We start from the raw sequence: 115343 nt of genomic DNA, 5'->3' as shown, positions 1-115343 counted from the left end.
TGAGCTTCGTGCTCGGCTTCATCCTGCTGTCCGGTTTCTCCGTCAGCGTCGTATACGCACAGGAGCTTATTCCGAACAACGTCGGCATGGCGTCAGGTCTCATTACGGGACTCGCCTTCGGCATGGGAGCGCTCGGCGCCATCATCTTGGGACATGCCGCAGAAGCTTGGGGGCTGACTAAGGTGATGAACTACTCCAGCGTTCTCCCGATGATCGGGTTATTAGCGATCTTGCTGCCGCCTGATCGGCGAGAGACAGCATAGTAACTTGTGGCTGTCCCTAAAGTACGCATTGTGTACTTTCGGGACAGCTTTTTATTTTGCTCGAGGGAAAGGTGGAGGGCGGCGGTCGGTTGGGTGGAGGCGCGAAATGCTGCTGGAATTGCAACATTTTAGCCGTCTGATGGACTGTAAGAGCCTATTGTTGCCCACTCTGCAACATTCCCGGTCGTACGAGCGGATGAAAGGGGGGTTGGCGCGAGAATGTTGCTTTTGGCACAACATTTCCAGCAAAAACCCTTATTTTCGCCTGAAAATGCTGCCTATTTGTCAACATTTAATCCGGGGGAGCCGTCCAAATGTCAGCATTTCAGCCAGGTGGCTGCCAGATGTAAGAGAGGAGCAGGTTACATAGTAACGGAGGTTGGAGGTGTCAGAGTGACTGCGACAGTGGCTACAGCGAGGAAGAGGAGTTCATCGTAATAGCAGAAATAGCGGAAGTGGGGATGACAGTTGCAGCAGGTGGTAACACTGCTAATGTGGAGGTGCAACGCGTCAGTGACAACGGCTTGCAGAGTTGATAGCCGAAACAGCAACTTCTCGAGGTAACTTATAGGAAGGGAGCGACAGCCCCGCATCAGCCCCTTGAAACGAAGCACATCAATCGTATAAGCTAGAGGTGAGGCACTGATCTTGCATTTGATAGCTACAGCAATAGGCGGTCTCAACTTAATAGGAGGAGCGTGCATTAAGCATGGCGAAGAGTACGGCGCGTAAGCAGCGCGATAAGAAGCTGCAGCAAGGCGGGATGGATCCAACTATGCAACGAGGGAATTGGAACGGTGTGAAACCTGTGACGAGGGTGAAGCCGGATAAACGGAAATATGCGTATCCGAAGAATGACGATGATCGAGGCTTTAAGCGTGCCAGAGCAGCTTAAAGATTGGATCATCGTCATTCTTTTTTATATATCTATACTACTTCCAGCTTCTTACTATACAATCGTTTATTGAATAAAACTAAACAAAGTGATATATTATCTAGGTAATTATCAAACGAATGATGGAGTTGTTTGTTATGGACATTTCAGAATCCTTCTATACCGCATCGCTCTCAGAGCTGAAGCAAGGTTATGTATATCACGGGGAATCCGATAGCTATTACTGCTTAGTTTGCGGGGAACAATTTGAAGAGGGCATCATCTATTCGATTGATACTCGCCTCATGGAAGCTCACAAAGCGGTTGCCAAGCATATCGGCAGCGTGCATGGATCCATGCTTCAATATCTGCTTGAACTAGATAAGAAAGCAACGGGTCTAACTGATTTGCAGAAGCAGCTCATCAGTGCATTTGCCTCAGGCTCTTCCGATGCAGACATCGTGAAGCAAACCGGCAGCGGCAGTGCGTCAACCATTCGCAATCACCGTTTCGCGCTGAAAGAGAAAGCGAAGCAGGCAAAGCTGTTTCTTGCCATCATGGAGCTGATGGACGGAGGCCTTGCGCAAGGAGCGAAATTTGTGCCGGTGCACCGTACGGCTCCTCTGGTTGATGAGCGTTTTGCGATCACACACGATGAGTACAAAGCACTGCTAAACAAATATTTGCCGCAAGGATTGGCTGGGCCGCTCACAGGTCTGCCGCGTAAGGAGAAACGCAAAGCAGCACTGCTCCGCCACATTGCAACCAGCTTCAAGAAAGGCCGCAAGTACAAGGAAGCTGAGGTCAATGAGCTGCTCAAGCGGTTCATGGAAGAAGATTATGTGACGCTTCGAAGATACTTGGTCGACTATGGTTTTCTAGATCGTGAGAGCGACGGAAGCGTATATTGGCTGAGCCTGTAAGCTGACAGAAGCACCAAGCATGAATGGGAATGACTGAAGGAGGAATTTACAATGATGAACAGACGTAAGGAATTACAGAATGAATATGGCATGAAGCAGCGCGCGATGGGCGTGTTTCAAATCATCAATGATCGGAATGGCAAACGTTATATCGCCTCATCACCGACACTAGACTCGGCATGGACGCGCCAGAAGTTCTCGCTCGACATGAACGGTCATATGAATACTGCTCTACAAGAGGAGTACAGAGCACAAGCAGGCGCAGACTTCAGATATGAGGTATTGGAGCAGCTCAGTCTTGGCGAAGAGGTGCGTAATGACTACAAAGATACGCTCATTCCCGGCACGGAAATCGTCGATCGCAATGCCTTAATGAACTACCGTGATTCCCTCAAGCGGCTGGAGAAGAAGTGGCTTGATGAATTACAGCCATACGAACCGAACGGTTACAACCGTCCGCCCAAATAGAACCGAATAAGGAGTTAGGTACGAAATGAATACTAACCAAGTGGCACCCGAAGGTACAACAGCCCAAACGCCGCTGCTGCGGAACCGCTTTTTTCAAACGATCCTCATGTCGAATATTATGCTGCAAATTGGAATATGGGTGCGAAACTTTGCCATCCTACTCTATGTGACCGATCAAACGAACAACGATCCCATTGCTGTATCTCTGATCTCCGTTGCGGAGTTCTCACCGATTTTCCTATTCGCCTTTATTGGAGGCACCTTCGCGGACCGCTGGCTTCCGAAACGAACGATGATTTGGTGTGATTTCATGTCGGCCGCATCCGTCGTGCTGGTGCTGGTCGCACTTGTGTATGAATCATGGGCCGCCGTTTATTTGGCCACCTTCTTATCCGCGACGTTGTCGCAATTCTCGGCACCTTCATCGATGAAGCTGTTCAAGCAGTATGTACCACAGGAGCAACTGCAAAGCGCGATGGGAATCTTCCAAACGCTTATGGCGGTGTTCTTAATCGCCGGGCCATCCGTAGGAACAATCGTTTACCAAAACTTCGGCATTCATGTCTCCATTGGCGTTATGGGGGTAGCAAGTTTGTTATCCGCACTTATCCTGTTCCGACTCCCGCAAGATAAAGCGAGCACGCAGCGCGATCCCGGAGCGAAGCCAACCTCCGTCATGACGGAAATGAAGGAAGGACTTCGCTATGTGTGGAGCAGCCGCGTACTTCGGAAGATGTGTATCACCTTTGCACTGGCAGGCTTATCGGGCGGTATTGCGCAAACGCTGGGGCTGTTTGTCGTGACGGAACGACTCGGGCAGCCGAAGGAATTTCTGCAATATGTGCTCATGCTGAGCGGGATTGGCATGCTAATTGGCGGTGCATTTATTACGGTCATTTCGAAGAAAATGTCTCCGGTTAAGATGCTGGCGCTCGCCTTAGGCGTAAGCGCGATCGGTACTGTCTGTGTTGGTTATTCCGTGAACGTACCGTTTACGCTGAGTATGCAGTTGATTATGGGCATGATTTTCCCAATGGTCCATATCTCGATCAATACCATTATGCTTAAATGGTCAAAGCCTGAATTTATCGGACGCGTCAGCGGCACACTAGGTCCGATGTACATGGGAGCAATGGTGCTCATGATGGCATTGGCCGGACCGCTGAAGACGATCCTTCCGCTTACCACGATTTATACGTTGTCCGGCTTATTAATGCTTGCCGGAGTGCTGTCGCTGGTGCCGCTTTTCAAGCAGCAGGCTCCTGAGTCGGCAGCAACGAGCATATCGGCTTAAAGAAAAATTTACCTAATACTTGTTGACACCGAAAGGGTCAGCAGGTATTATCATGTATAAATCATAGTAAATCGATAGGAAAAGAATATTTTAATCCACCGGATTGCCGGAGAGGGACCAATCATCGAGAGATGAGTGCGTCTCTTTTTTTTATCACATTTTCCTGTGATTCTGATTAAATTCCGATGGAGGGTTGCCCATGAAACCGCATTTTGTAAGGAAATCAGCCTTAACCGCATTCACGCTGCTCATCGCTACATCCCTGGTATTGACCGGGTGTAACGAGAAGGATGCCAGTGCAACTGGCAAGAAAAGTGACGGAGAACCAGAGGTCTCGGAGCTCCGATACCAAGGGTCGGTCGGCGCTGTAACCTTCCCCGAATTAGCGGAGGATCTCGGTTATCTCGCCCCGCTGAAGCTGAACTATATCGGCAATACGATCAGCGGTCCGCAGGATATTCAGTCCGTCGTGACCGGCGATACCGACTACGGCGGCGCATTCAACGGCGCCATCGTCAAGCTGCTGGCTGCCAAAGCGCCGATTAAGTCCGTGATCTCCTACTATGGTGTGGATGATGCAACTTGGACGGGGTACTACGTCCTTGATGGCAGCCCAATTAAGACGGCAAAGGATCTGATCGGCAAGAAGATCGCGGTGAACACGCTTGGCGCACACCATGAATTTGTCATCAAGGAGTATTTGCACAGAGGCGGGCTGACTGCAGATGAGATCAAGCAAGTGACGCTCGTGGTCGTTCCGCCGGTCACAACGGAACAGACGCTTCGCGCGAATCAAATCGATGTTGCTGCTCTGGGCGGCACTTTGAGGGATAAAGCGGAAGAACGCGGAGGCATTCATCCGCTGTTCAAGGATAAGGATTTGTTCGGGACATTCAGCGCAGGCAGCTATGTAATGACGGATAAGTTCATTAAGAATAATCCGAACGCGGCCAAGAAGTTTGTGGAAGCTACTGCCAAAGCCATCGAGTGGGCACGAACAACACCGCGCGAGGAAGTCGTTGCCAAGTTCGAGGACATTATCAACAAACGCGGCCGGAAGGAAGACACAGGCGCGATCAAGTTCTGGAAGAGCACGGGGGTAGCCGGCACAGGCGGACTGATCGCCGACAAGGAGTTTGACACTTGGATTAAATGGCTAATAGCCGAAGGTAACCTGAAGGAAGGGGAGCTGACGGCAAAAGATCTCTATACGAATCAGTTCAATCCCTATCAGGGTGAAACGAAATAATCGCGAATCAGGAAAGGAGCATGAGGAGCATGGATGCCAAAATCAGCCTCCGGAACGTACACAAGTCGTTTCGGATTCAGCGTAATCTATCCCATCTGAAGGCAGATCTGCAGCCGGTATCGGCGCTGCAGAATATTAATTTGGAAGTTAAGCAAGGCGAGTTTATGGTCATTGTCGGCCCGAGCGGCTGCGGGAAATCAACGCTGCTGGATCTGCTTGCCGGACTGACGACACCGAACAGCGGGCAGATTCTAATGGACGGCAAACCGATTAAAGGGCCCAATCTGGAGCGCGGAATCGTTTTTCAACAATATGCATTATTCCCTTGGAAAACAGCACTCGCCAATGTGGAATTCGGACTGGAGACCAAAGGCGTTCCGCGTAAAGAACGCAGAGAGATCGCCCGCAAGTACATCTATCTCGTCGGCTTGGCCGGCTTCGAGAATCGGTATCCCCATGAGCTGTCCGGCGGCATGAAGCAGCGGATCGCCATTGCTCGCAGCCTCGCTTACGATCCCGAGGTGCTGCTCATGGATGAACCTTTCGCGGCGCTCGATGCGCAGACGCGTGAAACCCTCCAAACCGAGCTGCTCCGCATCTGGGAAGCGACGAAGAAGACGATTATTTTCATCACGCATGGGATTGAAGAGGCCGTTTATCTCGGGCAGCGTGTTGCGGTTATGACTTCAAGGCCGGGCAGAATCAAGCAAATCATCGACGTTCCGTTCCAGTCTCGTACAACGGAAGAGGATCTGCGATCTAATCCGGAGTTTGTGCGCATTCGGCATCAGATCTGGGATTTGCTCAAGGATGAGGTGTCTAGGGCGCAGGAGCAGGAGAAGAACAAGAGCCTCGTTGCAGGAAGCGTCAAGAAATCGATGAACAAAGGAGTGGCTGGCGATGGCTAACGTAACGACAGGAAACGGTAAAGCTCTGGCGCGCTACGAAACCGAAACGGCTCAAACTCCGGCGGAACAGCCGGGCAGCGCCGCGCTTCAAGCTGCTGGTGTTCACGCGCGGAAATGGTTTCGCAACCTTGTTGTCATCGTTGCTTTTCTCGTCCTATGGGAGCTCGCCCCCCGCAGCGGATTGGTAGACAGCACCTTCTTCCCGCCGTTGTCCGAAGTGCTTAAGGCGTGGTGGGGGCTGCTGTTATCCGGCGATTTGGCTGCCCACACCGAAGCAAGCTTGACCCGATCATTAGGCGGATTCCTGCTGGCGCTTCTCGTGAGCGTGCCGATCGGGCTTGCGATTGGCTGGTGGAAGCCGGTTGCCGCGTACCTGAATCCCCTGCTTGAGGTGATGCGCAATACGGCGCCGCTTGCGATTCTTCCGGTTTTTATCCTGCTGCTTGGACTCGGAGAAACGTCGAAAATCTCCATTGTCTTCTATGCCTGCTTCTTTCCACTGCTGCTCAATACGATCAGCGGGGTGAAGAACGTCGATCCACTCTTGATCAAATCCGCCAAATCGATGGGACTCTCCTCTGTTGCACTCTTTCGCAAAGTCATTATTCCCGCTGCTATCCCTACGATCTTTATCGGTATCCGTCAGTCTGGGGCGGCCTCCATTCTTGTGCTTGTTGCGGCTGAGATGGTGGGGGCGAAGTCGGGCCTTGGTTATCTCATTCAATATACGCAGTTTAGCTTTCAAATCCCTGAGATGTACGCCGGTATTGCGTCCATCTCCGTCATCGGCTTGATTCTCAACTATGTCATCTTGTACATCGAGCGGAAGCTAACGTCGTGGAGACAGACCTACGGCGACCAATGAGTTCTCGAATGAGGAAAGGTGCGTGGAGAAGCGATGGGCAACAAACAGAAGAAACAGATGAATTTGAATGTATTCATTATGAATGCCGGCCATCATGAGGCGGCATGGAGGCATCCCGGGACGGAGCCGCAGAACATTACGGATATTGCGTATTTTCAGCGAATAGCGCGAATCGCCGAGCAGGCTAAGTTTGATTCGCTGTTCCTGGCAGACGGTCTGGCGGTGAGCAATAACATCAAGCACGGTGCTTTTGTCGGGCTGGAGCCGTTCACGCTGTTGTCCGCGCTGGCTGCGGTCACGGAGCAGATCGGTTTGATCGGCACCGTATCGACGACCTACAACGAGCCATTCCATGTCGCTCGCAAATTCGCTTCGCTGGATCATATCAGCAAAGGCCGCGCGGGCTGGAACATTGTGACCTCCGGCAGCGAGTTTGAGGCAAGCAACTTCAGTCGCGATAAGCATCTGGAGCATCACAAGCGGTATGAGCGCGCCAAAGAATTCCTTGAGGTGACGACGAGTCTGTGGGACAGCTGGGAGGATGATGCAATCGTCATTGACCGCGAGGCCGGGGTATTCGCGCAGCCGGAGAAGGTGCGGAGCATCAACCATGCCGGCGATGCGTTCAAGGTGCGCGGACCGCTGAATATTCCGAGATCGCCGCAGGGTCATCCGGTTCTGGTGCAGGCCGGCTCCTCGGAGGACGGCAAGGAATTTGCGGCGCAATATGCGGAGGCGATCTTCACGGCGCAGCAGACTTTGGTCGAAGCGCAGCAGTTCTACAGCGATGTGAAAGCACGCGCAGCCAGGTATGGAAGAAATCCGGATGAGCTTAAGATCTTACCCGGCATCTGCGCGGTCATTGGCGCAACGGAGTCCGAAGCGAAGGAGAAGGAGCAGCAGCTTAATGAGCTGACGGTTCCCGAGTATGGACTCAATCAGCTCTCGAACTTGCTGGGCCTCGATTTGTTCACCTACCCGCTAGACGGGCCGCTGCCTGAACTGCCGAACGTCGGCGATATTAACGGGAACAAAAGCAGATTCCAGCTGGTAGCTGATCTTGCGACGCGTGAGCGGCTGACGATTCGCCAGCTGATTCACCGGCTGGCCGGAGGACGCGGACACCGCGTATTCGCAGGCACCGCGGTGCAGGTTGCGGATGAGCTGGAAGCCTGGTTCACGCAGGGCGGGAGCGACGGCTTCAATGTCATGCCGCCGTACTTGCCGGCGGGGCTGGAGGAATTTGCTTCGCAGGTCGTACCGGAGCTGCAGCGCAGGGGGCTGTTCCGGACGGCGTATCAAGGGCGGACATTGCGGGAACATTTTGGCCTCGGGCGACCGGTTAATCGGTATGGGACACAGGCTCCATCTCCATTGGCAGCAAGGAACTAACCACATAGATGAAAGAACAAATGAAGGAACAATTGAGGTAAAAACAAATCCAAGGAGGCAATACCATGAGCAAAGTAGAACAAAATGAAACGATTGGTCAAGCATTCGAGGTTCGTCCGGTAGCAGGTAGAATCGGCGCAGAGATTAGAGGGGTTAAACTCTCTTCCAGTTTAAATGAAGAAACGGTTAGCTTCATTAGAGAAGCGCTGCTGAAGCATAAGGTTGTTTTCTTCCGCGGTCAAACTCACCTTGATGATGCAGGGCAGGAAGCTTTTGCCCAATTGCTTGGCGATCCGGTATCTCATCCGACGGTGCCGAACAAGCAAGGAACCGACTATGTATTGGAGCTTAATTCCAATCACGGCGGTCGTGCCGATTCCTGGCATACGGACGTTACTTTCGTGGATGCTTATCCGCAGGCCTCCATTCTGCGGGCAGTTGTCGTGCCGGAGGCTGGTGGCGATACCGTCTGGGCGAATACCGCCGCAGCCTACGACAATTTGCCTGCCGAGCTGCAGAAGCTGGTCGACGGCTTGTGGGCGGTACACTCCAATGAATATGACTATGCTGCGTATCGGAGCAGACCTACAGATGAAGCGGCGGAGACGAGATATCGCGAAGTATTCGTATCTACTTTATACGAAACGGAGCATCCGCTCGTACGTGTGCATCCGGAGACAGGGGAGCGGACGCTGGTTTTGGGCCATTTTGTGAAGCGGATCCTCGGATTGTCTTCCACAGACTCGGCTCAACTGTTCTCGCTGCTGCAAAATCATATTACTAAACTGGAGAACACCGTTCGCTGGCGCTGGGCAGAAGGCGATGTTGTCATCTGGGATAACCGGGCGACGCAGCATTATGCAGTCAACGATTATGGCGATCAGCACCGTGTTGTTCGCCGCGTTACGGTCGATGGCGATGTACCGGTAAGCATTGACGGAAGGAAGAGTGTTACGCGCAAGAAGGTAGGGCCGGCGGGTCAAGTCGGGGAAACGGCTTAATAGCGGGTAATCATGTATAATTGCAAAAAGCCTCGAGAATGGAAGCTGGAAACAGCTCTGCCGCTCGGGGCTCTTTTTCAATTCGTAAGGCTCTGTTTTCGGCTATTGTAGCTTTCGAACAGGAAAACAAATATCTGTGATGGATTCCTCGGATTCCGGACCATGATTGCGTTCATCATAGATTTCGCTAATCCAATGAATTTCATGACGGGCTTGTCTACTAATAGAGCTTCCATATTAAACCTCCATGGAGATGGTATGTCTTGCAATTGGATTTGGATTTGGTAGTATTCTACAAGTATAGTATGAAGTATGATTCTGGGCTTGTAAATTCTTCCTTTTTACGCAAAGCAATAGAATAATTATCCATGATAGGGAACCTTTCCGGCACTCTATCGTCTACTTGATGAGGTGAACGACTTGCAGTTTGATTACTTGAAGCATGTAACAGGCGGATTAGACCGGCATGCGGTGCTGAATGAGCTTATGGCGGCGTACGGTAAAGACGTTTGGAATTTCGCTTTCTTCTACACACGTTCCAGAGAGCTGGCCGATGATATTTCCCAAGATGTATTCGTGAAGGTGTTTCAACAGCTCTACGAGTTCCGCGGGCAATCGTCGATCAAAACCTGGCTGCTGGCCATTACTCGCAACACGGCGCGCGACGTGCTGCGGTCGGCATGGATCAGACGTGTGACCTTCTTCGGAGGGATCGTCCGTCCACAAGAGCAAACTTCGCCTTCGGCGGAGCGGGAAAGCTTCGATAAACTGATGACCGAGGAGATTTGGGCGGTTGTCTTGAAGCTGCCGCAGAAGCTGAGGGAAGTGCTGCTGATGAACAGTCATTATGGACTTTCGATGCAAGAAATGGCGGACATGCTCCACGTATCGGTCGGTACGGTGAAGTCGAGACTTCATCGTGCGCGAGCTGCGGTTAATCGCAGTCTTACCCAAGAAGCGAAGTGGACTGGGGAGGAAGAATGGACATGAAAGAACCGTTAAACAGCTGGGAGCATAAGCTTGCGGGGAAACCTCCCGTGAAGAATGGGTTCACCTCAGAACTGGAGCATAAAGTGAGGGAGCGCATTCATATGCAAAATGAGAAAAGAAGGTCGCCATATCGCGCGGTTGCAGCATTCATGAGCATCGTATTGTTGCTGGGCTGTGGCTGGTGGTTCCGCGATGATGTGATGGCGATGCTGAAACCCGATACGAACGAGAGTATTCCGGCGGGGCTGCGCGGTGATCCGCTGAGAGACCGGGAATATACGCTTAAGATCCATCAGTTTGCACAGGATGGCAGCATCGAATATCAGATTAAGCGGCCGTTTATTATTCGTCACCCTTCCGTGAAGCTGAATACGGTCGATGCGCCTAGAGATTTATATAATGATCCCGAAATGTTTAAAGCTTGGATGGATAAGGAGCAGCCGGACATGCTGCAGCTTCCGTTGAAGTTGTTTAGGGAGCTGGCGGCAGACGGGAAACTTAAGTCTCTGGATACGATTGTGAAAGAACGGAAATTTGAGCTTGGTGCCCTCTATGCGCCAATTGTTGAACTGCTGCGGCAGCTGGGCGGAAGCGGCGAGTTATATGGGGTACCGTCGGATTTTAATTCTACGGCGCTGTATATTAATGAAGATGCTTTTGCGAAGCAGGGGATTCCGCTGCCTGAGGGCGAGGTTTCGCCGGAGGAGATTTTGCAGCTTGCCAAACGGTTCCAAGGTACAGGGATTAGCGGTCTCGGGTCATTCGATCGTGACAATAAATTTGCGCTGACGAAATTCTTCGGACAAGTATCCGGGCTGCAAACCTTAAGTAAGAGTAATGAGGGCAAGACGGAGGCCACTGTCAATTCCGAGGCATGGAAGCAGATTTGGCAATCGGTCGCGGCCGGATATCAGGAAGGTTGGATCATGCAGCAGAAGCCGATAGAATATGGCAAGAACGGCATTACGATGGAGGATATGGGCAAGAATGACGCGTTTGCTCAAGGCAAAATAGCCATGATGATCGCGCCGAGCTATTTCTATTCGAACTTGGAGAATTATGCGTTTGAGGGAGTCATGAAAGTGAACTGGTCGACAGTTCCGCTGCACGTGGACGCATCCGCCACAAACCAATTGTCATTCTTGGGCACAAATACCGTATATGCAATCAACGCTGCTTCAACCCAAGAGGATGCGGTCTGGGAGTTGATTTCGTTCATTATAGGCGGAACATGGCGTAGTGGGCTTGAGAATGCGCAGCTATTCAGCACTTTGTTGGCTGATCAATTGGGCATGGATGATAAGGAAAGCAAGCACTGGAAAGCATTCTATGAGAATAACGTTGATGCGGGAAAGGCAGCCGAGGAGTACAGAGTTGCTTTCGACAATCGAGCGAAGGGAGAGTTAGATGCTGCCATATACACATCTGGCGGCGAACAGATGGAAGCCGTTGTGAAAGGAACGAAGTCTGTCGATGCAGCGCTTGACGAATGGCAGAACACATTGGAAATGAGGCTAGCCGGAAAGGGTGATCAGACTCATGAGTAGTCGAGTACGTCGCCCTTCATACGTGGGTTTCATCAGCGTTCTGGTGATTAGCTTCCTACTAAGCGGCTGTATGGCGGATAAACGGGCGGCCGGCAACGAGAAAGAGGTCATTCGTATTGCGCTGTCTACCAAGAGCAGCTATAACTTTACAATTGGGGATTTTGTAACTGCTGCTTTCCCGAATTTCCAGGTTGAGCTCATCGAGATGGAGCCGAATTATAAGCCAATATCGGCTGAGCAGTACGAGAAGAAGCTGAAGCAAGAGAAGCCGGACCTTGTTCTGCTCGGCTATTCAGGCAAATATCCCGGATTGGCGGAACATGGCTTACTGGAGGATCTGTCGGTACGGCTGCAAGCAAGTGGGATGAAACCAGATGACTTCTATCCCGGGATGATCGATAAAATCAAACGCGAAGGAGGCGGAAATCTATATGCCTTAGCTGCTTCCTTCCAAGCTTCAGTTCTCTATTACAACGCGGATTTGTTTAATAAATACATGGTTGATTTGCCTCGAAACGGGATGACTATCATGGATGTGATGCAGCTGGCCAGCCAATTTGCGAAAGCAGGAAGCCGCAAGGATGGGATTGTCGGCTATCATCAGCCGTTCAGCAGTATGCCGAACAGTCTGCTTCTCAGTCTGTCTAGCTCGGAAGGGCTCCAGGCCTACAATTATCGAACCGGTAAAGTAACCGTGGACACGCCTGCTTGGCGCAATCTATTCGCGACTGTCGTAAATCTCTATAAGAATGGCACTTTCATGATGCAGGATGTCAAAGGAGACATGGTTGGCGGTACGTTGACTTTCGATGAGGAAGCCGTGAATGAAGCGGATTTGTTTAAGCAAGGCAAGTCTGCGATGACCATCGGTAGTTATAACGGCATCAAAGGGATGAAGTTTGAAACAGGCATGGTTACGCCGCCGGTTAGTTCCATTGATACGAGCAGATCTGTTCATTTAGCGGTATATGATTATATGGCGATACCGGCAGGTGCGCGAAATGCCGATGCTGCGTGGCAAATCATCGAGTTCATGCTGAGTGATTATGTGGCAAAGGCCAAATCCGGTATTCAGGACGCGTACAGTATGCCAACGCGCAGGTCCTACATGAGCTACGATCATAATCCCGTGCTGGCAGAGCTGTACGAGACGCTTCCCAGCATCGATCAGAGTTATTCGCTCGAAGGGTATGATCCTAAATTCTTAGAACTGTTTCAGCAGCTTCAAGATCGTGAAGTGAAAGCTGCCGTTAATGGCGAGAAGAGTGTAGACGCCTGTATCGCTGCTGTGCAGAAGGAAGGACAAGCATTGTTAGAAGCGGCGAAGCCGAGAAGTCAATAACGATTCAATTTGTTCAATTGACAGTCTGTTTTACGAAATGCATATGTTCAACCCCCGAGCGAATATGGTATTATATTGGCAAAGAAACATAAACAGGCAAAGAGAGTCGGCGGCAACCGACTCCCGGCGCGATTAACCGCTTTTAAGGGCGGAAGGCTGTATCAGGATATGAGATTATAGAGTAGACCGCATTCCTTCGCGAGAGGGCGGTCTATTTTTTTTTGAGGTAATTGAGCAGCGCGAGAATAAACATGCCGAACGTAAACATCAGCGTGATCGCGTCTTGAACCTCCATGGCGTCACCTCCCTTCCGGGAGACTAGCCGACCGCCCTTGCAAGCCATTCATCGCTTCTCTATTATAAGCGAACGCTTGTTCGTGTGTCTATATGTAATTTGGTACATGTTGGGAGGGGGGCTACATTAGATTAGGAGGTAGTGTTACTACTACTAGCTACCCCACCTACCACCTACCACCTACCACCTACCACCTACCACCTACCACCTACCACCACCTACCCTACTTGTCTGCAACACGCATTTTATATTGGGCCTAGTCCCAATACGATAGTTCTTGAGGCTTGAACAAACATGCATCAATCGCATCCACCACATTTTGATTGCTTCGTCTTCCGCCCGGAGACATAAATTCAAAGGAATAGGTTGGGGGAATTCGTTTGTCTTTCTAAGATAATTTGTTCGTTTTATAGGGAGTTTCACCAATGGAGCAGTTACGGTGAAGCATAATTGGGGGGAATTTTATTCGACATCACACAGCATTTTTCTACAATACGTCTACTGTATACTAACCTTGCAGTCTATTTCATATAACCAGGGGGTAAAAGAATTGCCCAAAACAGGATGGAAATTGCTATCGGGTATCTCCGCCAGTGCCATTGTGGCGAGCACTTTATTTAACGTTGGTACTCATGCGGATAAACAGGCAGCAAGTGCAGCAATTCGGGAATGGGCAACGACTGATTTAGGAGTGGCCAATGACGAAAGACTGATTGAGATGCTAAAAAAGCAAGGAAAGATCGGAAAGGATGCAAGTCCCGCGGAAGCCGAACAAGCGTTGACGGCTTTTTTGAAAGCGAAAAATCAAGCAGCAAAACCAAAAGGGTTCGACTCCGATGTTCTGGAAGTGTTGAAAGACAAATCGCATTCAAACGCTAATGGATTGGTGAATGGCAAGGGTAATAAATTAGGGCAAGCCAAAAAATCGACGATCGACTCTGTTGAAGCAGAAGCCTATAACGGCGGTGTCCGTACGGATAAAGTGCTCGTATTAGCGATCGATTTTCCGAATTACCCGAAAAGCTCCATTACCAAAGAAGAAACGGATATGTTTTATGAAGATTACACCCATGATCATTTTCAAACTATGATTTTCGGCCCGAACGGCTATATAGGGCCAAATGGTAAAAAGATGATTTCCATGAAGCAATATTATGAAGCCCAGTCGGGCGGAAGCTATACCGTTGAAGGAACGGTAGCGGGCTGGTACACAGCCAATTATCCAGCCGCGTACTACGGAGCGAACTATCCAACGCCGGATGGCGACGATATTAACGCCAGGGGCTTGGTAAAAGAAGCGCTTAAAAAAGCAGCTCAAGATCCATCCATTAACTTAGCCGACTATGATGTATGGGACCGCGACGATTACAACGGAAACGGCATTTACAATGAACCGGACGGCATCATTGACCACTTAATGGTCATTCATTCCGGGGTAGGCGAAGAAGCGGGCGGCGGAAGTTTAAGCTTGGATGCGATTTGGTCACACCGCTCGAAACTTGCTGCGGGTCCAGTTGCGGTTCCGGGCGGAAAATCCAATAGCAATCGTTTTGGTGGATTGTTAGGCGCTTGGGATTACACGATTGAACCGGAAGACGGGGCTGCTGGCGTTTTCGCTCATGAATATGGTCACGATTTGGGCCTTCCGGATGAATATGACACGCAATACACCGGTGCCGGTGAACCGGTTGCATATTGGTCCATCATGTCGGCAGGAAGCTGGGCAGGAGCCGTTCCAGGTACAGAGCCATCTGGATTCAGCCCGTATGATAAAGAAATGCTGCAGCATTTACACGGTGGAAACTGGCTTAGCGGAACCACTATCCATGCAAATGATGTAACGAGCGCGGGAACAACCGTTTTATTGGATGAAGCTTCCACTAAAGGAACCAACCATGACGCGGTACGCGTGGATTTACAGGATAAAGAAAATCACGTGAACGTTCCAACGAGCGGAACCTATGAATATTATAGTGGTTCAGGAAATGACATCGACCATTCAATGATAGCAACGGTTAACCTGACCAATGCTGCGCATCCGGCTTTAACGTTCCAAGCTTGGTACGACATTGAAGAAGATTGGGATTATGCGTCTGTTCAAGTGAAAGAAGAAGGGACTAGCGTCTGGACTTCCGTTCCGGGAAACATCACGAAGGACAGCAACCCGAACAACCAAAATCCAGGTCACGGGATTACGGGGGTATCAAACGGGTGGGTACCGGCTGCATTTGATTTAAGTGCCTATGCAGGAAAACAAGTGAGCATTAAGTTTAACTATTGGACAGATCCTTATGTCGCTCAACGCGGATTCTATGTGGACGATATTCAACTCACATCTGACGGCCAACCGATTTTATCGGATAATGCAGAAGGAAATTCAGCGTTTACGTTACAAGGATTCGCCAAAGACAAAGGAACCTACTTCTCTACAAATTACTATCTATTAGAATGGAGATCCCATAACGGGGTGGATGCGGCTTTAGGGCACATCCGTCGCGGCGCAAGCCTTATGAGTTATGACCCAGGTCTAGTGGTTTGGTATGTGGATGAAACCTTTGACAATAACTGGACAGGCGCTCACCCCGGTGACGGATTCCTGGGCGTTGTCGATGCGGATCAGCGTGCAATGAACTGGAGCGATAAAGCGGTTGCTTCTTCTCGTTACCAAGTTCATGACGCAGCATTTGGATTGAATAAAACAAATGCCATGTTCTTGGATTACAAAAACCTTTTAGGTATTACGATGAAAGATAATTATACTGCTCGCAACCCATTGTTTGATGACCATGAGAACTTCTCGAACCCTGGTCTAATCGATGCCGGACGTAACATTCCAGCTAACGGATTAAAGTTCCGTGTGGTGGGCGAAAGTGCGGATGGCACAGTCGGCAAAGTCTTGATTTTTAAATAATGTAGAAACAGCGGAAAGGGTGCCAATCCAGCTAGGATTGGCACCCTTCTTGTCATTTGAGCTCTATTTATTTCTAGTAAACGTTTGACCGGGCTTGCCGCGGCAACTGCTCCTTATTGTTTTATTCAGCTGTCATGAAGCGGTATGGCGATCCCGGTATTGGCCGGGGGTAATGCCTTCTAACTTGCGGAAGGAACGGATAAAGTTCTGCGGATTGTTGTAGCGCAGCCTGGCAGCAATGTCTTTCACGGGAATATCGCTCTCTCTTAGCCATTTTTTGGCCATGCTGAACCGGTATGTCGCCAAATATTCGCTAAAGGAGCTATTCGTTTCCTTGCGGAAAACGCTGCTTAAATAATTGGAATTGTAATTTAGCTTCGCGGCGCATTCCTCCAGCGATAGATCGGTATCGTAATGACGATGTATCAGATCAATGATCTTCTCCGAAATGTTGGAGTATTGGGCATCCTGCCGGTCTCTGAAAATACGCACCATGGGGAAGATGATGCGCGTCCAGAACCAATCCTCGATTTCCGGCACGGTATTCAATTCGAATAGCTCCTCAAATAACGAGCTCCGGCCGGAGCCAATCTGATTCATGCTTATCCCTGACTCCTGCTTAACGACCAGCAAGCTATTCAAGAGGCGCACCAAGGGGAAATGATACTCCTGCGGTGACATCTTCACGGAGAAGACGGGAGACAGGAAAGCTTGAAGGATCTCCTTCGCTTTCTCTTTCTCGGCTAATTTGATGGCATCAATGAGGTCGTTTTCCAATTGGCTCGGGTAGCTCCTGATAAAGTAATGCTTCCCTGCATTTACGTGCTCATATTGGATAACGATGCCTTCACCGAGTTTTAGCCGGTATTTCAGTGCATCCAAGCCTTCTTGATAGGCGGCAGGAAGGAGCCCGATTTCATGGAATGGAAGACTGATGCCGATGCTGACCGTCAGATGAAGGAAGCTTTGAATCTGCTGCTGCAATTGTTCAGTCAACATAAATAGGGAGGTTTTAAAGTCCTCGATTTCTGCAGCTGCGCTGCCGAACAGCGTGACGACCGTGTGATCGATCGTCAATGAAACAAGCCGATTCTCGGGCGGTATGAGCTCTTCGATCATATTCTGGACGGCAAAGAGCAGCAGCTCGATGTCTTGTTTGCCGTATCTGGTTTCGTCCAGCGAATCGATTTGAAGAGTCACGACTGCCATCGAATTCCATTTTTCAAGCTGAGCACTGAATCCGAACCGCTCCAATTGCACTACGAGATCGCTTCGCTTCACATTCCCCTGGAAAGCTTTAGCCAAGAAGAACGTGCGTACCTGCTTGAGATGCTGGTGGAGCTCGCTTTCGAGCCTTGTTTTAGATTGAGCCAATTGCCGAATTTGTTCACCGATCGCCTGGAATTCGTTCGTCCGATTCTGACGGATATCGGGCTTGCGCAGGTCTATTTGTTTCAGAAGCCTTTCGATAGGCGAGTACATGCGCCGTGATCCCAGCCATGCGAGCAGCATCGTAATGAGCAGCATAAACGCGCAAACCGCAACGGTATACATGCCGATTTTTTTAGACTCTTTCGTCAGGCTGGCTATGGAAGTGATAGACATATAGATCCAGCCGTTAGTCGGCGATTTGTAATAGGTAACGGAAAACGATTGATGATCGATATCCGACAAGAATTGACCGATTTGCTCGTTAAGCTTGCTTTCTTGATCGAATCCGATGGCCGACAAGGGCTTTCCGATGAAATCGCGGTCAGGGTGGACAATGATGCGGTGCTGATCGTCGATAATCAACGTTATGTCCGACAGATCCGGTGCATGTTGAAGAAGCGACTGCAAACTGCAGGTTGGAATGTTTGCCATGATAATCCCATAAGGATTTGGCTCGGTTACAGGCAGCTTCTTAATCAGGCTAACGCTGTACGTGCACATCGCGCTTTCGGCACTTTCCTCGCTGTAAAACAAATGGGACGGATTCATGACCCATGCCGTATCGGATCTAGCTTCAATCAGACCATCGAGCTGATCATGGAAGGCATATCGATCGAATCGATACAAGCCGGAATTTTTAATCATCCAATTATGGCGCTTGTTTATTAAGACCACATCTTCCAGTTTGGTATCAAACGACTGCATGTGCAGTAGCTCGTCTCGCAGATTGCCATAAAGATTGAAATCGCTTACAGTTAAGGAGCTGTTCATTGCGTTTTTGAGCACGGCGGAGTTAATGACTTGGTTAAGCGTATGGTTGACAGTCGTGAGAATTTGCTCTACATTGGCATTAATTTGCTCGAGAAGCTGGATTTTTCCTTTGTTTACATCTTTTTGTATTTCATTTGACGAAGTTACATACGAGAAGATACCGATGAACAAAACTGGCAATGTGCTTAGCAAAAAACAGAAAAAGGTTAATTTGGTCAGAAAACTGAATGAGCGCATCAAGAGCCATCACCTTATCAATGTTATACCACCATTGTAGGCTATCCCTAAGTACATGGACAATAATCATTAAAGCCTAGAGTAATCATTATTGCAGATTCGGGGGGAATTGATTTGTTGCGTTGTCGTTTATCCGGCCTTATGAGCAGAACCATCAAAACGGTTATTCTCCTGATTACAGCGCTTGCGCTTGCTTCATGCTCCAAATCATTTCGTTCGAATGCGATTGAAGCGGGCGATTCCAGACCTGTCATTACCATTATGGTGCCACTACATTTTCCGCAAGGACCTGAGGCCTCTCTTGTTCAGCAAATAGAAGACATGACCGGCACGAAGCTCGTTATCGATTGGGTTCGCGACGAGATTTATTCCGATAAAATGAATGCTGCCTTGACGATGAATTCCCTGAAGAAAGCGACGTTCGTCAAGTATACCGATTATTTCTTGTTAAAAAGCGCGATTCGTTCCGATATGTTTTGGGAAATCGGCCCTTATTTGGATGCGTTTCCGAACTTGAGACGGCTGAATGGCGATATTCTTGATCAGACTGCGGTTGACGGTAAAATATACGGTTTGTACACGGAACGCCCGTCCTCGCGGCAAGGTGTTATTATTCGAGAGGATTGGCTCGAGAATGTGAAGCTTGCCCCACCACGATCGCTCGATCAGCTCTATGACGTATTGAAGCAGTTTACGTATGGGGATCCCGACCGCAACGGCAAGAACGATACGATCGGATTAACCGACCGAAACGATCTCGTTTTCGGTGCATTCAAGACGCTCAGTTCTTATTTCGGCACACCAAACAATTGGGTTGCAGCCGATCACCTTATGGTGCCCGAATTCGAGACGGCGCCTTATATGGACACGATGAACTTCATGAAGAAGCTGTACGACGAGAAGCTCATGAATCAGGACTTTGCCGTTACGAGCAAAGACATTCAGCGGAATCTCCTTATACAAGGTACGGCCGGCGTCTACATCGGGAGCATGACGGATGTACAGCGGCTGTCCAATGAAGCGAAGCAGTTCAATAATGATGCGAGGTTTACGGTCGTCAACCGGATCGAAGGCCCGCAAGGGTACAAGGTGTGGTCCATCCCGAATTTCAACGGGCTGTTCCTGTTTTCGAAAAGCGCGATCAAATCGGAGGATGAGCTCAAGCAGGTGCTCACATTCTTCGACCGATCCATGGAAGCCGACGTTGCGAATTTGATGAAATTTGGCGTAGAGGGCAGGCATTACAAGCTGCAGGGCAAGCAGGTTCAGCTGCCCTCTGCGAGCGAGCAGCTTCGTATCGATGAAGTCGGGCCGATGTATGTGCTCATGACCGCCGATTTGAGCAATCCGAACCTGCTGCAAGTCGCGCAGGAAGACCCGTTGCTGGCGCTTGCCGAGAAGCTCAGCAGCGATAACGAGAAGTTTATTGTCAAGGATCCGACCGTGAATTTGGAATCCGCGACGTTCGATGAGCGGAGCGAGGAGCTGAACCGAATCATCACGGATGCGACGTATCGCTATATTTTAGGGCAAATCGATCAAGCGGGATTCGGTCAGGAAGTCGACAGATGGAAGCAAAGCGGCGGCAACGCCATGATCGAGGAGTTCACGAGATCTTATTTTGAATAGAAGCGATAGGAGTCCGCCTTGCGATTGTGAGGCGGATTTTTTGTTGTCATTGAAAGACGCGATAATCATTTCTTCAGAAGACGGCCCAAAGCATTGAAATGTGGCGACGTGATTGTATCCGTAATGAACTGACCGCATGTATGTTTGACGTGCAGCTCCTAATAACATATCGATGCGGAGGTCAAGCAAGATGAAGAGAAGGACTTTTGTTCAGATTGGCACGGTTTTGGTACTCAGCACGATGCTGTCGGCATGCGGTGGTAATAACGGCGGAAACGCCGTGAATGAAGCGAATAGCGGAACCGATACGAAAGCAAATGAAGCAGCCGTCACAAACGAACCTGCGACAAGCGAAACAACGGAGCCATCGGCGCCTGAGAGCGAGGAGCCGACGGAGATTACGATCATGCTTCCGCTAAACGTTGCGCAAACGCCGCCTGACACCATTAAGAACGAAATCGAGAAGCTAACGAACACGAAACTGACGTATCAATTTTTTCCGGCGGACACCTATGAAGATAAGTTGAACGCGACCATGGCTACCGGAGCACTTCCTCAAGTCACGTATTTGAAAAACCAAGCTACGTTTATGCAGATGAAAGGGGCGATTCGCGACGGTCAGTTTTGGGAGATCGGACCCTTGCTTAGCGAATTTCCAAATTTGAGCAAGCTAAAGCCTTTGATTCTGAACAATACGAAAGTCGACGGCAAGCTGTTCTCGCTTTATATCGGTAGACCGCTCGCCCGCCAAGGCATTATTTACCGCAAGGATTGGGCAGATAAGCTTCAATTGAAAACGCCGGAGACCGTCGACGACGTCATCGCGATGGCTAAAGCGTTCACCGAGAAAGACCCGGACGGTGACGGAAAACCGAACACGATCGGACTCGCGGATCGGAACGATCTGATCTATGGCGCTTTCAAGACGGTCGCCTCTTGGTACGCGACGCCGAATAATTGGGGCGAGCAGGACGGGAAGCTCCAGCCTGACTTCATGTTCCCGCAGTATGCGGCGGCCATGGATTTCATGAAAACCATCCGCGATGCCGGAGCCATGAACAAGGATTTCGCGGCAACCAGCAAGACGGACCAGGTCAGCCTATTCACGAGCGGCAAAGCAGGGATGTACATCGGCGCGATGTCGGACATCGACAGTCTGAACAAAGATTTAATCAAGAACGTTCCGTCGGCTGTCATCGATACGCTGGCGCTTATCAAAGGGCCGAACGGCGAGCTCGCCACTTGGGCGATTCCGGGTTACAACAACGTTGTCTTGTTCCCGAAATCCGGTATAAAGGACGAGGGAGAATTGAAGAAAGTGCTGGGTTTCTACGATAAATTGATGACGCCTGAAGTCGCCAACGTGATGTTCTGGGGAATCGAAGGTAAGCACTATACCGTCGAAGACGGCAAAGCGAAGGTAACGGAGGATTCGGATCTGATCGAGCGGGAAGTGAAGGGCTACAAGGACAGTCTCATCGGCGAGTGGGAAACAAACGGCATGTACGAGGGCTATTACGCGCTCCCGGGCAGAATCCATGCGGAACAATTCACGAAGGAAAACGAGAAAATCGCCATCTTGGATCCGGCCGCAGCGCTCGACTCCCAAACCTTTACCGAGCAAGGCGTGGAGCTCCAGACCCTGATTACGGATGCGACGTACCAGTATATATACGGAAAAATCGATAAGGCCGGCTTCGACAAAGCGATCGAGGATTGGAAGAAACGCGGCGGAGGCCAAATTATCGAGGAATATAACGCAGTCTATCAAAAATAAACAGGGATCAGCCGGAAGGGTAGTCAACTAGCTGAAGAGGCTGTCGGATCGCTAATGACAGCCTCTTCGATCCATGCAGGCAGAAGGGAGAAGCACGATGCGGGAATGGACCGTTCGTCCGGTGCCTATGCGGACGCCAAATGCCGGAAGCGAGTTCGGAAGGCGGCTTCGTCGCAATATATGGCTGTATGTCATGATAGTGCCGGGGCTGCTCTATTTCGTGATTTTCAAGTATGCGCCAATGTTCGGTCTTGTTATTGCGTTTCAGAACTTTAAACCGTTTAAAGGGATCGCGGGAAGCGAATGGGTCGGATTCGAGCATTTCAACCGTTTGTTTACCGAGCCTGATTTTCTGAACATCTTGACCAATACGCTTATTTTGTTCGGACTCAATCTCTTGTTCTACTTTCCTGTACCGATTCTGCTGGCTTTAATGCTCAATGAAGTAAGGAACAGCGGCTTTAAGAGGCTGTTTCAATCACTCATCTATTTGCCTCACTTTATGTCATGGGTCATTATTGTGTCCATCAGCTATGTCATGCTGACAATGGACGGCGGCATCGTGAATTCAGTCTTTGGAGCGCTCGGGTTAGAGAAGGTAAATTTTCTTCTGAGCTCCGAATGGTTTCGTCCGACTTACATCATCCAGGTGATCTGGCGCGAAGCGGGCTGGGGAACGATCATTTATTTGGCTGCCATAGCGGCGATCGATCCGCAGCAGTACGAAGCCGCAAGAATGGACGGTGCCGGTCGTATTCGCCAAATTTGGCATATTACGCTTCCGGCTGTCCGCAGCGTTATTATTGTCTTGTTCATCCTGAAGGTGGGGGATGTGCTGGAGCTTGGATTTGAACATGTGTATTTGCTGCTCAATTCCATGAATCGCGAAGTGGCGGAAATTATTGATACCTATGTGTATACGGCAGGATTAAAGCAAGGGAAATTCAGTTACAGCACAGCGGTCGGACTGTTTAAATCGATCGTCGGGCTGATCATGGTCATCGGCGCGAACAAGCTTTCCAAGCGCTTCGGCGAAGATGGCATCTACTAAGAACAACCGGGAGGAATCCGCATGATCCAGGATCGAACGTTCGGCAGCCGGCTGTTCGGCAGCGTCAATTTCATCCTGCTTATGATTATATCGCTCGCCACCGTTCTTCCGTTCCTCCATGTCATGGCAGGCTCGTTAACGACTAGTGCGGAGATGGCGGCCAAAAAATTCATCATTTTCCCAAGCGATATTAGCTTCGAAGCCTATCGCTTCGTCTTTTCGACGGGCACGATTTTCCGATCGATCACGGTTTCCGTGTTGGTCACGCTGTTCGGCACTGCTTTTAGCATGTTAATCACTTCCTTAATGGCGTATGGCTTGTCTCGCAAGGATTTGGACGGTCGTAGGGCGATCATGTTTCTGGTCGTCTTTACCATGCTGTTTCAAGGCGGGCTGATTCCGACATTTCTTGTTGTAAAGGAGCTGCATTTGATCGATACTTATGCCGCTCTCGTCCTACCGCTGACCGTCAGCGCGTTTAATATGATCATTCTCCGCAATTTCTTCCAGAACATCCCGGAGGGATTAGAGGAATCGGCCAAAATGGACGGCTGCAGCGATTTCGGCATTTTGTTCAGGATTGTGCTTCCGCTGTCGATGCCGGCTATCGCGACCATTTCGCTTTTTTATGCAGTGACCTACTGGAATACCTACCTCAATGCGATTCTGTACTTGAATGACAGCAGCATGTGGCCCATCCAAGTTCTGCTTCGCCAGATTGTCGTGTTGGCGAGCGGTCTGGATTACAGCTCAAGTCTTGACGGTGCCGTTCCTCCACCGGACCAGGCTGTCAAAATGGCCGTTATCGTTGTGGCTACGCTGCCGATTCTGGCCGTATATCCGTTCCTGCAGAAGCACTTCGCCAAAGGAGCACTTCTCGGTTCGATGAAAGGCTGAGTGCAGAGATGGATCACTTTACAAGCAAACGGAGGAGCTTCGATGAAAATGGAGGTAAGCTTAAGAACGCCGATCGAATGGGCTCGCTACGCCTGCGATTCGATTATGGACATCTATAGGTCAGAGGAGCTTCCACCTGCACGCCGGTGGCACTATCATCAGGGGGTATTCCTATGCGGGATGGAGATGCTCACGGAACGAGTAAACGAACGGAGATACGAGGCGTATATCCAAGGCTACGTTGACGGATTGGTAGACGAATACGGGAATTTGTACGCTGCGCGTGATGAATTGGATGCCATTCAGGCTGGCTTACTGCTGTTCCGGCTGCAGGAACGGGAAGGCAAGCCTAAGTATAGACTGGCGGCTGACCGGCTAAGAGGCTTGTTTGACACGTTCAACAAGACGAAGGAGGGCGGCTTCTGGCATAAGGATAAATATCCTTATCAGATGTGGTTAGACGGATTGTATATGGGCGGCGTATTTGCGCTCAAGTACGCCCGCGCGTACCGCGATGACAAGCTGAAAGAGATGGCGCTGCTGCAGGAGCGGCTCATGCGCAAAGCGATGAAAGACGAACGCACCGGGCTTTTCTACCATGCATGGGATGAAAGCCGCGAGATGCCGTGGGCGGATAAGCAGACTGGCTGTTCGCCTGAGTTTTGGGGTAGATCGCTCGGCTGGTATGGACTGGCTTTGGCCGAATTTATGTCCAACCTGGGGAAAGATGAGGAAGCATACACACAACTGGCGGAAGTTCAGCGGGATTTCCTACATTCACTGATCGGTTATCAGGATAAGTCGACCGGCTTGTGGCATCAGGTGGTGGATAAAGGCCATCACGATGATAATTGGCTTGAAACCTCATGCACGAGCTTATTCGTATACGCCATTGCAAAAGCCATTCAGCAAGGCGTCATAGGTAATGAATACTTGGAAGCAGCATGGAGCGGGTATCATGGGCTAATCAGCCGCATGGAGCAGGACGAACAAGGGCGGCTCGTCATGCCCGATATCTGCATCGGGACATCTGCCGGCGATTACGAGAACTATGTGACTCGCCCCACCAGCAGGAATGACCTGCACGGAGTCGGCGCTTTCGTTATGGCATGTACTGCGATGAGCGATTTATTGGACAGCAACCGATGAAGGAGCTGATGTAGATCATGTCGATCTTCGATATAACCCGGTTTGGCGCGATCGGTGACGGAATCTTTGACAATAGCGAAGCCATTGCCGCAGCGGTTGAGGCTTGCTCGGATCTAGGAGGAACGGTTTATATACCGGCGGGCCGATATTTGACTGGAAGAATCGTGCTGAAGAGCCGGATGACGTTGGAGCTCGCGGCAGGCGCTTTGCTGTTATTTCGGCCGGAGTTCGACTGCTATCCGCCTGTTCCGACGAGGTGGTCGGGTTATGAGTGCTTCGCGTTTTCGCCGTTGCTATACGGAAGAGGCTTGAAGCAGATCACGATCAAGGGACAGGGAGTCATCGACGGTCAGGGGGATTCATGGTGGCAAGCAAATCGCGTACTGCGGCAGGGCGGCCAAATCACGAGCGACGTCACGCAGAAGCTGGCGGTACTTAATGAGTCGCTGCTCCGTTCGTACACGAGTAATATCGTCGAGTGGGAGTCCCAGTTTCTCCGTCCGCCTCTGCTGCAATTCATAGATTGCGAGGATGTCCGAATTGAAGGGGTTACGCTGCAGAACTCTCCTTTTTGGAACGTACATGTGGTCTATTGCAGTAACGTATCGGTACATGGGGTTACGATCCGCAATCCGCATGACGCCCCAAACGGCGATGGCTTGGATATCGATTCCTGTTCCTATGTACGGATTTCAGATTGTCATTTCGACGTCGGGGATGACTGCCTATGCATCAAATCGGGGATTGATGAAGACGGGAGAAGAGTCGCCAGGCCATCGGAAAATATTACGGTGGCCAATTGCACGATGAAACGAGGTCATGGTGGCATAGTGATGGGGAGCGAAATGGCAGGCGGCATTCGTAACGTGGTCATAACCGGCTGTATATTTATCGGCACGGACCGCGGAATCCGAATGAAGACGAACCGCGCCAGGGGCGGATATATTAGAAACATACTGGTCAGCAACCTCTATATGGAGGATGTGCTGTGTCCGTTAACGATCAATGCCTTCTACCGCCACGGTGTCGATAAGTCCGACTTGCTGATCGGCAGTGCCGAGGCCAGGCCTGTAACGGAAGCTACGCCTGTCATCGAGCATATCCGGATAAGCGGCGTAACGGCCAAGCGCTGCCGTGCTTCGGCCGGTTTCCTGTACGGACTTCCGGAGATGCCGATCTGCGATGTGCAGCTCAATCAAGTACATATCGAAATGACTGCGGAACAAGGTGAAGTCGGGGATGAGCCTGATATGGTATTCAATTCATTCGTCGCTGCAGGCGAAGGGATGCTGTGCAAGCATGTCAGGGAGCTGGAACTGAATGGCGTGCGGATCGAAACAAGACAAGGTCCAGCACTGCGGTTAGAAGACAGCTGTGATATTGAAGTGAAGGATTTTAAGATGAAGCGGGTACATCCGGACACGCCCGATATCATGGTTGTACGTTCGGTCAATGTAACCCGAACGCCGGGAATCTGCCACTAACAGTGAATAAAGGAACTGCAAGGTCCTGAATGGATGTTACAGTTCCTTTTCTCGTTGTGATGGTTAATATTTAGAACTGATCTCTATAAGGAAGGAATGAGAATCATGTCGACGGATAAATATTCAAAGCTATTGGATTTGCCGCTGCTATCCCCTGGCGAGTTAGGGCCGGAAGAGGCTGCCCGTTGTTATCGCCACCGCAGTTTACCGATCAAGGTGCTGCAAATCGGCGAAGGCAATTTCCTGCGCGGGTTCACGGACTGGATGCTGGAGGCATGCAATCGGCAAGGCTTATGGAACGGCAGCGTCGCCTTGACTCAGCCCCGCCCTTCGGGCAAGGCTCACATGGACCAACTGAAGGCACAGCAAGGGTTGTACACGTTGCTCGTCCGGGGCTTACGGGATGGGAAGATGATCGAGGAACGGGAGACGGTGTCCGTGTTTAGCCGGATGATCGATCCGTACGAAGAATGGGGGTCGTTCCTCGCGTTGGCCGACCTGCCGGAGCTAGAGGTCGTCATCTCCAACACGACGGAAGCGGGACTATCCTATCAGAATGTCGCTTGGAATCCGAATACGCCTATCTTAACCTTCCCGGGTAAACTGACGGCTTTCTTATATCGGCGGTTCAACAGGTTCGCCGGCGATCCTGCTCGCGGATTAACTCATCTGCCTTGCGAGCTTCTCGAGCGCAACGGAGAGAAGCTGTTGGAAATCGTGCTTCTGCATGCGGACGACTGGCAGTTGCCTGAGTCGTTTAAAGCATGGGTGCGCGGTTCCAATCGGTTTCTTAATTCGCTCGTCGACCGCATCGTGACCGGTTATCCCGGAGACGATGCGGAAGGGTTGTTCCAGCAATGGGGGTACGACGATCCTATGCTGACGGTTGCCGAACCTTATTGTTTTTGGGCGATCCAGGGAGAGTGTTCTCTAGAAGACCGGCTTCCACTCATGATGGCGGGGCTGAATGTACAATGGGTACGAGATTTGAACCCCTATCAGGTTCGCAAAGTAAGGATTCTGAACGGCACTCATACGATGCTGGCCACAATCGGACTCGTTAATGGTCTTCTGGAAGTGCGAGAGATGGTAGAGCATCCCTTGTGGGAACGAACGGTTCTGCAAGGATTGTTCGAAGAAATTGTGCCCGCAGTTCCTCTTGACCACGACGCAATGAAGGTTTACGCGAGTGAAACGTTGGAAAGGTTCCGCAATCCTTACATTCGGCACCGGCTGTCGGACATCGCGATGAACAGTTTGTCGAAATGGAAAGTCCGGCTGCTCCCTTCCTTAACTGCGCATTACGCGCGCACAAGTCAGCTTCCATCGGTGTTAACGGAATCGCTGGCATCGCTGCTCCGGCTGTATCGACCGGCCGATCTGTCCGGAGAGCACCGCTCTTTGTTGCCGGATGGCTCGTCGTTTACGCTTCGCGACGATCCGAAATTGCTAGAATCGATTTGGGAAGCTTGGAAACCGGTGCTGCGAGAAGAAACAGATTCCATCGATGGCGTTATAAAACAAATACTAGGCAATTCTAGCATATGGGGAGTCGATTTGACGCGCTTGCCAGGCTTGGCGGATGCGGTCGTCAATCAGATGACGTTAGGGAGAAGAAAAACATTATTTAATAAACACTAGAAATAAATCCTGAAAATGTAGCTAAGTGTATTTTATTTGGAAAGAACAGTAGTAATTAAGCTTTCTGCTAGTACCAACATACGCGCAGTTATTAGTAGGTGGATACATGTAGGTTGCGTTATGCATCCCATAGGAGTTGACGAGATGTTAAGCGACCGCCTGCCTAGATCAACGCCGAAGGAACAAGGCGTTTCTTCTAAAGCTGCCATGAAGCTTCTGGAAGTCCAAAGGTTATTCTGGCAGGGGGGGCTCAAAATTCCCCCCATACATCAATTTTAAAAGTTGAATTATAATTCACATACGCGTCTCAACAACACTTGCAAACTTTAGTGTTATCAAGATACTCATCGGGGAGCAGAAAGTAGGAATATCCTTGAATATTATTGTTGACGGAATACAACTTCAACTTGAAATACCTCCTTTTAAGGAAGGGAGGAAAAAGTATCTTCCTCTTGATTCGGTAATTAAGGCTATGGGATGGACATACAAAATTGAAGATCGTGGGGCGATCTCACTCTCCTTTAGTTCGCCAGAACGTAAGAAAACGACATACCTGCGTGACGAATGGGAAGACGGTCTTCGCCAAATTGACGGTAATATTTATATTTCTACAAAACTGTTGGAGATTAGGACATTTGCAGAAATAGGATATAACTCAAAGACAGATACACTGGCAATTGCAACTTCTTCACCCCCGGCGTCGTCACTGATCCTGAGATTATTGCGCAGATCGAACGTAGACTGCAGCAAATACAACAGCCAGAACCAGAAGAAATCGGTATTGAGGCCACTCATTCTTGGAGTGCCGAGGAAAGCAGAATGATCAACTTTGGGAAATATTCTCCACCTCCGATCTTTGATGACCTCCTTGGATTGGGCAATCAACTCCATGAGGAGGGACTGTCCTTGTGGGATGAGCTTGGTTTTTACGGCGAATATCAACATAGTGAATATGGAAATACCCCTTGGGACGTCGTTGCATTTGGTTGGACAGGAGTTGACGGCGATCACTATGGATTTCTTACCGAGTTTGGTGCTGTGACTGATCTGAACGAAGCGCCAATCGTTATGGTTTCTCCAATGGGCGGGGATGAGGCAGGAAATGTAGTGGCCAACAATTTCAAGGAGTTCCTAGGCATCATGGCGAAAGATGTAACACTTTTATATGATTCGTTCGATAATGAGGATGACTATCTAGCCAAGCAAATGCAAGATGAGAAAAGTGAATGGGCGCCAGGCGAAGAACAGAAAGAGAACCGTCGTCAAATCATGAACAGAATGGTTGAAGCGCTGAACCTTCCGAATATTGAACAGCCGTATACATACTTAAATCGGGTGAAAGCGGAGAGGGCCAAACGGATCGTTGTTTCTACCCATGATGGATTAGGAGTTACCAACGTCCATCCGCAAGATGAGGGCAGCGAGCATCAATCTCTAATGGTAGACGACGATCTGAAAGCAGAGGAGCTGCAGGAATACTTGCAACGCGCCACCTACGCCGGCAAACTGGCATTAATCAGAGATTTTAATGGGAAAGGCTTTTATAGCAATGATCTTGAGGAGATAATAGTTAAGGAAATGACTCAAATTGGTCTCATGGATGAACTGGCCCGAAAAAACGCTTCGGCATGGTAATTCTTTCTTAGTTCATCTTCCCCATTAGAAAGCAGATGTTTCAGCGGACTCGTAACAATCAAGCACAATAATACATAATGAAAAGCCGAGAAAACAGGCTTTTCTTTTTTGTTTTTAAGTGAAAATTACGATATTCACCATCATTCCTAAGGTTTATTAGCCTGGGTCCAAGGAGATGATGGTATCAAACGAACGTAAGGATGGGTGTGATTCGACGTGGAAGTTCTGCTATATCTGGTGCTGATCATATTGTCAACGAAAGTTGCTGGCGATTTGTCGGTTCGTATTGGACAACCTGCCGTGCTTGGAAAGCTGCTAGCAGGTATTATTTTGGGACCCGCTATCCTAGGATGGATCCATCCCGATGCATTTATTTCGCATTTTTCGGAAATCGGCGTTCTGTTACTCATGTTTATCGCGGGATTAGAAACGGATTTGGACAAATTGCGGGAAAATTGGAAGGCGTCGTTCGCCGTGGCGGTTGGCGGGATCATCCTTCCTTTTATCGGTGGATATGCCTTATCTATTGCTCTCGGACTTTCGAATACGCAGTCGCTATTCATTGGATTACTGCTATGTGCGACCTCGGTTAGCATATCGGTCCAAACGTTAAAAGAGATGAATCGATTAGACTCCAGAGAGGGCACGACTATTCTGGGAGCTGCCGTTGTGGATGATGTCATTGTAGTCGTTTTGCTTGCTGTCATGATGAGTCTTCTTGGCCCGGCCGGGGATGTATCCATCACCGTTCTCATCCTTAAGAAGGTAATATTTTTAATCGCGATCATCGTTGCAGGATGGTTTCTCGTTCCCTTTGTCATGAAAATCATCGCACCTCTTCACATTAGTGAAGCTGTCATGAGCGCGGCTCTCATTATTTGCTTTGCATTTTCTTATTTTGCAGAAACGATGGGCGTTGCGGGGATTATTGGTGCATTCGCAGGTGGAATCGCCGTATCGCAAACCGCATACAAGCACGATGTCGAAACCAAAGTCGAGCCGATCGCCTATACGCTCTTTGTCCCCGTATTTTTTGTCAGCATCGGGTTAAACATTACCTTTACAGGCTTGGGTAATCACATTTGGTTTATCCTACTCATGACGGTTATTGCGGTTGCGACGAAAATGCTGGGCGGGGGGATTGGAGCGCGACTAACCGGCTTTGATAAAACGTCATCGTTAGCCATCGGTTCCGGTATGGTCTCTAGAGGTGAGGTGGCTTTAATTATAGGGGTGGCTGGTTTGGAATCAGGGCTATTGTTAGAGAAGTATTTTACTTCGATCGTTATGGTGATCATCTTGACCACGTTGATAACGCCGCCAATGTTGAAGCTGTTCTTTTCGAAAATCAACAATCGACTTACCTAACAAGTCCTGGAATATGATTAACGAAAAGGGGAGGAATTCCATGTCTTACGATTGGATTTGGAAAGCCATACTCATTATTGTCATGGGCTCGCTTCTTCTTCGATTAACAGGTCGAACCTCAATAGGGAAACTAACGATTGTAGACGTGCTGCTAATGCTGATTCTTGGTCCGTTATTTATTCGACCAGTTGAGAACGAGAATATATGGAGGACCTTGGGCACTGCGGTCATTCTCATCTTGACTGTACGAATGATTAGAGCTTTGATCACACGGTATGCTCCTTTTCGCACTATATGGATCGGCAAATCAATACCAATTATAGTAGGCGGGAAGTTGAATCAAGGTGCAATGGAATCACTGAGACTTACTAACGAAGGGCTTGATGCGCAGCTGCGTTCCTCTGGGGTCTACGATCGCGAGGATGTTGAATATGCAACGATTGAGGCCGGAGGTCAGCTGACCGTGAAGCTAAAGCCGCATAAAGCTCCAGCGACGAAGCAGGATATTGAACAGCTGAAGCAGCTCATTGAGTCCCGGCTTTAGCAATGAGACAGAAAAAGCCGAAGCCCTAAATAGGGTCTTCGGCTTTTTCTGTTTCGCGGAGAACCTTGTTCACCGATTTCTTTCAGCTCTTTTCTATCGCTTTCTTTTTAATGTATAGGAGTGTTTGCTATTGATCAGTTTCTTCAAATTAGACCGGAAAAACACATCGCGCAGTTCTTTCGGTCTCAGCGGAATTAACGGACTAAAATACGGCACGGTTATGCTCTTTAGCATCACAATATGAATGAACATAACCGTGGTAAGCACAATGACGCCCGATAACCCTATTAGATAGGCAGTAAATAAATAAATGTAATTCAAGGTGAGAATGGTTGAGGCTAACCCGCGAGATGTAAAGAAGATGATTATGACATACGAGAAAGCCAGGACACTTAAGCAAAAAGGGCTGAAAAGCTTTATTTTCAACATGTTTTCACTTATTAATACGGTAGATATGAAGGCAAAGAAAGTAATCAGATTCGTATTCACCTTAGTCATGCCGTCAACCAGAATTTTAAGAATAACTAATAGAAAGATCGCCCCAGCAAATGTCGGCATTAACATTTCACTGGGATAAAGCAGCTTGTGTACTTTTTTAGTTAGCAAGTCGCTGCGTTCTAACAATAGCATGAACGCAGTCGCATGAGTCGCTACAAAGAACGCAATAAATTTTACGATTCTGTTCAAATACCTCCCGTATTTACCGTAATACTCCTCTGGTGATTGAAAGAAACTGATAAATAATGTGGGACAAATAATCGCGTTCGGCGTGTTATCCACGAACACAACGACCTTCCCCTCTAAAATTGAGCTTGCAGCAACTTCCGGTGCTTCGGTGACCGACGTCAAAGGGAATATGGTCCAACTATTCTTCGCGAGCACTTCCTCCACAATGGCAGACTGCAAGATATACTTCACGTCTAATTCGTCCAGCCGCTTTCTTACTTCATGAAGAATACCAGGATCTACAATATTTCTCATATACACGATCGAGATCGATGTTGGCATTAATGTGCCTTTTTGCATCGTTTCAACCGTAAAATTTGGTGTCTTAATCAGGCTGCGCAGGATGCTTATATTTGAATTAGCCTTCTCTGTAAAGCCTACCATAAATCCTAAAGGATTGCGTTCCGTTAAGGATTCGCCAATGGGACGCTCTCTCCATAACGTCACATCTACACTAATCATCGTGCCTGTTTGTTGATAAAGAATAACGGCTTTGCCTTGTACGATCTCTTGTATGGCTTGTTCGGAGTTACCGAGCTCCGTTATATCAGCTGTGTTGAGTTGTGCGTCACTATGATGTACAAGCGGAGTAATAACATGTTTCTCCAGTCTGTCTGCATAAACCAGTCCATCTATATAGAAAACGGTTACCTGTACTTCACCGCTTTCTTCAATATTACGGATTCGAAAATCGGAACTATGCCCCAATGCTTTTGTGATTGCCGTCATATTGCTATGCACTAAAAAATACCCCACTTCAAACAGAATTGGTTAGATTTTCATATTTTGAGCATAGTTATCGCGTTCTATGCAAGTTTTGTTACTTCTGCACTTATCTATAAATAGAGATGTTGGCTAACATAGACACAAAGAGGACTGCCGGTATATATGATCCAGCAGCCTGTTATCACGTTATTTTTTGAATTGCTTTTTTGCTTTATTAATTTTCACAGGCTACACCATCGTCGTCACGGTCTAACTGGGTACTATAGCCGGGCTGACCTTTGTATAGCGGTGCCTTGCCCGCGGCTTTTACGGCAGCGCAATTTGCGTAATAAACCGGTTTAGGTGTCGTCGGTGTAGTTGGCGGCTTGGTGACTGTACCTGCTGACCCGTCAATGACGAACAGAACGCGCGTACCCTCCGGGTACTGCTCAAGATGATTGCCGATCCATGAGCCGGAGCCGCGATTGTCGGAGTACTGTACATAAGCGACATCTGCACCGACACCGCCTTCGGCGCACATCGCCATAGGGAATTCATCTCGATCAAAGCCCTCCTTTGTCGGGATGCCTTGAAGCGCTTCCTCGCGGTTCTCGTCTGCTCCGGCCCGATCAATCGTGCAGATTGGCGATTTTCCCTTTCCAATCGCGGCTCTCATATGGGCTGCCGTTAACGGGTAGTTAGTAGCTGGGAAGTAGAGGGCCTTTTGATGCATCTGGTTGTTGATGTAGACAGCTTTAATTATCGAATCCCATGTCACGAATTTCTTCAACAACTCGCCTGCCGCACGTACGGGTACATAAGTCACGCCGTTAATGATTTTCGGGGCGACGTTCGCCTGGTTTCCGTTTACAATCAGCTTCAATGCTTTGCTCGCGGGTGTCTGTTGCAGTTGCTGGTTCTCATCATTAATGAAGACTGTTTTCGTCGCTGCATCCCATATCACATATTTGTTCAACATTTCCCCCGCTGCACGAACGGGAACAAATGTAACGCCGGTAATGATTGTAGGTGCGACATTCGCCAGATTGCCGTTTACAAATAATCGAATGGCTGTAAGGGCCTTCAACCTTAGAGTCCTCTCTGGACCGCTTATTTCCTTGTAAGTAACGAGACGTTGTTGTTTTACAGTATTTGGTTGCTCATGAGCTTTAGTTCCGCATCCAGTTAAAGCTGCAATCAATATAGCAATGATTAGTATTTTTTTAAGCATTTGCTGAGCTGCACTCCTCCGATTGCCTCTTTCCTCATATCCTGCTCCTTCCAGATTTTATTTATTACTTACGAATTCATTAATATTTAGACTTTGCCCCGACCAGTTACGGTGGCCATTTGTGTTGGAGGCAAGAGTATTGTCAATATTGGATAATCCTCACAAAAAAAGTGTTAGTAGGCGATCAGTTTTAGCGATGGGTGACAGACTCAGGGGAACGAATGATCTTCTTCAGCTACTGATAAATATAGCACTGAAACAAAGCTGACCAGCCAGTAAAAACTGGCTGACCTCAAAATACGACGGGGAACGAGAGTTCAACGACAGTTGGCTGCGAGTTTTTATAATTAATTGATAATTTTGAAAATGAGTATATCACAGCTAAGTGAAAAGCCTGCCCAGATATATGAGCAGGCTTTTATGCATTATTGTCTGTTAAGTTTATCAATTTTGTGCTTAATTGTTCGCGTAACTATTCCGAAATGCAATTCCAGTTCTTCATGTGAAATTACATACGAACGCTTCTCGCCGAATTGGGAAAATCGATAACGTCGATCAAGAGCCGGCGTCTCATTTACCCACATTTTATTTTCTTTCATTGTATGTTTGGACTTTTCCAGTTCTTCAACGATAATGCGACCTACGTACTTAATTAGAGCCTGGGTGACACCTTTCGTTGATTCGGCATGTTCCTTCACTTTTTCTAGAGCTGTTAATAAAGCGACATGTACGTTCAGGGCGATGATAGGATCAAAACCATTCAATGAATTAATCACCTTCTTTCCATATTTATTATACGCAAACAAGTGTTCCTATACCAGCAGCGAATTAAATAAATTCTTGAAGAAACCTAACGGTAGTGAACGGAAATAAATTGATTTACCTATCTAAATTTCTTCGCGAATAAACTAAAATACATTTATTGACATTTATTTATCGAAGATTGAACGATGAACGAGGTATATTTATAACTATTTTAGACTAAAATTATTATAAAATAGTGCGAGCAGGTGTGAAATGAGTTTTTTGATATCGTTTTAATTTTAGTAGTGGGTTTCACATCTTATTATTTATATATTTATCGAAAACAACTAGCCTCTTTAAGATTGTCATTTATTAAAATGGTTAGTACTAACGATGATGTGAGAAAAACTTTACTTACTGGTCTCTACAACCGTTATAAGAAAAGTGATGAGTTGGATAAGGAAAATCCATTTGATTTTAAACAATTTGTTGCGACTGCATCAAAGTGATGCAAATGTCACTAGATCTTCGGGTGATTTTGGGGTCCATATCGAGGAAACACGTGAGAGAGGTCTATTTTTAGGACAAGTAAAGTGGTTATAACTATCCGGTTGGTTTTGAGCCGACTGCCATTATCCATTCACAGATGATCAAGCAAAATGCAGCCGGTGGATATGTTGTGACAACTAGCAATATTACTCAAAACGCAGTTGATTATGCCAAGGGTCTAAATATAGAGTTGATTGGTGGGCAAGAGCTTGTTGAGTTATGGATGGAAAGCTTAGAAAAAAAGGGAGCTTTGCATTCTAAATTCATACAACCCTCTACAACTTAAAAGAGAATTAATAAAATACAGCCTCACTCATACGTTATGTATTAGTGAGGCGTTTTTATTTGTTTGGAATCATTTAAATGACATTTCTACATACGGGGAGTCGTTCAAATGTCAATATATGATATGTATCGTACAAGTTTTAGTTTATTTACTATTAATTAATGACAAAACAAGTTACAGCGGACACGTTTTATTGATGTGATTTTTCAGCATTAGCTGGAAGTGTTTCAACATAAGCTGTAAATTTTGTTTCAAGTAAACGGTTATTCACTATGGAGCACTCCAATACGTGTTAGAAACCCGAACGGACAATCCGTTCGGGTTTTCTCTTGCCACTATTATTTGAAGTAGTTGTCGATCTGCTCTTGAGCTGCTTTCATAATCGTATCCATGCCGGCAGCTTTCAGCTCCGAAATGATCTTCGGAACTGTCTTTTCCGGGTCAGATGCGCCTGTCATCAACTCATAGCGGTATTTGTCCCATACGGCTTTCGTGTTGGCTACTTCTGTGCCTAGCTTGCTGATATCAAGCGCAAAGCCCAGGCTCGTGGAAGAAATCGCTTGGTCGTTCAGCTTGCGCACTTGTTCCCATTGATCGACAGGAGCGCCTTTGGTAACCGCCATATCGAAGAATGTACCTTGCGTATAAGCAGCGAGCGGCCATGTATCGGATATACGCTCGACTACTTTCTCGCCGTCCACATTCTTATAGTCGACGCCAAGCTCGCCGAATGCCAGCATGTTGCGCAGCTTTGGATCCGTATTCACCAATTGCAAATATTTGAGCGCTTCCTTCTTGTACTTGGAGTTCGCGGATATCGCGTTCAAAGAACCTTGAATCGTGCTTGTCGTGTAGATCGGCCCGAAGATCGGGAACATGTCGTACTTCGCTACGCCTTCATTGATCTGCCAGCTCGCTTCAGCGCCAGGGAATGCTTGTGCAGCGAAGAAAGGACGTCCTTTGTCCGCTTCTGTCTTCGTCGGTGCATCCGGATTGATAATGCCGTCTTGATACCACTTATGCAGCAGCTTCAGATCGTTCATTACCTCTTGGTCCTCGAGTACGGAGACCACTTTGCGGGAAGCATCGTCGACTTTAACGCCGATTGGCGGCAGACCGAGCGTCATATCGTCATAGCGGTTGAAGAAGCCGTTAAAGCCATCGCCTTGTGTAAGAGGCAATGGATAGAAGCTCTTGCCTTCGCCGGCTTTAATATCGTGCAATGGCTTGTCCAAGTCCTGCATCGTCTTGATGCTTGCGGTGTCGATCTTATATTTCTGTACATACTTGTCATCGAACACCCAATACTGGGTCAACGAAGAATCTTTATACGTCGGTACGGCATAGATTTTGCCGCCAACCTTCGTTCCATCCCATACCTTCTGAGGAATGAGCTTGTAGAGATCTGGCGAATCGCTCTGAACGGAATCGGTAATGTCGGCAAAAGCGCCGATGTTCACTTGCTGGTTGTACTTGCTGTTGTTCGTGAACATAATGTCGAAGGGCTCGCCGGTGTTTACGATCGTGTTGATCTTCGTGTCCCAGTCCCCCCAGCTTGCAACCTTGATGTCGACCTTCACGCCGATCTTCTCGGCCGTGTAGTCATTCATGGCTGCGATCGCCTTGTCGAAGTTCGAAGGCGTTTGACCGCCAATCGTCCACCATACCAGCGTTGGCGCTTCGCCGCCTGCTGGATTGTTGGCGTTCTGGTTGCTTGGCGCATTGTTTGAATCATTCGTACTCTTCGAACCGCAACCAGCGAGTGAAGTTGTCAGGAGAGCAGCCGTACTAAGTACAAGCAGGTGTTTCAATGTCTTTTTCATATCCATGGACCTCCCTGAATTGATTTATTTCATCTTGCATTAACCTTTCACGGCACCGACCGTTAGACCAGATATAAAATACTTCTGGAAGAACGGGTAAGCCGCGGCAACAGGCACGACAATGATAATCGCCACAGCCATGCGGGCGGATTCCTTCGGCATCGTCGCCACCAGCTCAGCGTAGCTGATGCCGAGGCTCGCAGCGTTCCTCGCCAGTGCGTCTACGTTGCTCATCAAGCTGTTCAGCAGCGCCTGCAGCGAGTACAGGTCTTGATTGTTGATGTACAGCATGGACTGGAACCAGTCGTTCCAATACGAGAAGCAGAGGAACAGGCCAATGGTCGCGATAACCGGCAGCGAAATCGGCAGAATGATGGAGAAGAAGATGCGCAGTTGGCTAGCGCCGTCCATCTCAGCAGATTCGATTAATCCATCCGGTATGGTGCTTCTGAAGAACGTTTTGCAAATAATCACGTTGAAGGAGGAGACGGCCAGCGGGAGAATGAGAGCCCAAACCGTATCTTTGAGCCCGAGCAGGGTCGAGTTGATGTAGTAGCTGGACACCAGCCCTCCGTTGAATACCATGGGAATGAACACGATCCATGTCAGCAGCCCATTCAGCTTATAGTTAGGTCTGGAAATGACATAACCCATTGAAGTGGTAAGCAGGATGCCAAGCACAGTGCCGACAACCGTAACGAGTACGGATACTCCGAGTGCACGAGAGATCAGCTTCCCTTGCTGCAAGATATAGTGGTACGCCTCTCCCGAGAGAGCCCTGGGTATAATGTGGTATCCCGTTTGCCGAATGGAATCTTCGCTGGAGATCGAGACCGACAATACCACTAGGACGGGCACCAGGCAAACCAACGCTATCAGAATAAAGATGATATGGAAAAAGACGTTCATAACACCGCTGATCCGGTTGAATTTATCGAGACCGGACTCAAAATGTGCTTTCGATGACATTGCTTTCGCTCCTCCTTACATCATGGCGCTGTCGGGATCAACACGGCGGACGATCCAGTTAGCGATTAAAATGGTCGCGCATCCGAGTACGGATTGCAAGAAAGCGGAAGCCGAGGCCATGCCTACAGTAGCTGTCTTGAGCTGCTTATAGACGAGCACGTCAACGGTTGTCGTCACGTTGAACAGCGAGTTGGAATCCCGCGGCACTTGGAAGAATAACCCAAAGTCCGTGTAGAAAATACGGCCGACCGACAGGATGAACATCATCACGATAACCAGCTTCATAAGCGGCAGCGTAATGTATTTGGTCTGCTGCCACTTCGAAGCGCCGTCAATGACAGCGGCCTCGTAGTAGGTGCTGTCGATGCCGGTAATCGTTGCCAAGTAGACGACCATGCCGTAGCCTAGACCTTTCCACATGTTCATAAACACGAGAAGGTACGGCCAGTATTTGGCCTCCATATACCAGTTGACCGGATCCTTGCCAAGGTCTGCCAGAAACTGATTGGCAATTCCTTTATCGAAGCTGAGGAACGCCCAGATCACCGCGGATACGATGACCCAGGACAAGAAGTAAGGCAGGAACATCAACGTTTGATACACTTTGCCAGCCTTGCGGCTGTGCAGCTGACCGACCATCAGCGCTAAGGTGACTGGTACTACGATACCGAGAATAATGAACACGATATTGTAGCCCAGCGTGTTGCGGATGACGATCCAGGCATCGTTTGACTTAAACAGAAACTCGAAGTTATTAAAGCCGGACCACTTGCTGTGCACGATGTTGCTTATGAAGCCCCCATGTATTTTGAAATCCTTGAAGGCTATGATGATGCCGAACATCGGCAAGAAACAGAACAGGATATACCAGACCGTTGTCGGTAAAGCCAGCAGCGTCAGCTCGGTATCCTGCGTTCGCCAGCGTGTTCGCAAATGTCTGCGCTTGCTCTTTGTCTCCATGTGAGTCACTCCCTTCAATGATCAATCTCCTTGTATTCGTAACGTGCAAGCCACAATTATTTTCAATCTATCTTAAACTGCCTTGCCTTATTTACACAGTAATAACGATCCTTTCACTTTACATAAAATTAACTTATATGTTTTTTTCTATTCATCATTCAATATCGAGTGCCAATTCAATTGCTGACGTCACTGCGCCTATCGAGCACGCCATGTATGATTTTGACTAAAAAAGAACGTTCATTTAGATACTGTTTGTGAAGCTCATCCAGGCAAAAATCAGCCGGAGCAAAGAGGCTCGCCTACCCGATTTTACGTTAAAGAGTAACGTCGTTATTGAACAGAGAGGGAGATACAACGAAACATGGAACAATTCAGATTACCTAAAATCGACATGCCGGCTCTTCAGTTGCCGCAATCCATTCAGGACGTGCTCGCGGAAGCAGAGACAAGATTAGCGCATCGGCCTAAGCTGCTGCAGCTGTTCAAGAACTGTTTTCCGAACACGCTGGAGACGACGACTAAGCTGCTTGAACACGGAACGACGTTCGTCATCACAGGGGATATTCCTGCGATGTGGCTGCGCGATTCCGTAGAGCAAGTGATGCATTACGTGCCGTTTGCCAAAGAAGATGCCGATTTGCAGCGAATCATCAAGGGGCTGATTATGCTTCATATGCGCAATATCGCCATCGATCCATATGCGAACGCGTTTAACGAAATGGCGAACGACTGGCATTGGAACACCGACGATAAGACCGATATGTCGCCATGGGTATGGGAGCGTAAATTCGAGCTTGACTCTATCTGCTTCTCGATGCGTCTTGCTTTTGCCTATTGGAAAGAAACAGGTCGTGCGGATATCTTCGACGCGAACTTCAAGATCGCGATGCGCGCGACGGTCGATCTCTGGAAACGGGAGCAGTTCCATTTCGAGCACTCCACTTACCGCTTCGAGCGTGACAATGGTATCAAACACGATACGCTTCAGAACGAAGGCCGCGGAATGCCTGTTAACTATACGGGCATGATCTGGTCAGGCTTCCGTCCGAGCGATGACGCCTGCGATTTTCATTACAACATTCCGGATAATATGTTTGCCGTCGTTACTCTAAGGCAAATGCGGGAAATCGCCGAGTTCGTCTTCCGCGACCTGTCGTTTGAAAAGGAGATGGCGAAGCTCGAGCGGGAAATCGACCACGGCATTCAGCTGTATGGCATTTACCGTCATCCTGAGTACGGACCGATCTATGCGTACGAGACCGACGGGTATGGAAATCATTGCCTGATGGACGATGCTGGAACGCCTGGCCTTATTTCGATTCCGTATCTTGGTTACGTAAACGGCGATGATCTGATTTATCAGAATACACGTAGGTTTGCCCTCAGTAAAGACAACCCGTTCTATTATGAAGGCGCGGTGGCCAGCGGCATTGGCAGCCCGCATACGCCTCCGAACTATGTCTGGCATATGGCGTTGTCCATGCAAGGGCTGACGGCTTCCTCAGACGAGGAGAAGCTTGCGATGATCGCACTGCTGGAAGCGACGGATGGAGACACCGGTTATATGCACGAGGGCTTCCATTCGGATGATCCGAGCGTATTTACGCGTAAATGGTTCGCTTGGTCCAACAGCTTGTTCTCGCAATTGGTGTACAAGGCGATGAAAGCGGGGCTGCTCGATGGCTGATTTTGCGACTCAAGCCATAAAGAACGGAACAAGGAAGGGTGACATTCATCTTGATGAACGCAAATAAAAGAAGAACGGCGCAGATTATCTCCCATACCCATTGGGACCGTGAATGGTATTTGCCTTACGAGAAGCATCATGTCCGGTTGATTACGCTCATGGATACATTGATGGACACGCTGGAGAACAATGCGGAGTATCGGAGCTTCCACCTCGACGGTCAGACGATCATCATCGAGGATTATTTGCAGGTACGTCCCGACCGGCGCGAGCGCCTGGAGAAATGGATTCGCGAAGGCCGTATCCACATCGGGCCTTGGTACGTTCTGCAAGACGCGTTCCTGACGAGCAGCGAAGCGAATGTACGTAATCTGCAGATCGGGCATCAGGATGCCTCGTATTACGGTACGATCGCCAAGATCGGGTATTTTCCCGACACGTTCGGAATTATCGGTCAAGCACCTCAGCTCATGCGGCAGGCAGACATCGACAACGCTGTGTTTGGCCGTGGCGTCAAGCCGACAGGCTTCAATAATATGGTATCGGATGCTGCGTATGAATCATCTTTCTCTGAGCTCATATGGGAAGGGCCGGACGGCTCGCGTGTGCTCGGCATTTTATTTGCCAACTGGTACAGCAACGGGAACGAAGTGCCGGTGGACGAGGCGGAAGCCAAGGAATATTGGGATCGTAAGCTGGCCGACGCCGGCAAATACGCGTCAACGAGACAGCTGCTATTCATGAACGGCTGCGACCATCAACCGATCCAGACGGACTTGCCCGAAGCGATCCACGTGGCGAGCAAGCTATATCCGGACACAGATTTCGTCCATTCGAATTTCACGGAATATCTGGCATCGCTGAAGTCGTCGTTGAACGACACGTCGCTGTCGGTCGTGCGGGGTGAACTGCGAAGCCAGCGGACGGACGGTTGGTCGACACTGGTGAACACGGCTTCGGCTAGGGTGTATTTGAAACAGATGAACCAAGTCGGTCAGACGATGCTGGAGAAAGTCGCCGAGCCTCTCGCCGCGCTCGCGCATGCGACGGGACAAGCCAAGTACCCGCATCATTTGTTGACGTATGCTTGGAAGACGCTCATGCAGAACCACCCGCATGACAGCATTTGTGGCTGCAGCGTCGACGAAGTGCACCGCGAGATGGTCACCCGGTTCGACAAGAGCCGTCATGTCGCGGAGACGATAGTGGACGACAGTGCTCTTGCGCTTGCCGGCGCCGTCGATACGAGCGTGTTCACCATGTTCGGTCAGGAAGCGCTGCCGCTAATAGTGTTCAACACGACGGGCTGGAACCGCAGCGGCGTCGTAAAAGTCGAGCTAGACGTTGCGCGCGTCTATTTCCGGGAAGGTATCAGCCCGAACGAAATGATTCGCATGATGAAGGGCATAGCAATCACAGGGCGTACGCTCGTTGATTCGGAGGGCATCGCCGTCGCCTGCACAATGGAGGATCTCGGCCTGCAATTCGGCTACGACCTGCCGGAAGACAGGTTCCGCCAGCCGTATTGGGCGCGGCGCGTGAAGCTGACATTCGAAACGGCAGAGGTGCCGGCGCTCGGGATAAAGGCCTACGCTTGGGTGATTAATTCGTCTGAAGCGCCGCAGGAGCCATCGCTTTTGACCGGATCGTGCTCAATGAGCAACGGGAATCTCGGCGTCGAAATTGCCGAGGACGGCAGCTTGACGGTGACGGATTACAGAAGCGGACGTACTTACCGCGACCTGATGATTTATGAAGATGCCGGTGACATTGGCAACGAATACATGTTCAAGCAGCCGGATGGAGAGCCAGCGCTCACGACTAAAGGGATCACGGCGGAAATTCGCGTGACCGAGGACAGCGCATACCGCGCAGCGTTCGAAATCGTACACCTTTGGTCAATTCCAGCCTCGGCCGACGAGCTGTTTGAGCAGGAGAAGCAAGAAGCCGTGTACTATCCGGAACGCAAAGCCGGACGGTCGACGGACTTCGTACCGTTCTCCATACGCACCATCGTCAGTCTGGAGCGTTCAGGCTCCGGTATAGGTATCAGCGTCACTATAGACAACCAGGCGAAGGATCACCGCGTTCGCGCACTGTTCCCGACGGACCTGATTGCCTCCGTACACCGTGCCGACACGATCTTCGAAGTGGCGATTCGAGACAACGAACCGGCGGCCGAGTGGGAAAATCCGAGCAACGCACAGCATCAGCAGGCTTTTGCCGATGTCAGCGACGGGACGCAAGGACTCACCATTGCGAACAAGGGCTTGAACGAATACGAAGTGTTGCGTGATGGCCGCAATACGATTGCCGTCACCTTGCTTCGTTCCGTCGCTGAGCTAGGCGACTGGGGAGTCTTCCCAACGCCGGAAGCGCAGTGCCTAGGCATGCAGACTGCCGAGTTACTGATCCTTCCACATCAAGGGGACGGCGCAGTATATGGCGCGTATGCTTCGGCCTATCAATTCCAGACACCTTGGACTGCTGTGCAAACCGGCATACACGATGGAGTGATCGCGCCGATTCATGCCTTCATGACTTGGAAGGGTGAAGGCATTGCCTTCTCCTCGGCGAAGATCTCAGAAGCATCCGGCGATCTGATGCTGCGCTGGTTCAATATGCGGCCGGAGGAAGCGATGTTGCAAGTTACTTCGAATGTCGGCGAGACCGTTATGGCGTACAAGAGCGACATACTTGAGCGTGCGGGTGAACGTGTGCAGCCGTTGGCGGGCCATACAGACGCTTCATTCGCGGCGGAGCTGGGACCGTGCGAGATTTATACAGCCGGCATTCCGTCGGGGCACTGAAAGGAATGGATCTGCAAGTATTGGCTGAACGTGTCGGCAGAGTAAGGAGCAAGCACTCATCTTTTTGAGGAGCTTGCTCCTTTTTTGCTTACTTTGTTTTATTTGGTTTTATCAATAAGTTTTGCATAATTATTTATTTGGTGAAAAGTTTGGTTCTTCAGAAAGCATACATGCACTATATAAGGCATTGGATGAATTGTTGAATGAACGTACAGGTAACTCTCACTTCGATATACTAGTGAACAATTAGCTTCTCCCGACAGTCGCTGGGTAACCGGGCAATTGATCGATGCCAGTGGGGGCTCTCATTTGTAAAGTCATCTGGAAATAAGATGATTTCCCGACTCGATAGCGGGCTATCAGTTTATGGTGCGCAGCTTTCCTTCGGCGATCTCGAGCACGATGTCCGCGTAGGCGGAAACGGACTTCGAGTGCGTGACGATGATGACGCATTTCCCTTCATTGTTAGCGAGGCATTTCAGAATGTCCATGATTCCGGTTTCGTTTTTCTCGTCCAGATTGCCCGTAGGTTCGTCCGCGATCAATATGCCGGGGTTATACGATAAGCTGCGAGCGATCGACACTCGCTGTTGTTGCCCTCCGGACAGCTTAAGAATTTTGCGGTCTGCCGTTTCCCTGTCGATGCCGACTTTGTTTAGCAAAGTGTAAGCGTGGCTTCTCTTGTCTTTCAAGTCGCTCCTGCCGAGATGCAGCGAGAGCATGACGTTCTCGGCCGCCGTATCGGATAATAGGAGATTGTAGCCGATTCCCAGAATGTCTGACATCAGCCCCGAAGGCATTTTGCCGTCCAAGATCACGTCTTTCATTGTCGAGACGACGGATGGATTCACGTAGATGCCCGCGATGAGTGCTACCAACGAACCCGCAAGCGCTAAGATCAGCATTTCGCTCAATAAGAGCGCCATAACTTTGAGCTTCGACATGCCGATGGCGCGCAGCACGCCGATCTCGTATTTGCGTTCCCGAAGCGCGAGAACGTTCAGTAGGAACACGATGCCGATACCGATGATCGCGACCAAAGCGAAGAATCCTTTCACGATTATCAGCATTTCGTTGACGCCCTCGACAGCTTCGTGAGGCGTTCCCTCAATTATACGTTTTTCCGGATCGCCCATAAGCTGATCGACGGTTACAGGTTCTTTTGGATATGGCGCGTCGAAAATTTGACCTGCGGCGATGATCGACGAGGCCAAGAGCAGCACGCAAGCCACGATCAGAATGAGGGCCATAAGTGAGGTGAGGCGGAGCCGAAGCGGCATTTCGTTAAACCGTTTCATGGGAGACCTCCGCGACGAAGTAGCCGATTCCCCTTGCGTTTTTGATTGTTCGCCTAGGTGAGCGGCCAGTTTCTTTTTGAGCGAATTAATGTGTACCTTGAACGAGTTGGAGAACAAATCGGCTTCGCTGTCCCACACGTGTTCGATCAATTCTTCCGCGCTGACGACCTTGTGTTTGTTGAGGATCAAGTACTCTAAGATGCCGTATTCCTTCCTTGTAAGCTCGACAGTTTGTTTATGGACGTATGCCTGCTTCAGTGACGTATCGACGGTAAGCTCGCCATGTGATAGAAGCGAGGGCTCAAGAATAAACTTGCGGCGAAGCAAGGACCGAAGCCTCGCTTCGAACTCTTTGAAGTGGAAAGGCTTGGCCATATAATCGTTCGCACCTTCGTCAAGGCCGGCTATTTTGTCCTCGACCTCGGAGCGGGCAGATAGAATCAGCAGCTTGATTTCCGAATCGTGCTCGCGAATGCGCCGAAGCACGTCCAAGCCGTCAAACTTGGGCAAATTCATGTCAAGCACGATCGCGTCATACCTGTTGACTTGGTACAGGTTAAGCGCTTCTTCCCCGTCCTCGGCGGCATCGACGGCGTAACCGAATTTGCGGAGTCCAGCGCGAATCGCCTTCCTCATCGAGACGTCGTCTTCGACTACCAATACTTTCAACGTTATCGCCTCCCGAGAGTGAATTACTCCTAGTATAACGCGATTCGGGTTAAATAATGGTTAAGTTCCAGCGGTATTGTCTACTATTCCGCGGCTTGCGGTTCCGACTGCAAGAAAGCTGTATGTAACTTACTGGCTGTCTATCTGTCTATCCAGATTACTGGATAAGATAGTTGAATATCAACAAAAAGGCCATCCCGCCAAGGATGGCCTTAAAACTTGCCGTTACTTGCCTTTCGGCAGTACTTCAACAGCGATCTCCGCCCATTTAACCGAGCCGTACGGCGATGTCATTCCCCCTACGAACACGTCCGGACTAAGGATATTAATCAAATAAGTGCCTGGCTCATTGATCTTTATTGAGTGGCTAAACTCTCTATCCTCGTTCATCGGAACGACAGTTTTTTGGCCGCTTATTTGATAGTCTCCATTCTGAAACTTCGTCACTTGAAATCCAAGAACCTCACTCTGAGTATATTCCTCCGTAATGACAGATCCGCTAATCTCTATGGCTTCTCCAGCGTGTACCCGCAGGTAGCCTTGTGTTGGCTTATTGAACACGATATTGTGGGCATCCGGATCATGGTTATATCGGACAGGAATCAAGGATGGATCCTTAACGATTCGATTGACGACGATGTCGGCAGATGGATTATCATTGGAATGAATTTGCAGTGGATTCGGTCCTGGACGGAGATCAACGGAGAACTCAACCCGGCGATATTCACGATTTCCAATTTTGATCGACTTGTCTACGGTCTTTTTTGTCCCTTTTAACGAGCTTATGCCGCCCATCTCAACGCTGGTCATTCCGCCCAGACCCATGCTTTGCATTAAATAAACGTCCCCGTACTCTTTTTGAATCAATGAACTGAAGGTGATACGGCCTGACTCTGTCGTATAGGCAGCGTGCAGAACCTTCGCTGACTTCTCGCTCCACGTCAAATTTAACGTTCCCTGGCTCCAGTTATAGTTGATCCCCATCCGCGGCAACATTGAAATGGGAACATACAGCGTATTGCTTTTCATAAACGGTGGTAGAATCTTCTGTACATCATCGAGGGCTGTAAGTTTGCCGTTCAATTCAATATAGAGCTTGGAGCTGTCTGGCTTGAAATGAAGGGTTGAAAAGGTAGTTGGATGATCCGGCTTAAACTCGACCCAATAACTATTCGTTTTGGTACTTTTCATGATCCTTCCAATTTGGGCTTGCTCCAGCCACTTGATCGGTAAGTAGAGGTTCCCATTCTTCATCAGCAGCGGGGAAGCCTTCAAGGATTTCGAATCCAACAGGATCGTTGGTTTGTTCAATTTTGCAGCTATTTTGTGCGGAATCAATTGAAACACAGCCGCGTCGTTCTCAACGATCGGCAGCTCAGATATCGACGATGCCTGAGCATAGCCAACCTGCAGCGGAAGAACAAAAGTAGCAAGCAGCCCGATGCAAATCATTAATTTCGTAATCATTCGTTGCACGACGTGAACACCACTTTCCATTTTTTTATATAGACGAGTGATGTTGGAAAATGTTGCGGTGTATATCTTAGATGAATGATCCATTTCTTTCTGCGCATATTACTCCGATATACCTAAATTTGGGAGAATGGGATTCACATGCTGAAGACAGAGCATCGCAGAAATGGGCCGGGTTCTACTTTATTTATGCGTATATTCCGTTATTATTTGGTTGTACCTGCTTCAGAAAACAGAGAAATCTCAGTGAATAGTTGCGGGCGGAGATGGCGAATGTTGTCGAAACTAAGTTTGTTGTCGATATCGCCTTGCCTCCGTTATAGGAGTCATGCAAAAAAATATAGCCGCTCAGAAGGAACCCGATAGTACATGTAGAAAATACTCATTATAGTAAGCGCTTCCATATCCTGATCGTATAAACGGAGGGTGATGTGATGCATATATACAAGGCAGTCGACTTTATACATCAAGATGAGGGAATAGCACTTTATAAAGTAGCCAATCACATACATGAGCCTGAGCACACTCACAACTTTGTCGAGCTGGTTTATATCTTGCACGGGACCGGAAATCATCAGGTGAATAATCAAAGCTATAATGTTCGAAGAGGTGATTTATTATGGATGAATGTCGGTGACAGCCATTCATTCCGTGCCGAGCAAGATATGCAGTACATGAACATATTAATTCAAGCTGATTTTTTACATGAGCAGTCGACTACATATGAGCCTGACCGGAGCTTTATCAACCATAGGCTGTTTCAGGAGTTTCAGCAGCCTCTGCAAGGATCCTTGCAGCATATTCGCTTTCAGGGCAAATCCATTCTGGAGCTGGAGGAGCTGCTCGAATCGATGTTTGGAGAGTACCTCTCGAAGAAGGATGGCTATCGTGCGATGTTGTGCGGCTATACGATGCTGCTGCTCGCATCGTCGTTTCGCAGAATGCAGGACAATCTGCAGACGCAATTGACTGTAGATATCCATGAAATTTTGCCGAAGCTGCTGTCTTATATCGAGCAACACTACGCTTCACCAATCACGCTGAGGGATTTAGCCAAAGAAAGCTATTATTCGCCGCATTACATCAGTAAGACATTTAAATTATGCTGCGGCTACACGTTTTCCGAATATTTGCAGGAAGTGCGTCTTCGGGAAGCAAAGCGAATGCTGCTAGAATCGACTGAATGCGTGGGAGCTATCGGCAGAATGGTCGGCTATCCGGATAAAGCTCAATTTTACCGGTTATTCAAACAATATTTTGGCATAACGCCTCAGCAGCTTCGAGAACAAGCGTTGAGAACTTGAATGATGACACTATGAAAAAAGTCCCGAATGGGGCTTTTTTGTCATTTATGGGGGTAAATTATCGAATGTTGTCAGGGAGTAGACAATCTTTACTTCTTTCCGAAAATTCGGAAAAAACCAAAAACATTTATTGAAATATGTGGGTTTATCACCTAATAATTGTGGTGAGTCCACAAACTCAAAAATAAACAGAAGTATCGGAGGGTTGTAAATGAAGGTAAGACTATTGGCGACTGCTCTTGTAACCGCTCTCATTTTCTCTACGGCTTTAACCGGGTGCTTCGACAATTCGAAGAACAATTCGAATTCATCGAACTCGGCGAACAAGACAAATACAGAAAGCTCGAGTAACACCGATGAGACGGTAGCGAACAACAAGTCAGACAACACATCAACCAATACGAATGCTTCATCGGAAGCAACCGGGGATGGAGCGATTACGGAGTTCCATCAATCATCGTATTTGGACGGCAAGAACCTTCCGGATGTGAAAGACCGCTTACCTGCAGATTACAAAATCACCAACGAAGTGGCAGAGGGGCAATTGAAGTATGAAATCGGATCTTTCGGTGGAACTTTGAGAACGGTTACATCGGTACCGAACTGGGATGCAGACGTTTTCGTCATGGATAATGAACCGCTGCTTAACACGCCGAGTATTCTCGGAGAAGAACTTACAGGCAATGTTCTGAAGGATTATTTGCTCAGTGATGATCAGAAATCCATCTCGTTCCAAATGCGCAGAGGCTTGAAATGGTCTGACGGCGAGCCTGTAACGACGGAGGATATCCGGTTCACAGTCGAGGATGTACTGATGAACGAGGAGCTGACCCCGATCTTCCCGCTCTATCTCCGTTCCGGCGGTGTGGCTGAAGGCGCTCCGCTTAAGTTGGAAATCATTGACGATTATAACTTTAAGCTTTCCTTCGATCGTCCATACGGCGGACTCTTGATTCGCTTAGCGATTCAAGGCTGGCGTGGATACACAGAGCTGCTCAAGCCTGCTCACTTCCTGAAGCAATTCCATACCAAATATATAAAACTCGATCAGTTGGAGTCGGCGATTAAGGAAGCCGGATTTAAACAAGGCGAGTGGGTCAACCTGTTCAACTATAAAGATATTACGAACTGGAAATTGAACCATTCCGAAGCGGTCGGTTTCCCAGTCCTTTATCCGTGGATCATTACAAAAGCAACGCAGAGTATGACGACTTACGAACGCAATCCTTATTATTTCAAAGTCGATAAGGCGGGCAATCAGTTGCCATATATCGACAAAATCGAAAGCACCCTTGTAAACGATATCGAAATGGTAAGTTTGAAGACGATTGCCGGCGAGGTTGATTTCTCACGTGAATCGGCATCGCTCGTCAAGATGCCGTTGTACAAGGAAAACGAGAAGAACGGTTATAAAGCCATGCTGAATAATATGCATGTGACTCCGACCGATATTTTCCTTAACTTGACCTATGAAAAAGATCCAAACTGGGGGAAAGTTGTCCAAGATGTCCGTTTCCGCCAAGCATTGAACATGGCCATCGACCGCCAAGAACTGATTGATACGATCTACTATGGTTTTGCCAAACCGGGCAGCATCGAAGATCCGACATTTGATTTGGATAACGCTAACAAATTGCTGGATGACATGGGCATGAAGAAAGACGCAAACGGTAAACGTTTAGGTCCGGACGGCAAAGTATTTACCATTCCAATCGAAGTTGGAGCCCAAGCACCGGACATCGTTCCTTATACGCAGCTTATCGTCGAAATGTGGAAGGCGCTTGGTCTTAACGTCACGATGAAAACGATCGATCAGACGCTTTGGTCGCAGCGTAATACTGCGAATGATCTTCAAGCGACTGTCATCTGGACGCACACACCGCTCTGGTATATGGGTGATTGGGGCCAAGGCATGTGGGCTCCGTTATGGGATCAGTGGCACTCAAGCTCAGGCAAGAACGGTAAAGAGCCGCCGGAAGATGTGAAGAAGCTGTACACGATGATTGATGAGGCACTCGCTACGGATCCGGAAAATGCCAAACGCAAGATCGAAGAAGTGAAGCAACAAATGAAAAACAATGTGTACTACTTCGTACCGCTCAGCGATGTGAAGCAGCCAATTATTGTGAATGACAAGCTGAAGAACATTCCTGGTGACAGCAGCTTTGCAATTGGAACCGACTTCTCAGGCGAGCAATTCTTCTTCGGCAAATAAGACATAGTCGTCCGAACCTAAAGGAGCCCAGACCTCATGAGAGGAGGCTGGGCTCCCGGGTTCGTGTATGGATCTGCGGCTTACATTGAATGGAGGGAACCGCATGATAAATTTTATTAGCTATCGATTATTACAGCTTATTCCGCTGTTGATCGCCATAAGTATCATCGTATTTGTCATTATCCAGCTTCCTCCCGGTGATTTCTTAACCAACTATATTCAGCAATTGAAGCTGTCGGGCAATGATGTTTCGGAGAGCGCCATCATTAATTTGAAGCAGGAATACGGACTGGATAAATCGCTCATCGTGCAGTATGTCGTCTGGATCAAAGATATCGTGCTGCATGGAAATATGGGTCGTTCCTTCCAATTCAACATGCCGGTTGCTGATGTTATCTGGCCTCGGCTCGGTTTAACGATTACCATTTCATTGATTTCGCTCGTGTTTGTTTGGCTCATTTCGATCCCGATCGGCATCTATTCGGCCACGCATCAATATTCCATTCTAGATTATGTGTTTACATTCATAGGATTTATCGGAGTCGCGGTTCCCGGCTTTCTGATTGCCCTCGTACTCGTCTATTTCATATTCATTGAAACCGGCGTATCGATAACAGGGCTGTTCTCACAGCCGTATATCGATGCGCCATGGAGCATGGCGAAGGTGCTGGATATGCTGCCGAGGATGATATTGCCTGTAATCGTAATCGGAATGGCATCTGCCGCATCGCTGATTCGAGTCACACGGGGCATGCTGCTCGATGAATTATCGAAGCAGTACGTCATTACTGCCAGAGCCAAAGGCGTATCGGAAGGTAAATTGCTCTTCAAATATCCGGTTCGTATGGCCATCAACCCGCTTATCAGTACAATCGGATGGACGCTGCCGGCGCTTATTTCCGGAGAGGTCATCGTGTCCATCGTCCTCAACCTTCAGACAACGGGGCCGATGCTGCTCAAGGCGCTCATGACGCAGGATATGTACTTGTGTGGCAGCTTTATTCTGGTAACCAGCTTCATTACGGTATTAGGAACACTGCTCTCGGATATTTTGCTTGCGGCAATTGATCCGCGTATCCGCTTTGGAGGTGTTTCGGAATGAGCGGGCTTTCGACGGTTATCAATCAACTTCGTCAACCGAGAACACGGCGGAACAAGTCGGCCGATACACCGAACGTCGAAGTTGCCTCGCAATGGCAGCTGATGTGGTGGAAGTTCAAGAAGCATAAGTTGGCGATGATTTCAGCGATTTTATTGATTCTGATGTTTTTAATCGCCATATTTTGCGAGTTTGTAGCTCCTAATCTATCCGGTACACGTTATACGGCTTATAAGAATGCCCCCCCGCAGAAGATTCATTTTGTCGATAAGGAGACGGGGTTTCAGTTACGGCCGTTTGTCTACGGTTTGAAAGAAAAAGTCGATCAGGAAACCTTCTTGCGGACCTTCAGTGAAGATACAACGAAAAAGTACCCGGTGTACTTCTTCGTCAAAGGCGAACCTTATGAAATGTGGGGATTTATCTCTTCGAGCATTCATTTGTTCGGCTTAGGTAATAAGGATGGTGCGCTCATTCTGATGGGAACGGATCAACTCGGCCATGATCTGTTTTCACGTATTATTTATGGGGCACGCATTTCCTTATCGTTTGGTCTTGTCGGTATTATCCTAACTTTGATTATCGGACTGCTGCTCGGCGGAATATCCGGCTACTTGGGCGGTGTGTCGGATACGATCATCCAGCGAATCATCGATTTTCTCATTTGTATTCCGACGATTCCACTCTGGATGGCACTTTCTGCTGCAGTGCCGCGAGACTGGTCGACTACCAAAATGTATTTCGGTCTCATCATCATCTTCTCCGTTATCGGATGGACAGGTCTCGCTCGTGTCGTGCGCGGTAAAATTCTATCGTTGCGAGAAGAGGACTTCACGATGGCGGCTCGGCTTGCAGGCGCCAGTGATTTGCGAATCATTCGGAAGCACTTGCTCCCGTCCTTTGCCAGTTACATTATCGTAAACGTCACGCTTGCGATTCCCGCCCAGATTCTAGGGGAAACCTCATTGAGCTTTCTTGGCATTGGGCTGCAAGCTCCCGCTGTATCTTGGGGCGTACTGCTGCAGGATGCTCAGAACCTGGAAACCTTGGCACATCATGCTTGGCTGCTATGGCCTGCCGCCTTCATCATGTTAACCGTGCTCATGTTTAACTTTCTCGGAGACGGGCTTCGGGATGCTGCAGATCCTTATAAATAGGGGGTGGACCTATGTCACAGCAAGAGAATGTCATATTGGAAATGAAGGACGTCAAGGTGCAGTTTCGATTGGATGAAGGACTTCTGAAAGCAGTAGACGGGGTCGATCTGCGAATTAAACGCGGGAAGACATTAGGCATTGTTGGCGAAAGCGGCTGTGGAAAAAGCGTTACCTCACAGGCGCTGCTGCGCATCGTTCCTAAGCCGGGAGAAGTGCAAGGCGAAATTCGGTTGTCACGCAAGAAGCCGGATGGCACCTACGATGTTGTCGATCTTGCCAAGCTCGATCCCCGCGGCACGGAAATCCGAAATATTCGCGGCGGTGAAATCGCCATGATCTTTCAAGAACCGATGAAGGCATTCTCGCCGATTCATACCGTAGGCAACCAAATCATGGAGGCCATACTGCTGCATGCAACTGACAATAAGGATGAAGCCTATCGGCTTGGTGTTGAGATATTGAAAAAGGTAGGCATGTCCAATCCTGAGCAGCGGATGAGCGAATATCCACACCAGTTGTCCGGCGGCATGCGCCAACGGGCTATGATTGCGATGGCCCTTTCCTGTAATCCGGCAATCCTGATTGCCGACGAGCCGACGACAGCGCTGGACGTTACGGTACAGGCGCAGGTGCTCCAATTGATTAATGACCTGAAATCAAGCCATGATACTTCCGTCATTTTTATTACCCATGATCTCGGTGTTATTGCGGAGATGTCGGACGATGTAGCGGTTATGTATCTGGGAAAGGTTGTCGAATATACCGACGTGGATACGTTGTTTCATAATCCGCAGCACCCTTATACCAAAGCGCTGCTTAATTCCATTCCTTCATTAATACGAACAAACAAACGGCTTGAGTCGATTGAAGGTACAGTGCCGTTTCCGATGAACTTACCGAAGGGCTGCGGCTTCTATACACGATGCAAGATGGCAAAGGATGGCGTGTGCAATGTGGAAGATGTGCCTCTGGTTGAAGTGGCAGAGGGACATTCGGTACGCTGCTTGCTTGTGGATGAGGTCAATAACTGAAGCGGAGGTTGAGCCATGACGCAAGAGGAGTTTGTATTAGATGTCCGTTCGATGAAGAAATATTTTCCCGTTAAAGAAGGATTCCTTAAGAAAACGGTCGGCTTCGTCAAGGCAGTCGATGATATCCATATTCAAATTCGGCCTGGTGAAACGCTTGGCCTCGTAGGGGAATCCGGCTGCGGCAAGACGACGCTCGGACGATGCGTCTTGAGGGCAATCGAGCCAACCTCGGGTTCCACGTTATTTCGTGACAGACAAGGACAAGTCAAAGATGTCATGAAACTGAACAATCAAGAGCTGAGGGCAATCCGCAGAGACATGCAGCTCATCTTTCAAGACCCCTATTCCTCCCTCAACCCACGGATGACAGTGCTCAATATTATCGCGGAACCGCTTATTTGTAACGGAATGGCTCGCGGCGAGAAGCTCAAGGACCGTGTCAGGGAGCTCATGGAAATGGTGGGCTTAGACAGCCGGCATCTGGAGCGGTACCCGCATGCTTTCAGCGGCGGACAGCGTCAGCGGATCGGAATTGCCAGAGCATTAGCAACGAATCCGAAGTTTATCGTGTGCGATGAAGCCGTGTCAGCACTTGACGTTTCTGTACAAGCACAAATTATCAATCTTCTGCAGGACTTGCAGGATAAACTGAATTTAAGCTACCTGTTCATATCGCATGACCTAGGTGTCATCCAACACATTTCTAACCGGGTCGGCGTGATGTATGTCGGCAAAATGGTAGAGACGGCTTCGACCGAGACCTTATTCCGGAAACCGCAGCATCCGTACACAGAAGCGCTGTTATCTGCCAAGCCCGTGCCTGATCCACGTAAAAAATCAAATCGGATCATTCTGTCGGGTGAGGTCGCCAATCCGGCCAAACCGCCATCCGGATGTTACTTCCATCCGCGCTGTCCCTATGCGAAGGACATCTGCAAATCTCAGGCTCCTGAATGGAAACAGGTCGGCGAAGGACATTATTCGGCATGCCACTTTGCCGGAGAGCTGCAGCTGCAGGGGGCTGCATCGCTATGACCGCCATCGTTTTGATTTTGCTCGTTTTCTTAGTTTGTTTATCCCTTATCATGCTTGCTTCGATATGGTATATGCGGTTTATGATGGCAAAGATCTTCGGGGAGAAGCATCATGATTTGGAAGTGATTTCATCCTCAGGCATGATTCCGGAGAATTGGTCGCGTAAATTTACGGTGAAAATGATCCAGCTCCAAGAAACGGGAAATGAGGAAGGGGTTCGCAGCATACAGAAAGCAGCTGCTCGCAGCTACTTGAAGAGGCTTCGCCGGTTAACCGTTTATGTCAAGAAGACCAATCTTGTAGACAACGAAGAGACGCGAAAGCAAATGCTGCTAGAGCTTCAGAACGTCATTAGAGAGTGGAGTGATGAAGCACAGCATGGATCCTTTACTGCAAGAGCATAAGAAAGTAACCGCTGCCGGTTATCTATCCGTTGCACTGACGGCTGTCACCTCGTTCATCGGCATAATAAATTGGCTGGCGCTGCGGGGGCTTGTCATTTCTTTGCTGGGTTACTATAATGTCAATCCCTTTTCATGGCAGGCCATCGATTACATCATGTTCATTTCGCTTGGCATTGGCTGGCTGGCTTATGTCTATTACAGTCAATTTCATTTTAAAAAACAGGCTTTGGCCGGGCGCGTTTGGAAGTCTTTTACGAGGTTTCTTGCCGTACAGGTTTGGCTGCTGTTCGGCTGCGGACTTCCCTACTTAGTGCTGGGAATTGACAATCCGCCTAAGGAAGAATGGTTACTCCTTGCCTCCGAGGGGCTCGGCGCATTGGTTCTTACAATAGGCTCTATTTGGCTAGGCAAAAGAGGTACGAAAGCCTCAGACCGATAAACGGTTGATGCAGCCTGGTAAGGGGGGACAGTTATGATTGTCGCGGAAAGGCATCAACACATCCTTCGGATCGTGAACGAGAAAGGAAGCGTTCGTGTTGCCGAGCTCAGCCAATGGTGTAACGTAACAGAGGAAACGATTCGCCGCGACTTGGATCGCCTGGAAGGGGCAGGGAGACTGCAGCGCAGCTATGGCGGCGCAATGCGCATCGGCCCGCAGACGCACGAAACATCGTACTTGCTTAGAGAAACGGTACATGTTGCGGAGAAACAGCATATCGCGGCGGAAGCTGCAAAGTTTGTCGAGCCCAATGACCGGATCGTGCTGGATGCCAGCACCACGGCATGGCACCTCGCTACACAATTGCCCGACATTCCGCTTACGGTATTGACGAATTCGTTGAAGGTAGCCTTCGTGTTAAGCGAGAAGAAGAATGTGGTTGTGATCAGTACCGGCGGGACACTTGTGCCGAATTCGCTTTCATTTGTCGGGCCATTGGCCGAGCAATCGTTGGAAGAGTATTACGTCGATAAAGCGTTCATCTCCTGCAAAGGGGCGCATATGGAACGCGGCATTTCGGAATCCAATGAGCTGCAAGCCCGCGTGAAACGGAAAATGATCGGTATGGCGGAGCAGGTTTATTTATTGGCGGACTACAGCAAGTTTAATACGCAAGCATTTATGACGATAACGAGCTGGGATCGGATTGATCGTCTCATTACGGATGCGGAAACATCCGCCGAAGATGTGCAGCAGCTTCGGCGCCGATCGATTGAGGTTATACAGCTTAAGGAATGAGGAGTGCGGATCATGGAACGCAATGCCGGACTGGATATCATCCGCAGCACCGCGATTTTACTCGTTTTGTTCTGCCATGGGCTGGGGTTCTTTTTCATGCCGTACCATGATTTTAACCCGCTCAATTATGTGACCGGCTACTTAGGTGTTGAATTGTTTTTTGTGCTTAGCGGTTTTCTGATCGGACGGATTCTGCTTCAAGATGTTGTGGAGAACGGATCTTTATCCGGGCTCAAAACCTTTTATGTTCGTCGTTGGTTTCGAACGCTGCCGCTCTACTTCTTTGCGGTAGCCTCAACGTACCTGTTGTTTAATGACCATATGAATCTCACGAACCTTGTTTTTCTGCAGAATTTCAATGAACAGCATTTAGCCTTTCTACCGATATCATGGAGTTTATCGATTGAGGAATGGTTCTATCTGCTGATTCCGTTTCCGCTGCTGCTGGCCGGGAAATTTCGCAACAAATCAGCCGCGTTCTTCGGCATCTCCGCTGCGCTGATCCTTGTCTTTCCCATCCTTCGAATGATGGAAGTGCACGCAAGTCAGCCGGTTTGGGATTACGGCATTCGCAAGCAAATCCCGCTGCGCCTGGACAGTCTTGTGTTCGGCGTTATTCTAGCCGGTATCAAATGCTATCATGCCTCCCTTTATCGAAAGTACTTAGCGGGTAAGGTCTCCTTGCTCGTCGCGGTGGCCGGATTGGTCGGCTTTAGCGGCTTCTATGTCTACAACGGCATTCAGGCACAAACGATGGATCATTCCTGGTTTGCCCGGACGATTCTCTTTAGTCTGGTTTCCTTATTTATCGCCTTGCTCATTGCGGTAGTGGAAGTGAATATCCCTAAGCTGGAACGGCTTCCGAAATTGCGTGCGTGGGTCGGTTTCATCAGCTCCCAAAGCTACGGGTATTACTTGTTTCATTGGAACCTGTTCATCTGGTTCAGTAGGGAGAATACGACGGCGAGCGTCGGTCACAGCTTGTATTTGCTAATCTTTGCTCTCATTTTGTTAATCGGGTTTACGTTCGTAATGCATCGCTATTATGAGGTTCCGTTCTTGAAATTAAGGGACCATATGACGAAGAAAACAAAGCGGACTGACGTCAGTTTCCCGCTCTCAAACGACGTTTGAGTTTAACAGGAAAGGAACAAACCTTTTTTGCTTTACCGAATTCGTTGAGCTGTTGAAGTGAACACAAGAAGCCACGTTGGAATAATTTCCAATGTGGCTTCTTGTGTAATAAACAATCCTAATTGTTCCTTATATATTTTCAATATGTACCCACGGTTATAATTTCAATCATACTGCACAATTCAACCAGAAGGAGTTAAATGTAATGATTCAACTATTACAAGCAGACCATGCTCGCGTATTGCCATTACTGAGAAACCTAACCTATAAACCTGTATCTGCATATTCCGTCATTAATCATACTCATTCTGGGAAGGTGTTCGTGGATAACGAGATAAATCCTACCTGCTGTTTTATTGTTCATTCATATGGCGTTTATTTTGTAGCGGGATCAGACGATAATGATCCGTTTATAAACGAAGTAATAGATTATTTACTGAATCCTCAGAACCATTCAAGTTATTACGATCTGTATACTTCAACACCCGAATTACTGAAACCAATCAGCGACAGATTGGCAGGGAAATCGGTTCTTTTGCATCGCGCTTCTTTTTCATTCGACCCTTTTAAATTTCAAAAACTAAGAAGCGCACTCGATATACGGCCCGAGCAATTCGTAATGAGGAGAATGGACGCGCAGTTATTCGACAAATATCAGAACGAAATGGACTCCTCCTATCAATCTCTATGGGGTTCTTCAAAAGATTTTATGGATCACGGATTTGGTTATTGCATGATGAAAGATGATCGGTTTGCTAGTGTGTGTAATTCAATGTTTGTTGGTGGCGGATATGCGGATATCGATATCGTAACCGTAGATGATTTCCAGAAGCAGGGGCTAGCAACTCTTACCGGAGTATCGTTTATCGAACATTGTTTGAACCATAATCTAGTACCGAATTATAACTGTGATGCAGGGAATGAACGATCCATACAGCTAGCGAAGAAGTTAGGATTTGTTCAAAATCATGTTTTTCCTATGTTATGGTGGCATCAAGATCAAAGGATAATCGATGATTATTTGAAGAGATTTAATTACTCAACTAGCGCTGATTAAGTGAACTCGGCACAATAGTAAAGTATCTCATTCTACTCAAAGTCGATCCTATGGTATACACTTGGATAATCAAATCTTTCCAAGCGAAAGGACGGAGCTATCGGTGAAGCAATTAGGGAAATTGACAACGGGACTTCCGTTGTCCAAGCATGCCGGAGTTTACGAGAATCCGCTGTATAAAGGTGCCGAATCGACCGGAGCTTATTCCTCGGTTCATCCCGATCCATATGTATTGAAGCACAACGGATTGTACTATTGTTTTGCTACCGGAGGAGCTGGTGTACCGGTTATGCGTTCCTCCAATCTCGTCGACTGGGAGCCGATGGGGTATGCATTCTCCATGCCTGATCGCGAGAGCTACTGGGCGCCTGCTGTCATTTACCTCAACGGAATCTTCTATATGTATGTATCCTCCGTTGCCCTCGGCGAAACCGATCCTCATTACGAATATTTGCTCGTTGCGACATCTGATCGTCCGGAAGGGCCTTATTCCTATGTGAAGACGTTATACGACACCTTTACCATCGATGCGCATGTCGTAAAGGATGAGCAAGGACGCTTGTTCCTATTCTACTCGGACAACAATACGATGGGCATCGACAAAGACCGTCCGGGGACTGTTATTCTCGTTGATCGCTTGCTTGATCCTATTACGCCTGAGGGCAAACCTCAGCTTGTCGTCAAACCGACGCTTGATGAGGAAATCTATGAAGAGAATCGGTTTGGCGATGGCCGCAATTGGCATACGATCGAAGGTGCATGCTATCTGAATCGGCGGGGATTAGGGTACGTCATGTACAGCGGGAATGCTTTTACCAAACCCTATTATTTCATCGGTTATTCCATGACCGTTGACAGAGGCAGCGGTATTGCCGAGAGAGAGTGGAAGAAGGTTCCGAGTGAGCACGTGTACGAACCTCTGATGCGTCGCAATGATGATGTTGAAGGCGTCGGTCACCATTCCGTGGTCAAAGCCCCGAATAATGTGGATGACTGGATCGTCTACCACGGACGGGACAACCATCAACAGCTCATCCCCCACAAGGAGCAGCGCCAGATGCGGATTGATCCGCTTCTTTGGAAGGGCGATAGGATGTGGGTGCCTGGTCCTTCGCATACTATGCAGGATGCGCCGGCGATGCCTGTATTCCGCGATCTGTTCGAAGTTGCAGAAGTGGAGAGCTTGTCCCCGCGATGGAGCATCGATTCGGGAGCCTGGTCGGCAGGCGGATACGAAGCATTGCAGAATAGTCTCGTAGGTATTGGGTCGGCGCTGTCAACGGAGTCGTTCACTCACTTCGTATATGAGCTGAACGTCAAGTGGGAGCCAAACCATATGGGCGGATTGTATGGGGCGTATATCGGTTATTCCGATATGCGCAATCATACACAAGTGCTGCTTGATGTGGGAAAGAAGCAACTGATTGTTTTCTCTGTAATGAACGGTTTGAAGAGTGAACCTGTGCGGGTCAAGCTGGATCAGGCATTGTGCTACTCGGTGTTCCATAAGCTGACGATCAGCAAGGTTGGGCAGCTAATTGAGGTGCTTGTGGATGATGTCTCCACACTGGAAGGACGATTCCCTGTATCGTCCGGACGTATAGGGCTGGTTACTCATTACACCCGAGCAAAGTTCGCCGGAGTTGCCGTCACGCCGCATGCGCAATTGAATGCGAAGACCGCGGAAGCTTTCATCGGCATGCTTCAGGTTGACGAAGAAGATGATCATGCCGCGACGTGGCAAGTCAAAGAAGACGTTTTGTATTGTACAGCCTTCAATAAACCATCGCTGTTATGGATGAAAGAAGAGCTGCTCGGCAAGCAGTTTCAGTTCCGTGTTGACCTCCAATTCGAGCAAGGCGCTTCGGGTTCGGCAGGCATGTTCCAGCTGTGTCTGTCAGAGACGCCAGACCGTTTGTCGAACCGGGAGTGTACATTGACGCTGGACCGCGAGAAACATGAAGTGAAGGTGGAGGGCACGAACGGTCAGGTTGTAATGCAGGCAGAGCTGCCTGCGTACTTTGACTTTAGAGACGTGCATACGCTTCAACTGCGTCAGACCCGGAACAATTGCGTTATTCTGTTGGACGAATATCTGATCTATCAAGGGGCGAGATGCGGCGGAAAGATGCTGGGCTTCGGATTCTCAGTCCATGCACAGCTCTCAGGAATCGAGATTACCGAGCTCCCATAATACTTGTGCAGCATTATCATAAACAACAAAAATCACAGCCGCATGCGGCTGTGATTTTTTGTGTCTGGTTGAGTCGTAACCTCGAGAAGAGAGAGATCAACCACTATTGCCCTGAGCGAAATAGTCACGCGTATCTTGGCGAGCCTTAGGATTTAATACGCGATCGAGCTCTTCGTTCAGCCATGTCAACGATTTTGTGCGAAGTTGATTACGCATGGATTCCTCGGCATCGCGCATCGTTAAGTTAATGACGCAGGGAGTGGCCCTGGTGCATGCCGCAAACTCCTCGTCGACCCGGCACAGATAACTGTTATCCTTAATATTTTTGCATTGAAAAATAGGCGTTTGGCCTTCAACGGCTTCTACGACATCCCAAAACGAGATTTCCGCAGGAGGCTTGGCTAGTCTATAGCCGCCTTTTACCCCGGGAACGGATTTGACGATGCCGGCTTTCGTTAATTTTCCGAAAATTTTAGACAAATAGGTCTCTGAAATGCCTTGAAACGCTGAGAGCTCTTTAATCCCTATAGTCGCATCAGACGGAATATCGATTAAATATACCAAGCAATGCAGCGCATATTCAACACCTATACTGTACTGCATGCAAACACCTGCTTTCTGGACGTGAAACGTAATACTAACATCTTAGGGGGATTAATACCCCTTGTCAATTGAGGGTTGGCGTAATTTGCAAGTTGAAATGCGCTCCCTTTCAATTGACAACCTCGAAGTTAATCGCTATATTATAGACAATGTTTATAGACGATAAACGTTGTCGACAATTATAGAGCAAGAAAGAGAACAGAATTATCGGAGGTTAGACTGCATGAACAATCATCACGAGGAAGCAAAGGAACGCAAAGCTATTTCCCACCGGAATGAAGAGATCGAGTGGCAACAAGTGGAACACGTACCGGGAGAACGAATCTGTATTCGCGTAACAGGCGAAGATACGAATGGCGCATACTCCATCTTGGATCTAGTTAAGGATTCTTCATATGGTTCATCATTTGGCCCGCCCATTCATGTTCATGAAAGAACCGACGAGATTTTCCGTGTCATTGAAGGAAAAGCTCGATTCTATTTAGACGGCAAGGAGATCGATGCGGAAGCGGGCGATATCGTTGTCGTTCCCAAAGGGACGGCGCATACTTTCGCTAATTTTGACCTTAACACTCCACTGCATCTTCAGATTACGTTTACTCCCGCGGGCGATGAGCTTGCATTCCAGGATTGTGTCGGCAAGACAATCGAAGAAATTATTGAACTGTCCAGAACCAAATATCAGGTCATCTTCACAGGGCCGCCACTTGAACAATAAATGAGGGCATAACATCGTGACACATCATGAACAACCTGACAAAGAACGACATGCCATTTTCCGACAAAATGAGGAAGCAGAGTGGATCGACTTGATCCACACCCCCGGAGAAAGGTATAGAATCCGCATTAAAGGCGAAGATACCAATGGAACATACTCCTTTATTGAAGTCATGATGGACCCGAAGGATGAACCGCCGTATGGACCGATGCTTCACATTCACCAGAGAACCGACGAAATATTCCGTATCTTGGAAGGACAAGCTCGATTTCATGTAGATGGAGAAGAGTTCGATGCAGGAGTAGGCGATATCGTCAACGTTCCCAAAGGTACCCCTCATGCTTTCGCGAATTTTGGCGACTCTCGTCTACATTTGCAGATCATGTTTATTCCAGGTGGAGAAGAAGCTTTCTGGCAGCAAATAAACGGGATGCCGTTAGATGAAATGGAAAAAGTATGCAAAACATATCACGTAGATATAGTGGGTCCGCCACTAAATAAATAACTTAACAATCGAACTGTCACTTTCATAAAATAAAAGCACTTATTGGAGGCTACTAGTATGTCAGCAGTATTGGATGTCATGGGACCACGTATTCAACTCTTAACGGATTTGTCGGAAAATAGGGATTACTCCCTGATGAAGGCTGAAGTTCCGCCGGGTGTTATTGTTCCTGTTCATAGTCATGATGATCGTGAAACCTTCGTTGTTCTTTCAGGTGAACTCGAAGCTTTCACAAACGACAGTTGGAGAGCTGTTACCGCCGGTGAGACGGTTGATATTCCGGGAAACGTAAAGCACGCTTGGAGAAATTCTTCTAACGAAACCGTAACCTTGTTAGTCGCATCGACGGCAAAAATGGGCGAATTCTTCAATGAAATTGGGCGACCGGCTGATACTGTACCACCAGGTCCTCCTGCGCCGGAAGTGTTAATGCATTTCGTTACAGTAGCACTGGCTTATGGTTATTGGCTTGGTACCCCTGAGGACAATGCGTCAATCGGTATCTCGCTTGGCTAACACTGCCGAACGCAGGATATTCGTTTCATAAAGGAGAGAGACTTATGAATAAAATGCTTATCATTAATGCCCACCCGAAAGTAGAATCGGCAGCTTCTTACAGTTCGAATGTTCTTCATCATTTTGTGACGACCTATAAGGAATTGAATCCAAGTGAGACCATTGAACAAATTAATCTGTACAGCGAAGAAGTACCGGCAGTCGACCAAACGGTACTAAGTGCATGGGACAAGCTGGCGAAAGGTGAGCAGATTACTGCCGAAGAACAGAAAGTGACGTCGCGAATGGCTGAAGTTCTGCAGCAATTTAAAAGCGCCAATAAATACGTCATCGCAATGCCGCTTCATAACTTTAATATTTCCTCCAAGCTTAAAGATTATATGGATAACATCCTGATTCCTCGCGAGACATTCAAATATACGGAGAATGGTTCGGTAGGGCTGTTAAATGACGGTCGAAGCCTTCTTGTTATCCAAGCCAGCGGTGCCGTGTACACCAATAATGACTGGTATACGGAAGTTGAATTTTCTCACAAATATCTCAAGTCCATGTTTCATTTCCTGGGCATTGAAGATTATCAGATCGTCAGGGTTCAAGGAACAGCTGTATTAGATCGGAATGAAATATTGGAGAAAGCTTATAAAGAGGCTGAGAGAGCCGCGTCCTATTTAGCCAAAGTTCCTGAAATGAGGCACTGATAGCATCACTGGCACAATCGTGCATCACGCAATCTTCTATATAAATAACAATAAGCAACCACATTGGTATGAATCCAATGTGGTTTTTTTTTTTGAAGTTTATGCAAAGACATCATCGCCTTGATTGTTCTTCATGGTTAATTAATATATTGTCGAATTTAAAACATATTAAATATGTTATATTTTTGGATAAATCGTATTGACAGTTCGGAAATCTGGGTATTTTGCCCTGATCGAACAAAAGAGAGCTTCATTCTGAAGAAGTACGGTTTGTCGAATGCTGTTGGAAAGTATATCTCCTGATAAGGCTTGATTAAATATATTAAATATATTATGTTTGTATAAGGTTAATGAAAACGATTTCAGAGATTTGAAAGCGCGTCGTTTGACCATATCCTGTAGAAGGTGGGAGGAGTAATGATTGCAAAAGATGCAAGAGTTGAAGTCATGCCCGAAGTGGCGCGGTTAAACAAGAACAGTGCATGGGCTAAAGTATGGAGTTTCAGATCTATCTACTTATTTATGCTCCCCGCTTTTATCTGGTATGTCGTTTTTTGCTATTATCCGATGTACGGCATTCTGATTGCGTTCAAAGATTTCAAATACAACTTGGGAATTCTGCACAGTCCTTGGGAAGGCCTTCGGTATTTCAAACAATTCTTGGGCGATTCCAGTTTCTATTCGGTGCTCTACAATACGTTATCCATTAGCTTCCTGAAGCTGTTGCTTGGATTCCCGGCGCCGCTCATCCTTGCATTAATGCTCAATGGCGTTATGCATAGCAAACTAAAGAGAATTTTCCAAACGATTTCCTATCTGCCGCACTTTGTATCCTGGGTCGTTGTTGTGACGCTGATGCAAAAGATTCTTTCTCCTAACGTGGGACTTGTCAATGACATCAGGGATCATATGGGGTATGAGCCGATCTTCTTTATGGGGATGCCGTCCTTATTTTATCCGCTGGTCGTCATTTCGGATATTTGGAAGGGCGTAGGATGGGGCTCGATCATTTATTTGGCCGCTTTGACCAATATAGATCCACATTTGTACGAAGCTGCGGAAATGGACGGGGCAGGTCGGTGGAGCAAGCTGTTTAGAATTACGCTGCCATCACTGACGCCTACGATCGGGATCTTGCTGATCTTCTCTCTCAGCGGCGTTCTGAACGCCGGCTTTGACCAAATCTGGTTAATGCAGACACCTGCTACACTCAGCGTCTCGGAAATATTAGACACTTATGTGTTGAAAACAGGTATTCAGCAGGGGCAATTTGCTTACTCCACGGCCATCGGGTTGTTCAAGTCACTGATTTCGCTGCTTCTCATTGTGGCCGTTAATAAGGTTTCCAAAAAAGTAAGCGATGTATCGCTATGGTAATCAGACAACATTATTCAATGAACCTAAGGAGGTGCAGGTATGGGTGTGGCAAAACTGTCGGCAGCTGATAAATTCTATACCACAGTGAACTATACGCTGCTGCTCATATTCAGCCTGACGGCACTCTATCCCTTTATCTATTTCTTGGCGCTATCCTTCAATGACGGCTATGACGCCATGAAGGGCGGAATCTACTTCTTCCCGAGGGTCGGTACGTTTGAGAACTATAGCAAAGCATTCAACAACCCTCAAATTCTCAATTCCTTTTGGATCTCCATTTCCCGAACGGTTATCGTAACCGTGGGTTCTACACTGCTGACGGCCTTACTGGCCTATGGGCTTTCGCGGAAAGGCTTGCCGGGCAGAAAGTATATCGTCTTCTTCTTCTTCTTCACAACCCTGTTCAGCGGAGGTCTTATTCCGACCTTCATTCTGTACCGTGAGCTGCATATTCTGAACACGTACTGGGTGCTTGTTCTACCGTCGCTGTATAGCTTCTTCAATGCGATCATTATGAAGACGTTCTTCGACGGGATCCCGTTAGGTCTATCGGAATCGGCGCGAATCGACGGCGCAAGCGAGTTAAGCGTATTTTGGCGAATTATTCTCCCGCTTTCGATGCCGGTAATGGCTACCATAGCCCTGTTCGTCGGAGTAGGCGTCTGGAACGACTGGTTTACCGGGCAGTTCTTCATCCAGAAGGAAGATCTTCAACCTGCGGCTACGTTCCTGAACAAAATGATCAGTGAAGCGTCGTTCCAGTCCATGACGGGTTCGAGCAGCGGATCGTCCATTAAGAACATGAACGAAAACCAGATGGCGCTGCGAGGCGTAACGCCTGAAGCACTCAGGATGACCTTCGTTATCATTATTACGGCACCGATTATCTGCGTGTATCCATTCCTTCAGAAGTATTTTGTTAAAGGCGTACTGGTAGGTTCGCTCAAGGAATAGTCGATTATCGAGTATAGAAGGCATTGCCTTTTATATAAAAAAAATTAGCAACAGAAAGGGGCTTGTCTAATGCGTAAGACCAGACTAAAAAGTTCTCTTAGCTTGATGCTTGCCATCCCGATGATTGCATTATCCGTAACGGCATGTGGAGGAAACAACAATGATTCGGGCAACACGAATTCCACAACTTCGGAGAACTCGGGGGAAAACGGATCCAATGCACCTAAGGAGGCAACTCTATCCTTCTTAAGCGCATGGAACGGCGGCGGTGGAGGGTTTCCGCAGGATCAGGAAAACAATCCGGTTGCCAAAGCAGTTAGAGAAAAAACAGGCGTAACGTTAAAGCTGGAATCCATCACAACAAGCGAAGTTGAGAAACTGAACACGATCTTTGCTTCGGATACGGTTCCGGATATCGTAAATGCGCCGTACTGGTCGACGACAGGCGGGGAAGGACAAGTCATCAAGAAAGCGGCTCTGGAAGGTCAGCTTCTCGATTTAACACCTTATCTCGATAAATATCCGAACGTGAAGAAACTGATGACGCAAGGCGTAGCGAGAGACTTTGCAGAATTCGACCTGAATAGTCCTGATCTGGAAGGCAAGCAATATGTCATTCCTATGCAGACGCCGGACGGCACGCCGGAGAGCATTCATAACTGGAACTACGGTCTCTATGCCCGTGGAGATATCCTGAAGGCGCTGGGTGTAAATGGTGCAGATATCGACACGGAAGACAAGCTCGCGGATCTGTTGACTCAAATCAAGAACGGCGGCTTCAAAGATATTAGCGGCAAGCCGGTTATTCCTTCCGGAACGATGCATAATGGCTGGGACTATAGCCAATTCCTATCCGGCTGGTCCGATTACAACATTTCGGACTTCCGTCAGGAAGACGGCAAGCTGATCCACTGGACACAATCCAAGGACCAAGAAGCTCGCCTGCTGTATATGAGAAAGCTGATCACAGGCGGTCTCTTTGACCCTGAGGCATTCAGCAACACGGATACGACAGCAAAAGAAAAGCTCGCTACGGGCAAGCTGGCTGTATTCGGCGCTCAAAGCATGATCGGCGATTTGCAAAAAACGCTCTATAAAACGAATCCGGAAATGCAGTACGAGCTGCTTGGACCAATGAAGAACAAGAGCGGAAACATCGTGACGCAAGTAGAGAAGCCGGGCCGTTCCGGATTCCCTGTTATCTTCTTGAGCGCGAAGATCAAGGATCCGGATGCAGCGCTGCGTCTGATCGATTACTTGAACAGCGACGAAGGCCGACTGCTCGCTTACTGGGGCATCGAAGGCAAAGACTATACGCTGGCAGATGGCAAGCCGCAATGGGTTGCGGACGTGAAGAAGCAGTTCGACGACAATCCGGATGTGAAGCGCGACGAAGGTCTTAACTATCTCTCCGGCAGCTTCATGGGCGCGTTCTCCTCTGAAGTCACTTGGCCGATTCCGGATGACCAGAAGACGCAATGGGAGAAGCTCGAGGCAAGCTACTCGAAGAGACTGCCGATCCAAATTATCGACAAGGTCAGCGCGACTTATCTGGTAAGAGATTGGCCTAAATACCAAGAGTTCAGGGATAAAACGGCAAGCTTGAACTTTGACGAAGAATTCCGCAAAGCCTGCTACGCGAAATCCGATGACGAAGCGCTGAAGATGCTGCACGGCATTCAAGACAAGTTTAAATCTGCCGGCGTAGAGGAAATGGCTGCGTATGTCGGTGACAAAGCTGCATCGCGTGACGATATCGGCTGGTAATACGAGGTTGATTGGGGATTAGTAAAATAGACCAAATCGCATGTTAGTGCGGTTTGGTCTGTTTTATGTTTGGGAGACTACTTATAATGGATTATAGATCGTACAAGGGTGGTGATCTTGCTTTGGATGGTAGAAATAAGAAGGATGAGCACAACGTATATGCCTCACTGGAAGGCTTGGTATGTAAGCTTCGAGATATCGCACAAAGTAAACAGCACAGGAATGATTGGGAGCTTAAGCTTCAATTTATCGAGAAACATATGATGCTCGTTATGGCCAGCGGTAAAGGCCGTCTTCATATAGATGGACATTTCACAGAACTTCGACAAGGCAGCGTGTATGTACTAAAGCCGGGCCAACTCATTGAAGCCACCGTTCATTCGCTTGATGAACGGGGGTTCTATGAATTGGGATTCGATGTTTTCAGTGATGAACCGGCGTCTTCGGAATCGCTTCATAAGGTTATACGGAACAGCCCGTTTCCGGTGCAAGGGGAGGTAAACGTTTCATCGCCGGTATCTATTCACATTGCATGCCGGACAATTGACGAAAACATGAAGAGCGGAGAACCTTTAAAACGCTTCCGAAGTCAAATTCTGTTCCAAGAATTAATAGAAACCATTCTGGAGGAGGCGCTTCTCGTCCAAGAAATCGGCTTGGAAGCCGCTTTGGAATTTGCAAAAGGTTATATCGAGCAGCACTATCGGCAGGAACTGACGATCGAACATTTGGCCAAATTAGTAGGCATCAGTCCGCGTCATTTTATGCGATTGTTCAAGAAGAGGTATGGCACCGGCGCGATTGATTATTTGACGTTATTCCGCATTAAGCAGGCGCAGCAGCTCATTCGAGCAGGCGGACAAGATCGGCTCCGAGATATTGCAAGGCATGTCGGCTATCAGGATGATATTTATTTCCGGCGTAAATTCAGACAGGTCACAGGTATACCGCCTGCGGCATTTATGAAGTACAGCAGGAAGAAGATCATCGCTTATCATAACGCGAATATCGGGCAGTTGATCGCCCTTCAAATCACGCCTTGCGCAGCGCCGGCTGAACATCCTTGGACCGATTATTATAGAAGAAAATATGAGACGGATGCTGTAATACCGCTCAGCTCGATTGAACGGGACAAGAAAGAGGAAATTGCGCTTGCCGCCCCTGACTTTATCATCGGGGTCGACATCCATGCTTCAGTCGAGGAACAGAACGAGATGAAGGCAATCGCACCGGCTTATTTCGTGCCGTGGATGGAGAATGACTGGCGCATGCATTTGCGACTAATCGCCCAGTTTCTTGATATGTCTGCCGCCGCGGAAGTTTGGCTGGATAATTATGATCGTAAAGCTCGTTTCGTAAGAGAAGCGGTCTGGGACACGGTGAAAGATGATCGTCTTCTCATCCTGAGAATTACAGGTGAGCATTGCACCGTTTTGTCCAAGCGAAGTCTGGCTACGGTATTTTACGATGATTTGCAGCTGATGCCCGCACATGGCGTAGATCGCATGAAACCAAATCAACAAGTGGATCCGGTACAGCTGGCGGCATTTGAGGCAGACCGAATCCTACTCGTCGTGGACGAGGATTCTCTATCCCAATTCACGTGGAAGACAATAGCAAATTCCGAAGATTGGAACAGGCTGAAGGCGGTTGCGGGCAATCGCATAGCGTTCATCCCGGCTTATCCTTGGATTGAATACACGGCGTTCACGCATGAGTTCGTACTTGAAGAAGCGCTTAAGATTTGGCGGAATCGTGCATAAGTTTATGTCGTTATTATCAATATTCCGAAATTGAAAATTCATTTATACTCCTAATAGATGATAATGATAATCAATTCTATTTAGAGATTATCCTGTCGAAAATAGTTTTTCAGGAGGAGCACCGGAGAAATGAAACGAAACGTACGTTGGGTCAGGGGATTAGTTATCGTATTACTCATTATGGTTAGCACGGCATGCGGAGCGGCCAACTCATCGACGAATAAGTCCGATACAGCAGCGGAGAATGCAAGTAACACGAGCAACACAAGTAATGCAGGTAATGCACCTGCAGAGGAAACAAATCAACAGCGCATGGTGACAACCTTGAAAGGCGACGTCAGCATTCCGGCCGACCCTAAACAGATCATTGGCCTATCCGTCGTTTATCCGGAGTTTCTGTACGCGCTTGGCGTAACACCGATAGCCGTTCAAAACTATCACTTGGAATTTCCTGCTTATTTGAAGGATTCCTTTAAAGATACGCTCAAAATGGGCATTGCAAGAACTCCTGATTTTGAAGCTATCTTAGCGTCTAAGCCGGATTTGATTATTGCACCGACATGGTGGTCTGATAAGGATTACGGACAGCTTTCCAAAATCGCCCCTACTGTTCTTCTGCCGGAGCGGAGTGATTGGCGCGACGAATTACGCGATATCGGAGAAGTCCTCGGTAAGAAAGAACAGGCCGAGACGGTCATTACTAATTTGCAAGCCAAGGAAGAGGAAGCCAAGAAGAAGCTCGATCAATTAGCCGGCGATGAGACCGTGCTCTATATGGAGATTATGGATAAGGAAATCTTCATATACGGTGAAAACAGCGATCGCGGTAAGTTTATTCATAAAGGGCTTGGCCTGAGCGCCATTAAAAATTTCCCGCAGAGCGAGAATAGCCTCTCGATTTCACTGGAGAAAATCCCTGAATACAACCCGGATCATATCATTTTGCAAATGAGCGACGATGCGAACCAAGCCGTGCAAGATCGGTATAAAGAAATGCTGGGCAGCTCTTTATGGAAGAATATGACGGCGGTGAAGAACAACCACGTTTATCTCATGGGAAGCAAGGAATGGTTTAACCTTGGCATGTCTCCGCTTGCCGATAGCAGCGCCATTGACGATGTAGTTCATGCATTTGAAGGAAAACAATAATAAAGGAGGGTATGCCATGAGTACGAATGACTTGGGGCGACTCGAGGAGATGTTTTTTCTGACATCGAGAGTGCCAGAGAAACCCGTGCTCATCATGCCCGCGGTAGATTTATTACATGAAGACAAACTGCTGCATTTAATGAATATATACAGTCCGCTGATCCAAGCAAAAGAACGGCCTGAAGTGGCAGCGATCTTCATCAGCTGGTATGCGTGCGTGTGCGCAGCGTTGCATCATATGTTGTTTCACTGGAAAGACACTGTCCTAGAAGTATCATTCTCTAATTTGACCGTTCAATTAGTTAACGGAGCATCCTATCCGGAGTTTCTATTTCAAATTAACAATAACTTATACAGAGAGATTCCAGTTGAAGGCCGCGGCGCTTGGATGAAGAAGGAGCTAGATTCCTTCTACAGGGAACAAGTAACGCCTTTGATTCAAATGCTAGCGCGTGCGGCTCGAATGAATCCCATTCTATTATGGGGGCAAATTGTGGATGCCGCTTATGATCAACTGGAGGAGGAGCTGGACGAACTCACGGACGAGGAACGAAGGCAGGCAATCCTTTATCACTTTCAGACACGTCTTATCGATATCGATGCCAACGCATTCGGACTTCTGAAAAATCCTTTTGCAACGAAACGCAGGTATATTGAGCATCCTGAGAATCCGAATCATAGGTTGGCATTGAAGACGGCTTGCTGCCTAGCTTATCGTATACCTTTTCGCCAGAGTAAGGAATTTATCTATTGTTATACGTGCCCGCGTCTGAAAGAGAAAGAGCGTGTGCTAATGAAAGCGAATGGTCAGTACTGATGGAATGAATAAACGCTGTTGCGGTTGCAACAGCGTTTTATTTTGCCCAATTCATGCCTTTGGGTTTAATAATTAAACAAGATGTTCGTCGTCTGGTTGCCCTCTCCACGGTCGAGAAAACTATAATTGACGCGATAATCATTAAACATCATATCCGTATCATTGATCCTGTCATACTTATAGTTGTTGTCTCGTGCGGTTTGCGCAATGGAATCGGTCAAACCTGTGAGCGAATGGCCCGTTACACGCTCAATGAAGCCTTGTGCAACAGCGATCACTTCCTCGTTCTGGTCAGGCAAGCTCTCAATCTGCACGAAGCTGTCATAATCCGTGTATTCAGCTCCTTTTGGATGATCGCCGTATGAAAACAAGACCTTATTAGCCTGACTTATTTCATACAGCGTATAATCCACTCGGACCGTTTTCGCTTTTATCGTGTAGTCCTTTGTTTTCAAATATTGAGTTGCGGATTCGAGACGGGCTGCCTTGGCATCTGGCTGGACAGGCTCATTCTTGATAGGCTCGGTCTGGGTCTCGGACTTAAGAAGCGCGGGATCCAGCTTCGTTCTCAGCACGGCAGAGACAGGAGTAAACACGTAGAGCTGACCGTTGTAATACTCCGCCGACAAGATGTTATAGCTGAACGAAGTGGATAGCCGTGACCAGATGATGCCGTCTCTTGAGACTAGGATGATGCCATCCCGGCCGACAGCGACGAACATCCCTCCCGTATACTGGATATCGTGTAACCCGGTATGCGGTCCACCTGCTTCGATACCGCTGTTGTAGCGCACATGGTAGCTCCAGGTCTTGGCATCCTCCGACCGGAATAGCTGTACAACGTCGGAATTAGCGTACATCATATCCGTAATGACTACGAACGAGCCATTGCCCCATGCCACACCGGAATAATCATAATCATTTTTATTCCCCGGCCATGGCGTCGCCTTCGTCCAATTTCGGCCGTCGTCCGAACGAACCGCCATGCCTTTCTCGCCTACAGCGAGCAGCGTCTTGCCATTCCATGCAATGCCGCGGAAATTAAGATAGGGATTGGCCACGTATTTACGCCAAGTCTTCAAGTCCTTCGATGATAAAATAATGCCGCCTTCACCAACGACGTAGCAGGTATCTCCCGCCATTACGGCTTGAATGAGCGTCTGCTGCGTAGGTGAAGCCAGCTTCGTCCACTTCAGTCCATCGGTTGACGTCATCATCAGACCTCTTTGACCGACTGCGAAGAAACTTTTCCCCGTCCAGATGACATCATAGAGCGGAAACTTTCCCTTCACGCTACTATATTGATGGCTGTCGTTTGCGTTCACAACCATAGAACCGCGCCAATTCAGGGGTTCATTGTTTTCTTCTAACGTAGGTGTTGTGCCGCCGACGGTCACGAGCTTGCCGTTTGCTGCGGCTGCACCGGTTAGAAATACAGGAGGAATCGATTTCTTGGGTTTGGTTACCCAGTTAATACCGTCTACAGATTCATAGATCACATCATAGCGATTGAGCACATACTTCGATTTCTCATAGACAATGCCATCGATATAGAAGTCATCGCTTGGGACTTTGGACGTTGACCATGTCTTGCCATTGCTGCTGGTCATATAGACACGGTTATCCTGCTTGGTCTTTCCAAATACGAAGCATCTCTTCGGCAAACATTTAATTTGCGACCAGTTTTTATTCGGTGTAGCAGTAACCGACCACTTGATTCCGTCCTGCGAGACAAGCATGGCGCTGTCTGCCGCGAGATAGAAGGTTCCATTCCTATACTCCAGATCGCCATAAGTGCCTTTAACGGGAACGGATACTTTCTTCCATGCCAACCCGTCGGTCGAATAGAAGAGAGACTCGGCAGTTCTGGCGAGCATGACCTTCCCATTCCATGCAAGCTCATTGATATCGGTTTCGAGCTGCCCCGGATGCGCCGTCCATGTCACGCCGTCATCGGAAGTCGCGAGCACGCTCTTAAATTGCTTCATATAGGATCTGCCTGAAGCAACCGCGACGAAGCGCTTGCCCGTAAATACGGCATCCACAACATTGCCCATCGGGAGGTAAGAGGGTGTTTCCGACCAACTCATCCCGTCTGTGGAGGTCCAGACAGAAGTACCTTTCTCGGAGCCCTCATCGTTAAATCCAATGAACTGCCCTTTGCCAAAAACGATTGTGCTGAGATCTCTCTCATTCTCGGCTGTCGTCTTGTTAGCCCAATGGACGCCGTCCTTTGAGGTATACTGACTTGTGCTGACGTAAATTCCGTTCCCATAGGCATAGTATTGCGGTTCAATGGGTGCATCATTCCCGTATAAATACGACCAGTCCGTCTGCAAAACCTCCATCGTCGCCTTCCCTTCAGCGTGGACAGGTGGAGATGGGAGAGCTGACAGTAGTGCGAATAGGCTCAGAATTGTGAGCAGAATGATTCTGTTAAACGTGTTTCTCGGCATTGCCTGCGGGCCTCCTTCTAGTTGATAGTGACGCGTTAAATTCCAAAATAATACAACCTAGCATTCGCAAAGTATATCAAAATATGTAAATATTGAACAGGTTTCATAGAAACGTGCAATGAGCGCATGCTAGGTCGCATACAACTCTAAGTTAAATAGAAGTCACAACTTGTCGTCATTTTTTTGAAAATGGTATACTATTTTTATTAAGTCCAATAATTGAATGAATAATATAATATAGCGGGGGATATACAGTGATTGTAACGAAGACGAAGCGAGGGACTAATCTTGAAGATGTACAGGAAATGAATCGTTCATTGGTCATTCGCCTCATGCGAAGGAGGTCGGTATGCTCAAGAGCGGAATTAACTCAAGCCTCTGGACTCAATCAATCCACGATCACGAATATCATAAATGAGTTGATCAGTTGGGGAATTGTGGTAGAGACGGGGGTTATCGATGGCAAGAAAGGGCGTCGTTCCATCGGGATTAAATTAAATAGCGAGTCTTATAAGATCATTGGGATCCGCCTTGCAAGGAAATCGATCACGGTCGCCTTGTACGATCTGGAAGGAATCGAGTACAGGAAGCAGCAGATTCCTATTGATATGGCGGATGGATCAGCTAATGCCTTCAATCGGATGAAGGAGCTGATTCGGGATATGATCCAATCCAATTCGGTCGGCAACGTCGTAGCGATGGGGGTGGTTACGCCTGGCCCGCTGTTTCGCGATGAGGGTAGAATCGGTCTCATGACTAATTTTCCCGGATGGGAGAAAATAAACATTCAGGAAGAATTAATGAATGATTTCGCCCTCCCCGTTTATATCGAGCATGATGCTAAAGCAGGGGCTCTGGCGCATTGGTGGTTCGGAAAATCCGATCAGGACCAAGGTGTTATGATCTATGTGGCCGCAGGCCAAGGCGTTGGAGCAGGAATCGTCGTAGACGGTAAGGTCTTCCGAGGTTCACTCGGCATGGCAGGCGAAATCGGACATATGAGCATCGATTTCAAAGGTCCGCAGTGTGAATGCGGCAATAGAGGATGTCTGGAGCTATATTGCTCTACCTCAGCGCTGCTGAAAACCTTAAACAAGGAACATGCTTCGCTCAAGTCGGTCTGGAAAGAATTAGAAGAGGATAAGAATAGCGAAACGAAAGACGCTGTCAGACAAGCAGCATGGTTTCTTGGTTTCGGTCTTGTCAACATCATAAACACCTTTAATCCGGATCGGATCATCCTAGGCGATGAACTGGCCGAAGCGGGGGCATTGCTTCACGATACGGTGAAATCGGTCATTAACGAGCACGTGCTGCCCGATGTATCGAGTAAATTGACCCTAGAACTTGCTTCTGACGACATGGATACCATGCTGGTCGGCTCTGCAATCGTAGCGATCGAGAGCATATTGGACCAGCCATCCAGTTATTTGAACCTGCATATCTAAAGTGAAAACGTTTCAGCCCAGCCAGAAATTTCTGGCTGGGCTTTTTCTTATGCATGGAAAGAAGGAAAAAAACAGTATATTTATTACTTGATTAAATCAATTAATTAATTTATAGTAACAATAGAAATAATCAAATAAAATATTAATTGAATTAATGGAGGTCGCAGCATGTCATTACTGATGGGGATTGATATCGGAACCTCAAGCGTGAAATCCATGGTCATGGATACTTCAGGACAAGTGCTGGGATTCGCGCAAATGGAGTATGACATCAATATTCCTGTCTCAGGTTACGCCGAACAGAATCCGGATGAATGGTGGGAGTTGGTCAAGAAGACAAGCGCTCAAGCAATAATGAAAGCGGGTATAGATGGAGGGGTATTAGCGGGGATCGGTTTCTCCGGTCAAATGCACGGATTGGTGGCACTCGATAAAGAAGGTCAGGTGCTTCGCCCGTCCATCATATGGTGCGATCAGCGAGCGATTCCTCAGAAGGTTGTATTGGAATCCCAAATTACGACAGAACAGCTTGGCAATATGGTTAAGAACTCCGTATCAACCGGGTTCCTTATCCTATCGTTAATGTGGATGAAGGAGAATGAACCTGATCTCTACAGCCGAATCGACCGGGTCATGCTGCCCAAGGATTATGTAAGGTACCGTTTGACCGGTGAAATGGGAACGGACACAACGGATGCCTCCGGTACATCGGCCTATGATACAGCCTCTCTTCACTGGTCGGATCCATTGATTAGCTGGGTGGGAATCGATAGCAATCTGTTCCCGCCTGTAGGAAAACCATGGGAGATAGCAGGCAGTGTTACGAAACAAGCCGAATTGGAAAGCTGCTTCAAAGCAGGAACTCCGGTTGTATATGGAGGGGCCGACCAAGCGATGCAAGCAGTTGGAAACGGTATCATCGAATCCGGTGACTTATCGGTTACGATCGGAACCGGAGGACAGTTGTTCACTACCGTCGATCAGCCTGTCTATGACAAGAAGCTTAGGACGCATACGTATGTTCATGCGGTTCCAGAACGGTGGTATCTGCTCGGGGCGACGATGAGCGCGGGGCTGTCGTTAAAATGGTTGTCATCACAAGTGTTGAAGAATCTCGATTATAAGGCGCTTGACATGAAGGCGAAAGAGGTTCCCGCGGGAAGTGATGGACTGCTGTTCCTGCCCTATTTGACCGGTGATCGTACTCCGCATATGGATCCGCACGCAAGCGGGATGTTCATCGGGCTCAAGCTGAACCACAATGATGCGCATCTGATCAGAGCAGTGCTTGAAGGGGTCTGTTATTCCTTACGCGATGGAGTAGAGATTATCCGCTCGCTGGGGATTGATCAGAAGAGAATCATTATATCAGGAGGCGGCGCGAAGAGTCCGCTGTGGAGCCAGATTCTTGCCGATATTCTGAATCGGGATGTTTATGTAAGCACCACGGAGGAGCAAGCATGCGTGGGAGCATCGATCATGGCAGGTATAGGTGTGAAGCTGTATGACTCCGTCGAGCAGGCTTGTAAGTCAGTCGTCAAGCTGCACGAGAATCCGGTTCGGCCGAACCCTGGCAACCGCGCGGTCTATGACCGGCAATATGCCGTCTATAACAAGCTTTATGAACATAACCGGGAACTCTTTCCCATGCTGAATACCATTACGAATGAGAATGGAGTGTTGAAATGATGCTGAATGCAACTGGCGGCGGTAACTTTATGGAGCTTAAGAATAAGCGGGCTGAACAATCCTTGAACCTTGGAGCGCTCAAAGCATTAACGATTGGAGCAAATGTGAGGAGTGGAGAACAAAGCGAGGAACTGCTCTGTCTTCAAGGCGATAACGAAACTCCGGCAATCCGCATCCATTCCGGAGAGCGGACAGAGGTTAATCAATTGTTGCTTCTGGTTGACCTTTATACGGATGCCAAGGATACGCCATTAACATTATCCGTTCCCTGGCAAGCAATCGGCGCGGGAGAACACGACCTCCTGCTTCGCTATAGCGGACATCTAGTCGAGTTATTCGTCGACGGCGTGTTAGTCGATGAGGATTGGCCGATGGGCTCCGTTCTATTGGAGAATGCTGGAGTACAAGTCTATGATGGGGCACTGGAAGCACAACTCTGGCCTTATGCCTTGACGGAGGCAGAACGGGAGAACCTCATTCGAGATAAGCAAGATCTGGAGAGTCGAAAGACGCTGTACCTGGGGACTGAGCCGAGCTCCATTCAGTATTGGAAGCCGAGAGGGTTCAATACCGGGGTCGGTGATTGCATGCCTTATTTCGATGGGGAAACGTTCCACATCTATTATTTGTTCGATCGTCGCGGCCATGCCAGCAAATGGGGATTAGGTGCGCATCAATGGGCCCATATTTCTACGAAGGATCTGGCAAACTGGACACATCATCCCATGGCTGTCGCCGTTACGCAGGAATGGGAGGGGTCAATCTGTACAGGATCCGTTATTAAGGAGAACAACGTTTATTATGCATTCTACGCGGTTCGTGCGGTGGACGGGTCACCTGCTCAATTGACCTATGCGGTTAGTGGAGATGGTATTCAATTCACCAAGTCCGAGACCTACATAAATATCTCAAACCAATATTTGCTCTCCTCTGTAAGGGATCCGCATGTATTTAAGGACGCGGAAGGCGTCTATCATATGCTGATTACGACAAGTCTTGTAGACGGAGCCAAGTACGAGGGGTGCCTCGCCCATCTAATATCAACCGATCTGCAGAACTGGCAAGAGGAAGAGCCATTCATAGTTCCTGGTTACCATGGCGAGCCGGAGTGCTCGGATTACTTTGAATGGAACGGCTTGTATTACTTGATATTCAGCAATGACGGGCTTGCTCGTTACCGTTATTCCAAAGAACCGTTTGGTCCTTGGCTGCGTCCGGCAATGGATACGATTGATAGTGTCCAGTTACGGGTGCCGAAGACAGCTGCCTTCCCTGAAGGAAGGAGAATGGTTACAGGCTTCTTATCCGGACCGGGTCGTTACGGAGGCGAACTGGTTATCCGTGAGCTTGTCCAGGAAGAGGATGGATCGCTTGGACTCAAGATCCCAGCCGAATTTGACGGTTTATCAAACCATGTTGTTACACAGCAAGAAGAGCTCTTATCCCTTACAAATTTGAATGGATTCTCTGAGCAGTTCGTTGGAAAAGTGGAAGGCGAATATGAGCTGACCTTCGAAGCCGTTCCCGAACATCCGACGATGTTCTATGGATTTTCTGTAGCCGCGGATTCCGATTTCAAGCAAGGCAACGATATTCGATTCGAGCCTTCCAACAATAAGCTCGGCGTACATGATACGATCTGCGTCGGTTTCCAAGAGGATGAGGTTTCGTCCATCTATCATGTGAAAGGGTTGGAAGGACGTGTCCGCGTTGAGGCTGTCGTCAAGGCAGGTTTCATCGACATTTGTATCAACGGCAAACGAACATCCATCAGCCGAATAAACAGAGAGATTGCTTATCTGCGATTCTTTGCACAATTCGGAACCGTAAGTTTCCATAACATCACGATTCGATCCGTTCCGAAGAGGTAACAAGGAGGAGTTGTTCACCATGCAAAGCAAAGGGATGCTGGCTAATATGCTGAGGCGATGGCAACTGTATGTGCTTCTGCTCCCGTCTTTACTCTACATCCTGCTATTCCATTACGTCCCCATGTATGGGATCGTCATTGGCTTTAAAGATTTCAAGTCCAGCAGGGGGATCCTTGGAAGTCCCTGGGTTGGAATGAAGCATTTCAGTGCTTTCTTCGATTCCTTCGTATTCGACATGGTCGTGACGAACACAATCAAGCTAAGTGTGTTCTCGCTCGCAATCGGGTTTCCGATTCCGATTCTATTCGCCCTGCTGCTGAATCAGATTCGGAATCGGTTCGCTCAGCGATTCGTGCAAACGGTTACTTATGCGCCGTATTTTATCTCAACCGTCGTATTAGTGTCGATGTTGAACGTGTTTTTAGCGCCGAGCACGGGGATCATTAATAACTTCATTACGCTCTTCGGCGGTGATGCAGTCAATTTCATGGCCCGGGAAGAATGGTTTCGTACGGTCTATATCTCCTCGGGAATTTGGCAGACGATGGGCTTCAGCGCCATCATCTATCTTGCGGCACTAAGCGGCGTCAATCCAGAGCTGCATGAAGCGGCGACGGTCGACGGGGCAACCAAGCTGAGGCGGATTTGGCATGTCGATCTGCCGTCGATTCGTCCGACGATTACGATCCTCTTCATCCTTGGAATAGGCAGTATCATGTCAGTAGGCTGGGAGAAGGCGTTCTTGATGCAGCAAGGCATGAACTTGCCGATATCAGAGATCATCTCTACTTATGTATACAAGGTTGGCCTGCTGAATGCACAGTACAGCTTTGCGACGGCGATAGGTCTATTTAATTCCATTATCAACTTCACGCTTCTTATTATGACGAACTATGTATCCAGAAAAATGTCCGGAAACAGCTTATGGTAGCTTCCGAATGGAGGAATCAAGACGAATGAAATCCTTGTCCCTGAGCGACAGAATTTTCACTGTCATGAATTACACGCTTATGGCAGTGATAACGCTATGCATCCTTTATCCGCTCTATTTCATCGTCGTGGCTTCGTTCTCCGATCCCAACATCGTTAATCGCGGAGGAATCCTTCTTATACCTGAGCGGTTGTATACGGAAGGGTATGCGAAGATTCTCGACTATAAGCCGCTTTGGACCGGTTACCTGAACTCTATTCTCTACACATCGTGCGGCACCTTCGTTAACCTGGTCTTTACGCTTACGGGTGCTTACGCGCTCTCAAGAAAAGATTTAGTTGGCCGCAAGCCGATTATGATGCTGTTCATCTTTACGATGTTCTTCAGCGGTGGACTTATTCCCAGCTATCTTCTTATTAACAAGCTAGGCATTATGGACACCATGTGGGCGTTGATCCTGCCGGCTTCCGTATCCGTTTGGAATATCATCATCACGCGTACCTTCTTTCAAAGTACGCTTCCGGATGAACTGCTGGAAGCGGCTGTTATGGATGGATGCTCGGACTTCAAATTTTTCTTGTCTATTGTCCTCCCTTTATCGAAGGTTATCGTGGCGGTGATGGCACTATTCTACGGAATTGGACATTGGAACTCGTTCTTCGAACCATTGATCTATATAACGAGCGAAGACAAATTTCCGCTGCAGGTTATTCTACGTAACCTACTGATTACGAACGAAGTCGGAAACGAAATGCTGTCGGACGCGATGTCCATGGCCGAGCGACAACGCATTGCCGAGCAACTGAAGTATGGCGTCATCGTAGCCTCCTGTCTTCCGCTTCTGACCGTGTATCCATTCCTGCAAAAGTATTTTACGCAAGGGGTTATGATCGGTTCGATTAAAGGCTAATGCAAATGGCTTACGGATCCAAATTTGAAAAGGAGGTGATTGTGAGCTCGGTATCGGTTGAATGATCGCATTAGGGGAGTCGACTCAATTCAAATGAAGAGGAGAGACAAGTACAATGAAGAAGATGATTGCTATTCTCTGTACGGCAATAATGCTGCCGGGGATTCTCGCAGGCTGCTCATCGAACAGCAACAATGAGCCTTCGGGGAATAATAAGGCAGCGGAATCCGCAACGACGAAGGGAAATTCCGGTGCTCCGATCCATATCGTCCGGCCTAAAAATCCGCAAAACCTTCCTGTTAATGAAATGATCTGGTATAAAAACTATACAGAAGTATCCGGCATCGATATCGATTGGGAAGAAATTCCGTCGGAGTCTGCTTCGGAGAAAGTGAATCTGATGCTCTCTACAGGAGATCTGCCGGAGGCGTTCCTGCAATCGCTGAATACAAGCATGATCATGAAGAATGTGGATCAAGGCATCTTCCTTCCTATTGAAGATTACATAAAGGATATGCCGAATTTCTCCAAAGTATTGGAGATGCGCCCGGAATACAAAGCGCTGATCACAGCGCCGGATGGCCATATTTACGGACTTCCTTATATTGAAGAGATGTACGGCTTAATCAGTAATCAAGGCATTCTTCATATTTATAAACCTTGGCTGGATCAGCTCGGATTGCCGATCCCGAAGACGATTGACGAGTACCGCGATACGCTTAAGAAATTCGTGGAATCGGATATGAACGGCAACGGTAAGAAGGATGAAATCGGATTGGCGCTGGCTAATAAAGATGTAACCTCGGGCATCGGGCATTGGCGTAACGCAAACGACTTCGGCCAGTTTTTCGGACTATGGGGTCAGGCAGACCGTAACGATAGCCTTGGCGTAGACGAGAACGGCAAAATCTTCAGCACATCGACCACCGATGCGTACAAGACCGGTATCAAATATTTGCACGACATGTACAAGGATGACTTGATTGATCCGGAATATCTGATTACCGACAGTCCGAAGCTTCAAGCTAAATTGAGAAATCCGGATGTTATTGTTGGAAGCGTATTAACCTTCTCAATAAGCGATGTCGTGGATAAGGAACGCTCCAAGGATTATGTAGCTGTACCTTATCTAACAGGACCAGGCGGGGAATTCGGCACCCGAGAGAACCTTGTTGAAATGCATAATCCGGTCGCTTTCGTACTCACGAAGGAAGCCAAAGATCCTGCGAGAATTCTAAAATGGGCTGACGGTTTATACGATCCAAGCTGGTCCGTTCAAACCAACTGGGGCCCGCTGGGCTATCAGTATAAGAAGAATGACGCAGGCGTGATGGTATTTGACGATTTGAAGGATGGACTGAAGACGTACAGTGAAATGCGCAACCGGAATACGATTGGTGGTGGGACACCTGTCGCCGTATTGACGGAGTACTACGATACAGTCGTCGAATATCCGCAGGATGCGAAGCGCCTGTTGGATGACATGAAGGCTGTTGGATTCATTGATAAGCATCTGAAAGATCCTTACATTCCGCACACTATATTCTACGAGCCGGAAGTTGCGGATAAGATGGCACTTCTCTCCGCCCAAGTTTATCAGTTAATGGACAACAATCGGCGCAAGTGGATAACAGATGGCGGCATCGATGAAGCTTGGGATAAATACTTAAAGGATCTTGAAAAAGCAGGCTGGAACGAATTAATCGGTTACGTGCAAGAAGCTTACACGCGTTATCTTGAAAATCAATAAATCCCACAAACCATCCCCCAAAACCAAAAAGAAACCCAACGTTTAAAAAACGTTGGGTTTCTCGACATTCTGAAAAATCCGTGTTTACGCGGTTTTTTTATTTTCTTGATGTTTTTAAAGAAGTGATTTTCCGCTGGAAGGCGGAGAGGTTGCTCACTCGAAGTGAAAGACGATTCGGAGCAAATCTTGAATCATGAGGCGAAGCTCTTCCGAGCTCTTGGCTACCGTTTTATAGCCACGTAATGCACTTATGACTAGGTGCGCCAATCTCATGGAAGTAATTCCTCTAGCAGTGCTAACGTTTTTCTCCAGCAAGTCAGCCAGTAGTATTTCTAATTTCCCATAGCTGGCGTCAAGCGCCTGCCGGGCGAACTGGTACGAGCTGTCCGTTATTTCCTTGTGTTCCGGCGAGTGCAGCGAATCGTCGAAGTTACGGATTGCCCATACATCAATGGCATATAAAATGTTTTCTTCCGTCGTTCTAGGGGTAGACAACCCTTCTTTGATCTCCTCGATGAGGAGGTCGCCATGGTAAACAATCGCGGCGTTAAACATTTCCTCCTTGTTCTTGAAGTGTAAATAGAGACCTGCGCGTGAAATGCCCGCTGCCTCTGCAATTTCATTCATGGATACCCGTTTGTAACCGTACTTAAAGAACACCTCTAACGCCGTCGCGACAATATGCTGTTTCTTTTTATCATCCATATTTCCATTTTATACACTTTACATGATTTGTCTACTTGTATAGTATAGACGTATAGACATTTTAAGTTTTTTGTCTAATATCACATTCGAAGGAGCAAATCACATATGACGACTGAACAAAAACCGTTACATTCGGGATTCGGTCCCGAAACGACCGCTATAGAAGTTTTGGCTGGACATGACCTCAGTGGAAAGTTGGCAATCGTGACAGGCGGACATGGAGGCATCGGTCTGGAAACAACGCGTGCGCTTGCAGGCGCAGGCGCCACTGTCATAGTTGGTGCCCGTGATGTGAATAAAGCACAAGAAGTTCTTGCTTCGCTTAAGAATGTCGAGGTCATTAAGCTCGATCTTGCGAATCCCACTTCTATAGACGAGTTCGCCGCGGTATTCCGTAGTTCCAATTGTACGCTCGACCTTCTGATTCTGAACGCTGGTGTTTGTTTCCCTGCAGTGACTCATGACGACCGAGGTTTCGATGCCCATTTTGCAACGAATTCGCTAGGACATTTTCAACTAACTGTAGGTTTATGGGATGCTTTGAAGCAATCCGGGAACGCTAGGGTTGTCTCCTATTCGTCCGTTGGCCATATGACTGGACCGATCGATTTCGAGGATCTTCATTTTACCAAGAGGCCGTACAACAAATTCGTCTCCTACGGCGAATCGAAGATCGCATGCTCGTTGTTTGCTGTTGAGCTGGATAAACGAGGCCGAGAGCACGGAATACGTGCATTTGCGGTTCATCCCGGTGCAATCCTGTCGGGTTTAACCCGAAACATGAGCAATGAGGAGTTGGCTGCTTGGGGTGTGACTCGGAACGAAGACGGCACTTATACATCCTCCGGAGGCTTCAAATCCGCCGAGCAAGGCGCCGCCACAGCAGTTTGGTGCGCAGTCAGTCCAATGCTGAATGACATGGGAGGCGTCTATTGCGAAGATGGAGATATCGCTGAGGTTGTACCGGCAGACAGCCAACTCCAACGCGGAGTCCGGCCTTGGGCTATTGATCCGGTGTCGGCTGAGAAGCTTTGGACAATCGGCGAAGAACTGCTGCACATTCCACACGGGACGATTCCTAGGAGTCGTGTTTGATTATTGTAGGAATAAAACTAATTATTTATAACTCCGGTAATATTGCTAAATTCTGGAAAAGCCGCAGATGATCGAAGACGAGAAATGGCGCCACAGTTATGAGACCTGTGACGCCATTTCTTTACTTTTAGGTAGGCCGTTTATCTTCTATTTCCTAAACAATTGTTCAATATACCTGCCTAATCTGGCGTTGATTTCTGAAAGCACAACAAATCTCATCAACGAAAATTTATGTTCATAGCCACGACAAATAAATCTATAATGCATGGCATCATCGATACGATCTTCTTCAATGACTTTAATTTGCTGCTCCCGTAATTCTCTTCTCACTTTAACCAAATCCGCATGGATCACATCCAGTAATGCGTTTGCTGAAGCCATATATAAACCTTTGAGGGAATGTTTCGATCGCTCGATTTCTTGACGATTCTTCTCAATGACACTCATTAAGATGGGCAGCAGGACAGACTCCCGTACAAGCTTCAAGGTTTCTTGAGACAACTGCTGCGCAGGTGTTTTGTTGGCAGCTGTTTGCTCATTGTACTGCTCTCGGTGTTCCGGTGATACGAACTTCGTTTCCCAGCGTCCATTGCCAGACAGAAACTTGCTCATTTGTAGTGCCCTCCAATCTTCTGAGCTCGCTCGCGCGCCTGACCTGATTCAAGTAAAGAAGAGGCGCTTAATAGTGCAGCCTCGCCGTAGCGATCTTTAATCATGTCCTTTGCTGCAGCCAGGTTACGTTTGCGCGGCAGGTCTTCAAATAAATCGAGCTGGTAGACGCTGTTGTCGCTTAACTGTGACAGATCAACGGCGAGATGTGTCAGTGGGTTGCCATCCCAGTATTTCAGGAACAAGGAATGTGCAGTCTTAATAATCTGATGCTCTAAGCAGCTGGGGTCGTCGAGTGTAGTTTGCCGGCTGAAACCGCTGGATGAAACGCCGTTCGTCGTCCCGGCACTTACCGTAATGGTACGTCCCTGATACTTATAGTGCCGGCTCGTTCGGCATACCTCGATGACAAGCTCCAGCAGCAGCGGCTCGATGTCTTCTAACGATTGATACCTCCTCCAAGGCAGCGCTCGACCTCGGGTGACTGACTTTGGCGTTCCGAAGGCTTTGGTAACTACGGGACTAGGATCTATGCCTCTTGCCGTCTGCCAATAGTAGGTTGCTTTAATGTCACTTTGTTTCCCCATCCGGATGCGCATGCGCTGCTTTACTTCGTGCAATTCAAGCTTTGCGAGATCGCCGATTGTGTAGATTCCCATTCGAGCAAAGTGAGTCGTCATTTTGCCGGCAACCATGAACATCTTGTCTATCGTAAGCGGCCATAAATCAGAGCTGATATTGTCATTCGATAATGTGAAAATACCGTCAGGATTCTTCTTGGCAAAATTATCCGTAGCCATCTTCGCGAGTATCTTGGTCGGACCAATGCCTACACGAGTCCATACGCCGGTAGAGAGGAGGACGCTGGACTGCATTTGATGCGCGATCTCAATGGGAGAGCCAAACAAATTCATGGAACCCGTAATATCTATAAATTGCTCGTCAATACTGAAGGGTTCGACCAAGTCCGTGAATTCTTTATAAATCTGCGATATCAAGAGCGAAACCGTGATATACATCTGCATTCGAGGACGTATGACAACGATTTGTGGACATTTATTAACCGCCTCACCTAAACGCATAGCGGTAGAAACACCTTGCGCCTTCGCGATCGGACAGGCAGCGAGGACGATACCGCTGCGCCGATCAGGGTCTGCCGCCACAACTACGGGCTTATCTGCATATTGCGTATGTGTGGCCTTCTCTACGCTGGCATAGAAGCTCTGGCAGTCCGCGAGCATGATTACCCGATCTTTACCCCGCATGTCGGATCACCGGGTCTACAGCTTCGTATATAATCACGACCGTCTTGCCGACATACTTACGGAGTGTTGTAGTTGGCATTATTGTCACCTCGATTACGAACGTTTGTTCTTATAATATATACGAATATGCGTTCGTTATGCAATGGGTGAATGTAAATGGAGAATTTTACAAATCGATGTATGCTTGTTCCGAATGATTGTTGTATCATGAATTGAGGTGATTAATCAGGAATGGTCATCAAATCGATTCAGACCAATTATCATAGCTACCTAAGCGAGATAAAGGGCGATATGGACCCGATCATCAAAACAATGAGAAACCAAAATGGAGAGAGATGGCGCGGCAAGGCTTGGAAGGGGCCGGTGAAAACGGTTAGCGGTTATTTCAAGCAGGCTAAACTGATTAAAGGGATCTCCTGGACCACGCTGCCCATAATCGGACCTATCGCGGCCGGAGTTTCAGCAGGGAACTACGCGCAGCTTCCGCTCTGGATCGGTATATTGTCCGCAATAGTGCTCATTCTCGTCATCTACTATTTTCTCGTCCAAGCCTACATCAATAAGATGGCTGCAATCGGACAGCCTGAGTTTCATGTAGAAGCTTTCAAAGCCAAACGTCCGCGCGAGTACGAACAGGTATGGGCCCCTTTTGTGAAGAAGGATGACTTTACCTTTGATGGTTTATATACGCTTGTAAATGCCTTATTCAGCCAGAATGATCAAGATTCCTCCGGCGTCGCTTACGTAGTCGCCTACTCGCAAAGCCAGCATGACTTCATGCAGTCCAGCATTGCTGAGCTGAAGTCCACGATAACCGAGCAGGAAGCGGCAATCGCTATGCTGAAGGATGAATTGGTAGAGTCGGATAGTGCGGTTTACACGTTAACGAAGGTTGTTAAGGCCATAACGGAGAATCAATATCGATACGTGAATGATGCGCTCGCCTTTACCGATCTGGATTTCGTATCGGGCTTTTCTTTATATCGCCGGGAAGGGAATACCCTTAAACTCATTATGGACAAGGGGACCACTGGGAAGAAAAGAGACCTTGATCTGGATAACGATCATGATTTTGCAGCTGTAGCCGCCGCTAAAGACCAGATGGGACAAGCCTACTCGAATAATCCGTATCCGGGAAGACATGTTGTTTCGTTTCGCATGGACATGCTGGAAGAGGAAACGTGGGTATGGTGTTTTCATTTTGATGACGATGATGAGCATGCCTTGTCTCTGATTTTGGATAATGATATCATAGAGTCAAGACAGATTCGTAGAGTTATCCATGCGTTCTGTCTCACGATCCAGAAACGAATGCTTTCTCAGAAGGAGGTTGACTTGGATGCCGGAGCACAATAATCGGGCTGATTATGCCAGTACGATTCGAGTAGTAGAGGATGTTTCTCAACAATCGATTATTCAGAAGCGCCGAGAACAGCGTGAACAACTGCTGAAACGGATCGGTCAGCTGACTTCCACGACAGAGCAAACCATTGAACGACTTTATCAATTAACCCGATAATCGTAAGGCCTTTTGGTAGAGACCAAGAGGCCTTTTCTGTTTAATAGAGCGATTCCTTGGCAACACTGACTACTATTCTCTCAAGAAGGGTGAATAGTATGAGCAAGAAGAAGATTGTGCCATTTTGTCCGAAGCCCTCTCCTGTCAAAGACCGAACCCAAGAAGAGATTCTAGACAATCGCCGAGCTAAGAGAGAGGCCGAACTCGAGAAATTAAGACGGAAAACGAAGTAAGACGTTTCTAATAAAACCATCATTTCGGTGATCGTACAAATGCCCGATGATCCAACAATGGATCATCGGGCATTTGTTGTTTCATTGGACGGGGGATGGAGCCGCGGAGCTTGCAGAGAGATCAAGCTAATATCTTCAACCAAGCAACGGCCGTCTTTACACCTGAGATCCCGGGCTTGGTGCTCGCGCCGAGAAGCGTACCGTCTAACCGGATCGAGACCGGTATTACCGATGAGGAGGAGTAGGAAGCGCGCCTGTTCTGCTTGAACGCATTTAAAATGGCCAGCGCCCCAAGGACGCTGGCTTTTTGCTTTATCGCTTCCAAGTCTAACGGTTGTGACAGTGGCTATTTGGCCTAAATGTACCCTTTTTATTTTCTAACGGTTGCCAGCGAGCTTATTTGATCGTTTTCCACTAGGAATCGACCAATGTGCTGCAAATAACGCCTGTCGCAACCGTTAGAATTTCAAAATGGCATATTTTCATGAAATAGCCACGCTGACAACCGTTACACGTGGATCCATGTTGTACAGACAAAAAAGTGGCTGCCCGAGATTATCTCGGGCAGCCTAAAGGCCAGCGCCCAAAGGCCAGCGCCCAAGGGCCATCGCCTAAGGGCGCGCTGGCTTTCAGTTTCTCACAGCCGCTTGATATACCAAGCGTCGCACGCAAAGTGCTCCGATCCGGCAAGGGGGGCATCAAGCTGCGCGAAGCCATGCTTCGCGTAGAAACGATTGGCTGCGTGCATATTCGATAACGTTTCCAGATAGCACTGCTTGTAATGCTTACGGGCAAACGATAGAGCGGTATCCAGTAATGAAGCCGCAGCGCCTGTACCTCTCGCGTGAGGCAGCATATACATCTTTTGCAGCTCGCAAACGTCGTCAGAATCGGCAAAAGGAGCGATGCCGCAGCCGCCGACCACTTCGCCATCCTGTACCACGACCCAATATCCCCGTCCCTCAGGCCGATAATAATCGGCAAGCCGGCTTAAGCTCTCATCCTCCCACGCCAATCCTTCACGATTGCCTCCGAATTCAATCAGACATGCCCGAATGATTTGTTCTATGGCTGCATTATCTTGCGACTCTATTTCCCTAATGAGCAATGAAATAACCTCCATTCCTATTTGTATTATAGCGTAAATGAGGATGACTAACCGATTCGCGATGCACGCGCACGCCATCAATAATTTGGAAATGAAGTCAGTTTCCTATCATCCGCAACATAGACGATGAATACACCTATCGGTATAATGAGAAGTAATGCATGAATGCGGTTACATCGAGGGTTTCCTACAAATATGCGCAAACTTCCTTATAAAGGAATGATGGTACATTGACCCGTACATGGCTGCGAAAGATGATATGGTCTTACCTCCCGATATTCTTCATCATGTTCTCCTTTCTCTTCTTCGTATTCTTCCAAACGCTCGTCGAGCAGAGCAATCGCAATACCAAAGAATCCAGTAAAGTGTTCGCAGGTCAGCTGCTCCAAACCGTCGATGTCAGCTTAAAGACGCTGGACACGATGATGATCCGCGAGCTGGTATCGAGCAAGCTGCTGAACGATTTCTTCCTGGAGAAGGGCAGCGACAACGTCTTTCTAAACTATCAGGTTGTGAATCGGATGCTGCAATTACAGCACGAAATGTCGATCATCGACTCCTATTATTTGGTCCGATATAAGGATGGCATCGTCTTCAGCGGGATGACAAGCAAGTTGAACGAATTTGAAGACAACGCCTTTATTCGCAGCCAGCGCTACAGCAAGGAGAGTAATTCCTCATCCTGGAGCTCAATTCGGCCTTATCGAGAGCTGGTCGCCCAGAAGCCCAAGAATGTCATCAGTCTCGTACACAAGGTCTCCGTCGGCAACGGCGCGGACGGACTAGTAGTCGTGAATGTCAGCGCGGCATCTCTGCGGAACATCATTAAAGAAATGTACGATCCGGAGCAAGCATTCGTCCAGTTGTACGATCACGATGGAGCGCCGCTGTTTAAGAAGGATGAGGGGCCCGAAACCGGGAAGGTACTGGCGAGTCTGACATCGCCGTATTCCGGCTGGACGGTAGAGAGCGGCATCGTGAACGGGAAGATCGTGTCCGTCATGTCGAACCTCTCGAGCATCTGGCTCGTGCTCGGATTGATTATTTTCCTGGCTGGCGGCGTCTCGATAGTGTATATCACGCGCAAAAGCTACAAGCCAATCGAAGAGCTCGTCTTCCGTATTCAAGATCAATTCGGCTCAGGGAAGCCAACGCTGGGGAGGCTCGCGGTGGATGAGTTTACATTCATCGAGACGGCGATTAACAACTTTGCCGAGCAGACCAAACTGTTTCGCAAAGAAGCCGAGGCAGCGGCTGCTCGAAAGCAGAAAGCCACCTTCAGGGAGCTGCTGCAATTTGAGCGGGGCGAGCAGGCGGAAGCCAGTGACCTGTCCGCGCTGCCGCAGCATGAGAAGCAGCGGGTGTTCGTGATTGAAATTGATCATCCGGAGCAAGTGTTTAATCAGTATAAAAGCCGCGATCAATCCCTGTTCAAATTCGTCATTAGCAGTGCGGCCCATGAATTATACACGCAGCACGATATTCCGATTTGGTTGGAGTGGACAACTCCGCTGCAAATGACGGGCATTCTGTTCATTTCAGACTCTTCAAATGAAAAGGCAGAATCGATCTGTGAGCACATAACCGCGTGGATCCATCAGCATCTGGCCTTTTCGGTGACCATCGGACTTGGGGAGGCGAACGCTGAAGGAGCGGGAGCTTCCAATAAACAAGCACTGGAGGCGCTGACCTTCAAGGCTGCGCTTGGTCACAACCGGGTTATCTACTACAGCGAAACGCAGCAGGGATCGACGGCGAAAGCAACCAACAAGCATCTGCAGGCAATTCATCGGCTTATCCAGCAATTTCGCCTTCACGAGGAGGGCTGGAGGGGAAGTTTCGACGCCCTGTTCAGCGGGATGAGAAGCTGCTGTCTGCCGAAGAGTGAGATCGACGAGCTTTGCCGCTATTTTGTCGCACATATGGATCTTCAGCTTTCTCAAGCTTCGAAGGATTATTATGAGGTATGGATGTCCGAAGCAGCGGTTTCCTTACGCCAAATCATCGACGAGTTCGATACGCTTGACGAGCTGCAAAGCCTGTTCAGCGTGACGCTGCAATCCTTCGCGGGCAAGATGGGGCATATGTACAGCGGTCGCCTGCATCATCAGCTTCTGCAGAACATTCGAGATTACATCGGACAACACTATGCTAATCCGGATTTATCGCTCGAATATCTCGGCGATAAATTCGGCATCAGCGCCAAATATATCAGTCAGCTCTTTAAAGAAGAGTTCGGCGAGAACTTCCTCGATTACCTGTCCCAGCTGCGCATTGCCGAAGCGAAGAAACGGCTGCTCGAGGAGCGGGATTCCATCCAGGAAGTCGGCGAGCACGTCGGTTACTTGAATGCGGCAACGTTCAGGCGCGTCTTTCGTAAAGTGGAAGGCATATCGCCAGTCGATTTCCGTAAGCGCCATGCAATGTAAATGATAGAGGCTGTCCATGAGCAGAAGCACTGCTCGTGGGCGGCCTCTATTGTTGTTCTTAGGCTCCAATCGGAAAGTTGAGCGCTTACGGAAAGTTGAGCGATCGAGGGGGAATATCCAGTAACGGCGCGGCTTTGGAAAAATGCACATCCGGTGGATTAGTGGTTGTTGCGGGCTTTGCATGGCATCCATTATCGTAAAAAGCAATCAAGGCCAACACTTCAATAGGGGATGTGATGAGACAATATGCCTGCATCGACAGGAGTCATCGAAAGGGAGAAATCGGAAGTTCGCGTCAACGGCACCGCGCTCCTGCTGAGGGATCGGGGTAAACGGGTGAAGCGGCATTGGCAGCTCTATCTGCTTGTTCTGCTGCCGCTCGGGTATTTGTTTATTTTCAAATATATCCCCATGTACGGGGCTCAAATCGCCTTTCGGGATTTCAGTCCGGTACGCGGCTTCCTTGGAAGCGAATGGGTCGGTTTAACGAATTTCACCACCTTCTTCAAGTCGCCGAACTTCTGGATGCTGATCAAGAACACGCTCGTGATCAGTATTTACTCGCTGCTCATCGGGTTTCCCGCACCGATTATATTGGCCCTTGCACTGAATGAGGTACGAAGCATGCGCTTCAAACGAATCGTCCAAATGGTGACGTTCGCGCCTTATTTCATCTCGACGATCGTCATGGTTTCCATGATCATTCTGTTCCTGTCGCCCAGACTCGGCTTTATCGATCATATTCTGCGTTTGTTTGGCATGGAAGCCGTAAACTACATGGGTATTCCAAGCTATTTCAGCAGCATCTTCGTATGGTCGAACGTGTGGCAGGGCATCGGGTACGGAGCGGTTATTTATCTGGCAGCGTTGGCCGGCATTAATACCGATTTGTATGAAGCTGCCCGAGTGGACGGGGCTTCGCGTATCCAGAAAGTATGGCATATCGATATCCCCGGCATCATGCCTGCTGCGATTATTTTGCTCATCTTGAATGTCGGGCAGATCATGAACGTGGGTTTTGAAAAAATCTATCTCATGCAAAATCCGCTCAATACGAGCACCTCCGAGGTGATCTCGACTTACGTTTATAAAATCGGTCTGCTCGGCGCGAACTTCAGCTTCTCAGCCGCCGTCGATTTATTCAATTCGGTCATCAATCTCATTCTGCTGTTAAGCGTCAACTATTTCGCAAGACGCCTATCAGACAGCAGCTTATGGTAGGGGGTGTTCACAGGTGGCGCGTACTAACGCAATTCGAGAATCGTTCGGAGACAAGCTGTTTCTGACGGTGGTTTATGCCTTCTTGACGATCATCCTGCTGGCCGTGCTTTATCCGCTCCTGTATATCGTAAGCTCGTCCTTCAGCTCGCCTCAGGCCGTAATCAGCGGGAGAGTATGGTTGTTTCCGGTGGACTTCAGCCTAGCCGGATACAAGGCGATCTTCTCCAACCCGATGATTATGACGGGGTATGGCAACTCGCTCTTCTACACGGGATTCGGGGTCTTAATCAACGTAACCTTGACCGTCATGCTGGCCTATCCACTCTCCAAATCAACATTCTACGGCAGGCATGCCATCATGGTGATCTTAGTCATTACGATGATGTTCAGCGGCGGTCTGATTCCGTATTACTTGACGGTGAAGAATATCGGCATCCTGGACACAAGATGGGCCATGCTCCTACCTGGCGCGATGGCGGTCTGGCAGGTTATCATTGCCCGAACCTTCTTCCAGTCCAGTATCCCCAAGGAGCTTGGCGAAGCCGCAGAGCTCGATGGGTGCTCGGACTTAGGCTTCTTATTGCGGGTCGTATTGCCGCTCTCCAAGCCGATCTTGGCTGTACTGGTGCTCATGTATGCGGTGGGACATTGGAATGCCTACTTTGAAGCGCTTATTTTCCTGAAATCGCAGAAGCTGTTTCCGCTTCAAATCGTGCTGCGTAATATTCTAATCCTCAATTCGATCGACTCGAGCATGATGGTAGACGCGAACAAAATGTCCGCGATGCAGGGGCTGCGAGATTTGTTGAAATTCTCGCTTATCGTCGTCGCTACGGTACCGGTGCTCGCGATTTATCCGTTTGTTCAGAAGTATTTTGTACAAGGCATTCTGATCGGCTCTCTGAAAGGATAATCGGGCTTATTCCGTCCTGGAGGTGATACCGGAAGTTAGCTGCAGCGGGGCATGTGCGGGAAGAGAGAAGCATGATAATATTGAAATTATCGAGGAGGCGTCTGTCTTGAAGATGAAGAGAAGCTCGAAAATGCTAGCTTTACTAGTCATGATCGCGTTAATCATCACGGCCTGCAGCAGCAATAACGGCAATAACGCTAATAACGCTAACAGCAGCGGGGGAACAGACAACGGATCAGGCGATACAGTAGATACCGGTAAAACGGTCACGCTGAATACGTTCATCAGCGTTTCGCCTAAGATTGAGGACATTACTACGAATGCAGTAACGACGTATATGGAGAAGAAGCTCAATATCAAGTTCAAGTTCGATGCAACGCCAAGTGCTAACGCGAAGGACAAGAAGAAGCTGATTCTGGCGAGCGGCGATTATCCGGCCGTGTTCCTCTCCGGTGACTTCACGCAAGCAGAGCAAATCGACTATGGTAAGCAGGGCATTCTCGTACCACTGAATGACCTGATTGACAAATATGGCGATGAAATCAAGCGCGCGTTCACAGAGGACAAGGATCTGAAGGACGCGATTACGGCTCCGGACGGCAACATCTATTCGCTGCCGCACATTAACGACTGTTTCCACTGCTGGTATTCGCAGAAGCTGTGGATTAACAAGACGTGGCTGGATAAGCTGGGCCTGAAGATGCCGACAACAACCGACGAATATTTCGAGGTGCTGAAGGCGTTCAAAACGCAGGACCCGAACGGTAACGGCAAAGCGGACGAAGTTCCGCTGTCCGGTGCATTCAATACTTGGCATGCCATTCCGTCCAACTTCTTGATGAATGGCTTTATTTATGATAATGATGAGGATTTCTTCTACTTGAAGGACGGTAAAGTGCAGCTGGCAGCCAATCAGCCGGAGTGGCGCGAAGGCTTGGCCTACATTAACAAGCTCTTCGGTGAAGGGTTGATCGACAAAGAATCGTTCACACAGAATATCGACCAAATGGCGCAAGTGGGCAATAAAGAAGGCGACAATGTTATCGGCAGCGTGACCGCGGGCCACATCGGCATGGCCTTCAGTTTGGCCGAAGGGCAGAACCGTCATAAGGAATATGTAACGGTACCGCCGCTTACAGGTCCGGGCGGAGTTGCTTATGCCGGCTACTATAAGGCCTACGGTAACGGTCAGTTCGCCATTACGAATAAGGCTACGGAGGAAGAGGCCATCGCAGCGATCAAAATGGCGGATTACATGTATTCCGAAGAGCATGCGATTATGAACGAGTACGGACTTGAAGGCAACTTCTGGGAGAAAGCACCGGATGGCGAGAAGGATGTGCACGGCAATCCGGCCAAGTACAGCTTGAAGCCGAAATATTGGGATATTACGACGACATCCAACGATACATGGGATCAGATGGGCATCACGAGACGGACGCGTGAAATCCGTGAATCCTGGACAGCACCGGCTGATATGTTCTCCCAGCAGGGTTATGAATTCCGTCTCTTCACCGAAACGGCGAATAATTACGAGAACAAGCAGCCGGAAGAGACGTTCCCGCTCACCATCTTCATGGATGAGAACGACGCGAAAGAAACGATTATGCTGCGCACGCAGATCAACGAGTACATTCGCTCCAATATGGCGCAGTTTGTGACAGGCTCGAAGCAGCTGACGGATTCCGAGTGGGATAGCTACGTGAAGGGCTTTGAGGGCTTGAATCTGGCTCACTATCTGGATATCTATCAAAAAGCGTACGATAGCAAGAAGTAATAGGCAGTAGCGTATAAGGCTGTGCGGCTGGGAGTGCGTTCACTCCTGGCAGCATGGCCTTCTTTTTGGGGTTGTGGAAATTTATAACAATCGTTATGCTGTATCAAGCACCAGTTAAATCCATACCTGATGATGGATGTATAAGGAGATGAAAGCAGTGACGAACAAAATTTTGCCAGTCGCCATAATGGGGGTATTACTCTGGATAGGCGGAGCAATTCTGGGAGGACTCTATTATTTTAATAAAATCGCAGATCTGGATAACTTCTATGCTGACCCAAGTCCTGTACCGCTTTTCTTGTATACATTAATCTCGGGAATTGGTTTAATAGTGGCCATATTCTCCGTTATCGTATATGTCACCTCATTGCGGAAAAGATAGATTGTATAAATCCAGACCAGTTTGACCTGTCAATAATTATGACTTAATGTATAAACACGGCGATGGTATACTGAGTGCAGTATAGCCGAATAGCCCGCACTGTTGCTGAACAGTCCGCAGCGATAAAGGAGTAAAGTGATGTTTCATACCGAAGAATACAAAGGCTCACGAGCAGATAATTATGACATGTTAATCCGCCAATTGCACGCGTTGCTTGACGGAGAAAGTGATAGCATCGCTAACTTATCCAACGCTTCGTCGTTGCTCAATCAGTTTTTGGATACCATCAACTGGGTAGGATTTTATCTATACAAGGGCGATGAGCTGGTGTTAGGTCCATTCCAAGGCCTGCCTGCTTGTGTGCGAATCCCGTTATCTCGCGGGGTGTGCGGCAAGGCAGCCAGCGACAAGGCGACGGTTCGTGTAGCCAATGTTCATGAGTTTCCCGGGCATATCGCCTGTGATGCGGCGTCCCAATCGGAGATTGTCATTCCCATCATCAAGAACGGCGAGCTGTTAGGTGTACTTGATATCGATAGTCCGATTCTGGAGCGTTTCGACGAGATCGATCAGCAATACTTAGAGAAGTTTGTAGATGCGTTAGTGTCCCATTTGTAAATGGTCCGAATGAAGTCCGCGTGAATGAACGCGGGCTTTTTTGTGCTTCACCGTTGGATATTCAGATAAGCGGGGGTGATCGGACACTTGGCTGTGGGCGAGCTGTGGTTTTGCTGCGTTATTCAGAGCGACTGGAAAATCTTAGCGTTGACGTTGAGAATAATTATCAATAAAATCAAAACAGGGAAGTACGCTGCGGGCGAGAAGTAGCTGACAATAATGGTCCAATAGACTGGAGTAGTTTACATTGTTATCATTCACGAAAACGCAAAACCCGGTGCAGCAACCGGACAATCGAGTACGCGTTCATGCGAGGCCATGGACCGCGACTTTCATTATGATCGGCGGGCTAATCGGGCTTGCGCTGTCGATTGCTTTATCCGTTTCCTTCGGAGCAGCCGATATTAAGTTTGCTGAAGTGTGGGGAGCTATTTTTCATTATCAATCGGATCTTGTTTCGCACCAGATCATTCAAGAGCTTCGATTGCCGCGGGTACTGGGGGCCGCGCTTGTCGGCGCCAGCTTCGCTATTTCGGGGGCGATTATGCAAGGGATGACCCGCAATCCGCTCGCTGATTCAGGCCTTCTCGGCCTCAACTCCGGGTCGGGATTCGCGCTGGCGGTATGCTTTGCTTTCTTCCCGGGGTTGCCCTATACCTACTTGATGTTGTATTCGTTCGCCGGCGCCGGACTCGGTGCGTTGATCGTATTTGGGCTTGGAGCAGCATCAAGGGGAGGACTGACGCCGGTTCGACTGGTGCTCGTCGGCGCTACGTTGTCAGCGATGCTGACGGCACTCAGCGAAGGCATCGCCATTCAATACCGGATCGGACAAGACCTGGCTTTCTTCTATGCTGGCGGGGTGGCCGGTGTGAGATGGTCGCAGCTCGAAATTATGTCTCCCTGGTTCGCGGTTGCCGTGGCTGCGGCGATCATGCTGTCCCCGGCAATTACGATGCTAAGCCTCGGGGATGACGTTGCCAAAGGACTGGGCCTTAGAACGGGGCTGATCAAATTTCTGGCGATGCTCGTCGTGCTCGTGCTTGCCGGTGCAGCCGTATCTGTCGCCGGTGCGGTCGCGTTCATCGGACTGTTAGTGCCGCATGTGACTCGCAAGCTGGTCGGCGTCGATTACCGCTGGATTATCCCTTGCTCGGCTATTCTGGGGGCATTCCTCGTTGTCCTGGCCGATCTAGCGGCCAGAACGGTTAATGCGCCGGAAGAGACACCAATCGGCGCGCTGATTGCCATTATTGGCGTACCTTTCTTTCTTTATTTGGCACGTAAAGAAAGGAGGGAGCTGTAAGTATGAGAGAAATCGTGTTATCTTCCGCTGAGAAACGCATGCATAAGCGTAATCTTATCGTAATAGGTTCATTCGGCCTTGGGATCATCTTCGTGTTTATTCTAAGCATGAACACTGGCTTTATCCGGCTTACCCCGATGGAATTGATTCACACCATCCTAGGGAATGGGACGGCACAGCAAGAATTGATATTATTTGATTTTCGATTGCCTCGTATAGTCCTAGCGATTCTCGTGGGTACGGGTTTGGCGGTATCCGGATCCATCATGCAAGCCATATCGCGCAACGGGCTGGCAGACCCCGGTATACTCGGCGTGAATTCGGGAGCAGGACTAGCGGTTCTCTTGTTTGTCGTGTACTTCCCGGTAGCCGCCAATGCTCCTGTATTTCTATTGCCGGTGCTGGCTTGGATCGGGTCGGCATTAACCGCCGCAATTGTCTTCGCTCTAGCCTACCGCCGCAACACAGGGATATCGTCGACACGGCTGCTTCTATCGGGCATCGCGGTGACGGCGGGCATATCCGCAGTGACGATTGTGCTGTCGCTGCGAATTTCCAAAGAAAAGTTTATGTTTATCCAAACATGGCTTGCGGGAAGCATCTGGGGGAAAGACTGGCAGTTCGTGCTCGCCTTGCTGCCATTCATCGCGATCCTCTTGCCGTACGTATTCTACAAAGCGAGAACGTTAAACATACTCAACTTGGGTGATTCCATGGCGACCGGTCTAGGGGCGTTCGTCTCCCGGGAGCAGATCCTCTTGCTGGCAGCGGCTGTCGGACTCGCAGGCTCATGTGTCGCGGTAAGCGGAAGCATCGGTTTCGTTGGATTAATTGCTCCACATCTTGCTCGAAGGCTGGTCGGTTCAAGGCATCAAGCCATGCTGCCGGTGACCGCACTTGTAGGCGGGCTGCTCATTATTACGGCAGATACGATCGCCAGGTGGGCGTTCATGCCGTCAGAAATTCCGACGGGCATCGTCGTCGCTGTAATTGGTTCTCCGTATTTTCTTTTCTTACTGGTACGATCGAAAGCGTAGTGAGCTCAGGGCAGCCTCAAGAGGAGGCTGCCCTTTTCATGTTTGAAAACCTATTTCTCAGGCCTACCCATATACATAGCAGCGGAATATAGCCATACATTAGAATCCACCCTGACATGGACAATGCGGAGTCCAGTTTATTGATCATTAAGGGACTTTTCATGGGAAGCATGATGATAAACACAATACCGATGGTGATCCATAAAGCGGGCCTTGCTTTCAATCCGGTAGTTTTCTTGAGAATTCGAGTACATCCCCACAAGCCGACGCAGCAAGGAGAAATGATCACGAAAAACCAAAAGAAAATATACACATAATCAAATCGTTCCAGAACCGGAAAACGAATGATTTTGGACAAAATTAGCGTAGGCCAGATGATATGCTTCAGCTCTTGAAGATTTAAGAATGCGAAAGTAACCAAGGCGATCAATAATGAAATGAATGTAGAATGGGCAACCGCCAGATGAGCCCATTTCTTGGACTTTTCCTGATTTTTGATGAAAGGGTACAAGAGCAGCAGAAATTCGGCGCCTAGAAATGTGCTTAACGAATGGTAGGCCGACTCCGCATACTGATACCCGGTATGGTCGAACAGCGGGAGAAAGTTCGTCCAATGCGCATGCTTCAGCGGGAAATAAAGAGACGGAATCAGCAGAGACGGAATGAGGACACAGAGAAGAGTAATACCTGTTATGACCCTTAAGCCGCCCGAAACGATGTAAGCGGAGATCAGGAGCAGCAAGAGCGACAAGCTCCACTGCGGCGAATTTGGAAAAACCCAAACATGGATGACTTCGATGTAGGATCTTAACTCATTTACGATAAACAGAAGGATATAGCCATAGAACACGAAAGTTAGCAGGTTCCCGAGCCACTTACCGAATAACTGATTGTGCAGGGATATGATATCGCCCTCTGCTGCATGCTTTAGCAGATAGAACATCATGACAATAAGGAGATGAAAGCTTACGCCGACGATGGCAAAAGATAGCCAGGCATCCATTTCAGCCCCTTGAATGATACGGTTTTGGAAAATTAACAAGGTACTGCGCATTTGGGTACCGTGTATTAGAATCCACAGGAAATAAGGTGATAGGGTTAAGCTTTCCTTTACATGCGTTCCCATCCAGGTACCCCCTCACGAATTTATTCTGCGATTCCCGCTTTGGTTAAACGGATATGAATTTGAACATCGAATTTAATTTGCTCATAGTCGGTTGCATAGAATTTCTCCTCTGTCCAGCCTCTTTGGCGAGACCTCGTCAAATCGCCGATTCCAAGCGGGTCAACTCCTTCCTTCACAAACTTGTGCAGCAAGTCAAGAAGATGGCTTTGAAGCTGCTTTTCCAACTGTTCAGCCAGAGACTTCGTATTTTCTTCCTCACCTAAAGAAAACCAATCCGGATATTCTGTCACCATGCCTTCTAACACAAAGGAATAAGTGAATTTGGTCTTATTGTCGCTAGTGGATATTTTCCTCTTCATCTTGCCGGAAGTCGTATTAAATACAGCCGGCGACTGCTTCGCGTTTTTCCTAATTACAAACGGGATATCTCCGCGAAGTGCTTGACCTTGCAGCAATTTATAATACACCATTTCATCATGGTTCAAGACCAACTTCAAACGATCATCTTTAAAGATCCCGTATCCGGCTATTTCAATTTCCTTATTGGCGTTTAATTTGAGATAAGGTACGGAAATGTCCCGCCCTAGTCCGTAATAATCGAATAACACGGTTGCTACAGTTGAGTGCGGGATCATTTCTTGTTTCATACTCTGCTCGAGTAAGTGATAAGGAAACTCCTGGCTATCTTTGCCTAACAAACTTTCGGATAAGGATGCCACGGAATCGTCCACGACGGCCAAGATGGTATAGAAGCTGATGATCGGATCTCTGCAAAATGTTTTAATAAAGGTTTTGACTCCGTCAGCAGCTACTTCCTTGCTAAAGGCTAGCATTTTCAGTTTCTCTATTCGAATGGGCTGTGCGGATTGGAAGTCCATCTCTTTGATCATAGTTCGTGTTCGATTGGAATCTCCTCGAAGTACCTTGATTCTTCCTTTATCCGCATAATCAGCATAAAGCGCCGATGCCTTATATCCCGAATTATGCTTATCGAAACCGAGTACGGTCAAGCTGCGGATTTGGTCGACTACGACTGCATTGCCGCAGCCGGCAAGAACAACGACCAAGACGATAACAGGAATCCATAGCAGAACTCTGAAGCTACTCATTGCTGATATCCTCTTTGTCTTCCTTAGGATGATAACGTTGAATCGATTTCGGCTTTAGATGCTTACTTCTGTCCGTCATATAGGAAAGCGGAGCGCGGATGAAGCTGTCTGAGAAGTTACCGGTACGAAACGGGAATATCGGCGCCAGATAAGGTACTCCTAATGATTTCAGGCGCAGTAAGTGTCCTGCAAGTAATAGGAACCCGGCAGCAATTCCTAACCCTCCCCATAAAGCTGCGAGCAGGATAAAGGGAAATCGTAATAGTCGGATCGTATTCGCCATTCTGAAAATAGGCGTCGTAAACGAGGCAAGCGCCGTTAACGCAACGATAATCAACAAAATATTGCTAGTCAGCGCCGCATGAACCGTTGCCTGCCCAATTACGATACCACCAACGATACCTAAGGTTTGTCCGATTTTTGCAGGCAGCCTCGCGCCCGCCTCCCGCAGCAGCTCGATTGTGATTTCCAGAAAGATCGCTTCTACTACTGGTGGAAAGGGAACATGGCTGCGTGAGATGATTAGCGGCTCAAGCAGCGTTTCCGGCAGCACGGCAAAGTGATAGGTTAATACGGCAACATATAAAGGAGTGGCGAATATAGAGAAGACAACGCTCATGATGCGAATAATTCGAAAAAACGATCCGACGATCCAGGGCACATAATAATCCTCAGGCGACATGAAAAAATCCAAAAAAGCAGATGGTCCCGTGATGACATAAGGCGATCCGTCCGCGAGAATGGCAACTTGGCCGGAAACAAGAGCATAGGTCACACGATCCACTCTCTCCGTAGATAGAAACAAGGGAAAAGGTGTATTCGTGTGATCCGAGATGACTTGATCCAGAATGGAGCTATCGAATATAATATCTGCATCTGCTTCAGTAAGCCGCTGCCGAGCCGTTTGTACATGTTGATCGTTCGTCACTCCTTCGATATAAACGATCATTACCTTTGTGTTGGACATGGACCCGACCGTTATTTCTTCAAACACGAGTTCCGGCACGGAAATTTGCTGCCGAAGAAGGTGGATGTTCATTTCGATATTTTCCACAAAGCCGACTTTAGGCCCGACGACGCTGAATTCATTCTCGCTTTCATTGCTCATGCGATGACCAAGAGCCGCTTGATTCACGTTGACTAAGATAAATGCATGCTCCGCATCGTTTAGCTGTATGAGTACATAACCTTTGATCAGCTTGTTCTCGACATCCGCTGGATCATAGGTCACTTTCACATCTACAAAAGGGATGATATTCTTAAGATCTTCCAGGTTATGAATGTGTTCGATGTTTTTCTGAATTTCGGCTACGACAAATCGATTTACTTTGGTGCAATCCACGAGTGTTTCATAATAACTGATTTGAATGCGAACAGGAAAGTCGCCTTCAACCGGAGAGAATTGATGAAAATCACCGGATTTCAGTGCCAGCTCAAAAACCTCGGAGATCGTTTTCGGTGCATTATGCCGCTTCATCGTATGCTCCTTGCCTAAGCCTGTAGTATGAATTAACACCATTATGTTACGTGATACCCATTTCTATACAAGGTGACAAGTTGAAGCTGACCAACTTCAACCACTTGCAATTAGGGGAATATGAGACTAAAATCAGTTTATGCGATTTGGCATGACGGATTGGAGGTGTTTGAATAATGATGACCAACATGGAACTCTGCAACTGTACCAAGTTGAGACGTGCAGCACGACATATTACGCGGTTCTATGATAGCTGCTTAGCAGAGTCAGGATCGGGGCTGCGAGCTACGCAATACGCCATCTTAGGTTATCTGAAGAACCGCGGGGCGCAGACGATGAATGAACTCGCTGAGCTTATGACGATGGATCGGGCAACAATTGGACATAATCTAAGGCCGCTGGAGCGAGACGGTTTGGTTCGTATTGAGGTAAGCGAACATGATCGGCGTGCAAGAATCGTGTCTATTACAGATGAAGGCTTGCACCGAATGGAGATCGGAAGAGTGGGCTGGGAACGAGCTCAGGTTGAATTCGAAGAGAAATATGGCGCTGAGCATGCTAGCTCGATGAGAAACATGATGGATGAAGTTGTTGGTATCAACCTTCAGGCGTGACAGATGGACTGCGGAAATCGACGGTAATTGTAGCATTTGTTATTATCGTCGATTCGATGTATGGGTGTACATTAAATAGGGGCATATGAGACTAATTAGTTTGAGATGTTTGTAATAATCAAGTCAACCTGTAGCACACTAAAATTACTGAACCTGTGAGGAGAAGAGAAATTACATGAAGAAGATGCTTTGGGTTGTTTTAATCATGTCCTGTGGAGCCACTTATATATCTTCGTTATTCCCTTTGTATGGGGAGCACTATCAGCTCAGCAGTCTGGAAATCACGATTTTGTTTGCCGTTTATGCTGCTGTCCTGCTGCCAACGCTGCTTGTCGTAGGAGCGAGAGCGAATGTTTGGGGATTGAAACGAGTACTTCGTTACAGTATTTGGATATCAATCGCGTCAACACTGCTGTTTAGCATTAGTACGGACACTTGGATGCTGTATGCTGCAAGGATTTTGGAAGGCGTCGCGTATGGTGCTTTTACAGGTGCGGCCAGTGCGTTTCTAATCAAGCAAAGCGCTAAAGAGAAAGTGGGCACAGCACTCAAGTTATCGGGGGCAGTGGTGAACATCGGTTTTGGCTTAGGCCCGGCTACTTCTGGTTTAATCGTACAATACTTGCATGTTCAGCCGCTTCGTTTACCGTTTTGGATCTTGCTCGTCATGTTGTTCAGTTCCCTGCTTGTGCTGGAGATGCTGCCCAAACAGGAGGACTTGGAAGCGAAGAAGCAAGCCAAAGCTAAGATTTCGCTTGGTGTACCTGACAATATTAGTGCGCATTTCTGGTCATTTATCGGACTTCCGATCTTTACCGTCTTTACTTTAGGCGGCGTTGTGCTCTCGCTAATTCCATCCTTCGTCAAGCATGTCATTCACACGAACAATCTGTCTATTTCGGGATTGTTAATCTTCGTGCTTCTAGGCATCGGAGCGCTGATGCAGTTCTTTCCTTGGCCGCGTAATCCCGTTACACGGATGCGGATTGCAATTTTGTCTCTGGCCATTGGATCGTGGAGCATCGTTTTCTCCGGTCAAGCAGAGAGCTTGTTTCTATTATGGGCAGGCATCTTCATTCAAGGAATAGGCGCCGGATGGACGTTTCAGGTTGCTTTGCGGTTTGCCGGGCAGCTTCCGAAGCCGGAAGAACGTCCTCGCGTCATATCGGCATTTTATCTATGCGCGTATTTCGGGTTTATCGTCCCTCCGGTTGCTGTCGGCGTACTGACTCAATTTTTCAATTTGAACTTGTCGTTGGTTATTTTCAATCTGTTTGCAGCACTAATCGTCATCTATGTGCTGATCTATTCCTTTACGTTTAATCGATATTTCACCAAATTAAATTCACAATAGTAAGAGCGACGGAAGTCGAGCCCATGTAATAACCGCAGCGCATCTGTCCATAATAATGGCGTGAATATAATAATAGCCATCTACAGATGCGCTTATGCGGAGGAATTGTAATGGGAAGTAGAAAGGCAAGACTGTTCGGCTTGTTGGCGATGTCGTTGACATTGGGGCTGTTTCTATCTGCTTTCACAGGTTACGATAATCGGAGTGAAGCAACGCTTTCGGTCATCCAGCATCCTGCCGACCCCGATATCGACATCAAGAAGTTCTCTGATAAGGAGCTCATTAAGAGGGTTCCCGGATTCAAGAACGGATACAAGAAAGTAAATGGAGTCACGCTTCACTATGTTGAAGGAGGTAAGGGGAAACCGCTCTTCCTGCTTCCCGGCTGGCCGCAGAACTGGTATGCGTATCACAAAATCATGCCGGAACTTGCGAAAAACTATCATGTGTACGTCGTTGAATATCGTGGAATGGGGAGCTCCGATAAGCCGCCGACCGGATACGATAAGAAGACCATGTCTTCTGATATTCATGCATTGGTCAAAGAGCTTGGTTATGACAAGGTTCATATGGCAGGACACGATATCGGGGCACAGGTTGCTTATGCTTATGCAGCTCAATACCCAGAGGCTACGACAAAACTAGTGATGATGGATGTTCCGCATCCCTTCGAAGGTTTTCTGAACATTCCACTCGTGGCGCCGCCGGGCGTGTACGACATGAGCCCTAATGAACGGCCAATTTACCCATGGTGGTTTGCGCTCAATTCCGTACCGGACTTGCCCGAACAGCTGCTGCAAGGAAAACAAATGAGTATTTTTCAAGATTGGCTCTTTAATTACTTGGCTTATGGCAAACCGCCGATGACGCAAGAGACCAAAGATATCTACTATGCGGCATATGCCAGTGCGGATGCGATTCGCGCAAGTAATGGTTGGTACAAAACGTTTAGACAAGATATCGATGATCTGAAAACCTATAAGAAGCTGTCCGTGCCTGCACTTGGTATTGCTGGCTGGGATTCCACTGGTCATACGCTTGAAGAGTTTCTGAAGCAAAATGCTACTGACATGAAAATGGTCAAAATAAATAAAGCGGGACACTGGATCGCGGAGCAGAGCCCGCAAGAAACCGTAAAGCTGCTAACTGAGTTCTTCGGTACTTAGATAATAGTATGGCGGAACGATAAGCACCCCAGAGTACTGAACGAAACAATCGCCCCTGCTTGGCCGAGAAGGCCAGGTAGGGGCGATTTCTATTTCGTATTATCCGCGCTGCCGGTTATTATAGATTCGCTTTACCAGCGTAAACGTTGATGTGATCGATATGCGCAACTTTGCCTTTAACGACCTTGCTCGGGCCGACGAATTTCAGTTCGTACTTCGCTGAAGGATGGTAGACGTAGATTTTGTCCGTGCCGGAGTAGCGCACTTCTTTGGGCATACCCAGCGTTTTGATAACGGACGTGAACGTCAATGACTTAACGCCTACCGTCTGATCGATCGACTGTCCGAAATTGCGCAGGTCGTAGATGACGCCGGATTTGTTGATACCGAAGCCGTAAGCGCCTTGTCCCATGCCGAAATTGTACATTTCGTAATGGTTGCCCTTTAAGTCGCCGCCTACTTCAGGTTCGCCCCATTTGTAATGGACGGCGGAGATTGGCGTTTTGCCTGCGATTGCGTTCAGTCCGGGAATTTTACCTTCTTTTGCAAGACTATAGATGGTCTTGATATATGTGCTGCCTTGCTGTGCTTTAATGCTGCTGGTATCCGGTTTGGCCGCCGCCGCATTAACATTCGAGTGCGAGATGACTGCCATCGAGCTTACTGCAATGAAACCGGCCAGGGCCAATTTCGCTCCTAATTTTACCGACGATTTTGCTTTTGTATTCTTCAACATTCTATATACACCTCTTTTTATTATTTTGGACTAGGACGGTTGACGGTTGATAACTTGTCTTGCCTTACAACTACATATTAACTAGTTTAGCTGCTGAAAGAATGACAGAAAGGTAACGAAAAAGTAACAACAAAGTTACGATTCATATCGCCTTTTATGGGGAAACTGAACCAATGGAAAGGTGTGTGATGATAATGATCAAAACTTACGACAGTACGACGACAGGACTTCTTCTGGTGGATCCTTATAATGATTTCTTGGCACCGGAAGGCAAGATTTATCCGCGAACGAAGGAAATAAGCGATTCCGTGAACTTGCTCCAACATCTCAGAGAAATTGTTGCAGCGGCTCGGAAGGCCGGCATTCGTGTTTTTTTCGTGCCTCATCATAGAGCGGAACCTGATGATTACGAAACGTGGAACCATCCGACTCCCTATCAGCTCGGAGCCAAAGAAAGACAGTCGTTTGCAAAGGGCACTTGGGGCGGGGAATTTCATGCGGATTTTCAACCGCAGCATGGTGATGTGATTATCAAGGAGCATTGGGGCAGCAGCGGGTTTGCGAACACGGATCTGGATCATCAGCTGAAAATGCACGGTTTACAAAAGATCATTCTAATCGGTATGATAGCCAACACGTGCATTGAATCGACCGGACGTTTCGGCATGGAGCTTGGTTACCATGTGACCCTTGTGAAAGACGCCACATCGGCTTTCAGTAAAGAAGCGATGCATGCGGCGCATGTCATTAACGGGCCGACTTTCGCGCATGCCATTGTAACAACGGAAGAACTGCTTGCTTCATTAGACTTGTAAGCAGCATGCACGGAAAGCTTAAGATTAGGAAGGTATCCACATGAATGACAAAATCGTAATGCCGGTCTGGACGTTCGGCTTGTTTATCGTCGTGATGAATACGACGATGTTTAACGTATCCATTCCGAGTATCATTCAAGACATTGGCGTATCGGCGGTGCTTGGATCGTGGATCGTTTCAAGCTACTCCATCGGGTACGCCCTGTCGACGGTTATTTACAGCAGACTCTCCGACGTGCTGCCGATTCGAAGGTTGGTCGCAGTCGGACTCCTGATACTAGGGCTTTCCTCTGTTATCGGGATTCTGGCGACCAACTTCCAAACGCTGCTGCTCGCTCGCATCGCACAGTCTGCGGGCTCCGGTGCGATGGCTGGACTTGGTCTTGTTCTCGCCAGCCGTTATATCCCTTATGAACGGCGCGGAAGAACGATATCGATGATATCGGCGGGCTCAGCTATGGCATTCGGACTTGGGCCGATTGTCGGCGGGCTGATTAGCGAGTACATCGGCTGGAACGGATTGTTCGCCGTTACTTGCATTGTGCTTATCCTGCTTCCGATTCTGCTGCGACTGCTCCCTAAGGAAGAACCAAAGCCGTTTCGGTTCGATTTAATCGGTGCCATCCTTACCGTCGTGAATGCCGCGGCACTTCTGATTGCCGTTACGCATCGGTCGGTCATCTGGCTGATTGCCGGCTTACTATCCATCATCGTTCATGCCTGGCATCTCAAACATGCGAAAGAAACGTTTATTAATCCGCAGCTCTTGTCCAAACCTACGTACTTAAAGCTGCTTCTTGTCGGTTTCAGCATCTTGGTCATGAATCTTGGCAACCTGTTCCTAATGCCGCTGGCACTTGCGAATCTATTCGACAAAACACCATTGGTCATTGGCTTCATGATTGCACCGGGTGCGGTGTTATCTGCTTTTCTGACACGCTTCTTTGGACGATGGATTGATCAATATGGCAACTTGCGATTCCTCATTCTCGGTCACGGTCTTCTAGCATCCGTACTGATCCTCTTTAGGTTAGAGCTCGGCGCATCACCGCTTGTCATCTTGATCGGTTACTTGTTCTTCTCACCAGCTGCCTCCGCGACACTGGCATCGTTAAACAATGAAACGTCACGGATTCTACCAGCCGAGCTGATCGGTTCAGGCATGGGATTTATGCAGCTCATCCAGTTTTTCGGCGGCTCATTGTCCGTTGCGGTGTGCGGTATGCTGCTTGAATTCCATAAGAAATATTCGTTGATGCATGCGTACGAATATGTATACGGTGTATTGATTGCCGTGAGCATATGCTCATTGTGCATGCTGTTCTGGTACTCGCTATCCGATAAGCGACAAGCTCAGGCTTCCCGCGGGTAGTTGTTCTATGTGGTCAGTGAACAGGATCAAACAGTTCTAGTATAGCGATGCCGCAAAGAAGCGGCGGACAAGGTTGCTGCAACCTTGTCCGCCGCTTTTTCTACGGAATGACATTATGTAGAGGGAGGAGTTTGATGTAGACGGAACAACAGAGAAAGCTGCTTAGCCAGATAAAGCGGCGTGTACGGCATATCATTACGAAGCCAGCATACGATCGTACCGATGAATGCGGAGGAGCCATACCAGATGGCGATGTCGTGTGGAACGTTCACAGCCGGAGTAGTTGAGGAAACGATTCGGCTCTCTGCTCGCTTGGTAATGAGTTCAACCATTAGATTCATAAGGCGTTCGGTGAAAACAGATACTCGTTTGGAAGCGAGAAGCACCGTGTAAAACTTCGAATTGTCCGCGATATGTTCGAGAATTCGGAGCAGAATGGTCCAATCTACCTCTGTTTGTGGTTGGTCCGGCACTTCTTTCAAGATCGAGTGAATTTCATTAATCATGTCATCCGCCATCCGCTCCATAAGATCCGGAATATCCCGGTAATGAAGATAGAAGGTGACGCGACTGATTGTGGAGCGTTCGGCAATGCGATTAACCGTTATTTTCTCAAGCTCATGTTCCTGAAGAAGATCGATGAAAGCATCTCGAATCAATTGACGGGTTCGAAGGACACGCGGATCGGTCCGTGGTGATTTTACCGACATAAGAGCTAAACCCCTTTCTTTACCACTCTTTCAGGACGACACTTCTAAATCACTTCGTAAAAGATGTTTCGTTTAGACGACACAATCGACGGATGCGTTAATTAATTTACATATCGCGAAAAGCTGTTGCTTGTGATCGGGTAGTGCGGTGACTATAATCTTACATTAGGTACATTATACAACATAGTGTAAATTAGTTCATCGAAGAATATAGAAGGGGTTGAGAGCAATACTATGAGTACTTCAGGCCTTGAAATCAGCAGTATTAAGAAAGGTCCTCTGATGTTTGTTATGATACTGGGGGCGTTCATCGCGGTTTTGAATCAGACGATTATGAGCGTTGCGCTTCCGGAGCTTATGATTGACTTTGACATTGCGGCATCTACGGCCCAATGGCTGACTACCGGATATATGCTCGTAAACGGTGTATTAATTCCGATTACAGCTTATCTCATGCAGCGGTTTACGACACGTGAGCTGTTCCAGACCGCCATGATTATTTTTCTCGGGGGCACGATTGTTTCGGCAATAGCACCTAACTTTGATGTTTTATTGGCCGGTCGACTGATCCAAGCTGCCGGAGCAGGTATCATTATGCCGCTGCTAATGACTGTCATTCTAACTGTATTCCCTCCTGACAAACGAGGAGCAGCAATGGGTATGGTCGGATTCGCGATTATTTTCGCACCTGCAATTGGACCTGCTCTAGCCGGATATGTAATGGAGCACTACGCTTGGCGGACGATGTTCTATGGCATGATTCCGATTGCCGTCATCGTTATTGGAGTCGCTTTTGTCTTCCTAAGAAATGTAGCGGAACGACAATTCCCGAAAATTGACCTATGGAGTGTACTCCTCTCAACGATTGGATTTGGTGCCGTACTTTACGGTTTCAGCAGCGCCGGTAGTAAAGGGTGGTCAAGCGCGGAAGTCATCATTTCCATCGTTGTCGGTGTGATTTCCTTGATCCTCTTCACATGGAAGCAATTGGTTTCCAAAGAGCCGCTTCTGGAGCTTAGAACGTTCAAATATAGTATGTTCTCTCTGACGACCATTATTAATATTGCGGTTACGATGGTGATGTATGCGGATATGATGCTGCTGCCTCTATACTTGCAAAATGCACGTGGCTACACGGCGCTGGAGTCTGGTTTACTGATGTTGCCCGGAGCGCTTCTGATGGGCGTTATGATGCCGATCACGGGCAGACTGTTCGATAAGTTTGGCGCGAAGTGGTTGTCCATTATTGGGATGGCCATTACGATTGCAACTACAATCGGCTTCGTGAATCTAACGGATTCCACCAGCTATACGTACCTAGTTCTGATGTCCACAGGAAGACGTTTCGGGATGGCGATGTTCCTCATGCCAATTACGACAGCGGGGTTGAATCAACTGCCTGCGAGACTCAATGCGCATGGTACAGCCATCTCCAACACGATTAAGCAAGTGGCCGGTGCAATTGGCACCTCCTTGCTGGTAACGGTTATGACGACCCGAACGAAGAGTCATCTTCAGGATATGATGGCATCCGGTGGTAATGCTACACAGGAGCATATGATCATGGAGTCGACGATTCAAGGGATTAATGATGCCTATCTAGTCATTATTGGCATTGGTGTTGTCGGTCTGTTGCTTTCTTTCTTCATCAAACGTACGGGGCAGGTCGAGGAGAAAGCAGCAGCGGGAATCAAATTAGAACCCCAACCGGTTAGTCTGACAAACAGATAACAAAGAAGACGATCATCGATGATAAGAAGCAGTTTCCTCAAAAAAAGGAGGAGACTGCTTCTTTTTTGCCTTATAATAAGGGCAGCGGAACCAATATATGAATCGGCAGGTGATTGTGATGAACAGGACCATCATTCTGGCTGCGAAGCTCTATGAACATCAATCCGAAACAAGATTGATGTTTTATTGCTGCATTCCCGAAGTGAAAGAGGGCTACATGGCGCTCAACGTAGGGCAAGGCAGGGCGGATTATGGATTCTGGAGCGGGCTGCGCAAGGTCGTCGGTTTGCTGCATCGCACCTACCGAAGCTACGGAATTCAGCTTGCCGTTTCCAAGTCTGCTCTTTCGCTGCACGGCTTAGCGGATAAAGATCAGGTCTCTGGTCTGCTGAACGAGTTTGTTTCGTATGCGCAAACAACTTGCGATCCCTATACGGAGCGGCTTGATCTGCTCAATGACATTAGCATTGTCGATCAGATACAGCCAGGCGTGCTCAACGGTTATCCGCTTGAAACGGTAAATGCTGCACAGTTGAATCCTCCTGTCGTTGTGAAGGAGAAAGCCAAGAAGTATGACTACTACAGTGAGCTAAAGATGCCGAGTGAAGGTGTTGTGCTGGACTTTGAGACCACTTCCCCCATCGTGGAGTACGCTAAGATTATTGAAATCAGCGCATTGAAATTTAGAAACGGCCAAGTCATTGATCAATTTCAAACGCTGGTTAATCCAAAACTGAAGATTTCCAAACAAATCAGAGAGCTCACGGGCATTACAGATCAAGATGTAGCTGGTATGCCGACATCGTTTCAAGCTGTGAAACAATTAAACAAATTCCTTGCGGGCACACCGGTGCTCGTCGGTCATAACGTGCAATATGACTATCGCGTGTTGAAGGCGATCTGTGACCGAGCTAATATTCGAGTCTGGACAGGCAAGCTGCTCTGTACGATCAAGCAGGCGAGGCAATTAAAGCTGCCCATTGCGAGCTATGATTTATCCACCCTTTGCGAACGATTTGACATCATTAATGAACGACCGCATCGCGCATGGGCCGATACGAAAGCGACATTTGAGCTCATGAAGTGCATTTATCAATCTCACCTCGTTTAGTGAGGAATATATTTCAGCGAAACCTCGGTGCCGAGATGAAGGCGCTGAGGTTTTTTTTGCCTCCGCTGATTAAAGTATATTTATTGTTGGGTATCGACGTGTTAAGGTATTAATAGTCAGTTAATAAGGATTAATTAGTATACTTAAATAACTGACTAATGAAAGGAGGTCATTAATACACGGTTGTGATTCTGATTCTGTTTTGGAAATGTTTACTCCACAGATGTGAGGCGACTATTCGAAAAGGGAAGAGGGAGAAATGATGGCTCTGTCGATAAGGATGACTTTCGGATCGAAATGGCTGAAGGCGATGCTGTTTGCACTTGTTGTGGGCTGCTGCTTCTTTGTATGGAACGCGAAGGCGAATGCAGCGGATTATTACGTGGATTGCTCTGCCGGAAGCAATGGATCAGGCACGCAGATATCGCCATACAACAGCTTTAACACGATTAACAGCATCGGTACGATGAGCGCCGGGGATCGTATTCTGCTCAAGAGCGGCGTCACCTGTAATCAGCAAATGACGGTGACCGGGCAAGGGACCTCGACAAACTATATTACGATTGATTCCTACGGCGGCACCCCTAAAGCGAAAATCATCCGCAACGGCAATCAAGCAGATCGCGGTATTAAGCTGACCAACCCTAGCTATTGGAAAATCAACAATCTGGAGGTAGGCAGCGCCGGAACGGGCATTCTGGTTACGTTCTCGACAGCAGGCCATAATGATTTGTCCTTCACGAATTTATATTTTCATGATATTTACGGCATTCATCAAGGATCAGGCAGCGGCAATGATTCAACCGGGGATGCCATCTGGAACTCGGCAGGGATTGAGTTCACCTCCAAAACCTTCAACGCCTCCAACCCCGCAAGCACCTATATTGTAGACAACGTCACTTTCGATACGATTGAAGGCACACGAAACCTCGATACGATTTCGATCGATTGGTATAATTCCGGCTACATGAATGCAACGGGCCACAAGGCAGCAGAGCATGTATTGATGAACAATCTCAATATGCACGGCGATAATGCGGGCGGCGGCACCGGTTGCGATGACGGGATGCGGCTGACATCGGTTCGGTATTTGACCATGATTAACTCGAAGCTCGACGGTGAAGGAGGCTGTCACTCGGATACGGGAACGGCTGCGATCTATATTGCTTTTGTAAGCGACTCGTATATTCTGAACAGCATGTTCACGAACGTGCCGAACACGTCCTCGCCGGATATGGTTGCTTTCGACTATGAGTGCTGCACGGATAACCTGCAAATCAACAATAACTACATTGCCGGTAACGCAGGCGCCGGTATTTCGTATTTGGCGATCCATCCGGGGCTCGGTTTGGAGACAAACAGCGTGGCAGGAGGCAATGTCTTCATTAACAACGGCAGCGGCTCGTTCCGCCGTGCGGGCAACTCGGATACTCCGAGCGGAACGATTCGCGACAATCTGTATGCGGAGCCAAACAATTTCTTGTACCAAGACGGCGCCAATTACAGCGGATTTACGCTCACCAACAACCTTCAAATTACGAACGGCAGCAATATCTATCATGCGGCTAAGCAATTCAGTTCCACACAAGGAAGCAGCAATTGGTCTTATAAAGCGTTTAACGGTTCCTCGTGGAGTAACCTGGGCTACTATGATACAGCAAGTAACATTTGGCAGGCATCCTCGGTGTCGAACGTGCCGCAGGTATCGCAATTTGAAATGCACCCCGACACCGGAGTTGGCAAAATCGTTGCCCGCGCATGGACGGCGCCGACAAGCGGTACGGTGAGTATTCGCGGCCGCGTGCTGAAATCCGTCATTGCCGGCGGGGACGGCGTCGTTGCTCGCATCACGAAGAATGGGACACGGATTTGGCCGGCTGGCGCCGATCAAGCGGTGGCTTACAATGATCGCTTCGGCTATGAAAGCAACCTTGATGGCGTAACGGTCGCGGCGGGAGATGAGATTCGCTTCGAAATTACGAGCGGCGCAGCGGGCAGTAACCAGTACGATAATGTAAGCTGGTCGCCGGCAGTCGCTTACACGGCTTCAAGTATTGCGGCGCAGTGGGATTTTGCAACGGCCGGAAGCACGGAGGGCTGGGCGAATACGAATCAAATGAGCAGCAGCGTGTCCGGCGGAATTTGGA

Annotated in this window: 97 protein-coding genes and 2 pseudogenes (2 of these 99 cut by a window edge); 76 read left to right on the top strand and 23 right to left on the bottom strand. The window is 48.3% G+C overall.

The annotated features are described in order from the left end of the window. The 13 genes from AC0YN4_RS17620 to AC0YN4_RS17560 form a co-directional block, all read left to right on the top strand. Window positions 1–263 carry the 3' portion of an MFS transporter gene (locus AC0YN4_RS17620; protein WP_475836478.1) on the top strand. The gene continues 910 nt to the left of window position 1, outside the view, so 263 of the gene's 1173 nt are visible here — the last part of the coding sequence; the start codon falls outside the window, past its left edge; its stop codon occupies window positions 261–263. Window positions 264–972: 709 nt separating this feature from the next. Next, a complete protein-coding gene (locus AC0YN4_RS17615) occupies window positions 973–1158 on the top strand; it encodes a hypothetical protein (protein ID WP_475782384.1) in 186 nt (61 codons plus the stop codon). Window positions 1159–1295: 137 nt separating this feature from the next. Then, on the top strand, window positions 1296–2060 hold the full coding sequence (locus AC0YN4_RS17610) for a DUF2087 domain-containing protein (RefSeq protein ID WP_475782383.1): 765 nt from the start codon (window positions 1296–1298) through the stop codon (window positions 2058–2060). 51 nt (window positions 2061–2111) lie between these two features. Further along, the gene (locus tag AC0YN4_RS17605; RefSeq protein ID WP_090985036.1) at window positions 2112–2528 is read left to right on the top strand and encodes a GIY-YIG nuclease family protein; all 417 of its coding nucleotides are present in this window, start codon (window positions 2112–2114) and stop codon (window positions 2526–2528) included. A gap of 25 nt (window positions 2529–2553) precedes the next feature. Then, a complete protein-coding gene (locus AC0YN4_RS17600) occupies window positions 2554–3822 on the top strand; it encodes an MFS transporter (RefSeq protein WP_475782382.1) in 1269 nt (422 codons plus the stop codon). Between the two features lie 199 nt (window positions 3823–4021). Further along, on the top strand, window positions 4022–5071 hold the full coding sequence (locus tag AC0YN4_RS17595) for an ABC transporter substrate-binding protein (RefSeq protein WP_475782381.1): 1050 nt from the start codon (window positions 4022–4024) through the stop codon (window positions 5069–5071). Window positions 5072–5100: 29 nt separating this feature from the next. After that, window positions 5101–5979 carry an ABC transporter ATP-binding protein gene (locus AC0YN4_RS17590; protein WP_475836314.1) on the top strand — a complete coding sequence of 293 codons (879 nt, stop codon included), beginning with the start codon at window positions 5101–5103 and terminating at the stop codon, window positions 5977–5979. Continuing rightward, the gene (locus AC0YN4_RS17585) at window positions 5972–6844 is read left to right on the top strand and encodes an ABC transporter permease (RefSeq protein WP_475782379.1); all 873 of its coding nucleotides are present in this window, start codon (window positions 5972–5974) and stop codon (window positions 6842–6844) included. The genes AC0YN4_RS17590 and AC0YN4_RS17585 overlap by 8 nt, the downstream gene beginning before the upstream one ends. Before the next feature lie 33 nt (window positions 6845–6877). Beyond that, window positions 6878–8236, top strand: coding sequence for an LLM class flavin-dependent oxidoreductase (locus AC0YN4_RS17580; RefSeq protein ID WP_475836313.1), 1359 nt, complete (start codon window positions 6878–6880; stop codon window positions 8234–8236). 65 nt (window positions 8237–8301) lie between these two features. Next, window positions 8302–9237: a TauD/TfdA dioxygenase family protein gene (locus tag AC0YN4_RS17575; RefSeq protein WP_475836312.1), complete on the top strand. Its 936-nt coding sequence runs from the start codon at window positions 8302–8304 to the stop codon at window positions 9235–9237. Between the two features lie 411 nt (window positions 9238–9648). Then, the gene (locus AC0YN4_RS17570) at window positions 9649–10227 is read left to right on the top strand and encodes an RNA polymerase sigma factor (RefSeq protein WP_475782376.1); all 579 of its coding nucleotides are present in this window, start codon (window positions 9649–9651) and stop codon (window positions 10225–10227) included. Continuing rightward, window positions 10224–11774, top strand: coding sequence for an ABC transporter substrate-binding protein (locus AC0YN4_RS17565; RefSeq protein ID WP_475836311.1), 1551 nt, complete (start codon window positions 10224–10226; stop codon window positions 11772–11774). The genes AC0YN4_RS17570 and AC0YN4_RS17565 overlap by 4 nt, the downstream gene beginning before the upstream one ends. Then, complete coding sequence (locus AC0YN4_RS17560; RefSeq protein ID WP_475836310.1) at window positions 11767–13116, top strand: ABC transporter substrate-binding protein; 1350 nt, start codon at window positions 11767–11769, stop codon at window positions 13114–13116. Before AC0YN4_RS17565 ends, AC0YN4_RS17560 begins: the two co-directional genes overlap by 8 nt. Window positions 13117–13327: 211 nt before the next feature. Here the strand turns inward: AC0YN4_RS17560 and AC0YN4_RS17555 are convergent, their stop codons facing one another. Continuing rightward, window positions 13328–13411: a putative holin-like toxin gene (locus AC0YN4_RS17555; RefSeq protein WP_475782477.1), complete on the bottom strand. Its 84-nt coding sequence runs from the start codon at window positions 13409–13411 to the stop codon at window positions 13328–13330. Between the two features lie 550 nt (window positions 13412–13961). Here AC0YN4_RS17555 and AC0YN4_RS17550 point away from each other — a divergent pair. Beyond that, window positions 13962–16322 carry an immune inhibitor A domain-containing protein gene (locus AC0YN4_RS17550; RefSeq protein ID WP_475836309.1) on the top strand — a complete coding sequence of 787 codons (2361 nt, stop codon included), beginning with the start codon at window positions 13962–13964 and terminating at the stop codon, window positions 16320–16322. A 132-nt stretch (window positions 16323–16454) separates the two neighbouring features. Here AC0YN4_RS17550 and AC0YN4_RS17545 read toward each other — a convergent pair whose 3' ends face one another. After that, the gene (locus tag AC0YN4_RS17545; protein WP_475836308.1) at window positions 16455–18761 is read right to left on the bottom strand and encodes a helix-turn-helix domain-containing protein; all 2307 of its coding nucleotides are present in this window, start codon (window positions 18759–18761) and stop codon (window positions 16455–16457) included. Between the two features lie 141 nt (window positions 18762–18902). On the opposite strand from AC0YN4_RS17545, the gene AC0YN4_RS17540 reads away from it, so the two are divergent. From AC0YN4_RS17540 to AC0YN4_RS17490, 11 genes are all read left to right on the top strand, one after another. Beyond that, window positions 18903–20390 (top strand): extracellular solute-binding protein, encoded by a 1488-nt coding sequence (locus AC0YN4_RS17540; protein ID WP_475836307.1) that lies wholly within the window; start codon window positions 18903–18905, stop codon window positions 20388–20390. Window positions 20391–20580: 190 nt separating this feature from the next. Continuing rightward, a complete protein-coding gene (locus AC0YN4_RS17535) occupies window positions 20581–22167 on the top strand; it encodes an extracellular solute-binding protein (protein WP_475782370.1) in 1587 nt (528 codons plus the stop codon). Between the two features lie 97 nt (window positions 22168–22264). Continuing rightward, the gene (locus AC0YN4_RS17530) at window positions 22265–23218 is read left to right on the top strand and encodes an ABC transporter permease (protein WP_475782369.1); all 954 of its coding nucleotides are present in this window, start codon (window positions 22265–22267) and stop codon (window positions 23216–23218) included. Between the two features lie 21 nt (window positions 23219–23239). Continuing rightward, window positions 23240–24115 (top strand): carbohydrate ABC transporter permease, encoded by an 876-nt coding sequence (locus AC0YN4_RS17525; protein WP_475836306.1) that lies wholly within the window; start codon window positions 23240–23242, stop codon window positions 24113–24115. 42 nt (window positions 24116–24157) lie between these two features. Continuing rightward, window positions 24158–25264, top strand: coding sequence for a glycoside hydrolase family 88/105 protein (locus AC0YN4_RS17520; RefSeq protein WP_475836305.1), 1107 nt, complete (start codon window positions 24158–24160; stop codon window positions 25262–25264). Window positions 25265–25281: 17 nt separating this feature from the next. Beyond that, window positions 25282–26748, top strand: a complete 1467-nt coding sequence (locus tag AC0YN4_RS17515) for a glycoside hydrolase family 28 protein (RefSeq protein ID WP_475836304.1) — start codon at window positions 25282–25284, stop codon at window positions 26746–26748. Between the two features lie 105 nt (window positions 26749–26853). After that, complete coding sequence (locus tag AC0YN4_RS17510; RefSeq protein ID WP_475836303.1) at window positions 26854–28389, top strand: tagaturonate reductase; 1536 nt, start codon at window positions 26854–26856, stop codon at window positions 28387–28389. 373 nt (window positions 28390–28762) lie between these two features. Continuing rightward, window positions 28763–29212: a hypothetical protein gene (locus tag AC0YN4_RS17505; protein WP_475836302.1), complete on the top strand. Its 450-nt coding sequence runs from the start codon at window positions 28763–28765 to the stop codon at window positions 29210–29212. 83 nt (window positions 29213–29295) lie between these two features. Then, on the top strand, window positions 29296–30024 hold the full coding sequence (locus tag AC0YN4_RS17500; RefSeq protein WP_475836301.1) for a hypothetical protein: 729 nt from the start codon (window positions 29296–29298) through the stop codon (window positions 30022–30024). 216 nt (window positions 30025–30240) lie between these two features. Beyond that, complete coding sequence (locus AC0YN4_RS17495; RefSeq protein WP_475836300.1) at window positions 30241–31392, top strand: cation:proton antiporter; 1152 nt, start codon at window positions 30241–30243, stop codon at window positions 31390–31392. A 40-nt stretch (window positions 31393–31432) separates the two neighbouring features. After that, window positions 31433–31936, top strand: a complete 504-nt coding sequence (locus AC0YN4_RS17490) for a DUF421 domain-containing protein (RefSeq protein ID WP_475782362.1) — start codon at window positions 31433–31435, stop codon at window positions 31934–31936. Between the two features lie 93 nt (window positions 31937–32029). Here AC0YN4_RS17490 and AC0YN4_RS17485 read toward each other — a convergent pair whose 3' ends face one another. The 5 genes and pseudogenes from AC0YN4_RS17485 to AC0YN4_RS17465 all read right to left on the bottom strand — a co-directional run bounded on the left by AC0YN4_RS17485 (window position 32030) and on the right by AC0YN4_RS17465 (window position 35374). After that, window positions 32030–33391 carry a spore germination protein gene (locus AC0YN4_RS17485; protein WP_475836299.1) on the bottom strand — a complete coding sequence of 454 codons (1362 nt, stop codon included), beginning with the start codon at window positions 33389–33391 and terminating at the stop codon, window positions 32030–32032. 211 nt (window positions 33392–33602) lie between these two features. Next, window positions 33603–33782 (bottom strand): excalibur calcium-binding domain-containing protein, encoded by a 180-nt coding sequence (locus tag AC0YN4_RS17480; RefSeq protein WP_475782476.1) that lies wholly within the window; start codon window positions 33780–33782, stop codon window positions 33603–33605. Then, window positions 33780–34100, bottom strand: a pseudogene (locus tag AC0YN4_RS17475) (hypothetical protein); the annotation flags it as partial. The pseudogene AC0YN4_RS17475 and the gene AC0YN4_RS17480, both read right to left, overlap by 3 nt. A gap of 21 nt (window positions 34101–34121) precedes the next feature. Next, window positions 34122–34598 (bottom strand): annotated as a pseudogene (locus AC0YN4_RS17470) (stalk domain-containing protein); the annotation flags it as partial. 425 nt (window positions 34599–35023) lie between these two features. Then, a complete protein-coding gene (locus tag AC0YN4_RS17465) occupies window positions 35024–35374 on the bottom strand; it encodes a hypothetical protein (protein ID WP_475836298.1) in 351 nt (116 codons plus the stop codon). Between the two features lie 614 nt (window positions 35375–35988). On the opposite strand from AC0YN4_RS17465, the gene AC0YN4_RS17460 reads away from it, so the two are divergent. Further along, a complete protein-coding gene (locus AC0YN4_RS17460; RefSeq protein ID WP_475836297.1) occupies window positions 35989–36177 on the top strand; it encodes a restriction endonuclease in 189 nt (62 codons plus the stop codon). A gap of 338 nt (window positions 36178–36515) precedes the next feature. On the opposite strand, the gene AC0YN4_RS17455 is transcribed toward AC0YN4_RS17460, so the two are convergent. Genes AC0YN4_RS17455 through AC0YN4_RS17445 form a run of 3 tightly spaced genes read right to left on the bottom strand, consistent with a single transcriptional unit; the run spans window position 36516 to window position 39929 of the window. Next, entirely contained in the window at window positions 36516–38000 is a 1485-nt protein-coding gene (locus AC0YN4_RS17455) for an ABC transporter substrate-binding protein (RefSeq protein WP_475782358.1), read from the bottom strand. A 39-nt stretch (window positions 38001–38039) separates the two neighbouring features. Next, window positions 38040–38969: a carbohydrate ABC transporter permease gene (locus AC0YN4_RS17450; protein ID WP_475782357.1), complete on the bottom strand. Its 930-nt coding sequence runs from the start codon at window positions 38967–38969 to the stop codon at window positions 38040–38042. Between the two features lie 15 nt (window positions 38970–38984). Next, window positions 38985–39929 (bottom strand): ABC transporter permease, encoded by a 945-nt coding sequence (locus AC0YN4_RS17445; RefSeq protein WP_475836296.1) that lies wholly within the window; start codon window positions 39927–39929, stop codon window positions 38985–38987. A gap of 364 nt (window positions 39930–40293) precedes the next feature. Here AC0YN4_RS17445 and AC0YN4_RS17440 point away from each other — a divergent pair, with 364 nt between their 5' ends. Both AC0YN4_RS17440 and AC0YN4_RS17435 read left to right on the top strand, forming a co-directional pair. Further along, a complete protein-coding gene (locus AC0YN4_RS17440; protein ID WP_475836295.1) occupies window positions 40294–41619 on the top strand; it encodes a glycoside hydrolase family 125 protein in 1326 nt (441 codons plus the stop codon). Window positions 41620–41672: 53 nt separating this feature from the next. After that, window positions 41673–44429 (top strand): alpha-mannosidase, encoded by a 2757-nt coding sequence (locus AC0YN4_RS17435; RefSeq protein ID WP_475836294.1) that lies wholly within the window; start codon window positions 41673–41675, stop codon window positions 44427–44429. Window positions 44430–44788: 359 nt separating this feature from the next. On the opposite strand, the gene AC0YN4_RS17430 is transcribed toward AC0YN4_RS17435, so the two are convergent. Then, on the bottom strand, window positions 44789–46396 hold the full coding sequence (locus tag AC0YN4_RS17430) for a response regulator (RefSeq protein WP_475836293.1): 1608 nt from the start codon (window positions 46394–46396) through the stop codon (window positions 44789–44791). Window positions 46397–46621: 225 nt separating this feature from the next. Continuing rightward, entirely contained in the window at window positions 46622–47863 is a 1242-nt protein-coding gene (locus AC0YN4_RS17425) for a hypothetical protein (RefSeq protein ID WP_475836292.1), read from the bottom strand. Window positions 47864–48303: 440 nt separating this feature from the next. Here AC0YN4_RS17425 and AC0YN4_RS17420 point away from each other — a divergent pair, with 440 nt between their 5' ends. From AC0YN4_RS17420 to AC0YN4_RS17365, 12 genes are all read left to right on the top strand, one after another. Continuing rightward, complete coding sequence (locus AC0YN4_RS17420) at window positions 48304–49173, top strand: AraC family transcriptional regulator (protein ID WP_475782351.1); 870 nt, start codon at window positions 48304–48306, stop codon at window positions 49171–49173. Window positions 49174–49384: 211 nt separating this feature from the next. Next, a complete protein-coding gene (locus tag AC0YN4_RS17415) occupies window positions 49385–51388 on the top strand; it encodes an ABC transporter substrate-binding protein (RefSeq protein ID WP_475782350.1) in 2004 nt (667 codons plus the stop codon). Between the two features lie 103 nt (window positions 51389–51491). Further along, on the top strand, window positions 51492–52490 hold the full coding sequence (locus AC0YN4_RS17410) for an ABC transporter permease (protein ID WP_475782349.1): 999 nt from the start codon (window positions 51492–51494) through the stop codon (window positions 52488–52490). After that, window positions 52487–53644, top strand: coding sequence for an ABC transporter permease (locus AC0YN4_RS17405; protein ID WP_475836291.1), 1158 nt, complete (start codon window positions 52487–52489; stop codon window positions 53642–53644). The genes AC0YN4_RS17410 and AC0YN4_RS17405 overlap by 4 nt, the downstream gene beginning before the upstream one ends. A gap of 11 nt (window positions 53645–53655) precedes the next feature. Then, window positions 53656–54675, top strand: a complete 1020-nt coding sequence (locus tag AC0YN4_RS17400; RefSeq protein ID WP_475782347.1) for an ABC transporter ATP-binding protein — start codon at window positions 53656–53658, stop codon at window positions 54673–54675. A 15-nt stretch (window positions 54676–54690) separates the two neighbouring features. Next, window positions 54691–55710 carry an ABC transporter ATP-binding protein gene (locus tag AC0YN4_RS17395; RefSeq protein ID WP_475836290.1) on the top strand — a complete coding sequence of 340 codons (1020 nt, stop codon included), beginning with the start codon at window positions 54691–54693 and terminating at the stop codon, window positions 55708–55710. After that, window positions 55707–56114, top strand: a complete 408-nt coding sequence (locus AC0YN4_RS17390) for a hypothetical protein (RefSeq protein ID WP_475782345.1) — start codon at window positions 55707–55709, stop codon at window positions 56112–56114. The genes AC0YN4_RS17395 and AC0YN4_RS17390 overlap by 4 nt, the downstream gene beginning before the upstream one ends. After that, window positions 56089–56553, top strand: coding sequence for a hypothetical protein (locus AC0YN4_RS17385; protein WP_475782344.1), 465 nt, complete (start codon window positions 56089–56091; stop codon window positions 56551–56553). The genes AC0YN4_RS17390 and AC0YN4_RS17385 overlap by 26 nt, the downstream gene beginning before the upstream one ends. A 33-nt stretch (window positions 56554–56586) precedes the next feature. Beyond that, complete coding sequence (locus AC0YN4_RS17380) at window positions 56587–57351, top strand: DeoR/GlpR family DNA-binding transcription regulator (RefSeq protein ID WP_475782343.1); 765 nt, start codon at window positions 56587–56589, stop codon at window positions 57349–57351. A 12-nt stretch (window positions 57352–57363) separates the two neighbouring features. Beyond that, window positions 57364–58485 (top strand): acyltransferase family protein, encoded by a 1122-nt coding sequence (locus tag AC0YN4_RS17375; protein WP_475836289.1) that lies wholly within the window; start codon window positions 57364–57366, stop codon window positions 58483–58485. Window positions 58486–58690: 205 nt separating this feature from the next. Beyond that, window positions 58691–59542: a GNAT family N-acetyltransferase gene (locus AC0YN4_RS17370; protein WP_475836288.1), complete on the top strand. Its 852-nt coding sequence runs from the start codon at window positions 58691–58693 to the stop codon at window positions 59540–59542. 103 nt (window positions 59543–59645) lie between these two features. Then, window positions 59646–61736 carry a glycoside hydrolase family 43 protein gene (locus tag AC0YN4_RS17365; RefSeq protein ID WP_475836287.1) on the top strand — a complete coding sequence of 697 codons (2091 nt, stop codon included), beginning with the start codon at window positions 59646–59648 and terminating at the stop codon, window positions 61734–61736. A 96-nt stretch (window positions 61737–61832) separates the two neighbouring features. On the opposite strand, the gene AC0YN4_RS17360 is transcribed toward AC0YN4_RS17365, so the two are convergent. Continuing rightward, window positions 61833–62339: an RrF2 family transcriptional regulator gene (locus AC0YN4_RS17360; RefSeq protein ID WP_475782339.1), complete on the bottom strand. Its 507-nt coding sequence runs from the start codon at window positions 62337–62339 to the stop codon at window positions 61833–61835. 223 nt (window positions 62340–62562) lie between these two features. On the opposite strand from AC0YN4_RS17360, the gene AC0YN4_RS17355 reads away from it, so the two are divergent. The 10 genes from AC0YN4_RS17355 to AC0YN4_RS17310 all read left to right on the top strand — a co-directional run bounded on the left by AC0YN4_RS17355 (window position 62563) and on the right by AC0YN4_RS17310 (window position 72603). Next, complete coding sequence (locus AC0YN4_RS17355) at window positions 62563–63057, top strand: cupin domain-containing protein (protein WP_475782338.1); 495 nt, start codon at window positions 62563–62565, stop codon at window positions 63055–63057. A 16-nt stretch (window positions 63058–63073) separates the two neighbouring features. Then, window positions 63074–63562 carry a cupin domain-containing protein gene (locus AC0YN4_RS17350; RefSeq protein ID WP_475836286.1) on the top strand — a complete coding sequence of 163 codons (489 nt, stop codon included), beginning with the start codon at window positions 63074–63076 and terminating at the stop codon, window positions 63560–63562. A gap of 57 nt (window positions 63563–63619) precedes the next feature. After that, window positions 63620–64078: a cupin domain-containing protein gene (locus AC0YN4_RS17345; RefSeq protein WP_475782336.1), complete on the top strand. Its 459-nt coding sequence runs from the start codon at window positions 63620–63622 to the stop codon at window positions 64076–64078. 44 nt (window positions 64079–64122) lie between these two features. Then, on the top strand, window positions 64123–64776 hold the full coding sequence (locus AC0YN4_RS17340) for an FMN-dependent NADH-azoreductase (protein ID WP_475836285.1): 654 nt from the start codon (window positions 64123–64125) through the stop codon (window positions 64774–64776). A gap of 417 nt (window positions 64777–65193) precedes the next feature. Beyond that, window positions 65194–66153, top strand: coding sequence for an ABC transporter permease (locus AC0YN4_RS17335; RefSeq protein ID WP_475782334.1), 960 nt, complete (start codon window positions 65194–65196; stop codon window positions 66151–66153). Window positions 66154–66192: 39 nt separating this feature from the next. Next, window positions 66193–67107 carry a carbohydrate ABC transporter permease gene (locus AC0YN4_RS17330; RefSeq protein WP_475782333.1) on the top strand — a complete coding sequence of 305 codons (915 nt, stop codon included), beginning with the start codon at window positions 66193–66195 and terminating at the stop codon, window positions 67105–67107. 69 nt (window positions 67108–67176) lie between these two features. After that, window positions 67177–68874, top strand: a complete 1698-nt coding sequence (locus AC0YN4_RS17325) for an extracellular solute-binding protein (protein WP_475836284.1) — start codon at window positions 67177–67179, stop codon at window positions 68872–68874. A gap of 86 nt (window positions 68875–68960) precedes the next feature. Next, entirely contained in the window at window positions 68961–70637 is a 1677-nt protein-coding gene (locus AC0YN4_RS17320) for an AraC family transcriptional regulator (protein WP_475836283.1), read from the top strand. Window positions 70638–70766: 129 nt separating this feature from the next. Beyond that, a complete protein-coding gene (locus AC0YN4_RS17315) occupies window positions 70767–71786 on the top strand; it encodes an ABC transporter substrate-binding protein (protein WP_475836282.1) in 1020 nt (339 codons plus the stop codon). Window positions 71787–71802: 16 nt separating this feature from the next. After that, window positions 71803–72603 (top strand): hypothetical protein, encoded by an 801-nt coding sequence (locus AC0YN4_RS17310; RefSeq protein ID WP_475836281.1) that lies wholly within the window; start codon window positions 71803–71805, stop codon window positions 72601–72603. Window positions 72604–72668: 65 nt separating this feature from the next. Here AC0YN4_RS17310 and AC0YN4_RS17305 read toward each other — a convergent pair whose 3' ends face one another. Further along, window positions 72669–75059 (bottom strand): WD40/YVTN/BNR-like repeat-containing protein, encoded by a 2391-nt coding sequence (locus AC0YN4_RS17305; protein ID WP_475836280.1) that lies wholly within the window; start codon window positions 75057–75059, stop codon window positions 72669–72671. A 254-nt stretch (window positions 75060–75313) separates the two neighbouring features. Between AC0YN4_RS17305 and AC0YN4_RS17300 the strand changes: the two genes are divergently transcribed. The 6 genes from AC0YN4_RS17300 (at window position 75314) to AC0YN4_RS17275 (ending at window position 83658) form a co-directional block, all read left to right on the top strand. Continuing rightward, window positions 75314–76507, top strand: coding sequence for an ROK family protein (locus AC0YN4_RS17300; protein ID WP_475782327.1), 1194 nt, complete (start codon window positions 75314–75316; stop codon window positions 76505–76507). 168 nt (window positions 76508–76675) lie between these two features. After that, a complete protein-coding gene (gene xylB, locus AC0YN4_RS17295) occupies window positions 76676–78196 on the top strand; it encodes a xylulokinase (protein WP_475836279.1) in 1521 nt (506 codons plus the stop codon). Next, the gene (locus tag AC0YN4_RS17290) at window positions 78193–80067 is read left to right on the top strand and encodes a glycosyl hydrolase (RefSeq protein WP_475836278.1); all 1875 of its coding nucleotides are present in this window, start codon (window positions 78193–78195) and stop codon (window positions 80065–80067) included. The genes xylB and AC0YN4_RS17290 overlap by 4 nt, the downstream gene beginning before the upstream one ends. A 19-nt stretch (window positions 80068–80086) precedes the next feature. Then, entirely contained in the window at window positions 80087–80998 is a 912-nt protein-coding gene (locus AC0YN4_RS17285) for an ABC transporter permease (protein ID WP_475782324.1), read from the top strand. Between the two features lie 25 nt (window positions 80999–81023). After that, complete coding sequence (locus AC0YN4_RS17280) at window positions 81024–81908, top strand: carbohydrate ABC transporter permease (protein WP_475782323.1); 885 nt, start codon at window positions 81024–81026, stop codon at window positions 81906–81908. Between the two features lie 115 nt (window positions 81909–82023). Further along, the gene (locus tag AC0YN4_RS17275; protein ID WP_475782322.1) at window positions 82024–83658 is read left to right on the top strand and encodes an extracellular solute-binding protein; all 1635 of its coding nucleotides are present in this window, start codon (window positions 82024–82026) and stop codon (window positions 83656–83658) included. 153 nt (window positions 83659–83811) lie between these two features. Here the strand turns inward: AC0YN4_RS17275 and AC0YN4_RS17270 are convergent, their stop codons facing one another. Beyond that, window positions 83812–84363 carry a TetR/AcrR family transcriptional regulator gene (locus tag AC0YN4_RS17270; protein WP_475836277.1) on the bottom strand — a complete coding sequence of 184 codons (552 nt, stop codon included), beginning with the start codon at window positions 84361–84363 and terminating at the stop codon, window positions 83812–83814. Between the two features lie 105 nt (window positions 84364–84468). Between AC0YN4_RS17270 and AC0YN4_RS17265 the strand changes: the two genes are divergently transcribed. Then, window positions 84469–85458: an SDR family NAD(P)-dependent oxidoreductase gene (locus AC0YN4_RS17265; protein ID WP_475836276.1), complete on the top strand. Its 990-nt coding sequence runs from the start codon at window positions 84469–84471 to the stop codon at window positions 85456–85458. A 147-nt stretch (window positions 85459–85605) separates the two neighbouring features. On the opposite strand, the gene AC0YN4_RS17260 is transcribed toward AC0YN4_RS17265, so the two are convergent. Continuing rightward, on the bottom strand, window positions 85606–86070 hold the full coding sequence (locus tag AC0YN4_RS17260; RefSeq protein ID WP_475836275.1) for a YhjD family protein: 465 nt from the start codon (window positions 86068–86070) through the stop codon (window positions 85606–85608). Further along, window positions 86067–87332: a DNA polymerase IV gene (locus AC0YN4_RS17255; protein WP_475782318.1), complete on the bottom strand. Its 1266-nt coding sequence runs from the start codon at window positions 87330–87332 to the stop codon at window positions 86067–86069. Before AC0YN4_RS17255 ends, AC0YN4_RS17260 begins: the two co-directional genes overlap by 4 nt. A 312-nt stretch (window positions 87333–87644) precedes the next feature. On the opposite strand from AC0YN4_RS17255, the gene AC0YN4_RS17250 reads away from it, so the two are divergent. The 3 genes from AC0YN4_RS17250 to AC0YN4_RS17240 all read left to right on the top strand — a co-directional run bounded on the left by AC0YN4_RS17250 (window position 87645) and on the right by AC0YN4_RS17240 (window position 89329). Next, window positions 87645–88688, top strand: coding sequence for a hypothetical protein (locus AC0YN4_RS17250; protein ID WP_475836274.1), 1044 nt, complete (start codon window positions 87645–87647; stop codon window positions 88686–88688). After that, on the top strand, window positions 88672–88851 hold the full coding sequence (locus AC0YN4_RS17245) for a hypothetical protein (protein ID WP_475782316.1): 180 nt from the start codon (window positions 88672–88674) through the stop codon (window positions 88849–88851). Before AC0YN4_RS17250 ends, AC0YN4_RS17245 begins: the two co-directional genes overlap by 17 nt. A gap of 343 nt (window positions 88852–89194) precedes the next feature. Further along, on the top strand, window positions 89195–89329 hold the full coding sequence (locus AC0YN4_RS17240; RefSeq protein WP_475782315.1) for a hypothetical protein: 135 nt from the start codon (window positions 89195–89197) through the stop codon (window positions 89327–89329). Window positions 89330–89721: 392 nt separating this feature from the next. On the opposite strand, the gene AC0YN4_RS17235 is transcribed toward AC0YN4_RS17240, so the two are convergent. Further along, window positions 89722–90192, bottom strand: coding sequence for a GNAT family N-acetyltransferase (locus tag AC0YN4_RS17235; RefSeq protein WP_475782314.1), 471 nt, complete (start codon window positions 90190–90192; stop codon window positions 89722–89724). A 254-nt stretch (window positions 90193–90446) separates the two neighbouring features. On the opposite strand from AC0YN4_RS17235, the gene AC0YN4_RS17230 reads away from it, so the two are divergent. The 8 genes from AC0YN4_RS17230 (at window position 90447) to AC0YN4_RS17195 (ending at window position 99875) form a co-directional block, all read left to right on the top strand. Continuing rightward, a complete protein-coding gene (locus AC0YN4_RS17230) occupies window positions 90447–92621 on the top strand; it encodes a helix-turn-helix domain-containing protein (protein ID WP_475836273.1) in 2175 nt (724 codons plus the stop codon). A 246-nt stretch (window positions 92622–92867) separates the two neighbouring features. Next, on the top strand, window positions 92868–93842 hold the full coding sequence (locus AC0YN4_RS17225; RefSeq protein ID WP_475782312.1) for an ABC transporter permease: 975 nt from the start codon (window positions 92868–92870) through the stop codon (window positions 93840–93842). Between the two features lie 13 nt (window positions 93843–93855). Next, on the top strand, window positions 93856–94755 hold the full coding sequence (locus AC0YN4_RS17220; protein WP_475782311.1) for a carbohydrate ABC transporter permease: 900 nt from the start codon (window positions 93856–93858) through the stop codon (window positions 94753–94755). 112 nt (window positions 94756–94867) lie between these two features. Next, window positions 94868–96532: an extracellular solute-binding protein gene (locus AC0YN4_RS17215; RefSeq protein WP_475782474.1), complete on the top strand. Its 1665-nt coding sequence runs from the start codon at window positions 94868–94870 to the stop codon at window positions 96530–96532. 187 nt (window positions 96533–96719) lie between these two features. Further along, entirely contained in the window at window positions 96720–96914 is a 195-nt protein-coding gene (locus AC0YN4_RS17210; protein ID WP_475836272.1) for a hypothetical protein, read from the top strand. 138 nt (window positions 96915–97052) lie between these two features. After that, window positions 97053–97532 carry a GAF domain-containing protein gene (locus AC0YN4_RS17205; protein ID WP_475782310.1) on the top strand — a complete coding sequence of 160 codons (480 nt, stop codon included), beginning with the start codon at window positions 97053–97055 and terminating at the stop codon, window positions 97530–97532. A 247-nt stretch (window positions 97533–97779) separates the two neighbouring features. Next, the gene (locus tag AC0YN4_RS17200) at window positions 97780–98838 is read left to right on the top strand and encodes a FecCD family ABC transporter permease (RefSeq protein ID WP_475782309.1); all 1059 of its coding nucleotides are present in this window, start codon (window positions 97780–97782) and stop codon (window positions 98836–98838) included. Between the two features lie 2 nt (window positions 98839–98840). Beyond that, a complete protein-coding gene (locus tag AC0YN4_RS17195; protein WP_475836271.1) occupies window positions 98841–99875 on the top strand; it encodes a FecCD family ABC transporter permease in 1035 nt (344 codons plus the stop codon). Between the two features lie 16 nt (window positions 99876–99891). Here the strand turns inward: AC0YN4_RS17195 and AC0YN4_RS17190 are convergent, their stop codons facing one another. The 3 genes from AC0YN4_RS17190 to AC0YN4_RS17180 are packed head-to-tail and all read right to left on the bottom strand — an operon-like array spanning window position 99892 to window position 103629. After that, the gene (locus AC0YN4_RS17190) at window positions 99892–101001 is read right to left on the bottom strand and encodes a GerAB/ArcD/ProY family transporter (protein WP_475782307.1); all 1110 of its coding nucleotides are present in this window, start codon (window positions 100999–101001) and stop codon (window positions 99892–99894) included. Between the two features lie 20 nt (window positions 101002–101021). Then, complete coding sequence (locus AC0YN4_RS17185; protein ID WP_475782306.1) at window positions 101022–102110, bottom strand: Ger(x)C family spore germination protein; 1089 nt, start codon at window positions 102108–102110, stop codon at window positions 101022–101024. Then, the gene (locus AC0YN4_RS17180; protein WP_475836270.1) at window positions 102103–103629 is read right to left on the bottom strand and encodes a spore germination protein; all 1527 of its coding nucleotides are present in this window, start codon (window positions 103627–103629) and stop codon (window positions 102103–102105) included. Before AC0YN4_RS17180 ends, AC0YN4_RS17185 begins: the two co-directional genes overlap by 8 nt. Window positions 103630–103763: 134 nt before the next feature. On the opposite strand from AC0YN4_RS17180, the gene AC0YN4_RS17175 reads away from it, so the two are divergent. The 3 genes from AC0YN4_RS17175 to AC0YN4_RS17165 all read left to right on the top strand — a co-directional run bounded on the left by AC0YN4_RS17175 (window position 103764) and on the right by AC0YN4_RS17165 (window position 106721). Continuing rightward, window positions 103764–104201 (top strand): MarR family winged helix-turn-helix transcriptional regulator, encoded by a 438-nt coding sequence (locus AC0YN4_RS17175; RefSeq protein ID WP_475782304.1) that lies wholly within the window; start codon window positions 103764–103766, stop codon window positions 104199–104201. Between the two features lie 175 nt (window positions 104202–104376). Continuing rightward, on the top strand, window positions 104377–105555 hold the full coding sequence (locus tag AC0YN4_RS17170; protein WP_475782303.1) for an MFS transporter: 1179 nt from the start codon (window positions 104377–104379) through the stop codon (window positions 105553–105555). A gap of 110 nt (window positions 105556–105665) precedes the next feature. Then, a complete protein-coding gene (locus AC0YN4_RS17165; protein WP_475836269.1) occupies window positions 105666–106721 on the top strand; it encodes an alpha/beta fold hydrolase in 1056 nt (351 codons plus the stop codon). A 118-nt stretch (window positions 106722–106839) separates the two neighbouring features. Here the strand turns inward: AC0YN4_RS17165 and AC0YN4_RS17160 are convergent, their stop codons facing one another. Then, window positions 106840–107457 (bottom strand): YjgB family protein, encoded by a 618-nt coding sequence (locus tag AC0YN4_RS17160; RefSeq protein ID WP_475782301.1) that lies wholly within the window; start codon window positions 107455–107457, stop codon window positions 106840–106842. Window positions 107458–107651: 194 nt separating this feature from the next. Here AC0YN4_RS17160 and AC0YN4_RS17155 point away from each other — a divergent pair, with 194 nt between their 5' ends. Further along, window positions 107652–108272: a cysteine hydrolase family protein gene (locus AC0YN4_RS17155; RefSeq protein WP_475836268.1), complete on the top strand. Its 621-nt coding sequence runs from the start codon at window positions 107652–107654 to the stop codon at window positions 108270–108272. Window positions 108273–108312: 40 nt separating this feature from the next. After that, window positions 108313–109644, top strand: a complete 1332-nt coding sequence (locus AC0YN4_RS17150; protein ID WP_475782299.1) for an MFS transporter — start codon at window positions 108313–108315, stop codon at window positions 109642–109644. A gap of 113 nt (window positions 109645–109757) precedes the next feature. On the opposite strand, the gene AC0YN4_RS17145 is transcribed toward AC0YN4_RS17150, so the two are convergent. Beyond that, complete coding sequence (locus tag AC0YN4_RS17145; RefSeq protein ID WP_475836267.1) at window positions 109758–110354, bottom strand: TetR/AcrR family transcriptional regulator; 597 nt, start codon at window positions 110352–110354, stop codon at window positions 109758–109760. 234 nt (window positions 110355–110588) lie between these two features. Between AC0YN4_RS17145 and AC0YN4_RS17140 the strand changes: the two genes are divergently transcribed. The 3 genes from AC0YN4_RS17140 to AC0YN4_RS17130 form a co-directional block, all read left to right on the top strand. Beyond that, on the top strand, window positions 110589–112085 hold the full coding sequence (locus tag AC0YN4_RS17140; protein ID WP_475836266.1) for a DHA2 family efflux MFS transporter permease subunit: 1497 nt from the start codon (window positions 110589–110591) through the stop codon (window positions 112083–112085). A 118-nt stretch (window positions 112086–112203) separates the two neighbouring features. Further along, window positions 112204–113196, top strand: coding sequence for a 3'-5' exonuclease (locus AC0YN4_RS17135; protein ID WP_475782296.1), 993 nt, complete (start codon window positions 112204–112206; stop codon window positions 113194–113196). A 280-nt stretch (window positions 113197–113476) separates the two neighbouring features. After that, window positions 113477–115343 carry the 5' portion of a hypothetical protein gene (locus AC0YN4_RS17130; protein ID WP_475836265.1) on the top strand. Its footprint extends 332 nt past the window's final position, so only the first 1867 of its 2199 coding nucleotides appear in the window; its start codon is at window positions 113477–113479; the stop codon falls past the right edge of the window.

This window comes from Paenibacillus sp. J22R3 (assembly GCF_056269305.1).
This window is presented reverse-complemented; position numbering and strand designations above follow the sequence as displayed.

Bases quoted from the DNA above. Each gene is read 5' to 3' on its own strand.
- AC0YN4_RS17615 (WP_475782384.1), top strand. From the start codon at position 973: ATGGCGAAGAGTACGGCGCGTAAGCAGCGCGATAAGAAGCTGCAGCAA.
- AC0YN4_RS17610 (WP_475782383.1), top strand. From the start codon at position 1,296: ATGGACATTTCAGAATCCTTCTATACCGCATCGCTCTCAGAGCTGAAG.
- AC0YN4_RS17605 (WP_090985036.1), top strand. From the start codon at position 2,112: ATGATGAACAGACGTAAGGAATTACAGAATGAATATGGCATGAAGCAG.
- AC0YN4_RS17600 (WP_475782382.1), top strand. From the start codon at position 2,554: ATGAATACTAACCAAGTGGCACCCGAAGGTACAACAGCCCAAACGCCG.
- AC0YN4_RS17595 (WP_475782381.1), top strand. From the start codon at position 4,022: ATGAAACCGCATTTTGTAAGGAAATCAGCCTTAACCGCATTCACGCTG.
- AC0YN4_RS17590 (WP_475836314.1), top strand. From the start codon at position 5,101: ATGGATGCCAAAATCAGCCTCCGGAACGTACACAAGTCGTTTCGGATT.
- AC0YN4_RS17585 (WP_475782379.1), top strand. From the start codon at position 5,972: ATGGCTAACGTAACGACAGGAAACGGTAAAGCTCTGGCGCGCTACGAA.
- AC0YN4_RS17580 (WP_475836313.1), top strand. From the start codon at position 6,878: ATGGGCAACAAACAGAAGAAACAGATGAATTTGAATGTATTCATTATG.
- AC0YN4_RS17575 (WP_475836312.1), top strand. From the start codon at position 8,302: ATGAGCAAAGTAGAACAAAATGAAACGATTGGTCAAGCATTCGAGGTT.
- AC0YN4_RS17565 (WP_475836311.1), top strand. From the start codon at position 10,224: ATGAAAGAACCGTTAAACAGCTGGGAGCATAAGCTTGCGGGGAAACCT.
- AC0YN4_RS17560 (WP_475836310.1), top strand. From the start codon at position 11,767: ATGAGTAGTCGAGTACGTCGCCCTTCATACGTGGGTTTCATCAGCGTT.
- AC0YN4_RS17555 (WP_475782477.1), bottom strand. From the start codon at position 13,411: ATGGAGGTTCAAGACGCGATCACGCTGATGTTTACGTTCGGCATGTTT.
- AC0YN4_RS17545 (WP_475836308.1), bottom strand. From the start codon at position 18,761: ATGCGCTCATTCAGTTTTCTGACCAAATTAACCTTTTTCTGTTTTTTG.
- AC0YN4_RS17540 (WP_475836307.1), top strand. From the start codon at position 18,903: ATGAGCAGAACCATCAAAACGGTTATTCTCCTGATTACAGCGCTTGCG.
- AC0YN4_RS17535 (WP_475782370.1), top strand. From the start codon at position 20,581: ATGAAGAGAAGGACTTTTGTTCAGATTGGCACGGTTTTGGTACTCAGC.
- AC0YN4_RS17530 (WP_475782369.1), top strand. From the start codon at position 22,265: ATGCGGGAATGGACCGTTCGTCCGGTGCCTATGCGGACGCCAAATGCC.
- AC0YN4_RS17525 (WP_475836306.1), top strand. From the start codon at position 23,240: ATGATCCAGGATCGAACGTTCGGCAGCCGGCTGTTCGGCAGCGTCAAT.
- AC0YN4_RS17520 (WP_475836305.1), top strand. From the start codon at position 24,158: ATGAAAATGGAGGTAAGCTTAAGAACGCCGATCGAATGGGCTCGCTAC.
- AC0YN4_RS17515 (WP_475836304.1), top strand. From the start codon at position 25,282: ATGTCGATCTTCGATATAACCCGGTTTGGCGCGATCGGTGACGGAATC.
- AC0YN4_RS17510 (WP_475836303.1), top strand. From the start codon at position 26,854: ATGTCGACGGATAAATATTCAAAGCTATTGGATTTGCCGCTGCTATCC.
- AC0YN4_RS17490 (WP_475782362.1), top strand. From the start codon at position 31,433: ATGTCTTACGATTGGATTTGGAAAGCCATACTCATTATTGTCATGGGC.
- AC0YN4_RS17485 (WP_475836299.1), bottom strand. From the start codon at position 33,391: ATGACGGCAATCACAAAAGCATTGGGGCATAGTTCCGATTTTCGAATC.
- AC0YN4_RS17460 (WP_475836297.1), top strand. From the start codon at position 35,989: ATGATCAAGCAAAATGCAGCCGGTGGATATGTTGTGACAACTAGCAAT.
- AC0YN4_RS17455 (WP_475782358.1), bottom strand. From the start codon at position 38,000: ATGAAAAAGACATTGAAACACCTGCTTGTACTTAGTACGGCTGCTCTC.
- AC0YN4_RS17450 (WP_475782357.1), bottom strand. From the start codon at position 38,969: ATGTCATCGAAAGCACATTTTGAGTCCGGTCTCGATAAATTCAACCGG.
- AC0YN4_RS17445 (WP_475836296.1), bottom strand. From the start codon at position 39,929: ATGGAGACAAAGAGCAAGCGCAGACATTTGCGAACACGCTGGCGAACG.
- AC0YN4_RS17440 (WP_475836295.1), top strand. From the start codon at position 40,294: ATGGAACAATTCAGATTACCTAAAATCGACATGCCGGCTCTTCAGTTG.
- AC0YN4_RS17435 (WP_475836294.1), top strand. From the start codon at position 41,673: ATGAACGCAAATAAAAGAAGAACGGCGCAGATTATCTCCCATACCCAT.
- AC0YN4_RS17425 (WP_475836292.1), bottom strand. From the start codon at position 47,863: ATGATTACGAAATTAATGATTTGCATCGGGCTGCTTGCTACTTTTGTT.
- AC0YN4_RS17420 (WP_475782351.1), top strand. From the start codon at position 48,304: ATGCATATATACAAGGCAGTCGACTTTATACATCAAGATGAGGGAATA.
- AC0YN4_RS17415 (WP_475782350.1), top strand. From the start codon at position 49,385: ATGAAGGTAAGACTATTGGCGACTGCTCTTGTAACCGCTCTCATTTTC.
- AC0YN4_RS17410 (WP_475782349.1), top strand. From the start codon at position 51,492: ATGATAAATTTTATTAGCTATCGATTATTACAGCTTATTCCGCTGTTG.
- AC0YN4_RS17405 (WP_475836291.1), top strand. From the start codon at position 52,487: ATGAGCGGGCTTTCGACGGTTATCAATCAACTTCGTCAACCGAGAACA.
- AC0YN4_RS17400 (WP_475782347.1), top strand. From the start codon at position 53,656: ATGTCACAGCAAGAGAATGTCATATTGGAAATGAAGGACGTCAAGGTG.
- AC0YN4_RS17395 (WP_475836290.1), top strand. From the start codon at position 54,691: ATGACGCAAGAGGAGTTTGTATTAGATGTCCGTTCGATGAAGAAATAT.
- AC0YN4_RS17390 (WP_475782345.1), top strand. From the start codon at position 55,707: ATGACCGCCATCGTTTTGATTTTGCTCGTTTTCTTAGTTTGTTTATCC.
- AC0YN4_RS17385 (WP_475782344.1), top strand. From the start codon at position 56,089: ATGGATCCTTTACTGCAAGAGCATAAGAAAGTAACCGCTGCCGGTTAT.
- AC0YN4_RS17380 (WP_475782343.1), top strand. From the start codon at position 56,587: ATGATTGTCGCGGAAAGGCATCAACACATCCTTCGGATCGTGAACGAG.
- AC0YN4_RS17375 (WP_475836289.1), top strand. From the start codon at position 57,364: ATGGAACGCAATGCCGGACTGGATATCATCCGCAGCACCGCGATTTTA.
- AC0YN4_RS17370 (WP_475836288.1), top strand. From the start codon at position 58,691: ATGATTCAACTATTACAAGCAGACCATGCTCGCGTATTGCCATTACTG.
- AC0YN4_RS17360 (WP_475782339.1), bottom strand. From the start codon at position 62,339: ATGCAGTACAGTATAGGTGTTGAATATGCGCTGCATTGCTTGGTATAT.
- AC0YN4_RS17355 (WP_475782338.1), top strand. From the start codon at position 62,563: ATGAACAATCATCACGAGGAAGCAAAGGAACGCAAAGCTATTTCCCAC.
- AC0YN4_RS17345 (WP_475782336.1), top strand. From the start codon at position 63,620: ATGTCAGCAGTATTGGATGTCATGGGACCACGTATTCAACTCTTAACG.
- AC0YN4_RS17340 (WP_475836285.1), top strand. From the start codon at position 64,123: ATGAATAAAATGCTTATCATTAATGCCCACCCGAAAGTAGAATCGGCA.
- AC0YN4_RS17335 (WP_475782334.1), top strand. From the start codon at position 65,194: ATGATTGCAAAAGATGCAAGAGTTGAAGTCATGCCCGAAGTGGCGCGG.
- AC0YN4_RS17330 (WP_475782333.1), top strand. From the start codon at position 66,193: ATGGGTGTGGCAAAACTGTCGGCAGCTGATAAATTCTATACCACAGTG.
- AC0YN4_RS17325 (WP_475836284.1), top strand. From the start codon at position 67,177: ATGCGTAAGACCAGACTAAAAAGTTCTCTTAGCTTGATGCTTGCCATC.
- AC0YN4_RS17320 (WP_475836283.1), top strand. From the start codon at position 68,961: ATGGATTATAGATCGTACAAGGGTGGTGATCTTGCTTTGGATGGTAGA.
- AC0YN4_RS17315 (WP_475836282.1), top strand. From the start codon at position 70,767: ATGAAACGAAACGTACGTTGGGTCAGGGGATTAGTTATCGTATTACTC.
- AC0YN4_RS17310 (WP_475836281.1), top strand. From the start codon at position 71,803: ATGAGTACGAATGACTTGGGGCGACTCGAGGAGATGTTTTTTCTGACA.
- AC0YN4_RS17305 (WP_475836280.1), bottom strand. From the start codon at position 75,059: ATGCCGAGAAACACGTTTAACAGAATCATTCTGCTCACAATTCTGAGC.
- xylB (WP_475836279.1), top strand. From the start codon at position 76,676: ATGTCATTACTGATGGGGATTGATATCGGAACCTCAAGCGTGAAATCC.
- AC0YN4_RS17290 (WP_475836278.1), top strand. From the start codon at position 78,193: ATGATGCTGAATGCAACTGGCGGCGGTAACTTTATGGAGCTTAAGAAT.
- AC0YN4_RS17285 (WP_475782324.1), top strand. From the start codon at position 80,087: ATGCAAAGCAAAGGGATGCTGGCTAATATGCTGAGGCGATGGCAACTG.
- AC0YN4_RS17280 (WP_475782323.1), top strand. From the start codon at position 81,024: ATGAAATCCTTGTCCCTGAGCGACAGAATTTTCACTGTCATGAATTAC.
- AC0YN4_RS17275 (WP_475782322.1), top strand. From the start codon at position 82,024: ATGAAGAAGATGATTGCTATTCTCTGTACGGCAATAATGCTGCCGGGG.
- AC0YN4_RS17270 (WP_475836277.1), bottom strand. From the start codon at position 84,363: ATGGATGATAAAAAGAAACAGCATATTGTCGCGACGGCGTTAGAGGTG.
- AC0YN4_RS17265 (WP_475836276.1), top strand. From the start codon at position 84,469: ATGACGACTGAACAAAAACCGTTACATTCGGGATTCGGTCCCGAAACG.
- AC0YN4_RS17260 (WP_475836275.1), bottom strand. From the start codon at position 86,070: ATGAGCAAGTTTCTGTCTGGCAATGGACGCTGGGAAACGAAGTTCGTA.
- AC0YN4_RS17255 (WP_475782318.1), bottom strand. From the start codon at position 87,332: ATGCGGGGTAAAGATCGGGTAATCATGCTCGCGGACTGCCAGAGCTTC.
- AC0YN4_RS17250 (WP_475836274.1), top strand. From the start codon at position 87,645: ATGAGAAACCAAAATGGAGAGAGATGGCGCGGCAAGGCTTGGAAGGGG.
- AC0YN4_RS17245 (WP_475782316.1), top strand. From the start codon at position 88,672: ATGCCGGAGCACAATAATCGGGCTGATTATGCCAGTACGATTCGAGTA.
- AC0YN4_RS17230 (WP_475836273.1), top strand. From the start codon at position 90,447: ATGATATGGTCTTACCTCCCGATATTCTTCATCATGTTCTCCTTTCTC.
- AC0YN4_RS17225 (WP_475782312.1), top strand. From the start codon at position 92,868: ATGCCTGCATCGACAGGAGTCATCGAAAGGGAGAAATCGGAAGTTCGC.
- AC0YN4_RS17215 (WP_475782474.1), top strand. From the start codon at position 94,868: ATGAAGAGAAGCTCGAAAATGCTAGCTTTACTAGTCATGATCGCGTTA.
- AC0YN4_RS17210 (WP_475836272.1), top strand. From the start codon at position 96,720: ATGGGGGTATTACTCTGGATAGGCGGAGCAATTCTGGGAGGACTCTAT.
- AC0YN4_RS17205 (WP_475782310.1), top strand. From the start codon at position 97,053: ATGTTTCATACCGAAGAATACAAAGGCTCACGAGCAGATAATTATGAC.
- AC0YN4_RS17195 (WP_475836271.1), top strand. From the start codon at position 98,841: ATGAGAGAAATCGTGTTATCTTCCGCTGAGAAACGCATGCATAAGCGT.
- AC0YN4_RS17190 (WP_475782307.1), bottom strand. From the start codon at position 101,001: ATGGGAACGCATGTAAAGGAAAGCTTAACCCTATCACCTTATTTCCTG.
- AC0YN4_RS17185 (WP_475782306.1), bottom strand. From the start codon at position 102,110: ATGAGTAGCTTCAGAGTTCTGCTATGGATTCCTGTTATCGTCTTGGTC.
- AC0YN4_RS17180 (WP_475836270.1), bottom strand. From the start codon at position 103,629: ATGGTGTTAATTCATACTACAGGCTTAGGCAAGGAGCATACGATGAAG.
- AC0YN4_RS17175 (WP_475782304.1), top strand. From the start codon at position 103,764: ATGATGACCAACATGGAACTCTGCAACTGTACCAAGTTGAGACGTGCA.
- AC0YN4_RS17170 (WP_475782303.1), top strand. From the start codon at position 104,377: ATGAAGAAGATGCTTTGGGTTGTTTTAATCATGTCCTGTGGAGCCACT.
- AC0YN4_RS17165 (WP_475836269.1), top strand. From the start codon at position 105,666: ATGGGAAGTAGAAAGGCAAGACTGTTCGGCTTGTTGGCGATGTCGTTG.
- AC0YN4_RS17160 (WP_475782301.1), bottom strand. From the start codon at position 107,457: ATGTTGAAGAATACAAAAGCAAAATCGTCGGTAAAATTAGGAGCGAAA.
- AC0YN4_RS17155 (WP_475836268.1), top strand. From the start codon at position 107,652: ATGATCAAAACTTACGACAGTACGACGACAGGACTTCTTCTGGTGGAT.
- AC0YN4_RS17150 (WP_475782299.1), top strand. From the start codon at position 108,313: ATGAATGACAAAATCGTAATGCCGGTCTGGACGTTCGGCTTGTTTATC.
- AC0YN4_RS17145 (WP_475836267.1), bottom strand. From the start codon at position 110,354: ATGTCGGTAAAATCACCACGGACCGATCCGCGTGTCCTTCGAACCCGT.
- AC0YN4_RS17140 (WP_475836266.1), top strand. From the start codon at position 110,589: ATGAGTACTTCAGGCCTTGAAATCAGCAGTATTAAGAAAGGTCCTCTG.
- AC0YN4_RS17135 (WP_475782296.1), top strand. From the start codon at position 112,204: ATGAACAGGACCATCATTCTGGCTGCGAAGCTCTATGAACATCAATCC.